The following is a 114,276-nucleotide window of genomic DNA, read 5'->3' on the forward strand; positions in this document are numbered from 1 at the left end:
AACCAGAAGAGCAACCGCGAGCCGGTACTGGAGCTCTGTGAGCTGGATATCCGCGCCGTAGTGGATGAGCTGATCCGCAAGCGTCTGGTGGTCAACACCGCCGGTTTCAATGCCCGGGTGCCCCGTTATCAGCACCGTTTCTGCAATACCGAGTTCGGCACCCTCAAGTTCAGCGAGCAGGAGCTCGGCATCGTCTGCGAGCTGCTGTTGCGCGGCCCGCAGACACCGGGCGAACTGCGCTCCCGTACCAACCGCCTGTGCAGCTTCGATGATGTCACTCAGGTGGATGCGGCGCTGGCCGCCCTGATTGAGCAGGGGCCCTATGTGGTCAAGTTGCCCCGTGAACCGGGCAAGCGTGAATCCCGCTATGCCCATTTGTTCAGCGGCGAGGTGGATCTGCAGGCGCTGGCCGAGGCATCCCCAGCCAGCAGCTATGCGTCCCCGGCGGCGGACAGGTTGAGCTCGCTGGAGGAAGAGGTCGAAACCCTCAAGTCACAGTTGCAGGCTCTGGAAGCCCGTCTGGCGCAGCTGGAAGGCTGACACGTCGGCACGTTTACCCCCAAAGAGGCGCTGCGGCGCCTTTTTTATTGCCATTTCGCCGAGGTTGCCGCCTCTTGCCATCCCTCGGCGCTCACCCCTGCTCGCCGCGTTCTATGAGCCAGTCGGCTTTTTTTGAGTTATTTCACGGTTAAGGGTCGAGCCGCCGCCGCTTTCCCGTTAAAATTCCGCTTTTGCACCTGCCCGTGAGTCTTGATGTCTGCGTTCACCCTCTCTTCCGATTGTTATGCCCTGCTCAGTGAGCTGCAGTTGCAGCGCACCGCCAGTACCCGCTATTTGCAAGAACAACTGCAAGCACAGCAGCCGCTCGGGCGGGCTTTGATCGACAAGCTGAGCCAGTTGCAGTTGCAGGGGCTGGTGCGGCTGCGCGGGGAGCAGCAGTGGAGTCTGACGGCAGAGGGAACCCTGGCGCTGATCCTGGCGGTGCGCTCGGGAGCCTGCCCCATGCCGAACTGGGCACGGGTGCCCTCGGTGACCGGCCAGGAGATGGCCCAGGCACTGGTGCGCGAGCTCTGCCTTGGGGAGGCGGGTCAGGTGCCGACCTACTACCTCGCGGCCGATCTGCTGAGCCTGCTCGATGTGCCCGAGGCCCATCGCCTGCTGCCGGGATCCAGTCCGCAATGGCAGCAACTGATGCTGATGCACTTCGCCCTGCAAACCCTGCTCGATGCCGAACCGGGTGAGCAGTGGCCGCTGGCATCGGTCGCCAGCGCCTGTGCCCCCGAGCTGACCCGCCTGAGCGAGGGGTTCGCATCCGAGTGGCAATGGCTCTGTGGCGACCTGGCAGGCGAGGTAACCACTCACTGGCCCGCCTTGCAGCAGTTGGCGGAGCAGGGGGCGGAACAACCCCTTGCCGAGCGGTTGCTCGGTGCCCTTGGGCAGTGGCAGGCGGAAGGTGGTCAGGGTCAGTGGCCGCTGATGTTCGGCGGTCTGCTCTGGCTCGGCTGGCTGCAACAAGCCGACCCCGTGATCGCCAGCGAGCAGCGCAAGAAGTGGCAGCGCAGTCTGGGCAACCAGTTTCCGCTGCTGGCGGATCTGCTGGGCCAGTGGGCCGGCGATCGCCACGGCCAGGCGGTCGGTCTGTTCGATACCCTGCAACTGCCGCTGGAGGAGTTGCACTGGGGTTATCTCTGGCTCGATCTCTGCGCCCTTGCCCGGCATGGTGAGCAGAGCCCCCAGGTTGCCATCCTGCACAAGTGGGATCTCTCCCACGTGCTGGAGGCCGACCCTCATCACAGGCTGATGGCCTTCTGTCAGGATCTGCTGCGGCTCCTGCTGGGGCAGGGGGCGCAGCGTGCACCGCTGCAACAGCTGCGCGCCGCCAACGGGGAGGAAGAGACGGACGAACAGGACGGGGAGGACAAGACGCCCGCCTCGGCCAGCTGGCTCAACTGGCTGCAGGGGCTGGGACGCTCCAGCGGAGTGCGCAAGGCACAGGAGCGGCTGGTGTGGCTGCTGCATGCCGAAGGACCCGAGCTGGAGTGCAAGATCCAGAAGCAGAGCACCAAGGGGGAGTGGACCGCCGGTCGCCGGGTCGATCCCGCGCTGCTCTCCACCCAGTATGCCGGCCTGCTCGACGAAGAGGACTGGGCGCTGGTGCGCACCCTGCCCCGGGTCATGGGCCATTTGCCGCGAGAGGCCTGGGCACCGCTGGCCAACCATCCGCGCCTGTTCAATGCCAAGGGACAAAAGCTGCAACTGGCCATCAGTGCGCCCCTGTTGCAGATCGTCACCCTGGAGCAGGGCATGGGCGCGGTACTGAGCCCGGCCGCCGCCGCGCGCGGGGCCCACATACTGCCGCTGGCGCAGGACTTGTGGCAGCTCATTCTCACCCCCCAGGCGCTGCTCGATCGCCTGCCCGCGCTGGAATCCATTCCCCCCTTGTCGGCCGAGGGCTTAAGCGAATTGCAGCGTACCCTGGATGCCATCCCGGGCCTGCCCTGGCACAGCCAGGTGGCCGGCCTGACAGGCAATGCCGAGCTGGCTCCCTGGCCTGGCGTTCCCTCGGTCCAGCTGGATTGGCAGGATGGCCAGCTGGCGGTCAGGCTGGTGACCCGTCAGGGCGAGTTGCCGCCACTGCCCCTTGGCAAGGGGGAGGCCATAGTGCGGCAGGGGATCAAGGATTATCACTACTGGCAGCGGGACCTGGCCGCCGAGAAGGTACAGGCCCAGCAGCTGCGCAATTCGCTGCCCATCGGCCTGCCCGGCAGTGAGTGGCTACTTCAGGGGGAGCAGGCGCTGGCACTGGTCAACGCCCTGCCCGAACTGGTGGATGCTGGCGTGGTCATTCACTGGCACCAGGACAGCGCGCGCCTCAAGAGTCTGGATGAAGCAGCCCTGAGCCTGCGCATCGAGCGGCGCCAAGACTGGTTCCAGGTGGAGGGGGCACTGGCCCTCGATGAGCACCAGATCCTCGACCTGCGCTTGATCCTGCGCCAGATGACGCCGGGCCAGCGCACCGTCCAGCTCGACGAGAAGACCAGCCTGATGCTGAGCGACAAGCTGGTGGAGCGGCTCACCATGCTGGGCGCCATGCTGGATGAAGAGCAACGCATCAACAACAAGCTGGCCTATCCGCTCACCCGCCTGCTCTCCGTCATCACCACTGAGGGGGATGACGCCTGGCACTCCCTGCAACAGGAGTGGCAGCAGGAGGTGGAGTGTCCGGCCGAGCTGCTGACGCCGTTGCGGGATTATCAGAAGGACGGGGTGCGCTGGCTGGCGACCCTGGCCCATCATGGTTTCGGCGCCTGTCTGGCCGATGACATGGGTCTGGGCAAGACCCTGCAGGCACTCATAGTGCTGCGCATGCGCCAGCACCTGGGCCCGGCGCTGGTGGTGGTGCCAAAGTCAGTGGTCACCAACTGGCAGGAAGAGGTGGCGCGCTTCGCTCCCGAACTCGAGGTGGTGGTGTTCGAAAATCCCTCCGAGCGGGAAGGGGTGATCCGCGATGCCAAGGCCGGCCAGGTGATCCTGATCAACTACGGAATGCTCGGCAGCCTGGCGGAGGCGCTCAAGTCCCGCCGCTGGTCGAGCATGGTGCTGGACGAGGCACAGCAGATCAAGAATGCCGGCACCCAGCGTGCCAAGCTGCTGTTCCAGCTTGAGGGCGATTTTCGCCTCGCTCTCTCCGGCACCCCCATCGAGAACCACCTGGGGGAGCTGTGGAGCCTGTTTACCTTTATCAACCCAGGGCTGCTCGGCAGCCTGGGCGAGTTCAAGCGCCGCTTCGGCAAGGCGGTGAAGGATCCCCAGCACATGGCGCTGCTGCGGGCTGTGATCAGCCCCTTCATACTGCGCCGCCTCAAGCAGCAGGTGTTGACCGAGCTGCCGGACAAGACAGAGATCATTCATCACATCAGCCTCTCCCCCGAGGAGCGCCAGCTGTATGAGGCCACCCGGCGGGAGGTGGTGCAGCAGGTGCAAAGTGCCGATGGCCGCGCCCTGATGCATGTGCTGAGCGGTCTGACCCGGCTGCGTCGGCTCTGCTGCTCCCCCGAGCTGGTGATGCCCGAGTGGTCCCAGACCAGCAGCAAGCTGGACGAGGCGATGGCCCTGCTGGACGAGGCGATCGGCAACGGTCATCGGGTGCTGGTGTTCAGCCAGTTCGTCGATCTGCTGAGCCTGCTGCGTGCGCGCATTGAACAGAAGAAGTGGGATTACTGCTATCTGGATGGCGGCTGCTCCGCCAAGTCCCGCCAGGACTCCATACTGCGCTTCCGGCACGAGCCGGTGCCGCTGTTCCTCATCAGCCTCAAGGCGGGGGGCACGGGCCTCAACCTGACCCAGGCCGATACCGTGCTGCACCTGGATCCCTGGTGGAACCCGGCGGTGGAGGATCAGGCGAGCGATCGGGCCCACCGCATGGGGCAGACCCAGCCGGTGACGGTTTATCGGCTGGTGTGCGAGCAGACGGTGGAGGAGAAGATAGTCGCCCTGCACGACGAGAAGCGGGCGCTGGCCGATGGCCTGCTGAGCGGCCAGTCCGAAGTGCGCGGGCTGGATGTGGAGAGCCTGCGCGCCCTGCTGATGGGCTGATCAGGCGGAGGTTGTGCACAAGGGGGGATCGCCGGCAGGCGATCCCCCCTTTGTTTATGTCTGTGGCTGTGCAGGAGCTCCTGTCGAAGAGGCGGACCGCTCAGCCAGGCCCGCTGGCATCTTGCCGCGCCATCTGCAGAGGCTGGGCAAGGGGAGTCTGCCGGCTTGCAGCTACCCCTGATAGAGGTAGAGGTGCAGCCGCTCTATGATGGGCTCACCGCCAATCTTGCGATCCCGCCGCGCCTGCCGCAGCTTGGGCGGGTAGTGGCCAAGGTGGGTGACGGCGGGCTGGGTGTCCGAGCAGAGCAGCAGGGGCAGGCTCGCCTTGAGCTGCTGCTTGCGGGGTTCCCTGTCCTGCCAGAGCAGGTTGATCATGGGATGGGTCTTGACCGGTCGCCGGATCCTGAGCTCGGCATCGGCAGGCAGGCGGCGAAGGTCATAGACCTCCTGATCCACCATCTTGCTCCACTCCTCGTTGTTGGAGAGCGCCGGAATGTAGCAGCGGCTGCGCTCCAGCATCTCCAGCACCTGCTCCCGGCTGAGGCGGTTGATGCTCTGCTTGTCGGCCCAGGTAAAGCCGAGGGAATGCAGCTCTCCTTCCAGCAGGGTCAGCTTGCGGTAGACCTGCAGGGTGATCACCCCGGGCAGGGCCCTGTGCACCAGCTCGAACTTCTCATCCCGCCCACCGGCCTGTTGCACCAGTTCCTTGAAGGCGAGCTTGCGGGTGTTGACCTCTTCGATCAGCGGGCGCAGCTGGCTGGCGCTGGCGGCAGAAAAGCGCAGCCAGCCCGGCAGGCGGTGGGTGGCCTTGGTGGAGCAGCCGGGGCGAGCACTGTGATCCCGGTAGGCCGCCAGGGTGGCCGCCAGCGCGGCCTCACCGCCCAGATAGCCCACCTCTATCTGTTCGATGGGCTCGTGCTCCTGCCCCTGAGGCACGGCGGGGAGGGGATAGACGTGGGCCTCCAGCAAGGGGAGCTGCGCCAGTTGTCGGGCCAGGCGGGCCAACGCCTCTTCGAGCGCGTCCATCTGTTGACGCAGGGCGGCAGTCGGGGTAAATGTGTCCATCGGCGTGTCCTGTGGTCGCCCCTGTCACACCCTCCACAGGGGCTGGCAGAGACGTGGCTAAACTACTGTATAAATAACCATACCAGCATGCCGAAAGCGCGCCAAGCATCTCCTTCGCAGTGCGCCTGGCGAGGGTCAAAAGCGATAGCCATTTGAGTGTGTTTATTTTGTATCTATCTGTTAAATAAGGATCAGCAAAAGATCTCTTGATTAACAACTGGATGTAAATCTCAGGTTGCCAGCCTCGCCTTGAGATCCCGTGACTGCATAGCCAAGACAAGAAACTGCATAGTTAGAGGTGCGCCATGCAGGAGAATATGCTGCCGGTCTTTCAGACGGAATAAAATGATTATTTAATAGTTTAAAATCAATCTGTTAGGTTTTAAAGATTGACGATATTCACCATTAGTTTTACTAATGTCTTGTATCAAAATTCGTCAATTGAGTCGGTTGTCCCTCCTGACTAAGCTTTGCGCAACAAATTCGCACCCCGCGCAGACATCATCAAGAGGAGCCACATCATGGCCAACATGACTTATACCGAGACCGGTTACCAGCATTCCAGCCAATCGAATCTGGTTGCTCGCGTCAAAATGACAGTGCTGACCTGGCTGGAACGCAGCCGCAGCCGTCGCCAGCTCTCCGAGCTGCCCGAGTACCTGCTCAAGGACATCGGCCTGAACGAATCTGATCGCTATCAAGAGACCACCAAGCCGTTCTGGCGTGGTTGATCAGCCGGGCATGGATGCCTCGTTTTTCTGCTGACCCCGATCTTGCTGTGTCAACCGGCCTGACGCCGGCGCTTGAATGATTGCCCGATATTTTCTCGTCCCTGTCGCTTCATTTCCCCTTCTCGCCGTTCCCTCGTTCACCCCATGCCCGCCGACTTGTCATTAACTGTCGCCACATTTGTATCCTTACTGTTTGAATTTGTTTAAAAACTGATTTTAAGCCCCCGTGCCTTGCGTATAATCCGCCCATAGCGTTCCTGACAAAAGGGTGAGATGGATGATTCCCCAGCATGACTTTTTGGCCCTGACTCGCCGCCATGAGTGGCAGCTTGAGCCCTTCACATTTGACCTGCCCGGTGGCTCACGGGTGAGCGTGTGGGATACAGGCGTGCTCTGCCTGGAACCCGCGAAAGGGGCCGATGATAGGCCGGGGGGGCGCAAGGACATAGTGCTCTCCTGCGGCATTCACGGTAACGAAACCGCCCCCATCGAGATCTGCAACCAGCTGCTGACCCGGCTGCTCAGCGGTGAGCTCAGCGCCCGTCATCGGGTGCTGTTTCTGTTTGGCAACCCGGCCGCCATGAACCTGGGGTTGCGGGAGGTGGAGGAGAACATGAACCGGCTCTTCTCCGGTGCTCACAGCAAGGGGGAGGGGCTGTGCAACCAGGAGCGCATTCGTGCCATGCGCCTGGAGCAGCATGTGAGCCGCTTCTTTGCCGATCCCGCGCGACCCCGTTATCACTACGACTTGCACACCGCCATTCGCGGTTCGCGCCACGAGAAGTTTGCTGTCTACCCCTTCCCTCATGAGCGGCCGTACTGCAAGGAGCAGGTGCAGTTCCTCGGTGCCTGCGGGGTGCGCACCATTTTGCTCTCCAGCGGCCCCACTACCACCTTCAGTTATTACAGCTCGCACAGCCACGGTGCCCATGCCTTCACGGTGGAGCTGGGCAAGGTGCGTCCGTTTGGTGAAAACGACATGACCCGCTTCATCGAGACCCGTCAGGCGTTGCAGGAGCTGGTGACCCAGGATGAGGTGGTGCTAGAGCCCTGGCAGGCGGATGACTTCATCATCTTTGCCATCGACCGGGTGATCAACAAGCGTTCGGAGCAGTTTCGTTTCCTGTTTGCCAGCGACGTGGACAATTTCACCGAATTTCCCCAGGGTTTCGTGCTGGCCGAGGATGGGGAGCTGCGCTACACGGTAGAAAAGACGCGGGAGGCTGTGATCTTCCCCAACGCCAATGTGGCCATAGGCCAGCGCACCGTGCTGCTGGTGGTACCGACCCGCTTGTGGGAGTGATCTGACCCCTTTTTGGGCCCTCTGCCAGCGCGCCATGCGGCTGGTGGCGCCCCTTCATCCTCGTGGGATTGATCCCGCAACCGCCCGAACAGGGAGCCCGAAGCGGCTCCCTTTTTCGTCTCTGCTCAGCCGAAAAGTTCAATGTCTTTCTGAAATTAAAGAAGTTTCTACTGGTCTTACCTGGTTAAATCACATTGCTCTTTAGTTAACATCTTATTTACATTCTAAGGGTCACCTCATGGTGGTGACGTTGACAACGGCAAGGAGCCAGTTATGACCCATGTCGACATCCCTTTCCTTCGTTACCTCGATGAGGAAGGGCGCCCGGTCGCGACACTGCCGACCTGGCTGGACAAGGCGATACTGCACACCTTCTACCGCAACATGGTGATGGTGCGCAGCTATGACAAGAAAGCAATCGCGCTGCAGCGAACCGGCAAACTCGGCACCTTTCCCTCCCATCTGGGAGCAGAGGCGGTCGGGATAGGCGTCGGTCTCGCCATGCAGGAGCAGGATGTCTATGTGCCCTACTACCGGGACATGCCCACCCTCTACGTGCGGGGCGTGCCCATGGAGAAAAACCTGCAATATTGGGGCGGGGATGAACGGGGCTGTGTCTTTTACAAGGCCGATGGCGAGCTGTCGGAGGACCTGCCCATCTGCGTGCCCATCGCCACCCAGATCACCCATGCCGCCGGCATAGCGGCGGCCTTCAAGTTGCGCAACCAGCCTCGCGTCGCCGTGGTCACCATAGGCGACGGCGGCACCTCCAAGGGCGACTTTCTGGAGGGGCTCAACTGTGCCGGAGTCTGGCATCTGCCCATGGTGATGATCATCAACAACAACCAGTGGGCCATCTCGGTGCCGCGCAAGTTGCAGTCGAGTGCGCCCACCCTGGCCCAGAAAGGGATAGGGGCCGGGGTACGCAGCATTCAGGTCGACGGCAACGATGTGGTGGCCGTCTATGATGCCACCCGCATCGCCGTGGAGCGGGCGCGCACCGGCAAGGGCCCGACCCTCATAGAGGCGATCAGCTATCGACTGGGGGATCACACCACGGCCGACGATGCGACCCGCTATCGCGACGCCGCCGAAGTGGAAGCCGCCTGGGCTAGGGAGCCGGTCAAGCGGCTGCGCCAGTTCATGGCCGGACAGTGCTGGTGGGACGAACATCAGGAGCAGGCGCTGCTGGCCGAGGCGAGCCGGGAGGTCGATCGCGCCGTGGCTGCCTATGAAGGCACGGCCCCGCAGGCACCGGAAACCCTGCTCGACTATCAGTTTGCCGAGTTGCCCAAGGATTATCGCGGCCAGCGCCAGCGCATCATCGCCAAGGGCATGCAGCGTCACGCCGGGGAGGAACGCTCATGATCGATGAGATGAGACTGCAGGATGCCGTCAAGCCAGCGTGGCGGGATGACATGACATGCAATGGGAATGGGGTGATTGATGACGCCGCGTCGGGGAGGCTGCATGAGTGAAATGACACTGCTCGAGGCGATCAATCTGGCGCTGCATCACGAGATGGAGCACGACCCCGATGTGGTGGTGCTTGGTGAGGACGTGGGGGTCAACGGCGGGGTGTTTCGCGCCACCGTCGGCCTGCGCGACAAGTTTGGTTTCAAGCGGGTGATCGACACGCCGCTGGCCGAGGGACTGATTGCCGGGGTAGCGGTCGGCATGGCGACCCAGGGGCTCAAGCCGGTGGCCGAGTTCCAGTTTCAGGGTTTCATCTTCCCCGGCATGGAGCAGATCATCTGCCAGGCGGCGCGGATGCGTAACCGCACCCGTGGCCGTCTCTCCTGTCCCATCGTTTACCGCTCCCCCTATGGCGCCGGCATCCACTCGCCGGAGCACCATAGCGAAAGCGTCGAGGCCCTGTTTGCCCATATTCCGGGCCTGCGGGTGGTGATCCCCTCCAGTCCGAGACGGGCCTATGGCTTGCTGCTCTCGGCCATTCGCGACCCGGATCCCGTGATGTTCTTCGAGCCTGATCGCATCTATCGCTCGATGAAGTCGGACGTGGTGGATGACGGTGTCGGCCTGCCGCTGGACGTCTGCTTCACCCTGCGGCCTGGACGGGACATCACAGTGGTCGCCTGGGGAGCCTGCATCCAGGAGGTGATGCGAGCGGCGAGCCTGCTGGCTGAGCAGGATATCCAGTGTGAAGTGCTGGATCTTGCCACCATCAAGCCGCTGGACATGGAGAGCATTCTGGCCTCGGTGCGCAAGACGGGCCGTTTGCTGGTGGTGCATGAGGCGTGTGGCAGCTTCGGGGTGGGCGCCGAGATAGTGGCGCGGGTGACCGAGGAGGCGTTGACCTCCCTCAAGGCGCCGCCAAAGCGCCTCACCGGGGTGGATGCAGCCGTGCCCTACTACCGCAACGAAGAGTATTACCTCATCACCGAGCAGGATATCGCGGACGTAGCTCATCAGCTGATGGAGAAGTGGCTATGAAATTTTTCAAATTACCGGATCTGGGCGAAGGCTTGGCCGAGGCCGAGATAGTCGAATGGAAGGTGAGCGCCGGCGATACGGTGAGTGTCGATCAGGTGTTGCTGTCGGTAGAAACCGCCAAGGCTCTGGTGGATGTGCCTTCGCCGGTGGCGGGGGTGATCGCCAGGTTGTGCGGGCAGGAGGGCGACATACTCCACATAGGCGCGCCGCTGGTTGAGTTCGAAGGGGGCGAGGATGACGGCACAGTCGTGGGCAAGGTCAGTGCCCATCAACAGCATATCGAGGATCACTTCGTGGTGGGTGCCATAGCCCCGGGTGGCAGCCTGGTACAGGCCATGCCTGCCGTGCGTTTGCTGGCGCAAAAATTGGGGCTGGACATAGACCGGATCAAGGGCAGTGGCAGCGCCGGCATGGTGACAGAGCAGGACGTGCAGGCGGCATTCGAGGCTCAGCAAAGCAGCGGCAACGAATTCCTCAAGGGTTCGCGCCGGGCCATGGCCAAGGCGATGGAGCTTTCCCATCAGACTGTGGTGCCGGTCAGCATTACCGACGAGGTGGATCTGCGTCACTGGCGGCCGGATGAGGATGTGACGGTACGCCTCATCAAGGCCATAGGCGTCGCCTGTCGTGCCGAGCCCTCCATGAACGCCTGGTTTGACGGCGATACGCTCTCAAGGCGGCTGTTCAGTGAGGTCAACGTCGCCATTGCGGTAGACTCCCGGCATGGGCTCTATGTGCCCGTGATGGAGAACGTGGCTGAGCGGGAGGGGGCAGACATCCGGCAGGGGCTGGATCGCATGATCGCCGATGTGAAGGCGCGCGCCGTGCCGCGGGAGATGCTGCAGGGGGCGACTATCACCCTCACCAACTTCGGTGCCATCGCCGGTCGCTATGCCAGCCCGATAGTGACGCCACCTCAGGTGGCCATCATAGGTGCCGGCAAGTTGTTCGAGAAGGTGGTGTTCATCCACGGAGAGGCTCGTCCGGTCAGGGCACTGCCATTGTCGATGACGTTTGACCACAGAGCCTGCACTGGCGGCGAGGCTGCACGCTTCCTCAAGGTACTGGTTCAGGCACTGGAAGCACCCGCGCTATAAACCCTTGTGCCCTGCCGTCGGCAGGGCACAAATTTGTTTGCGTAATCCCCAAAGCCACGTATAATCTAAACCAGCTTGAAAGGGCGAAAGTTATGTCAATGAATATGATGTTTTACATCTTTTCCTGTTGTTCATAAGTTAATCCCGTTTTTGAGCTTTATCCGCTGAAAAGCATAAGTAATTATTTTGAATACAGGTTATAGATATGTCTAACATGATCACCGGTACCGTTAAGTTTTTCAACGAAACCAAAGGTTTTGGCTTCATCCAGCAAGAAAACGGCCCGGACGTTTTCGTTCACTTCAGCGCTATCAGCGGTAACGGTTTCCGTACCCTGGCTGAAGGTCAGCGCGTACAGTTCTCCGTGACCCAAGGTCAGAAAGGCCCGCAGGCTGAGAACGTAACTGCTCTGTAATTCTTACAGAATTTAAGAAAGCCGTGGTACCTCTGGTTCCACGGCTTTTTGTTTATGGGTGCCTTTTAGACTAGTATCGACTTCACTTTCGCCGCCATATATCACCATGACCCCATCACTCCTGCTGGCCGCCAGCCTGCTCATCTCCACCAATACCCAGGCTCAGAATGTTTTTGCCACCGAAGCGAAAGCCGTGTGTCAGCAGTTTGTACACGTTCGCCTGGGAAGCAGAATTGTGCCCGATGAGATCAAGGCGCAGCCTTTGCCGAAACGGGAAGGCGAATGGATGGTCGATGGCAAAGTAAAAGGACCCGAAGGTCCTTTGCTGTTTGCCTGTCTGTTGCGGCAGGGCTCGCGCTGGGAGTTGCTCAACTTTTCACTCTGGGCCCCGCAGGCGATCAAAGCGGTTTGAGTGCGACTATCAGGTGCTGCAGATGCTCAACCATGGTCATGCCAAAAGGAGTCAGGTAGCCGCCATCTTCTGCGCTGATGAGACCTTGCTGATGCAGGCGTACTGCCGCTTGGCACAGCTCGTCGGACATGTCACTGCGCAACTTGATCCCCAGGCTCATGTTGGCCGGATCAAAGCATGCCAGTATTTTCAAGTCGTTTACAAAGTCGTTAGAAATCTGGTCGATCCCAATCATGAATGCACTCCTTACGCTAAAGATGTATGCAAACTAGCATTCCCGGATCCACTTTAGTGGGCGCTGGTTCAAACTATTGGGCTTTCTCTGGCGCCACCCTGCCTGAACGCTGTTTTTTTGGGCATTGCCCTCCGATTTGAGCCGTGAAAATGTGAGTCCGCTCGCTAGCGTTCAAACATGGTAGGATAGGGCCCTCCTTTGTCTTTCTGGCCGAGCACAGCATATCGGCCTTCCAGTTCAAGGCGCCCCTCATGGTAAAGATCACGCTAGTATCACTGCTCCACTCTCTTGGCCCCCGTTTCCCTGTTTATCCCACCTCCCTGTTGCTGCCGCTGCTCGACCAGCATCATGGCGATGTCTGGCTGCCCGCGATCAAGGGCGCTGATGTGGCTGCCTTGCGTCAGCATGGCAAGGGGGCGGCTGCGCAAACCCTGGCGCCGTTGACGGCGGGCTGGTGTGACTTTGCCGCCAGCGATGTCGGGGCGACCCCCGAGCTGGATGCCCTTGCCAACTATGACACCGAGATGATGGACAACCTGCTGGTGTACTGGCATGGCCCGGCCAAGATAAACAGCCCGATCACCGATAACCTGTTCGAGCTGCGCCGCGAGGTGGTGGACGAGGCCCACGGCAGCAAACTGGCCAGCTCCTGGGAGCAGCAACAGCAGTTGCGGTTCGAGCAGATCATGCAGGGCGTGCAGGCGGGACGGGATCAACTCTGCTTCGTCGAGGTGGAATCTGCCTACTGGTTGCGCCAGCGTTGCTGCGAGACGGTGGAGATCACCCTGGTGACGCCTGAACTGGGTTGATATCGGCGAAAAATAGGTGACCGATCTCTCATACTGGACAAGCCGCCAGCAAGATGTGAACATGGCGCCCTTTATTGAAAGAGAGACTTGGCCAATGAGCTATGAATTGAGCGAAACCGAGCGCAATGCTGCGCTGCAACTGAACGCCGACTACCGCTACGAGCACTTCATCAGCAAGCTGGTCGAGCACGAAGAGCTGTTCGTCCTGACCGACGAGCACGGCGTCATGATGCTGACCACAGACGATGAAGATTGCATTCCGGTATGGCCGCACCCCGAGTACGCCCAGGCGTGGGCCGAGGGTGAGTGGGCCGAGTGCAAGCCGCAATCCATCACCCTCAAGGTGTGGTTGGAGCGCTGGGTCGACGGCATGGAGCAGGACGAGCTGTGTGTTGCCGTGTTCCCGACCCCGGATCAGGAAGGCATAGTGCTGGAGCCGGCCGACGTGGCCGACGCCATTGCCGAGAAGCAGGCCAAGCGCGCCTGATCGCGCCTGAGCTTCCTTTGCAACCCTGGTTGCAATAAAAAGACCCCGCCAACGTGCGGGGTCTTTTGTTTTCGGCCCTGATGGACTGTGTCCTTTTGGGGACTAGGCCATGGCAGGGCGAGCCGCCTCAGCGCTGCTGGTAGCTTGTGTCTGTCAGGGTGACGGCGGGGAAGGTCTTGCCGCTCTCGATGGCCGCCCTGGTTTCTGCCTTCGCCTGCTCGTCAATCCAGAACAGGCCGCCATAGCTGTAGCCGCTATTTCCGCCATCGAGGGGCCAGTAGAGCAGCTCGCTCTTGGGGGTTGCCGGCACCTTGGGCAGTTTTATCCAGCGCCAGGCCCCTTCCCGGGTATAGGGCACCTGATAGGCTGGCACGAAGCTGGCCAGCTCATAGAGCCGCTGCTGGATCTGCCGTGACAGGGCCGCCTTTTTGGCAAAATCGAACTCCTTGTCGTACTGCTCCACCAGTGCCGTGATGGCCCCGTCATCTATGTTCATGATGTTGTTGGTCTGGGGCTTGTTGGCATTGACCTTGTGAAAATGCTCCCAATAGGCGGGGTAGCGGCCGGAGCTCCAGCCCATCCAGGCGCTCTGGTGCTTCTTCTCCAGCATGGATTTGAAGCCGGCCGAGGCATCCATCAGGTTGAGTTCGAGATTGAGCCCCGCCTTCTTGGCCTCTTCTCGCAGCAGGGTGAGGCGTTGGGCATGCTCCGCCGTGGTGTAGGTGATGCTCAGGGTCAGCGGCTGCCCCCGCTCGTTTTGCAGGGTGCCGTCCGGTCCAGCGTTGGTGAAACCGGCCTTGGCGAAGTAGTTGCGCGCAAGCTGGGGATCGAACGGGCGAGTCTTGAGCTCAGTGTTGGTGAAGGCGCCCTGGCCAGATCCATAGCTGTTGAGGCGCTGGTAATCCCCTCGCAACAGGGTGGCGAGCATCTTGTCGAGGTTGAGGGCATGCTGGATGCCGAGCCGCACATTGATATCCTTCAGCAGCGGGTCGGCTGTGTTGAGATAGAGTCCCATGGGGGATTGGGGGGTCTGGTTGTAGAACCAGCGCCGCTCGATATAACCCTTCTCGAACTCGGCGGTTTTGGTCTTGTCGTGCCACCAGTTGGGCATGACCAGCGGGAAGGTATCCAGCTCGCCGCGCAAGAAATGCTGCCAGGCGATGTTCTGATCCCGCAGTACCTTGATTTCTATCTTGTCCGGATTGAAGCGGTGCTGGAGGTAGCGTTCATCGTTGCCCCACCAATCCTGGATCCGCACTAAGCTGACCGACTTGCCCTTCTTCACCTCGCCGAGCTGATAGGGGCCCGTGACCGGCAATATCTTCCAGTTGTACTCCTTGACCCAGTTGGCGGTGAGCTTGATGGCGTGGCTCGGCTCAGGGCTGAACGGCAAGGACTCCAGCAGATCCTGGCGGCTCTTCTCGCTGCCGCTGGTGATGGCCAGGGTGCGGTCATCGAAGCGGGTCACGTCGGTTATCTGGGTGCTGTAGTAGTTGTTGTACCAGGGGTCGCTTATCTCCTTGCTGCGCATCATCTTGAGGGTAAACACCCAGTCATCGGCGGTGACGGGTTGGCCATCCGACCAGCGCGCCTTGGGGTTGATGCGAAAGTAGAGAGTCTTGTTGTCGGCGCCGAAGGCCCACTCGTTTGCCAGCATGGGCATGGGGTTGCCGGTGACTGGATGGGTGCTCAGGAGCGGCAGGTTGGTCTCCCTGACATAACCGGCAAATCCGCCGTTGGAGTCGGGGCCGAATTTGCGCAGGGTCAGGGGAAAGCTGGTCATAAAGGTGTGGAAGGTGCCGCCCCGTTTGGCAGCCGGATCGGCGTAGACAGGATCCGCGTTGTTGCTCTCCCACTTGAGGTCCACAGGCAGGCTGGCGCTCCAGCCAAGCGGGCTCCAGCACAGGATCAGGGTGATGGCGGCAGTACGAATAAGGGATGGGACCGGGCTCACCCCGGCTGAGGCTGTCGATGGCATATCCATGCTCTCTCCTGATGGTCTGCTTCCTGCAGGTCACACGCTGGTGACGCCAGTCCCGATGGGGACTGGCTCATGATGGAAATTTTCCCCAGCCGGGTCAATGGCGGGCGGAAAATAACCGGGTGACCATCAAGGCGCCGTCTCTTGCTTGAACCAGCGCAGCCGGCCACCCAGCAGATGGACCACGAAGCCGAGCAGCACCAGGCCGGAACCCAGCCACTGCAAGGGGGTCGGGTGTTCGTCGAGCAGTAGGGCGGCCGCCACCATGCCGACACAGGGCACCAGCAGGGAGAGCGGCGCCACCTGCGCCACCGGATAGCGCATCAGCAGCCGCCCCCACAGGCCGTAACCCAGCCAGGTGGCGACAAAGGAGAGATAGAGCACACACAAGAACCCCTGCCAGCTGAAGTTGAGCAGGCTGCTGGCAATCAGTTCCGGCCCTTCGAACAGCCAGGAGAGCGCGAAGAAAGGCAGTATGGGCACCAGCCCACCCCAGGCGATAAGGCTCGGTAATGGTGTTTGATAACGCAGCCCAATCTGGCGGTTGATGACGTTGCCAAGGCCCCAGCAGGCGGCCGCGCACAGCGTCAGCACGAAGCCGAGCAGGGTCAGGTTACCTTCACCGTGAGTGGCGATGAGATAGAGGCCTGCCCCCGCCAGCGGCAGCGCCACCCAGTGGTGGGGCTGCCAGCGCTCCCCCAGCCAGAGCATGGCGAACAGCAGGGTGAACACCACCTGGGATTGCAGTACCAGCGAGGCCATGCCCGCCGGCATGCCGAACTTCATGGCGCAAAACAGGAAGGCAAACTGGCCCAGGCTGATGGCGCCGCCATAGGCCAGCAGCCAGCGCCAGGGCATGGCGGGCCTTGGCACCAGCAAGATGGCGGGAAAGACCACGCCGACGAAGCGCAGCGCCCCCAGCAGCAGCGGGGGTATCCCCTCCAGCCCCCACTTGATCGCCACGAAGTTGAGTCCCCAGCAGAGGATGACCAGGGCGGCCAGACATTTATCCTTGGTTTGCATTCAGCTTCCTTGTCATCAGAGGAATGGCGATCCGCATTGCACGGGCGGATCGGCAAGGGGACGAGCATACCCTTGAGTGGGTGGCTGGCGTCAAGCCGCCAGGCGGGGCATGGCTTTAGGCTGCGAGCCGCAATGACAGGTTCAGGCGGTAACGCAATGCAGGGTTATGCTGCGGGCCGCGATGGCGGCCCGCATGGGGGCGGGCAGGGCATCGTCGGTGACCAGCACGCCGATCTGACCCGGTGTGCCAAGCTGGCTGGGGTGGATGGCGCCAAACTTGCTGCTGTCGGTGATGACCACATTGGTCATCCCCTTGGCCAGCACGCTGTTGACCACGTCGGCCCGCATCATGTCGCGGCTGGTAAAGCCCACCTCGGGGTGAAAACCATCGACCCCGATGAAGGCCTTGGAGAAGTGCACCTGCTCGATACAGAGGCGCGTCAGCGGCCCCACCACACTCTCGCTCTGATGCTGGAACAGGCCGCCGAGCAGCACCACCTGGGCCGGCGTGTCCTTGAGCAGATGGGCGATATAGCTGCTGATGGTGATGATGGTGACCCGTTTGTGCAGGGCGAGGTGGCGGGCCAGCATGGCGTTGGCGCTGCCCCCTTCGATGAAGACAGTCTCGCCGTCTTCCACCAGCTGGGCGGCCCGCTCGGCGAGGCGCTCCTTGAGCAGGTAGTTGATGTTCATCCGGGCATCCGGATCATCGGTCTCCAGCGCCATGGCCGAGCCGTGCACCCGCTTGAGCAGCCCCTGTTTCTCCAGCGCAGTGAGGTCGTTGCGCACCGTCACCTCTGACACCCCCGTGTGGCGGGACAGCTCGGCCACGCTCATCTTGCGAGCCTGATGGACCAGAGTGAGGATCAGTTGGTGGCGTGGATTCATGGTGCGCTCGCATGCAAGGTGGTGGATAGCGGCAAGCCACCCGTGGGGTGGCTTGCCAATCATATGACGTCACAGGCGCCATGGAGAGGGCCCCGTCAGAGACTGTGCTCGGTGCGGGCGATGATATCATCTTGCGCATCCGGGGATAAGGCGGTGAAGAAGGCCGAATAGCCCGCCACCCGCACCACCAGGTCCCGGTACTGATCCGGATGGGCCTTGGCCGCCAGCAGTGTCTCCCGTGAGACTATGTTGTACTGCACGTGCCACCCCTTGTGCACCTCGAAGAAGGTGCGCAGCAGGCTCATCAGCTTGGTTTTGTCCCGCTCGTTTTCAAGGCTGGCCGGACTCAGCTTCTGGTTGAGCAGCACGCCGCCGAGGATGGCCGCCGTGGGCAGCTTGCCGATGGAGTTGAATACCGCCGTGGGCCCGAGGCGATCCGAGCCCGAGGAGGGGCTGGCGCCTTCCGCCAGCGGGGTGCGGGCGTGGCGGCCATCCGGGGTGGCCAGGGTGCCCGCACCAAACGGCACGTTGGCCGAGATGGAGGAGGTGCCCGCATAGTAGGTGCCGCCGATGGGGCCACGGCCGAAGCGGGTGTTGTGCAATCCCTTCAGCTCGTCGATGTAGCTCTGGTAGGCCTGCACCAGCAGCATGTCCACCTCGTCCAGATCGTTGCCATATTTGGGGGCCGCATGGGTGAGGCGCTGGCGCAGCTGCTCACCCTCGAGCCCGGCAAAATCCTGCTCGAGCGCCTCGGCCAGCTCGCGCTGATCCACCACGCCCTGCTCGAACACCAGTTTCTTTAGCGCCGCCAGGCTGTTGCCCAGGTTGGCTATCCCCACCTGCAGGCCGGAGACCCAGTCATAGACGGCGCCCCCCTCCTTGATGGTTTTGCCGCGCTCGATGCAGTCATCTACTAGCGTGCTGCAGAGGATGTCGTGGGCCTGCGCCTCCAGCACGCTGTCGACCACGCAGTCGATCTCGATGGATTTGCGGGTGAAGTAGCGTACCTGCTCGTCCCAGCGGGCCATCACCTCGTCAAAATTGCCAAAGGTCCCTTCCCGCAGCGACTGGGATTGGGGCAGGAATACTTGGCCAGTGGTGGCATCACGGCCGCCATCGAGGGCCGCCAGCAGGATGCGGGCGAAGTTGATGAAGCTCATGCCGGTGCAGCGGTAGCCCCACTTGCCGGGCACTGCGGTTTCGATGCAGCCGATGGCGGCGTAGTGGTGGGCATCCTCCACGCTCACCCCGAGCTTGATGAACTCCGGGATCACCACCTCGTCGTTGTTGAAGGCGGGCATGCCAAAGCCGCAGCGGATCACCTGAATGCAGGCGTCGAGGAAATCCTCGCTCATTCGTGCGTGGTAGCGCACCGAGAGGTTGGGCTGGGTGGATCGCAGCTGGCCGCAGGACTCCAGAATCGCGTAAGAGAGGCCGTTGACCGCATCATGGGCTGCGCCATCGCGCCAGTTCTGGCCGCCTATGGTGACGTTCTGGTAGAGGGGGCTGCCGGCGGAGGCCTTGGAGTGGGTGCCGGAGCGGATCTTGTTCACCTCCAGCAACTTGAGCCAGCACCCTTGCAGCAGTTCGATGGCGCGGGGGCGTGACAGGGATCCTGACAGTTCCACCTCGCGGCGATACCAGGGGTAGAGGTATTGATCCATCCGGCCAAACGACACCGAGTGGCCGTTGGATTCGATCTGCAGGATGAGCTGGATGAAGTAGCAGAGCTGCAGCGCCTGCCAGAAGGTCTCGGGGGGCCGGTGGGCTATGTGGGCGCAGTTCAGCGCCATGGTCTCAAGTTCGCTTCGGCGCTCGGGGCCCGGCTCTACCGTGGCCATGTCACGGGCAAGAGTAGCGTAGCGCCCGATATGATCGCTGACCGCCTCCAGGGTGATGGCGACGGCATGCAGGAACTGCTCGCGCTGCAGATCGGCCCAATCCGCCAGATCCAGCCGACTGCGCCGCTCGGCCACCTTGGCCTTGAAGCCATCGAGACCCAGCGTGAGCAACTCGTCGTAGTTGACCGCGAGGTGGGCATCCCCCGAGGTCATGTTGCCCTCGGCCTTGATGATGCCGCTCTCCAGCAGTGCTTTCTGCTCGTCGGTAAAGAGGCCGAAGCAGCGATCCTGCACCGTCTGGCCGCGCCAGAAGGGGGTGAGGGCGTGGATGATCTCCTTGTCGGTTTCGCTCACCGCAAAACCGGCGCCGGGTCTGTCTGCCAGCTCGTCGATCTCCTTCTCAATCCAGCCCACAGTGTATTCGGGGAAGAGCGGCGCCGCCCGCACCTGACTGGCCTGATTGCCGACGATAAGCTCCTCGTGCTTGATCCAGATGGTGCGTTCCTTGAGGTGATGGGCCAGCGCCAGGGCGCGGCGCACCGGCAGCGGCCGGGCGAGGTGAGCCTGATAGGCTTGCGTGTAGTGGCGGGCACGCTCGGTGCAGACCGGCGGCTGAATGATGTGGATCAGGCTCTCTTTGTGGGCGCGGATCCGCGGGCTGAGGCTATTGAGGTCGAGCTGGGTCATGATCTTATCCTCTGGTCACAGGGGTCAGTCCCTGACGTTGGGCGTATGCGTGGGCAAAGCTGAGTAAATCGGGGTCGTCGAGCTGTGTGTCCGGCGCCAGATAGGGCAGATCCAGCAGGGCATATTTGCCCATCCCCAGAGTGTGGTAGGGGAGGAAGTGGATCTCCTGCACAGTGCCGAGGCTGGCGGCCGTGTCTGTGATGGCTTCGATCGATTCGCGGTCGGCATTGAAGCCGGGAATGAGCGGCACCCGGATCTGCATGGGCACGCCGTATTCGGCGAGGCGTTTGAGGTTAGCGATGGGCAGCTCCACCTTGCCGCGAGTCCAGTTAAAGAAACGTTCTTTATCCACGTGTTTGAGATCCGCCAGCACCAGATCCAGTGAGGGGAGGCTTGGCTCAATTTGGTGCCAGGGTACATGCAGGCAGCTCTCGACCGCAGTGTGCAGCCCTTGTGCCTTGCAACGGGCCAGCAGGGCGGCGGCAAAGTCGGGCTGCATAAAAGGCTCGCCGCCGGAGAGGGTGACGCCACCGCCGCTGCGCTCGAAGAAGGGACGATCCCGCAGTATGGTGTCCATCAGGGTGTCCAGCGTTTCATCCCGGCCGCACACCTGCAGCGCTTCGCTGGGGCAGAGGCCGCGCAGCCGTTCCATGTCCTCGGCATTGAGGGCTGAACGGGTGAGCTGGATGCCCTCGCTGTCACGCAAGATTGCCGGACAGGTCTGGCTGCAGAGCCGGCATCCCTCGATGCACTGGCGCCGGTCGAGTAGTATGTCCGGCTTGGGAGAGCGGCTTTCCGGGTTTTGACACCACAGACAGGCCAGCGAGCACCCCTTGAGAAACACCAGGGTGCGAATGCCGGGGCCATCGTGAGTTGAATATCGTTGCAGGTCGAAAATCATACCGCCTCCTTCTGTTTTTTCATTCTATTTGCTTTCATTCGAAAGTTGATTTGATTTCGATCAAGCAATTCGCAGATGTTTTGTCGCTAAAATGGCGACATATTGAACATCCCGTTAAGGAGTTAGAGATGGAGCTGTATCTCGATACCGCCGATGTGGCGGCAGTGCGTCGCTGGTCACGGATCCTGCCGTTGGCCGGTGTGACCACCAATCCTTCCATTACTGCCGCCGGTGGATTGCCGCTCAAGGCGCTGCTGCCCGCCCTGCGCGACGTGCTGGGCCCCAAGGCTCGCTTGTTTGCCCAGGTGATGGCCAAAACCGAAACCGAGATGGTGCGCGAGGCGTTCGCCCTGCGTGAGCTGGACCCGGATCTGGTGATCAAGATCCCGGTATGTGAGGAGGGGCTGGCGGCGATCAAGAGCCTGACAGCCAATGGCGTGCCGACCCTGGGCACGGCTGTCTACACCCCGCTGCAGGGTTGGCTGGCGGCTGTGGCTGGCGCTGAATATGTCGCCCCTTATGTCAACCGGCTGGATGCACAGGGTGGCGATGGCATAGCCACGGTGCAGGAATTGCAACAGCTGTTGGCGCTGCATGCACCGAACAGCAAGGTGCTGGCTGCCTCCTTCCGTACCCCGCGCCAGGCGCTTGACTGCCTGCTGGCTGGTTGCCAGTCCATCACACTGCCGCTCGACGTGGCCGAGCAGTTGCTGAAGGTACCTGCAGTGGATGCGGCATTGGCGAAGTTTGATCAGGATTGGCAGCGGGCCTTTGCCTGAGGTCAGCAGCCGGATTGAGGGAGCCTAGAGGAGGGGCGGCGGGCGGACTAAGCTATAGAGACAACCCGGTGTGACGGGCTGATGTCGATGGCTTACCGGAGGTGCCTCATGAGCGACCATACCCTGCTGCCCCATGGTGAAGATCTGCGCCGCGCCGTGCGCTGGCTCAGCGAGCACCATCAACACGACATCCGGGCCATCGAAGAGGCCTGCATCCGCTTTGACCTGTCACCGCTGGATGAGGAGTTTCTCATCCAGCATTGTGTCGAGCGGTCCCGGGAGGGGGGAACCAACTAGACGAAGTTGGCGAGGCTGATGCCGAACTCCTTGGGATCGACCGTGCTTTCTATGCTCTCCTGAACTCCCGACTTCGCCAGATCCAGCCACTGCACCTCGAGGTAGTGGCGCTGGGTGGCGTGATAGATCACCTTCACCACCGGCTTGAGCGGCTCATGAGGATTGCGCTGCATGACGATGGCCAGCCGCTGGTTGGAGAGTTGAACCAGAGTTCCCACCGGATAGACCCCCATGCACTTGATGAACTTGGTCACCAGCCCCCGATCGAAATGGTGGTCGGCCCCCTTGAGCAGGATCCGGAATGCCTGGGTCGGCTGCATTCCCTGTTTGTAGACCCGATCCGCCGTCACGGCGTCGTAGACGTCGACGATGCCGCTCATGCGGGTATGGAGGGAGAGCTGATCTCCCTTGAGGTGGCGGGGGTAACCCGTGCCATCGAGCCGCTCGTGGTGATTGGCGGCGACTTCCAGCATGGTGGCCGTGATACCGGGGGTATGGCTGAGGATGTCGTAACTGTGCACCACATGCTGGCGCATCACGGTGAACTCTGCATCGGTCAGCTTGCCCGGTTTGTTGAGCACCTCGTCCGGGGTCATGATCTTGCCCACATCGTGCAGCAGGCCCCCCAGGGTCAGCTCCTTGAGCACGCTGCGATCCAGGTCCAGATAGCGGCCGAAGTTGGCCAGCAGTATGGCCACGTTCATGGAGTGCTCCATCAGGTAGGCATCCTTGGCGCGGATCCGGGCCAGGCAGAGCATGGCATCGCCGTGGGTGAACATGGTGTCCACCATCTCTTCGGCCACCGCGGCCAGCGGCGTGATGTCGATGGGCTCACCCGCCTTGAGCTGACGGATGAACTTGCCCTGCAGCTCGCGGGCTTCCTGATAGAGGCGGCGGATCTTGAGTTCACGGCCCTCGCCGTTGGCACTGCCTGCCGGGCGTTGGGATGACGCGGACAAGGCGGCCGGGTCGGGGGAGATGATCTGCTCTATGCCGGCCAGCTTGCTGCGGGCGAGATCCACGCGCACCGTGAGCACACCGCGCCGGACCAGATCATCGATCTGCTGACGGGTGGTCACCAGCCCCATCTGGGCAATCTCCATGCCGCCTGTCTGGCTGATGATGGCGATCACATACATGCCGGCTTGCAGCTGGTTGACGGGAATGACGGGATGAGGAGTGTGCGACTTCATACGGCTTCCTGACTTTATTATTATGCGTAACGTTAGACCCTCTGCAGGCAGTCTAACACCCGCGCCGGGCTTCGTCATGACGACATGGTCTGCATCGCCACCGCTTAGTGCTGGAGTTGTTGGCCTCGGCCTATATAATGGCGCCCCTTTATTGATGGACTCTGAGGTTGTGCATGCGGCTCGATAAATTTCTTTGCGATTGTTCCGATTTGACCCGGTCCCTGGCGGGCAAGCTGATCCGGCAGGGAGAGGTCACGGTGGACGGCATAGTGGTCAAACAACCCGCTTTTCACATCAACGAGCAGAGCCAGATCGAATTTGACGGCGTCACGCTGACGCTGGATCAGCGCAATCGCTACTTCATGCTGCACAAACCGGAAGGGTATGTCTGCTCCAACGAGGACCCGGATCACCCGACCGTCTTCTTCCTGATGGACGAGCCCGCCATGGGCAAGCTGCACGTGGTTGGCCGACTCGATCTCGACACCACGGGTCTGGTGCTGGTCACCGACGATGGCAAATGGTCCCACCGCATCACCTCGCCGCGCCATGAGTGTGCCAAGACCTATCACGTCTGGCTGGCCGACCCCGTGCACCAGGATGCCATCTCCTTGTTTGCCGATGGTGTCTTCCTGCGCAACGAATCCGAGAAGACCCGTCCCGCCCAGCTGGAAATTCTGGGTGAGTGCGAGGCCCGCCTCACCATCCATGAAGGCAAGTATCATCAGGTGAAGCGGATGTTTGCCTCCATCGGCAACAAGGTGGTGGGGCTGCATCGGGAGCAGATCGGTACACTGGTGCTGGATGACGCGCTGGCACCGGGCGAATACCGCGAGCTGACGGCCGAGGAAATCGCCCAGTTCTAGTCACCCGACCCGGCCATCAAGAGTCGATTACGACGCCATGGGGTTAATCGAACCCATGGGCAGAACTTGGTCGCAGGTTCGATTGGCCAAGCCTATTCGGACGAGCGTGTCCAACCCCAGCGTTGACGTCGGGCCGTCTTACCCGGCTCCCAGCACCATGGTCGTCCCCAGGGTGGCCAGCAGGGCGCCGGCCCAGGCCGCCAGCGAAGGGCGCTGGCCCGAGTGCCACCACAGCAGGGGCAGCAGAATGACAGGGGTGGTGGAGGAGAGGATCGCCACCATGCCGACGTCTCCCTGACGCAAGGCAACCAGGATCAGCGTCATCCCCATGGCCATCGCCAGGAAGCCGTTGATGCCAATCATCCCCAACACCTGACGGTTGATGGGGTTGTGCGGCAGTGACAGCGGCACCCGCAGTGCCCGCAAGGTACAGTGGGCCAACAGGGCGCTGCCCATGCGGATGCCGGAGGCGCTCACCGCATCCACGCTGCCGCTCATCATCACGGGCTTGGCGATGATGGCGCCCAGACTCTGGCAGAAGGCGGCCGTCAGACCCAGACCTATGCCGATGGCGAGATGCCCGCGCACCTGTTCCCACTCGTTGTGCTGATTGCCGCCACGCCGGCCGAACAAAATGGCGAGCATGACGCCGGCAAACACCAGCAAGGCCCCCACCAGTCGCCAGCCACCGAGCTGCTCGCCAAACAACCAGAGGCCGAGCAGGGCGGAAAAGAGGGCATGGCAGGAGAACAGCAGGCCGCTGCGCCTGGGGCCCAGCCGGTTCATGCAGGCAAACAGGGCGGTATCGCCGACGAAGATGCCGATAAGGCCCGACAATGCCAGCAGGGGCAGGGCGCTCTCGGTGAGAGATTGCCAGCCGCCGGTGGCTAGGCTGACGGAGCCCAGCATCAGGCTGACCAGAAACATGCGCCAGCGACTGTAGGCAAACGCCCCCAGGTGACGGGCTGGTTTGACGGAGATCAGGGCCGCCACTGCCCACAAACTGGCCGCCGCCAGCGCCAGCCACTCATACCCCATAACAACTCCTGAAAATGTAGCTAAATCGAAAGACGCATCAGGCCGTTACCGGCGACAGCCATTCGCACTTCATAAAAAACTACAGAAAAAAATAGCCCGAAAGACTCCATCTCTTGAGCAAGCCCGATACAATACGGGGCGTCTTCGGGGATAACAAGCGCAGCATCATGCATTCGTATTCAGGCGCGCTGCCGGCCTTCCCCCTTCTTGAAATAAAGTGAATTGAACGAGGTTTATGTCATGGTTTTGTGCCCCGCTTCCCGGCCAGCCCGTCGCTGGCTCTCTCCCTTGCTGCTGGGTCTGTTGATGGCCCCTTCAGTGCAGGCCACCACTGTGTCCCAGGAGCCCGCGTTGTCGGACCGCCAGACCCTGGTCAAGGGCAACGGCGCCGAGCCGGAATCCCTCGACCCGGCCCAGATCCGCTCCGGTTTTCCGGGCGAGGTAGTGCTGGTGGACTTGTTCGAGGGGCTGGTGAGCGAAGATGGCCAGGGCAAGATAGTGCCGGCCCAGGCCCAGCGCTGGGAGACCAGCGAGGATGGGCTGGTGTGGCGCTTCTTCCTGCGCCCGCAGCTCAAGTGGTCCAACGGCGAGCCGCTCGGCGCGCAGGACTTTGTCTATGCCTGGCGGCGACTGCTGGATCCGGCGCAGGGCTCACCTTCCGCCGGGCTGCTGCTGGCGACCGGCATCAACAATGCCCAGTCCATCTACGCAGGGGCGCTGGATCTCAATACCCTGGGGGTGGAGGCCGAGAGCGAGCAGATCCTGAAAGTGACCCTGGAGCGGCCGGTGCCCTATTTCCTGCAGCTGATAAGCCAGCGTCCCTTCGTGCCGGTCAACGAGAAGGCCATCAACCAGTTTGGCAAGCAGTGGACCCAGCCAGGCAAGCTGGTCAGCAATGGCGCCTACAAGTTGGTGAACTGGGTGCCCAACGAGCGCATCGAGGCGGAGCGCAACGTCCAGTATTGGGACGATGCCCACACCCGGATCCAGCGGGTCACCTATCTGCCGCTTGCCTCCCAGCACGCCGAGCGGCTGCGTTACGAGGCGGGCGAGATCCAGCTTACCAACAAGGTGGCGCTGGAGTATTACCAGAAGACCAAGGAGGCGACCCCCGAGCGGATCTGGGGCCTGCCGCTGCTCGGCACCTATCTCTATACCTTCAACCTGCGTCGCCCCGAGCTGCAGGATGTGCGGGTGCGCCAGGCGCTGGCCATGACCATAGACCGCCATTTGTTGACCGAGAAGGTCAGCGGCCAGGGTGAACAAGCCGCCTGGTCACTGCTGCCCACCATGCCTGGCTATGAGGCGCTGAGTTCGCCGCTGGCCTTGCAGGATCAGCCGACCCGGCTGGCCAGGGCGAGCGCGCTGCTGGCACAGGCAGGTTACAACAGCGCGCATCCCCTCAAGCTGACACTGACCTACAACACCTCGGAGAATCACAAGAAGCTGGCACTGGCGGTGGCGGCCATGTGGAAGCCGCTGGGGGTGGAGGTGGCGCTCAACAACATGGAGTGGAACGCCTATCAGGTGGCCAAAGACAGCGGGGACTTCATGCTGGCCCGCTCCTTCCTGTTCGGGGATTACGTGGAGCCCTCGTCCATGCTCAACAGCTTCCGTTGCCAGGATCCCCAGAACGAGAGCGGCTACTGCAATCCGGCCTTTGACGGTCTGTTGCAACAGGCCTCAGAGACCCTGGATGGTCACGTCAGGACCGGGCTCTACCGTCAGGCCGAGCAGTTGCTGATGGACGAGATGCCCGCCATTCCCGTCTATCACTACAACCAGATGCGGTTGGTGAATCCCACCCTGCGTGGCCTGCCCGTTCAGAATCTCAAGGGGGCGATCGCCACCAAGGATCTCTATTTCAGCCAGCCGTGAGGAGCGTGTGATGAAGATTGCCATTATTTCGGACCTGCACGGCAGCCTGAGTGCCCTGGAGCAGGTACTTGACCAGCTTGCCGCCTGGCAGCCGGATCACTACCTGTTGCTTGGCGACGTGCTCAACCACGGCCCGCGCAACCCGGTCCCGCCGGGTTATGCCCCCGCCGCCGTGGCCGAGCGGCTCAATCAGCTGGCGCCGCACATCATGGCGGTGCGTGGCAATTGCGACTCGGAAGTGGATCAGATGCTGCTGGATTTTCCCATGATGGCCCCCTACAACCAGTTGCTGGTGGATGGCCGGCGCTGGTTTGTCAGCCATGGTCATCTCTATCGCCCGGAAGCTGTGCCACTGCCGGCAGGCAGTCTGTTTATCAGCGGCCATACCCATATGCCCGTGTTGCAGCGGGAAGGGGAGCTGGTGCTGATGAATCCGGGATCCATCTGTTTTCCACGGGGAGAGCTGGCGGCAACCTATGGCCGCTATGAAGACAGGGTATTGAGCATCCATGCCTGTGCAGATAGCGAGGCCTTGCTGCGTCTGACCTTGTAAGGTGTGTGACGAAGGCGCGGATCAGGGATGGCAGTGAGGATAAACTGGAAGCGGAAAGAGAAAGAAGAGAGAGATCAGGCCTTGATGCCGAATGAGCGGGTACCGGAGCGGGTATTACCCTTGGCGTCATAGGTCAATGAGTTGCGATCGCGCAACTTGCTGAGGAAGCTTGCCAGGCGGCGGTTGGAGACGATGCTGAGCTCGAGCAGGCGACCATTGAGATCATTTTGTTCCTGGCAGGCATCGAGCTTTTCACGCAGAAGATGCATCTGCTCGGGAAAGGCATTCAGCTGTTGTTGCAGCTCGGGCAACTGGGCCAGGGTCTGATCCAGCACTTCAATATCGGCAAGCAGTTTCTGCTTGCGCTCTGCCAGCTCGGGCAGCGCCAGTGCCTGGTGCTGCCTGAGCAGGTTGAATTCCTCCTCCAGCAAACCTTGCATCTGGGAGAGGTATTCGTCTTGGGTATGCAGCAGCGAAGGTAAATCCATCATCCCAGCAGCTTGTCCAGATTGGATTCAAAGCTGAACATCTTCTTGGCCACAGCCTCGCTGTTGACCTGATATTCACCATTGGCCACGGCTTTCTTCAAGCTCTCGACCCGGCTTTCATTACCGGTAGAGGCTGAGTTGAGGTTTTTCTGCATCTGTTGCAATTGCTGCGCCTCATTGGTCAAGGAGACGGAGTCGGTCTTGACGGTCGCCGCACGGTTGTCGGGGGACGAGGTCGCTGGTTTGGTATTGGCACCCTGGCTGCTACCGGTGTTTTGCAACCGATTGTTCGCTAGGTTGTTGATATTGTTGATAGCCATAGTGTTTACCTTCGTCTGCTTTGCTGTTCGCTTACCTGTTTATCGGTGACGGTCGTCAGAACTTTAGAAAAAAAGTAACCTAAAACATTCAGAAGGTGACCACAACGGCGCCGACCGCGCTGACTTTTCCCTGCACCGTTTTTCCTGAACGAATATTGACGAGTCTGATCATGTCTCCGAAGCTGCCATCTTGCAAGGCTCGGGCCATGGTTTTGATTTGCATGCTGCTATTTTCTGCACTGAGTGTGACCTGATCGCCTTTGCACACCACGCAGACCTGGGTGAGCCGTATGGGCTGACCCGGTTTGAGCTCCCGCTTGCTGCGCACGCCTATGAGGGGGGTCGGATCGCTGAGATAGTCACCACGGATCAGCGTCTGATCCTGATAGGCCAGCGTCAGCATGCCTTCGCTGAGGATGTCGCCCTTGGCCACCGGCGCCGAAACGGTCACATAGGCCTTCTGTATGCTGACCCGAACCGGCAGATAGAGATCCCAGGGTTTATCCTCCTCGCATTTGAGGTAGACGGTAGTGTTGCGACGCACCTCCATCCTGGCGGGGAAACTGATGGTGAGATGCTCTTCGCAGCGGGTCAGGGGCAGGCGTTCCTCGATGGAGGCGGCTTGTACCTGTGCCTGGGCATCGAGCGGAATATCGAGCTGGCCGAGCACAAACTCTTGTGCCATTTCTTGCAGATAGCTGGTCACCTCGGATGCCGTGGCGTGAGAAATGCCGCAAAACAGCAGTAAGGTGAGGAAAAGTCTACTAATCATTTTCGCTCGCAGGCCGATAAGTTGTTCACGCATATCACCATATTTAACTATGCTTGCTTCAGAATTCGTTTGTAGTGACATCGATAGTCTGACGCAAGCCAACACGCATGCATGATTAGTGCCAAGCGTTTTTAGGGAGTGTTTATGGCCAGTATTCTGGACTCGGTCAACCAACGTACCCAGCTGGTGGGACAAAACCGGTTGGAGTTATTGTTGTTTCGTCTCAATGGACGTCAAAGATTTGGCATCAACGTATTCAAAGTGCGTGAAGTGTTGCAATGTCCCCCCTTGACCGTCATGCCCAAGCTGAACTCCTGCATTCGCGGGGTTGCCCATATTCGCGGCCAGACCATCTCGGTGATCGATCTCAGCATGGCGATGGGCAAGCGTCCTATCGAGGACCTGACCAAGTGCTTCATCATCATCTCCGAGTACAACCGTTCCATCCAGGGCTTCTTGGTGCATTCTGTCGAGCGCATCATCAACATGAACTGGGAATCCATTCTGCCACCCCCCAAGGGGGCTGGTCGCATCAACTACATGACGGCGGTCACCGAGGTGGATGGCGAGTTGGTGGAGATCCTGGACGTTGAACGCATCCTCAACGAGATCTCGCCGGTATCGACCGAGGTTAGCAAAGAGCTGGTGGAAGCCAGCGTGGATCACCCAACCCTGGGACGTCCCGTGCTGGTGGCAGATGACTCTTCCGTGGCTCGCAAGCAGGTACAACGGGCCCTCGAGGCTATCGGCGTGCAGTGCGTGCTGGCCAAGGATGGGCGTGAGGCGCTCAACATGTTGCTGGAGATGGCCAAGAATGGCCCCATCAAGGATCAGATTGCCCTGGTGATCTCGGACATCGAGATGCCGGAAATGGACGGTTATACTTTTACCGCCGAGATCCGCAACAATCCCAATCTCAAGGACTTACATGTTATTCTGCACACATCCCTCAGTGGGGTGTTCAATCAGGCCATGGTGCAGAAAGTCGGTGCGAACAATTTCATTGCCAAATTCCAGCCGGATGAATTGGCCAAGGCCGTACAAGGCGCACTCTAATCAAGAAGAACAAACTGCATGAAGACACTTTCGGACGACTTATACAAACAATTCAGCAACTTTCTGGCAGTACAGAGCGGGATCGTGCTGGGTGACAACAAACAGTATCTGGTCAAGAGTCGGCTTTCGCCCTTGATGACTCAGTTTGGTATTGAGAGTCTGTCTGATCTGGTTACGCGAGCGATGAGTGTGCGTGAGCGCGACCTGAAAATGGCAGTGGTTGATGCCATGACCACCAACGAAACCCTGTGGTTTCGGGATACCTATCCATTCCAGTTGCTGACGGACAAGATCTTTCCTGAACTCGGCAAGAGCGGCCGCCCGATCAAGATCTGGTCGGCAGCGTCCTCGTCCGGCCAGGAACCCTATTCCATCGCCATGACGGCGCTAGAGCAGCAGGTCAAGAAGCCGGGCACCTTGCCCGGTGGCGTGCAGATCGTGGGCACGGACATTTCCAGCACCATGCTCAACCAGTGCAAGGAAGGGGTGTACGACAGTCTGGCGCTGGCCCGCGGCCTGTCGCCGGAGCGCAAGAAGCTGTTCTTCGAAGCATATGGCGACAACAAGATGCGGGTGGTGGAGCGTGTCAGAAAATTGACCACCTTCCGGCCGCTGAACCTGCTGGAGAGCTACAGCCTGCTCGGCAAGTTCGACATCATCTTCTGCCGCAACGTTCTCATCTATTTTGCGCCGGAAGTGAAGTCCAAGATCCTCAACCAGTTCGCAGCCAGTCTCAATCCCGGCGGTTATCTGATGCTGGGGGCTTCCGAGTCACTGGCCGGTCTGACCGACAGGTTCGAAATGGTCCGCTGCAATCCCGGCATCGTCTACAAAGTCAAATAATCCCCGCCTAAATCCCCTTTGGCACACCTCTTGCTAATAATTTATCAAGCAGGAGGTGTGCTATGGCAATTTCATTCGACAAGGCATTTGGTATTCATCAATACGCGCTGAGCGTTCGCTCCAAGCGTGCAGAGGTGTTGTCCAGCAACATTGCCAACGCGGATACCCCAGGTTTCAAAGCCAGGGATATCAACTTCTCACAGGCACTGGAAGAGGCCCAGCATCAGCAGGGGTTCGGTCTGGCGACGACCAGTGAGAAGCACTTTGCCTTGCAGTCGGATGCCCCTGGCCTGACGCAGTACCGCAATCCTCTGCAGCCCGACACCGGTGATGGCAACACGGTAGACGTGCAGCAGGAGCGCAGCGAGTTTTTGCGCAACAGCCTTGAGTACCAGACCTCCCTCGAATTTATGAATAGCAAGATCAGTGGCCTGCTGAAGGCGCTGAAAGGAGAACAGTAATGAGTTTGTTCAAGGTCTTTGACATTGCAGGCTCGGCCATGAGTGCACAGTCTGTTCGACTCAACACGGTGGCCAGCAACATGGCCAACGCCGACAGCGTCAGTTCCAGTGTGGAAAATACTTACCATGCCAGGCGGCCAATCTTTGCCGCTCAGCTGGATCAGGCCATGTCGGACAAGCAGGCATCCGTCGGGGTCGAGGTGAAGGGGATTGTCGAGAGCGAGGCCCCCTTGCTCAAGGAGTACAACCCGGGCCACCCCATGGCTGACAAGGATGGCTTTATTTTCAAGCCCAACGTCAACATGGTGGAGGAGATGGCAGACATGATCAACGCCTCACGCAGTTATCAGACCAATGTGCAGGTTGCCGATTCTGCCAAGAAGATGCTGCAGCAGACGCTTCAGCTTGGCAAGTCCTGATAGGGGTAAGCACAGATGGTAGATACAACCAATAATGTGAACGGCATCAGCCGTACCACATCCCAGACCACTGGCACGACGACGACGCCCAAGAAAGAGCTGGATCAGGCGTCGTTTCTGAAGCTGCTGACCATGCAGCTCTCTTATCAGGATCCGTTCAAGCCGGTGGACAACGCCCAGATGCTGTCCCAGATGACATCGATGTCGACCTCGGAAGGGATCACGAGTCTGTCGACCCAGATGGGCAATCTGAATACCTTGATGACCTCCAGCCAGGCGCTGCAGGCTTCCGCTCTGGTGGGTCAGAACGTACTCATTCCCTCCAACACCGGCTATCTGGAAAAAGATGGCAAGATCTCCGGAGTGGCTGCCGTCGGCGACAAGACAATGTCGAACGTGAAAATCACGGTGGAAGATGAAAAAGGGCAGGTTGTCAAGACCTTCTCCCTTGATGGAGAACATCAGGGTAACGTGGCCTTCAGCTGGGATGGGACCGACAAGGACGGCAAGCCCGTCAAAGAGGGCAAGTACCAGATTAAAGCGACCGGCACAGTGGCCGGCAAATCAGAGAGCATTTCGGCCTTGACCTATGGGCGAGTAGAAAGCGTCACCCTGGGTAATGGCACCTCTCCCACCCTGGTTAAATTGAAAGGACTCGGGGCCATTTCTCTGGGGGATATCCTGGAGATTGCCGGTACCAATTCCAACCAGACCACACCACCAACGACCAAGCCTACAGCATCGATCTAAGGAGCTGGATATGTCATTTAACAATGCCTTGAGCGGTGTCAACGCGGCACAAAAAGATCTGAACGTCACCGCCAACAACATTGCCAACGTCAACTCGATCGGCTTCAAGGAGTCGCGAGCCGAATTTGCCGATGTGTATGCGAACTCGATCTTCGTCAATGCCAAGACGCAAGTCGGTAATGGTGTGGCCACGGGGGCTGTTGCGCAGCAATTCCATCAGGGGGCGCTGCAGTTCACCAACAACTCGCTGGACCTTGCCATTCAGGGCAACGGTTTCTTCGTGACCTCGGACGGTCTGACCAATCTGGATCGCACCTATACCCGGGCCGGGGCCTTCAAGCTCAATGAAAACAGTTACATGGTCAACAACCAGGGCCATTACCTGCAGGGGTATGAAGTCAACGTGGATGGCACGCCGAAGGCGGTGAGCATCAACGCCACCAAGCCTATCCAGATCCCGGATCGGGCTGGTGAACCCAAGCAGACAACTAAAATTGAGGCCAGTTTCAACCTCAAGTCTGACTCAACACAGCAGGCCGCTGGTAACTCTGCCGCTGATGCTTCAACCTTTGATCCCATCAATGATCCGAAAAGTTATGCCTCATCGACGTCGGTTACTATATATGACTCCTTGGGAACACCTCATGTTATTACCCAATATTTTGTTAAGGAAGCCGATCCGGCGGATGTGACCAAACCGGCCAGCCCAACAGCTTGGCGCATGTATATGTATGAAGGGAACAAACCAATAGATGTTGCCGGTGGTGTGCCGACTACAATGGCAACAGGTAAGCCAGCAGCCCCGTTGAGCGCTCAAATTACATTTGATAAAGATGGCAAGATGGTGACACCGACTACACCGGCCACCATCAAGACGATAGCACTGGGGACTCCGGGGGCCGGCATCATCAACAACGGTGCTGATGCCACCCAGCAGGTCGAGATCCAGCTTGCTACTGTGACTCAGTTCTCCTCTCCGTTTGAAGTGAACAAGTTGACTCAGGATGGCTCCACCGTCGGGCGTCTGACCAAGGTAGAGATCACTCCGGATGGGATAGTGTCTGCCACCTATAGCAATGCGACGACGGTCAAGGTTGCCATGGTTGCCATGGCCAAGTTCGCCAACTCGCAAGGGTTGACCCAGGTGGGTGATACCTCCTGGCGCCAGTCCTTGCTCTCCGGTGATGCCCTGCCGGGTACTCCCAACTCGGGTACTTTCGGTACCATCAAGTCCTCCTCGCTGGAGCAATCCAACGTGGACCTGACCTCCCAGCTGGTGAACCTGATCACGGCGCAGCGCAACTTCCAGGCCAACTCCCGTTCGCTGGAAGTGAACAGCTCGCTGCAGCAGACCATACTGCAGATCCGTTAAGTCATAACATGATGACAAGGGCGCCTCGGCGCCCTTTTTCTCGGCATTTCCCGCCTGTTTTATCTCCCCCCTTGTATTCCTGAGCCGGTATTGGCACTCAAATTGCAGTTCTCTCTCCAGAGTCATCAGTTTGACGGAGGATCCCATGGATCACCTGCTTTACATCGCCATGTCCGGGGCCAAGGAGAACATGAACAGCCTGGCTGTGCGTGGCAACAACCTGGCCAACGCCAACACCATAGGCTTCAAGTCTGACTTCGAGCAGGCGCGCAGCATGCAGGCGTTCGGCGAAGGGTTGCCCTCCCGGGTGTTCGCCATGACGGAGCGGCCGGGTCAGAACCTGCAGCATGGCATGCTGATGACCACGGGTCGGGATCTTGACGTGGCCGTTGACGGTCAGGGCTGGATCGCGGTGCAGGATCCCAAGGGGGGCGAAGCCTATACCCGCATGGGCAACCTGCAGCTGAGCGCGACCGGCAACCTGCAGACCTCTACCGGCCTCAATGTTGTGGACGATGGTGGCCAACCCATAGTGCTGCCGTTGCCGATGGAAAAGATCGAGATCAATCGGGATGGCACCATCAGTGGTCGTCCCGAAGGCGCCGCGGCCAACCTGCCCGAGGATTTCCAGCGTATCAAGCTGGTAAAGCCTGCCGCCGATGCGGTGGAGAAGGGGCAGGACGGCTTGTTTCGTCGCAAGGATGGCCAGACTGAAGCCGCCTCGGCCAATGTCGGCCTCATCGCCGGCTCGCTCGAGGGCAGCAACGTCAACGTGGTCGATGAGATGACCAACCTTATCCGGTTGCAACGTCAGTTCGAAACCCAGGTCAAAATAATGAAGACCGCGGAAGAGAACGACGAAGCCCAAACCCAGCTGCTGCGTATCAGCTAATCAAGGAGTTTTAAATGAACCCTGCACTCTGGATCAGCAAGACCGGCTTGGATGCACAGCAGACCAACATCGCGGTCACCTCGAACAACCTGGCGAACGCCAGTACCGTGGGTTTCAAAAAATCACGGGCCATCTTCGAGGATCTGCTTTATCAAAACATCAACCAGCCCGGTGGCCGCTCGTCGGCGGATACCGAGCTCCCGTCCGGCTTGATGCTGGGTGCCGGTGCCAAGGTCGTTGCCACCCAGAAAAACCACAGCCAGGGCAACGTGCAGACCACGGACAACTCGCTGGATTTGATGATCAGCGGCCGCGGCTACTTCGAAATCCAGTTGCCCGATGGCAGCGCAGCCTATACCCGCAACGGTCAGTTCACCCTCAATGATGAAGGGACCATAGTCACCCCGGGCAACGGCTATCCGCTGCAACCGGAAATCCAGATCCCCGAGAACGCCCAGAGTGTGACGGTGGGAGAGGATGGTCAGGTATCCGTACAGCTCAAGGGGGACGGGGCATCCCAGGTGGTGGGCCAGATCAACACCTCTGACTTCGTCAACGCCTCCGGCCTGCAACCCATGGGTGAAAACATGTTTGTCGAGACCCAGTCCAGTGGTGCCCCCATTCAGGGAACTGCCGGTGCGGACGGGCTCGGCGTCATCAAGCAGGGCATGCTGGAAACGTCCAACGTCAACGTGACCGAAGAGCTGGTCAACCTGATCCAGGCCCAGCGGGTCTACGAGATGAATTCCAAGGTTCTCTCGGCGGTGGACGGCATGATGTCCTTCCTGATCCAGCGTACCTAAGCGGGTGATGGACACCATGATCTCATTTTTGATCTCGCGCACATCGGTAGGAGGCGCATGATGAAAACCATATGGATGCTGGGGCTTTTGGCGCTGGGGGGCTGTAGCAGCACCCCCAACACGGCCAAGCCAGATGACCCCGAATTCTCCCCTGTGTACGGGGAGTCTGAGCCTGTTTCCGTCAGACCGACCGGGGCCATTTTTCAACCGGATCAGGTCAACGGTATCTATTCGGACATCAAGGCGCACAAGGTGGGCGACATCATCACCATAGAGCTGGCCGAGTCGACCTCTGCCTCCAAGAAGGCCAATACCCAGAGCGGCAAGGACAACAAGCTGAGCCTGGATCAGGTCTCACTGGGTGGTGTGCCGGTCACGGCAGGTCCTTATGATCTGTCGGCGTCGCTGGGCCAGAACAGCGCCTTCAAGGGGCAGGCCAAGGCGGATCAGAGCAACAGCCTGCAGGGCAATATCTCGGTCAGCGTGGCCAAGGTGCTGCCCAACGGCAACCTGATAGTGCGCGGCGAGAAGTGGATCATGCTCAACAATGGCAACGAATATATCCGGATCACCGGCATGATCCGCCCCGAAGATGTGACGTCCGAGAACAGCGTATCGTCACAACGGGTCGCCAATGCCCGTATCCATTACGGCGGTACCGGCGATCTGGCCAACAGTCAGGAGCAGGGGTGGCTTACCAGCTTTTTCAATGGCCCCTGGTGGCCGCTCTAGGAGATGTTATGAAGTCACTCCGTCTTGTGACCCTGCTCTGCTGCCTGATGCCCTTGGGAGTGGCCCACGCCTCCCGTATCAAGGACATCAGCTCGGTGGAAGGGGTACGTAACAACCAGCTGATCGGCTACGGTCTGGTCGTCGGCTTGCCCGGTACCGGCGAGAAGAACAACGCCTTCACCGAGCAGACCTTTCGCACAATGCTCAACAACTTCGGCATCAAGGTGCCGGACAACATCAAGCCCAAGATCAAGGACGTGGCGCCTGTGGCCATCCATGCCGATCTTCCCCCCTTCTCCAAGCCGGGCCAGACCATAGACGTGACGGTATCGGCCATCGGCGAGTCCAAGAGCCTGCGCGGCGGTACTCTGCTGCAAAGCTTCCTGAAGGGGCTGGACGGGCGTGTCTATGCGGTGGCGCAGGGTAGCCTGGTGGTTGGCGGTCTGGGCGCAGAGGGGGCCGATGGCTCCAAGGTGGTGGTCAATACGCCGACCGTGGGCCGCATCGCTAACGGCGCGACCGTGGAACGGGAAGTACCGAACTCCTTCAGCCAGGGCGATACCATCACCTTCAACCTCAATCGACCCGATTTCACCACGGCCCGCCGGCTGGCGGACGTGGTCAACGATCTGGTGGGCCCCAACACGGCGCAGGCACTCGATGCGACCTCGGTCAAGGTCTATGCGCCACGGGATCCGGGGCAGCGGGTCTCCTACCTCGCCACCATCGAAAATCTGGAAGTCGACCCGGCCAGCGAGGCCGCCAAGATCATAGTCAACTCCCGTACTGGCACCATAGTCATCGGCAGCCAGGTGCGGCTCAAACCGGCAGCCATCAGTCATGGCGGCTTGACGGTCACCATCGCGGAGAATCAGCAGGTGTCCCAGCCCAATCCGCTCTCGGGCGGTCAGACGGCGGTCACCAACAACTCCACCATCAACGTGCAGCAGGAGCAGGGGCGCATGTTCAAACTTGATACCGGCGCGACCCTGGATGATCTGGTGCGGGCGGTGAATCAGGTCGGGGTGGCACCCGGCGATCTGATGGCGATCCTGGAGGCGTTGCAACAGGCGGGCGCCATCGAAGGTCAGCTGGTCATATTGTAACAAGCGGCAAGGGGTTGCCACGGGCGGCAATGAGGTAAGCAAAATGGCAGAGTTCGACACCAACAGCGGCGTGAATATGGGCATGGTGCAGGATATCCAGAATCTGGATCGCCTGCGCCAGCTGAGCCAGAGCAAAGAGGGCAAGGCCGATGCGCTCATGGCCGCCTCTCGCCAGTTCGAGTCCATCTTCACCCAGACCCTGTTTCAGGGCATGCGTCAGGCCAACCAGGCTTTGACCCAGGACAACCCCATGAACAGCAGCTACACCCAGTTCTACGAGGGTATGTTGGATGAACAGCGGGTCGCAGACATGACTAGCAAGGGAGGCATGGGGCTGGCCGAGATGGTAGCCAAGCAGCTCTCACCCGAGACCTTTACTCGTCACGATGGACGTGTGCTCAAGATGCCGCAACGCACCGAACGGGTCTACAAACCCTACCAGCCACCCACCTCTGCTCCTAACGATCTCATCTCCGCCTCAAAAGTTGGCAAAGATTTTGCTGACAAAGAGATGAGTGCCGATGCCCAGCCACTGGCCGTGCCGCATCGCCCCCGTCGCACGGTTCCCCCCATGGGGTCCGCGCAGGGTGTGCAGGCTGCACAGGGAACCAAGGCGCTGGACAAGACGGCGCAAGTGTTTGAAACCCCGGAAGAGTTTGTCAATCGTCTGATGCCGCTTGCCAAGAAGGCAGCGGACAAGCTGGGGTTGAGCCCGGCGGTGCTGGTGGCCCAGGCTGCGCTGGAAAGCGGCTGGGGCAAGCGGGTGATCAAGGACGGGGAAGGGCAGGTGACTCATAACCTGTTCGGCATCAAGGCCGATCCGCGTTGGGAAGGTCCCAAGGCGGTGGTCAGCACCCTGGAATATGAGCAAGGGGTGGCCTCGCGCCAGAAGGCATCGTTTCGCTCTTACGAGTCGTTCGAGGAGAGCTTCAACGACTATGTCGATTTCCTGACCTCAGGCTCCCGTTACAAGGGTGCCTTGGCCAAGGTGGACAACCCGGACCGTTACTTTGAAGCCTTGCAACAGGCGGGTTATGCCACTGATCCCCAGTACGCCAGGAAACTGAAACAGGTGTTGCGCAGTGATGCCATTGCTGGCTACTCCGCTACCACCAACACAGAAATGGAGCTGTAAGTCATGGCAAGCGATCTGCTTGGAATTGGTACCTCGGGTGTGATGGCCCAGCAGCGACTGCTGCAGACCACCAGTAACAACATAGTGAACGTCAATAGCCAGGGCTATGTGCGTGAACGTACCCTGATCTATACCAATTCCGTCGGTCTGGGCACGGGCGACATGCTGACCGAGCGGGTCATCAATGCCTATGCCCAGGGTGAAGTGCGTCGTGATACCTCCGCCTATTTTGCCTCGGCCACCCGCTACGAGCAGTTCTCCAATACCGATACCCTGCTGGGGGACACCAGCAACAGCGTCGGTGCCGCCATCACTTCCTATTTCAAGGCGTTTCACACCGCCAACGAAGCGCCGGCCGACATTGCCGGCCGCAAGACCACCCTGAGCGAGCTCAGCGGCATGGTCAACCGCTTTCATACCCTGTCGGCCCAGCTGGACAAGCAGACAGACACCATCAACACCACCATAGGTGACGAGACCAAGCGGGTGAACGGCCTCATCAACAGCATCAACGATCTGAACCAGGCCATCATCCGTACCCAGGGCTCGCCGGAAGAGAACCTGATGCTGTTCGATCAGCGGGATGAAGCCATCCGCCAGCTCTCCGAGAAGATGGAGATCCGCACTGTGCCCCAGGCCAATGGCAGCATGCTGGTCAACATGAGCACGGGTCATTCCCTGGTACTCAATGGCGGGGGAGTGGCCCAGTTCAGCGTCGTGCCGGGTAATCCTGATTCCCGCGAGTCCGAGTTGCAGCTAACCATGGGGGCCAACAAGGCTACCATCAATGAAAAAGACATAGGAGGTGGTGTAGGTGGTCTGTTCTCCGCCCGCCGTGATCTGGAGCCGGCCAAGCGCGAACTGGGTCAGTTAGCCGCGGCCATGGCCGATGCCATGAACCAGCAGAACCGGCTGGGCATGGATCTGGATAACGAGCTGGGGGGGGATCTCTTTTCCCTCGGCGTCAGTGACGGCCTGCCTTATGGCCAGAACACAGGTACGGGCGCCGCCAAAGTCAATTTCGTGCCCGGCAAGGGCAGTGAAGTGACCACCTTCGATTACGAGGTGCAGTTCAGCAGCGCCACAGGCTATGAGGTATTTTCGCTGGACAAGGATGGCAATCGTACCTCGCTGGCGACGGGCACCACGCCCCCGGCCAAGTTCCAGCTCCCAGGCCATGGCATCGAGATTGACCTGTCCGGCACGCCGGCGGCAGGGGATCGCATCCTGCTGCAGCCGACCAAGCGGGCGGCCGCCGGCTTGGGGCAGCTTGCCACCCGCCCCGAGGATCTGGCGCTGGCATCGCCCCTCAAGGCGGACAAGAGCAAGAACAACTTCGGCTCTGCCGAGATCAAGCTCAACGGCATCTTCAACACCAGCACTGGCTCGGGGTTTGGTACCAATACCCTGGATCCGACGGCTCCCCAGGTGGTGAAGGTCGACAACAGCGGCAACTACGAAGTCTATGCGGCGGATGGTACCACTCTGATAGGAGTGGCACCGGCCTCGAGCAAGGGCCAAAACTTGATGTCGGCCATCGTGAATCCCTTCCCGGCCGGGGCCAATGTCTACGCCAATCCGCAGCAGACACCCGGCTACGAGTTCAGTATCACCGGGACTGTGGAGCCCAAAGACAGCTTCACCCTGAGCTACAATCAGGATGGTTTCGCCGATAACGCCAATGGCTTGGCACTGGCCGAGCTGCAGAACAAGGATCTGGTGCGCAAGAGCACCAATACGGGCACCAGCAATGACAAGATGACCTTCAACGAGGCCTATTCCGGCCTGGTGACAGGGGTGGGCAACAACACCAGCCAGGCCAAGACGCTGCTCAAGGCCAACGAGGCCAAGCTGACCCAGAGCACCAGTATTTTCGAGAGCGTCTCCGGGGTGAGTCTCGAGGAAGAGGCGGCCAACCTGATCCGCTACCAGCAGTCTTATGCGGCATCGGCCCAGGTGGTCAGCACGGCCAAGACCATCTTCGACACCCTGTTGTCATCAGTGAGGTAAGTTCATGCGTATCACCACCAACATGGTCTATAACCGGAATATCTCTTCCCTGAACAACGCCAATGAAAGACTGAGCACGGCTTATGAACAGCTGCAGAGTGGCGATAAATTCAAGACGTCGGGAGAAGACCCCTCCGGCATGAGCCAGAAGATGGCGCTGACCAAGGAGATAGACCTGTTCAAGCAGTATGGCGTCAATGGCAGCCTGCTTGAGAACAGCCTGGGCCATGAAGAAACGGTGCTGACTGCACTCAATACCGCCATGACCAGCGCCCAGACCCTGATCCAGAAGGCGAACGACTCGGCGGTGGGGTCCGATGATCGCAAGGCGATCGCCAGCGAGCTGGAAGGCTTGCAAAAGCAGATGTTCGATCTGATGAACAGCAAGAACTCCCAGGGCGAATTCATTTTTGGTGGCAACCAGAGCAAGACCCAGCCCTTCGTCAAGGATGCCAGCGGCAATTACCTCTTCCAGGGGGATACGGGCCAACGCAATATCCAGGTCTCTCCGACGGTGCAAATCGCGGCCAATGACTCCGGCTTCAATCTGTTTGAAATCGTGCCGACCCGCAGGACCAGCAGTGCGGGCAGCGCCAATATTCAGGTCGGAGTGGCCGATCAGGGCAACTTCGACAGCTTTTATCGCAACAACTATGACCCTGCCCTGGCCAGCAACCAATATACGGTGACCACGGCGGCGGGCGCACCGGATACCTATGAGATACGGGATGGCGGCGGCACCCTGCTGCAAAGCGGTGACTATGTGGCAGGCAACAAGATCCCCTTCAATGGCCTGGAGTTGACCCTGGATCTGCCCGCAGGGGGCGCCGCGCAAAACTTTGTGCTGGATCCGCCCCAGAACAACAACATTCTGGATGGCATGTCCGACTTCATTACGGCGCTGCAGGATCCCAACATCACCCCGGACACCTTTCAGGTGAAGGTGGCGGATGCCACCTCCCACATGAAAAATGCCCGGCTGAATGTCGATCAGGGGCTGGGTGAGATTGGCGGCAGAATGAACAGCCTGGAGCAGGTACTGGGCTCGAACGAGGGGCTGAGTACCCTCAATCAGCAGGCCAGGGCCAAGGTTTCCGAGGCGGACTTGTATGAAGTCATTGCCGCCTTGTCCAAAGAGGATGCGGCCTTGAGCGCCTCCCAGCTCTCCTTCAGCAAAATAAGCAAACTGACCCTGTTTGACTATATTCGCTGATATTTTCCACCCCTGTTCAGCGCATTTCGGGACGCAATGAACAGGGGGGCCATCCGTATCTGGTTTGCCCCGCCCCGATATATCCTCGTTTAAATCCTCTTTTTCTCCAATTGTAACAAGCTGTTGCAGTGGGCCATTTAGCCCTCCCTGTCGGGTTGACTCACACAGCGCATTCGATAATCATTCAGCCCGCACAACAGAGGGTTGTGCTGATTTTTTGTTGCAGCATCTCGTTAGGCGAGGCTCCTGTATAAACAAAGGCCACTGATCTCACGACGTCGAGAGACGCCCAAGCTCAGGACAGTTTTCATCGGATTAAGGTGTAAACCCAAGTGGCTTCCGGCATGCCGGATACGTTATACAGTGCTAAAGCTGGTACGTGGGGATGATGACACGCCGGACGGCGTCATTTCCTGCCTATTACTCGTCAATCAAATTGCTGTTTTCTTTCAGACAGCGACCGGATATCCGATCGCGCTCAGGCTTAGCCTGAAATCACATGAGGTCATTTGTGATGAAGAAAACACAGACTCTACTCAATCGTCATCAACTGCTCGATCTGGCCGCCCTGCAGGGCTGGCTGGAGAATAATCTGGATCCGGTTCAGCGTGCCGATCAACTGCTGACCCTGCGTCCGGAAGAGCTCAACTGCATCTTCGATACCCTGCCCATTGCCGAAGGTGCGGCGCTGCTCAGCTCGTTGTCGGCCGATTGTGCCGGACGTTTGCTGATGCGGCTGCACGCCAGCATAGTCGGCCTGTTGCAAGGGGCCATGCCCCGTCGCGACATGCTGGCCATACTGCGCCGGCTCGGTAGCAGTGATCGCACCATGCTGCTCTCCCGCTTCCCGGAGCCGGTGCAGTCCACCTTCTACTCCCTGCTCGACTGGCCGACCGAATCGGTCGGTGCCAACATGCGCCATGAATTTTTGGCCATCGGCGATCAGGAGACGGTGGGCAGTGCCAAGCAGCTGATCCACGATGCCTGGGACAACGCCCAGTTGTTCCAGCACCTCTATGTGGTCAACACCGAGAATCGCCTGCTCGGCAGCATAGCGCTCAAATCCTTGCTGATAGCGGATCCTCTGCTGCCGGTCAGCGAGCTGATGGACAGGGATGCGGTACGCATCAATGCCCGGGCGGATCAGGAGCTGGCGGCACGCCTGCTGATCGACCGCGACATCTCGACCTTGCCGGTGGAGGAGCAGGGCAAGCTGGTGGGTATCTTCCATGTGGATGATGCCGCCGACATCCTGGAACTCGAATCCACCGAGGATGCCGAGATGCAGGGTGGTTCCTCGCCGCTCGATACTCCCTATCTGCAGGCGACCCCCTGGCAGTTGTGGCGCAAGCGGATCGGCTGGCTGTTGATCCTGTTCGTGGCCGAAGCCTATACGGGTACTGTGCTGCGGGCGTTCGAGGAGCAGCTGGAAGCTGCCATCGCGCTGGCCTTCTTCATCCCGTTGCTCATAGGTACCGGCGGTAACAGTGGTACCCAGATCACCACCACCATAGTGCGCGCCATGGCGGTTGGCGAAGTGAGCATGCGCAACCTGGGGACTGTCTTGAAGAAGGAGCTCTCCACCGGTCTGCTCATCTCGGCGGCGATTGCAGTGGCAGCCTGGATCCGGGCCTGGAGCCTGGGCGTCGGTCCCGAGATCGGCATGGTTGTGACCTTTACCATCATCGCCATCGTGCTGTGGAGCGCCACTGTGGCATCCATTATCCCCATGGTGCTGCGTCGCTTCCGGATTGACCCGGCTGTGGTGTCTGCCCCCTTCATCGCCACCCTGGTGGACGGTACCGGCCTTATCATCTACTTCGAGATGGCCAAGTTGTTGCTGCCCGAGTTGCAGTAACCCGCACCTGACGCGGATGAGTCAAATAGCAAAAAGGCAGCCTGGGCTGCCTTTTTGCTTGTCTGCCTGCCGAACAGGCGGGATCAGCTGAGCTGAAACAGCAGCGGCCAGCCCTGCTCCTGACAATAACGGTGCTCTTTCTCCAGGTTCTGGATCAGCAGGCGGTTCTCGTCGCACCAATCGATCGGCAGGGTGACCACCAGCTGATCTTCGGCGGCCTGTACCTTCCATTCCGGCAACAGGTTGTCCTGGCGCCTGTGGTGCGCCGCCACGGCGAGGCGCAGGATGCGAATGCAACGCAGCACAGTCTGCTCGTCGTGGTTGGGCAGGGGAGGGAGCTCGGAGAGTTTGAGCCCCTTGCGTTGAAACCGCACCAGAGCCGCCAGCAGGGCCTGATCGTCCTGGTTGAAGCCGGGCAGATCCGTGTTCTGCAAGATGTAAGCGGAGTGGCGATGGATGCCGCTGTAGTTGATGGCCAGACCAATCTCGTGCAGTCGCGCCGCCCAGCCGAGGATGGCGCGGTAGGGCTCCTCCGGCATCTCCCAGGGACCGCTCAGCGCATCGAACAGGGTCAACACGCTCTGCTCGACCCGGTTGGCCTGACGCTTGTCGATACGATAGTGGGTGGACAGCGCCAGTGCGGTGCGCTCGCGAATGTCGTGGTGCTGCAAGCGTTCCTCAAATTCGTACAGCAGCCCTTCGCGCAGGGCGCCGTCAGAATACTCCATCCGATCGATCGGCAGGGAGGTAAAGAGCCCGAGCAGTATGGCCACGGCGGCGGCAAACACCTCCTGGCGCTCCTCGGTCAGGCCGGCAAGCTTCAACTGATCGACCCGCTTGTGGTCGAGCATCTCCCGCTTGAGCCGCTCCAGCCCCGCCAGCGTGATGGCGCCATCGGTCCAGCCTTCCCCCTGCAGCACGTCGCGCACGGTGCGGATCGAGCCGGAGCTGCCGAGGCAACTCTGCCAGCCCAGCTTGCGATACTGGTTGATGATGGGGGCGAGCTGATGCTGGGCCTCCAGTACGGCATTGTTGAAAGCCTTCTCGCTCAGCTTGCCGTTGGCAAAGAAGCTCTGGGTGAAGCTGACACAGCCCATCTTGCGGCTGGTGAGCGCCTTGTGATCGAAGCCTTCGCCTATGATGAGCTCTGTGCTGCCACCGCCTATGTCCACCACCAGTACCTGGCCTTCGATATGCTGGGTATGGGCAACCCCCTGATAGATGAGGCGCGCCTCTTCCTGACCACTGATGATCTCGATGGGATGGTTCAGCACCTTGGTTGCCTCGCTCACGAATTCGCGGGCGTTGCTGGCGCGGCGCAGGGTATAGGTGCCGGCAATGCGGATCTGATCCGGCTTGATGTTGGTCAGTCGTTCGGCAAACAGGGCGAGGCACTCGAGCCCCCGGCCCATGGCTTCCACCGACATGCGGCGCTGTGCATCCATTCCTTCCGCCAGCCGGACCCGCTCCTTGATGCGATCGACGATCTGCAGACGTCCCTCGTTGAGGCGGGCGATCACCATGTGAAAACTGTTCGAGCCAAGATCCACGGCGGCGTACAGGCTATTGTCCATTGTTTGACTCTATGCGTTTGAGGTAGTCGTAAATCGCGACCTGAGAACGGATCTTGCGGCGGTTGCCCCGTTTCACATACGCGTTTTGCTGGTCTGCATCTATGACCCTTGCCTTGCAGGTGTCGCTGAGCTGCAGTTGCAAGATATCCAGGATGCGCTGCTTGAGGCGCTCGTCGTAGATGGGGGTCCCCACCTCGATCCGGCCATCTATGTTGCGGCTCATCCAGTCGGCACTGGAGATATAGAGCTGGGGGTTGCCCTTGTTGTGGAACACCATGACCCGCGGATGCTCGAGGAAGCGGTCTATGATGCTGATCACCTGGATGTTGTCGCTCAGACCCGGCACGCCGGGGCGCAGGGCACACATGCCACGGATGATCATCTGGATCGGCACCCCGGCCTGGCCGGCGGCATAGAGCCGGTTGATGAGATCCCTGTCCACCAGGTTGTTGATCTTGAGGGTGATGCCGCTGGGCTGGCCCGCCTTGGCGTTGGAGAGCTCGTTGTCGATGAGTCGATAGAGCTGACGGCGGCTGTTGATGGGGGAGACCAGCAGGTGGTTGAACTTGTAGCGCCGATAGGGGTACTCGATGTATTCGAACACCCCCTCCACCTCGGCTGTGATGTCCGGGTGGCGGGTCAGCAGGGAGAAGTCGGTGTAGATCTTCGCCGTCTTCTCGTTGAAGTTGCCGGTGCCGATATGGGCGTAGCGCACCGCCTCGCCATGTTCGTGGCGAGTGATGAGGCAGAGCTTGGAGTGGATCTTGAGGCTCGGCACCCCGAACACCACCTTGACCCCGGCGTCGGTGAGAATGTTGGCCCAGTCGATGTTGGCCGCCTCGTCGAAACGGGCGCGCAGTTCGACGACGACCGTCACCTTCTTGCCGTTGTTGGCGGCATCGATGAGGGAGTGGATGATGCGCGACTTCTTGGCGACCCGGTAGATGTTGATGCGAATGGCGCTGACCGCCGGATCGAACGCCGCCTGGCGCACCAGCTCGGTGAAGTGGTGGAACTTGTGGTACGGGTAGTAGAGCAGTATGTCCTGCTTGGCGATGGCATCGAAGGCGTTGACGAAGCCGTCAAAGTCGCGGCAATCCAGGGCCGGCAGTTTGGGGTTTTCCAGATAATCCCGGCCCACGTTGGGGAAGCCGATGAAATCCTTGAAGTTGTGATAGCGTCCGCCCGGCATGATGGCGTCGTAGGAGCTGATCTGCAGCTTGAGCTTCAGGAAGCTTATCATGGCGGCGGGCATCTCCCGCTCGTAGACGAAGCGCACCGGCATGGCGGTGAGCCGCTGCTTCAAGCCGTCACTCATCTTGTCCACCAGGCTGAGATCCAGCTGGTCGGAGAGATCATATTCGGCATCCCGGGTCAGCTTGACCGCGTAGGCGGCTATCTCGTCGTAGTCGAAGAAGCCCTTGAAGATCTCATCGAGACAGAAGCGGATGACGTTGTCCAGTATGATGATCTGCTTCTTGCGGCGGGTGCCTTCCGGCGGCAGCTGGAAGAAGCGGGGCAGATCGTCGGTCGGCACTTCCACCAGGGCGTACTGGATCACCTGGCCATTCTTCTTCATCTCTATGGCCAGATAGGTGTACTCGTCCTTGAGGAACTTGACCGGGTTGACCTCCTTGTTGAGCAGGATAGGGATGATGTGACGCAGCACCTTCTCCCTGAAAAAGACCCGCAGCCACTGCTGGATCGACTCGGAGATCTGGCTCTCGTTGACCAGGAAGATGTTGTGGCGGGCGAGCGCTATCAACAGCTCCTTGTAGGTGTTGTCGAACGCTTCGCCGAGCGCCATCACCTTCTGCTGGATGGCGCGCAGCAACACCTTGGCCTCGTCGTCGCCGCCGTGCACCTCGTTGATCAGGATGCGGCGCTTGACGTCCGACACCCGCACCTTGAAGAACTCATCCTGGTTGGAGGAGAAGATCCCCAGGAAACGGACCCGCTCTATGAGGGGCACCGTCTTGTCCATTGCCTCTTGCAACACCCGTTCATTGAATGAGAGCCAGCTCAGCTCTTTCTCTTCATACTGCTTGTCGGTGCTCATGTGATGCCTCTGTGGTCGGGTCGCGTCTGCGCGGCAGTAATGGCGTGAAAATATGACAGTGTGATGACCAGCCGCTCAGTCGGCGAACGCCTGGTCTATGTCGACCACCAGATCGTCGGAGAGAGACTCCAGCGCTGTGATCAGATCGTCGAGTTCGAGCTGGGGCGGCAGGGCCACCAGGGCATGGGCATAGAAGAGCGGGGCGCCGGAGTGGGGGGCCGGCTCGCAACCCGTGGTGAGGTCGGACACGTTGATGTTGAGCTGGCGCAATATGCTGGCCACTTCGTGGACTATGCCGGCCCTGTCGTTGCCGGTGACGCTGAGCATCACCTGACGCTCCGGCTCCTGGCTGGGCTGGCCTTCGGCAAAGCTGACGGTGAGGCCGGGCAGCATCACCAGCGCCTCGCACAGGCTGCGGTAGTGCTCGTCGGGTACTGTCACGTGCAGGATGCCGGCAAATTGCCCCGCCAGCTCGCTCATTGAGCTGCCCAGCCAGTTGCCCTGCTGCCGAGTGATGATATCCGCCAGACTCTCGACTATGCCGGGTTTGTCTGTGCCTATCACTGTCACGACCAATTGCTTTTGCATCCTGCTCTCCTTGGAATTGGGTTTCTGTAGCATTGTGCCTGCTGTGACAGGCCATATGAAGCCCCGCCCGGCGTAAATAGGGTGAAAAAGCGCAGAAGGGAGGGGGAGGGCCATGTTTCAGCGCTGCCTGCCACTGGGCCCCTGTGGTAGAGTGATGCCCCTCTTTTGTTTTGTGAACTGGATAGTGCGCTCATGAATACCCTTGTCGTATCGGGATTGGTGTTGTTGGTGCTGCTCCTGCTGGCGGTCTTCTGGACCCGAGGCAAGAAAGGCAAGCCGTTGCCCTATGATGTGCAGGAGACCCTGTTCAGTCCGGCCGAGCGCTCCTTCCTCGGCGTGCTGGATCTCGCGGTCGGTGACAAGGCCCGGGTGTTTGCCAAGGTGCGGGTGGCCGATGTGCTCACCCCTGAGGCGGGCATGGGCAAGAGCAAGTGGCAGCAGGCGTTCAACAAGATCAGCGCCAAGCACCTGGATTACCTGCTCTGCCACCCGGCCGATCTCTCCTTCATCTGCGCCATCGAACTCGATGACAGCTCCCACCGCCAGCAGAAGCGCAGAGCCAGGGACAGCTTCCTCAAGGCTGCCTTCGACAGCGCCGGTTTGCCGCTGCTGCAGATCCCGGCAAGCAGCCACTATCAGGTGGAAGAGCTGCGGGATCTGATCCTGCCGCTGCTGATCAAGACGACCGCGCCGCTGGCCGACGATCTGATGCCGGGCGAGCGTCGCGAGCCGACCTTCAGCCCCCTGTTGCTCGATGGCGTCGACACGGAAGAGACCCGTCATGGCGGCCGCTCGCCTTCCAGTTCCTCGACCATGTCGACCGTCACGACCCCGGTCAGGAGTGCCCTGGTCTCTGCCACAGACAGCGAACTGGTGGACAACCTGTTTGCCGAGGTGGACGACGAAGAGGACGACCACCCGCACCAGGCGCCTCACTGCCCTCGCTGCGATGCCCCGTTGGTCGAGCGGGAGGCCAAAAAAGGGCCTCATGCCGGACGCCTGTTCATGGCCTGCAGCCGCTTCCCCGAGTGCCGCTACGCCGCGCCTCACACGAACGCCCGTCACTGACCCCCTGTCGCCGTTCCCGGCCTCGTCATGGGGCCGGGAACGGGTGGCCGCTCGTCCCGTCTCTTGCGCTTGTCTGCGCCTCTCATCAAAAAAAGAGGCGACAAAATTTATCTTATTCCGCAGTTGCGTCGATAAACTTAGGTTAAATGCGACAATTTTTGACAATGCGTCGGAATTTTGGCACTTTGTGCCTCCTGCATAAAGTGCGTGGCTAGACCACATAAGCACAATAAAACAATAAGTTACGTCGATTATAAGAGGGATGTATATGATGGCGATGGGAGTATTGATTGTTGATGCCGATGCGCAGCGGCGCCAACAGTTGGGCACTGTGCTCTCGTTCATGGGGATCCCGTGGCAGGAGATAGTCGAGAACGAGCTGGATGTGGCCATCGAGTCGTCCGGCCCGCTGCAAGGGGTGCTGGCGGGAACCTTGACCGGCCGTTCGCTGGATGAGCTGCTGACCAGCTTTCCCCGGGTGCCCTTCCTGTCTCTGGTAGAGGCGGATTTCCCCAACAGCAACTTCATCGGCGTCGCCGAAGCTCCCTTCACCTACGAATCCCTCACTCGCCATCTGCACTTCTGTCAGGCGTTTGTCTCCCTGCATCCCCGTCAACAGACTCACGACAAGGGCCAGGCTCTGCTGCGTCTGCTGGTGGGCAAGGGGCGGGGCATCCAGGAGGTGCGCCGTCTCATCAGCCAGGTGGCGGAGACAGAGGCCAACGTGCTGATCCTGGGGGAATCCGGGACCGGCAAGGAGGTGGTGGCCCGCGCCATTCACGAGCTATCTCCCCGCAGCGGGGGCCCCTTCGTGCCCATCAACTGCGGCGCCATCCCGGCCGAATTGCTGGAAAGCGAGCTGTTTGGCCACGAGAAGGGCGCCTTCACCGGCGCCATCGCCGCCCGCCGGGGCCGCTTCGAGCTGGCCCAGGGCGGCACCCTGTTCCTCGACGAGATCGGTGACATGCCCTTGCCGATGCAGGTCAAGTTGTTGCGGGTGTTGCAGGAGCGGCTGTTCGATCGGGTGGGGGGTGGCAAGCCGATCCAGGCGGACGTGCGCATCATAGCGGCCACCCACAGAGATCTGGAGGCCATGATCCGCACCCAGGGCTTTCGTGAAGATCTCTACTACCGCCTCAACGTCTTCCCGATTGAGACGCCGCCGCTGCGGGATCGCATCGACGACATTCCCCTGCTGCTGCAGGAGCTGCTCAACCGCCATGCCGAGCAGCATCAGGGCATCATTCGCCTGACCCAGCGGGCCCTGGAGTCCCTGATGCAGTACCCCTGGCCCGGCAACGTGCGCGAGCTCTCCAACCTGCTGGAGCGACTGCTCATCCTCTACCCGCAGCAGATAGTCGACGTGGCCGACCTGCCGAGCCGCTATCGTCTGCTGCCGTGCGAGCCGAGGGATGAACGGCTGACCGAGATGGACGAGCGCGACGCGCTGGCCGCCGTGTTCCAGGATCCCCCCGAGCTGGAACACAGTGCCAGCCACTCCCGTGCCATGCAGCTGCCGGAGGAGGGGGTCAATCTCAAGGAGATGCTGGCCGACCTCGAGGTGGAGCTGATCCGCCAGGCCCTGGAGTCCCAGGACGGGGTGGTGGCCCGCGCCGCCGACTTGCTCGGCATGCGTCGTACCACCCTGGTGGAGAAGATGAAAAAATACGGGATGAGCAAGGAAGTATAAGGGTCAAAGCCTTGACGCCTTTATTCAACGCTTTGATTTTTAGTGATAATTTTAGTGGCATGGAAATTGAATAACCTGACCCAATAGCCAGTTTGAGGTCAGCTTTATGACAGCCCAGCAGCAAGACAATCCACTCCAGTCTCACGAGGTGAGCCAGCTCTACGCCATCTTCCAGGCGCTGCCGACCGGTGTATTGCTGCTCGATGGCGAGGGTCGCATCACCCGTGCCAACCCCGCCGCCCTGGCGCTGCTGGGGGAGCCGCTGGAAGGCCAGGCCTGGCGCCAGATCATCGCTCGCTGTTTCCAGCCCCGTGAGGATGATGGTCACGAGATCTCCCTGCGCGACGGCCGTCGGGTGCAGCTCTCGACCCAGCCGCTGCCGGATCAACCCGGTCAGCTGGTGTTCATCACGGATCTTACCGAAACCCGCAAACTGCAGGACAGAGTCAACCACATGAAGCGGCTGTCTGCCCTGGGCAACATGGCCGCCTCGCTGGCACACCAGATCCGCACACCGCTCTCCGCCGCCATGCTCTATGCGGCCAACCTGGCCAACCGCACCCTCAAGCCCGAGTCGCGCAGCCAGTTCCAGCAAAAGTTGATGGATCGGCTCAAGGATCTGGAGAAACAGATCAACGACATACTGCTGTTCGCCCGCAACGGTGACAATCAGGTGGTGACGCCCATCTCGGTCCAGGGATTGCTGGCGGAGGTGCAGGCCGGTGCCGAGGCATTTTGCAACCAGCAGGGCTGTGAGCTGCACATGGAGGCGCCCGAGCCGGATCTCTGCCTGCTCGCCAACAGCAATGCGCTGGCGGGGGCCATCAACAACCTGATTGCCAACGCCCAGCAGGCGGGGGCCACCTCGCTGCTGGTGAGCGCGGTGCGCAGCGGCGCCCGGGTGGAGATGCGCATTCTCGACAATGGCAAGGGGATGCCCGCCCACCTGCTCAACCAGATTTTCGAACCCTTCTTCACCACCCGCTCCCAGGGCACAGGCCTGGGTCTGGCTGTGGTGCAATCCGTGGTACGTGCCCATCAGGGGGAGGTCAGCGTGGCCTCAGTGCCCGCTGAAGGCACCTGCTTTACTCTGTCGTTCCCCCTGCATCAGCAAGCGGTGCAGCTTGGAGGTGTCGCATGACTCAGGCCCGTATTCTGGTCGTGGAAGATGACAATGGCCTGCGCGAGGCGCTGGTGGATACCCTGTTGCTCGGCGGCTACGAGTGCCGAGAAGCGGACAGCGGCGAGCGCGCCTTGCTGACGTTGTCGCGCCAGAGCTTTGACATGGTGATCTCGGATATACAGATGGGGGGCATGGATGGCCTGACCCTGCTGGCCAACATTCGCCAGCAATATCCCCAGGTGCCTGTGCTCTTGATGACCGCCTACGCCAACATAGACGGTGCCGTGCGCGCCATGCGAGAAGGGGCCATCGACTACCTCGCCAAGCCGTTTTCGCCCGAGGTGCTGCTCAACCAGGTCAGCCGTTATGTACCGGCCCAGAAGGTGGAGAAGCGCGCCGTGGTCTACGGGGATCCCAAGACGGCCGAGCTGTTCCAGCTGGCGACCCGGGTGGCCCGAAGCGAGGCTACCGTCATGGTGACAGGCCCGAGCGGGACGGGGAAAGAGGTGCTGGCCCGCTACATTCACGACAACTCCAGCCGCGCCGAGCAGACCTTCGTCGCCATCAACTGCGCCGCCATCCCGGAAAACATGCTGGAGGCGACCCTGTTTGGCTACGAGAAGGGGGCCTTCACCGGCGCCGTGCAGGGGTGCCCAGGCAAGTTCGAACAGGCTCAGGGTGGCACCTTGCTGCTCGACGAGATCACCGAGATGGATCTGGGGCTGCAGGCCAAGCTGCTGCGGGTCTTGCAGGAGAAAGAGGTGGAGCGGCTCGGCAGCCGCAAGCTGATCCCGCTGGATGTGCGGGTCATCGCCACCAGCAACCGGGATCTCAAGAAGGCGGTGCAGGACGGCCTGTTCCGCGAGGATCTCTACTACCGTCTCAACGTCTTCCCGCTGCGCTGGACCTCGCTCTGGGAGCGGCCCGGCGACATACTGCCGCTGGCGGAGCACCTGCTTGCGCTGCATGCCAGCCAGCAGGGGTTGCCGACGCCGCAGCTGACAGACGCAGCGCGCGAACGCCTGTTGGCCCACCCCTGGCCCGGCAACGTACGGGAGCTGGACAACGTGGTGCAGCGTGCCCTGATCCTGAGCCCGGATGGGCTCATCGGCTGCGAGCACCTCATCCTGGAAGAGGTGGACGAGGAGGAGATCCGCTTCACCGGCGGTGAGCGCAGCAGTGGCAGCGAGCATCTTGGCAGCGAGCTCAAGCAGCAGGAGCACCAGATCATCCTCGATACCCTGCAAGACTGCAACGGCAGCCGCAAGGCGGTGGCCGACCGGCTCGGCATCAGCCCGCGCACCCTGCGCTACAAGCTGGCCCAGATGCGGGAGGCGGGGATCGATCTGCCCGCCTGAGTTCGGAGTGGGCATCGCCTGGAGCCTGGCGACCCGGTGCCTTTATCCGCGTGGCTGGCGTGCCCTGCCAGGGAACTGTCATGGTCTTGGCGGTCTGGCTCGATTATCATGGGGTCCTCGGCGCTTTGTGCCTGGACCCTGTTTTTATTGGTAGAGCAGGGGAACCTGGCCTCAACAAGGGACCATTATGATCTCTCATCGGAAACTCGAAACCCTACTCAACCATCTGCTCGAACCCCACGCCATCAAAGACTATTGCCCCAATGGCCTGCAGGTGGAGGGGCGCGAGCGCATTCGCAAGGTGGTGACCGGTGTCACCGCCAGCCAGGCCCTGATCGACGCGGCCGTGGCCGCCGATGCCGATGCCATCCTGGTGCACCACGGCTATTTCTGGAGCGGCGAACCGGCCCAGATCACCGGCATGAAGCAGCGCCGCCTCAAGACCCTGCTGACCCACGACATCAACCTGTTTGCCTACCATCTGCCGCTGGATGTGCATCCTGAGGTGGGCAACAACGCGCAACTCGCCAAGCTGCTGGACATCAAGGTGCGCCGCGGCCTGGAGCCCTGGAACAGCAAGAGTGTCGCCATGGTGGGCAAGCTGGAACAGCCCATGAGCGGCAGCGACTTTGCGAAGCTCATCGCCGAGCGGCTCGGTCGTGAGCCGCTCCATTGCGGTGACAGCGGCCCCGCGCTTATCCGCTCCGTGGCCTGGTGCACCGGCGGTGGCCAGAGTTATATCAGTCTGGCGGCGGAGCAGGGGATCGATGCCTTCATCTCGGGCGAAGCCTCCGAGCAGACCATTCACACAGCCCGTGAGATGGGTATGCACTTCTACGCCGCCGGCCACCACGCCACCGAGCGTTATGGCATCAAGGCGCTGGGGGAGTGGCTGGCGACCGTGCACGGGCTGGAGGTGACCTTTATCGACATCGATAATCCGGTTTAAGTCCTGCGCCGGCCGATGGCCGCTGTACTGCAAAAGACAAAAAAGGGAGGCCGCAGGCCTCCCTTTTCACATCTCGGTGTTTCCGCTACTCGCTGGCATAACCCGCCGGGCCAAGTGCGGCACCGTCCAGCAGGACGGCATCACCTTGCATTCTCAGCCTTCCCTCGCAGAACCACTGCACCACCAGCGGGTAGATGCTGTGTTCCTGCACTTGCACCCGGGCAGCCACCTCGTCCGCGTCATCCCCTTCGAAGATGGGGACGCGGGCCTGCAGGATCACCGGGCCGCCATCCAGCTCTTCGGTGACGAAGTGGACGCTGGCACCGTGCTCGCTGTCACCGGCGTCGATGGCGCGCTGGTGAGTGTGCAAGCCCTGGTATTTCGGCAGCAACGAGGGGTGGATGTTGATCATCCTCCCCGCGAAGTGGCGCACCAAGGGGGCGCTCAGGATCCGCATAAAGCCGGCCAATACCACCAGGTCCGGCTTATAGTCCGCCATCAACGCCTGCAGGGCGAGGTCGTAGTCATCCCGGCTGGCAAACTGCTGCTGGGCCAGAATGGAGGTCGCCACTCCGGCCTCTTTGGCGCGAATCAGACCATAGGCATCGGCCTTGTTGCTGATGACGCCGACCACCTCGCCGGCAATCTTGCCGCTGGCGCAACTGTCGAGAATGGCCTGCAGGTTGCTGCCGCTGCCGGAGATCAGCACCAGAATGCGTGTCATCGGGCTCATCGGATGATGACCTGCTCCTCGCCATCGGCAGCCTTGGCGATATGGCCGATGTGCCAGGCGTTCTCGCCTTCCGCCTTGAGCAGGGTCAGGGCCTTCTCCAGCTGGGAGGCAGGCAGGGCTATGATCATGCCGACGCCGCAGTTGAAGGTACGGTACATCTCGTGGCGGGTGACGTTGCCGGCCTGCTGCAACCAGCTGAACACCGCCGGCCACTGCCAGCTCTGCTCGTCGATCACCGCCTGGGTGTTGGCGGGCAGCACGCGTGGGATGTTCTCCCAGAAGCCGCCGCCCGTGATGTGGGACAGGGCGTGGATCTCGCACTCCTTGATGAGCTTGAGCACGGGTTTCACATAGATGCGGGTCGGCTCCAGCAGGGCGTTGGCCAAAGTGGTGTCACCGAGTGGCTGATGCACGTCTGCCTTGGAGACTTCCAGGATCTTGCGCACCAGGGAGAAGCCGTTGGAGTGGGGGCCGCTGGCGGCCAGGGCGATCAGGGCATCGCCGTCACCGACCTTGCTGCCGTCGATGATCTCGCTCTTCTCCACCACGCCGACACAGAAACCGGCGATGTCGTAGTCTTCCCCTTCATACATGCCCGGCATCTCGGCGGTTTCGCCGCCCACCAGGGCGCAGCCGGACTGCTCGCAGCCCGCACCTATGCCGGTGACCACGGCCGCGGCCGTGTCTACGTCCAGCTTGCCGGTGGCATAGTAGTCGAGGAAGAACAGCGGCTCGGCGCCTTGCACTATCAGGTCATTGACGCACATGGCCACCAGGTCGATGCCGACGGTATCGTGCTTTTTCAGATCGATGGCGAGACGCAGCTTGGTGCCCACACCGTCGGTGCCGGAGACCAGTACCGGCTCCTTGTAGCCCGCAGGGATTTGACACAGGGCCCCAAAGCCGCCAAGACCACCAAGGACTTCAGGACGACGAGTGCGCTTTGACACGCCCTTGATACGTTCAACCAGTGCATTGCCGGCATCGATATCTACGCCAGCATCCTTGTAGCTCAGTGAGGTTTTGTCAGTCACGCGTATTCCCCGTCATATAAAGAAGTGGAGGGTAAAATTCGGGGCGTATTCTAACAGTGGCCGGGTAAAAGCAGAAAGGAAATCGTTTGCGCGTTTTTGCGTGGAAAAGCTCTACAAGCGGTGGCTTTTGTTGTATGATTCCGCGATTTTTTTGCGGCAGTTAGAGGAGATAATAATGAAAGTCGTTGAAGTCAAACACCCCCTGGTCAAACACAAGATCGGGCTGATGCGTGAAGGCGATATCAGCACCAAGCGTTTCCGTGAACTGGCCAAAGAAGTGGGCAGTTTGTTGACCTACGAAGCGACCTCTGACTTCGAAACCGAGAAGGTTACCATCGATGGCTGGAACGGGCCAGTGGAAGTTGACCAGATCAAGGGCAAGAAGGTCACAGTCGTGCCTATCCTGCGTGCCGGTCTGGGCATGATGGATGGCGTGCTGGAGCACATGCCGAGCGCCCGCGTCAGCGTGGTCGGTATCTACCGCGATGAAGAGACCCTGCAACCGGTTCCCTACTTCGAGAAGATTGTCAGCAACATCGAAGAGCGTCTGGCACTGGTCATCGACCCCATGCTGGCCACCGGCGGCTCCATGATCGCCACTATAGACCTGCTGAAGAAGAAAGGCTGCCAGTCCATCAAGGTGCTGGTGCTGGTTGCCGCGCCGGAAGGGATCAAGGCGCTGGAAGCCGCTCACCCCGATGTAGAGCTCTACTGCGCCTCCGTCGACAAAGGTCTGAACGAGAAAGGCTACATAGTCCCGGGTCTGGGCGATGCCGGCGACAAGATCTTCGGTACCAAGTAAGTTGATGTATTGACCCGCTTCCCACGTGGAAGGGGTGATCGGAGCCGGCGCCTCGCCGGCTCTGCTGTTTATCCCCCTCCAGCTTGCTGCAATGCGCGCCTTGCCGCTACCATAAGCACCATCTCCCATTTCGAGACTCTTCTCATGTTCAAACGTGTTGTGACCGCCCTCTGCTGCGGCTTGTCATTCATGGTCTCGGCCGCTCAGGTGACCGATCTCTATCAGGGCAAGGCGCCCACCAGCGGTGACATGGTGGCGGCCCAGTCCCAGGCGTTGGGGGATGTGCTGGTCAAGGTGACCGGCAAGCGGGATATCCTCACCCAGCCGGCCGTGGTCAAGGCGCTGGCCGCCCCTGGCGACTATGTGCAGCACTACGGCTATCAGGACCTGGGGCCGGTCAAGTTTCTCAAGGCCGACTTTGACGTCGCCAAGGTCAACGCCCTGATCTCCCAGAGCAAATTTGCCCTGCTTGGGCCAGCCCGGCCTCAGGTGGCCATCTGGCTGGTGATCAATGAGGGAGAGCGCCGCGTCCTGCCGGATCAGTCCAGCGATGGCTGGGCCGCCGCGCTGCGAACCCAGAGCCAGGCCATGGGCCTGCCGGTCAGCATTCCCTTGATGGATCTCGATGACAACATGGCGGTCAATGCCACCGATGTCTGGGGCCGCTTCGCCGATCCCATCCTCAAGGCGAGCCAGCGTTATGGCGCCGAGATGGTGGTGCTGGGCAAGCTGACCCCGGAAGGGGAGAAGTGGAGCATAGACTGGGGCCTCTATGGACCCAAGGCCGGTGGCGAGCTGGCCGAGCTGACCCGCGGCAGCGGCAGCGGCACCCAGGCCGAGGTGGCGCAGGGATTTGCCGATGGGCTGGCGGCCTGGCTGGTACAAAACTATGGCGCACGCATCTCGGGTGTCGCCTCCAGCCAGACCCTGGTGGTGGAAGGCTTGTCCGGCATAGACGGCATGATCACGGTGCAGAAGATGCTGCAGGGCATGGCCAGCGTCACCAAGGTGGAGATAGGCAAGCTGGAGGGGGACAAGGTCACCTTCAACCTCGCATTGCAGGGGGACAAGGCCGAGCTCATCCGTGGCTTGCAACTGGAGAGCCGGCTGCGCCAGATTGATGATAATGACAGCGGTTTGCGCTACCAATGGTCGCAGCCCTGATCATTTCTGCCTTGTACCAACCGCCCGGCCAAGTCCGGGCGGTTCTCTATCTGCCTTTGCGATGATACACTCAGCCACAAATGTCACAGTCAAAGCCCAACGAGTGAAGCAACCGGCCCAACTGTCTTTAGCCGTACAATTACCGGATGATGAAACCTTCGTCAGTTTTTATCCCGGCAACAATGCTCATCTGATCACCGCCCTCAAGAATGCGGCCATCGGTCAGGGATCACCTTTCCTCTATTTCTGGGGCGCCAAGGGATCGGGACGCTCCCACCTGCTGCACGCCACCTGCGCCGAGGTCAATGCCCGCGATGCGGCGGCGGCCTATCTCTCCCTCGATCAGTTCGAACAGCTGGATCCCAGCATGCTCGACGCCCTCGAAAGTCTGCCGCTGGTCTGTCTGGACAGTCTGGAAGCCATCGCCGGCAATGCGCTGTGGGAGCGGGCCCTGTTCGATTTTTACAATCGCTGGCAGGAGAAGGGCGAGGGTACTCTGGTGGTCACGGGTTGCAGCGCACCGCGCAAGCTGGGGCTGCAGTTGCCGGATCTTGCCTCCCGCCTCGACTGGGGGGTGAGTTTCCATCTCGACGAGCTGGATGATGAAGGCAAGCTCAGTGCCCTGCAGCTGCGTGCCGAGCTGCGGGGCTTCAAATTGCCCATCGATGTGGGCCGCTTCCTGCTCAACCGACTCTCCCGCGACATGCGCACCCTGCTTACCACCCTCAATCAGCTCGATAACGCCTCATTTCGCGCCAAGCGCAAGCTCACCATCCCCTTCGTCAAAGAGATCCTCGAACTCTGAACCGACGGTGACCGCCTGTCTGCGCTGCATCCTTGAGCGGCGAGCAAAAAGAAACCCCGGCACCTGGCCGGGGTTTTTGTTCGAGCTCGGTGGCTCGCATGCAGTTATCAGTGGAACTGATCTTCTTCGGTGGAACCTGTCAGCGCTGTCACTGACGATTGGCCACCCTGGATGACGGTGGTCACCTTGTCGAAGTAACCCGTGCCCACTTCCTGCTGGTGTGCCACGAAGGTGTAACCACGGCTGGCGGCGGCAAATTCCGGCTCCTGCACCATCTCGACGTAGTGCTTCATCCCCTCGCCACGGGCGTACTGGTAGGCCAGTTCGTACATGTGGAACCACATGTTGTGGATGCCCGCGAGGGTGATGAACTGGTACTTGTAACCCATGTCGGACAGCTCCTGCTGGAAGCGGGCGATGGTGGCATCGTCCAGGTTCTTCTTCCAGTTGAAGCTGGGGGAGCAGTTGTAGGCCAGTATGGTGTCCGGGTACTGCGCCTTGATGGCTTCGGCAAACTTGCGCGCCTCGTCCAGATCCGGCTTGGCGGTTTCGCACCACACCATGTCGGCGTAAGGGGCATAGGCCAGACCACGGGAGATGGCCTGCTCGATCCCCGCCTGCACCTTGTAGAAGCCTTCTGCGGTGCGCTCACCGGTCAGGAAACCGGCATCGTAAGGGTCTGCATCCGTGGTCAGCAGATCGGCCGCGTTGGCGTCGGTACGGGCAATCACCAGGGTAGTGGTGCCGCAGACGTCGGCTGCCAGACGGGCGGCGACCAGCTTTTGTACCGCTTCCTGGGTGGGGACCAGCACCTTGCCGCCCATGTGGCCGCATTTCTTCACCGAGGCCAGCTGATCTTCGAAGTGCACGCCGGCGGCGCCCGCTTCAATCATCCCTTTCATCAGTTCGAAGGCGTTCAGCACGCCGCCGAAACCGGCTTCGGCATCCGCTACGATCGGCAGGAAGTAGTCGATGAAACCGGCATCCTGCGGACCCACCTTGTTGGCCCACTGGATCTGGTCGGCACGGGCGAAGGAGTTGTTGATGCGCTCCACCACGGACGGGACAGAGTTGGCCGGGTAGAGGGACTGATCCGGGTACATGGTGGAGGACAAGTTGTTGTCCGCCGCCACTTGCCAGCCGGAGAGGTAGATGGCCTCTATGCCCGCCTTGGCCTGCTGCACCGCCTGGCCGCCGGTCAGGGCGCCGAGACAGTTGACGTAGCCTTTCTTGGCGCTGCCGTGGATCAGTTCCCACAGTTTGTCGGCGCCGCGCTGAGCCAGAGTGTGCGCCGGCTGCAAGCTGCCGCGCAGGTTCACCACGTCTTCGGCGCTGTAGCCGCGCTTGATCCCTTTCCAGCGGGGGTTTTCTGCCCAGTCTTTCTCGATAGCCTGGATCTGTTGCTCACGGGTCAGTGCCATATCAGTTCCCTCTTTCATTGATTTCACGTTTCCATTGACTTGTTATTGGCGGGCTCCGCTGGGGAGGCCCGGAGTTCAGAGCCGCTCGTAACCGGGCAGCGTCAGAAAATCGATCAGGGTGTCGGCGCAGGTGATCTGCTCCATCAGCTCGCTCGCCTCGGCAAAGCGCCCCGCTTGCCAGCGGGCATCGCCCAGCTCGTGTTTGACCACCTGCTGCTCCTCGGCCAGCATCTGGCGGAACAGCGCCTTGGTCACCACCTGGCCGTTCGACAGGCTCTTGCCGTGGCGGATCCACTGCCAGATGGAGGTGCGGGAGATCTCGGCGGTGGCCGCATCTTCCATCAGGCCGTAGATGGGCACGCAGCCGTTGCCGTTGATCCAGGCTTCCAGGTATTGCAGGGCGACCCGGATGTTGGTGCGCATGCCCGCCTCGGTGCGCTCACCCTCGCAGGGGGCCAGCAGGTCGGCGGCCGTGATGGGGGCATCCTGCTCGCGCAGCACGCCGATCTGGTTCCTGGCGCCAACAGGAATGGTGGCGTTGAAGACCGCCATGGCGGTGTCGGCGAGGCCGGGGTGGGCCACCCAGGTGCCGTCGTGGCCGTTGTGGGCTTCGCGTTCCTTGTCCGCCTTGACCTTGGCAAACACCTGCTCGTTGACGGCCGCATCCTTGGCCGGAATGAAGGCGGCCATGCCGCCCATGGCCAGCGCGCCGCGCTTGTGGCAGGTCTTGATCAGCAGCCGCGAATAGGCGGAGAGGAAAGGCTTGTCCATGGTGACTACCTGACGGTCCGGCAGGACCCGATCAGGGTGATTCTTCAAGGTTTTGATGTAGCTGAAGATGTAGTCCCAGCGGCCGCAGTTGAGCGCGACTATGTGATCCTGCATCTGATAGAGCAGCTCATCCATCTCGAACACCGCAGGCAGGGTTTCGATGAGCACGGTGGCCTTGATGGTGCCACGGGGCAGGCCAAACTTGTCTTCGGTCCAGGCGAACACTTCGCTCCACCAGCGTCCTTCCAGATGGCTCTGCAGCTTGGGCACATAGAAGTAGGGGCCCGAGCCCTTGGCCAGCAGCGCCTGATGGTTGTGCAGGAAGTAGAGCGCGAAGTCGAACAGGCCGCCTGGGATGGGGGCGCCATCGAAGGTCACATGTTTTTCAGGCAGGTGCAGGCCACGCACCCGACAGATGAGCACGGCCGGATCCGGGTTCAGGGTATAGGCCTTTCCTTCCGGACTGGTGTAGGAGACGGTGCCGTTGACCGCATCGCGCAGGTTGATTTGCCCCTCGATCACCTTGTTCCAGGCGGGAGCCAGCGAATCCTCGAAGTCCGCCATGAATACCTTGACGTTGGCATTGAGGGCGTTGATCACCATCTTGCGCTCGACCGGTCCCGTGATCTCCACACGGCGGTCCTGCAGATCGGCGGGGATGCCGCGAATGGTCCAGTCACCGGCACGGATGTGGGCGGTTTCCGGCAGGAAGTCCGGCAGCTCGCCGCCATCGATGCGGGCCTGGCGTGCCACACGTTGTTTCAGCAATTCCCCTCTTTGGGGCGCGAAGCGTTCCACCAGTTCGGAGACCAGAGCCACCGCGTCCGGCGTCAGAATTTGCGCGTATTCGGGCAGCATCTCGCCCTGGATGCGAAGGCGGGCGCTGCAGTGGGTCTGAGCCGGTGCCGACATAAGGTTCACTCCTTTGAGAATTACATTTTGAACTTACTAACTACGACTAAAGTCGATCCCTGTTCTTTCAAACTTCCCGTAACAACGGGATAACACGATTCATAAGGTGCGAAATATTGCCCTGTTCGTCAACCACTTTTTTAAAACGCCTGTTTTTGACCGGTGGTTAAGATGATGTTTTTAATAGATTTATGTGATTAGCGCAAAAGCTCTATGCAGATGGTTATGCGCTTGTTTTCCGCCCCCTGATGGTGGTGTGATCCAGTAGAGGGAATGCAGCTTGGTATGTAACTTATTACGTAATAAAATTACAAATGCAAAAACAAATCCCGACCTAACTCCAAGCTTTCAAAAAACAGCTGTATGAAATGAGATCGGCGATCCCAGTGAATATCCAGCTCCTGCCAACATTGGTTAGTGAACGTTTGTTTAAAACTTGGATGGCGAATGGGGGCCGAATGGGATTTACCCCACCAGTGAGGGGAAAGTGACGAGCAATAACGTAGGTTTGTATCACCTTGGCCTGACAGCCAGCAGAGGGAGGGGAGGGTGATGAGTAGTGAATGAAACTGGTTATGTTCAGTTTTTCAGCATTTTATTGTTATTTGTATCAGCGGGCCTTCCTGGCCCCTCGGGAGGATGAAAGGGTGGCGAAATTCACGGCTCAGCGACCACACTCTCCTGTTGCGTGCGGGGGATCCCTTGAGGGGCGGGATCAGTAATCGTCGTCCGGTGCCGCCAGATCGACCACGTCAAGACGCACTATGGTGCCGTATTCAGTGCCGTATTCGTTATCACCGAGCTCGACGTTCGGTAGTGGCAGGGGGGCCAGATCGGGTTGTGCGTCAACTGCTTGCGTCATGGGTGCTTGCCTCGTTGGATTGCAAGCCGGTTGGTGACTCCATCACCCGGATTTCCACCTCCCTGTATCCATTGCCGGCGGAAAAGTGGCGTATCCTAGCGATACTCGCCAGCGGTTTCAAGTGGTTCTGTATAAAAAACATGCCGTCGATAGTGATGGCTCTGTGGGCAAGGCGTTTGGCAGGACAATAAAGATGGGAAGCGGGAAACGAGGCAAAAAAATAGCCCAGTCGCGAGACTGGGCTATTTTCGGGGAAAATGGTCGGTGTGAGAGGATTCGAACCTCCGACCCTCTACACCCCATGCAGATGCGCTACCTGGCTGCGCTACACACCGACGAGGTCAGTCTGAGCTGACGGAAAGGAGTCTAATGATATGGATCGGTTGGTGCAACTCCTTTTTTATCAGGGAGATGCCGACTGCTTCTTTATTGCGCAACCAAGATGTAGCTTGGGCCTGCAGGTGAGATTTGGCATAATCGCCGCCCCGTGTTGCGGTGCGTGCATCCACTGCCAGGCGAGCAGCCTTGCCGGGTGATCGCGTATGTCGTCATCTGCCGCCGGGCAGGGGCCGGTTCGGGATAACCGCATCCGGGTAAAGAAGAGACGGATGAGCGATCAGTCAGGCCGGGAAGCAGGACAAACCGTCATGAACAAGCTGTCGAGAGAGGACAAGGGCGTGGAGCCATCAGAAATCGCACCGTGCTTGGGGCATGGCGAGCAAGACGAGCGCTGGATGCGCCACGCCATGGCACTGGCCGCCAGGGCCGAGGGAGAAACGGGTGAGATCCCGGTCAGCACGGCGCCAATGTTCAAGGCACGAAGGCAATATAAAGAGGTAAGGGCGTGACGCCATCAGAGAATGCTGACTCCTTTGAGCAAGCGCAGCAAGACGAGCGCTGGATGCACCACGCCATGGCGCTGGCTGCCAGGGCCGAGGGGGAAACGGGTGAGATCCCGGTCGGCACGGCGCCAATGTTCATGGCGCACAGGCAATATAACGACAAAGAGGTAAGGGCGTGACGCCATCAGAGAATGCTGACTCCTTTGAGCAAGCGCAGCAAGACGAGCGCTGGATGCGCCATGCCATGGCACTGGCCGCCAGGGCCGAGGGGATAGGCGAGATCCCGGTCGGCGCCGTGCTGGTGCTGGGGGACGAGGTGGTCGGTGAGGGGTGGAATCGCTCCATCAGCGCCCATGACGCCTGCGCCCATGCGGAAATCATGGCGATCCGCGCCGCCGGTGTCCGGCTGGAGAACTACCGGCTGCTCGATACCACCCTCTATGTGACGCTGGAGCCCTGCTGCATGTGCGCCGGCGCCCTGATCCACAGCCGGGTCAAGCGGGTGGTGTACGGGGCGCAGGATCTCAAGACAGGGGCGGCCGGGTCCGTGTTCGAGATATTGCAGGACCCGCGCCACAACCACAGGGTCGAGTTGACCGGCGGTGTGCTGGCGGAAGCCTGCTCGGCCCAGCTGTCGGCCTTCTTCAAGCGTCGCCGCGCCGAGAAAAAGGCAGCCAGGCAGGCGCTGCAACAAAGCGGCGGCCCCGCCGTCTGACACCAAGGGGGAGATCCGCCTCGCCCCCTCGCTTGATGCCTTTATATATCCTCATATAAAACAGCGGGTTGGTACTGCTACTTGCTGACAACGTCCTGCCTGAATGCCCCCCAAAATAACCTCTTCACAGAGGGCCTCGATGTAACAAAACTGTCATGCAACCGCCATATAATGCCGCCAAGCCTAGCTCACATTGAGGTCTTGCATGTCATCGGAATCGATAAACTTGGGTATGGCGGGCAGTAGAAAGCGCCGTATCAAGGATAAGTTGGCCAAGTACGGGGTCACCACGGGTGGTGCCCTGGTGCTGGTGGCCCTGTTGCTCATTTTCTTCTACCTGCTCTATGTGGTGAAACCCATCTTCAATGGCGCCACGATGGAGCCGACCGCGTCGTTCACGCTGCCCGTTGCGGGCAAGACCGCCTGGCTCGGGATGGAGGAGCAGAACGAGATTGGCTACCGCTTCAGCGACAAGGGGCTGGTCAACTTCTTCGCCGTCCAGGGGGATGGCAAGGTCAAGGTGGGGCAGGCGCTGGGTCAGGCCCAGGTCGCGGGTGACATCACCACGGTCGCGCCGCCGGCACCGGGTCAGAAGCTCATCGCCTACGGTTTTGCCGATGGCAAGGCGCTGGTGATGCAGCCCTACTTCAAGGTCTCCTATCCCAACGACGTGCGGGTCATAGAACCCAGCCTGCAATATCCCTTCGGCGAAGCACCCGTGGTGATAGACCCGCAAGGAAAAGCGTTGCAGCTGATGGTGTTCGAGGCGACCAAGGAGAAGATGGCCACCGCCGCCGTGACCGAGGATGGCCGCGGCGTGATGACGGTCATGAGCGGCGAGGAGAACTTCCTCTCCGGCGAGGTGGAGTGGAGCGCCCAGAACTACAGCATTCCCTCCCTGCCGCGTCATGTGGATCAGCTGTTGCTGACCCCCAATCTGCGCATCCTGTTCGTGCGTGAGGGCAACCGTCTCTCCGTCTACGACATTCACAACCTCAATGACATCTCCCTGCGCAACGTCATGGAGATCAATGCCCCCAACGCCAACGTGACCCGGGTCGAGCTGCTCTCCGGTGCCTCCTCCCTGCTGGTGGGCAACGACAACGGTGTCATCTCCCAGTGGTTCGAAGTGGCCAAGGACGGCAAGCGCCAGTTCACCCCCATTCGTGACTTCAAGGGCGATGGCCCGGTCGACTTGCTGACCCCGGAGCACTTTCGCAAGGGCTTCATCAGCGCAGGCAAGGATGGCACCGTCAGCTTCTTCCACGCCACCGGCGAGACCAAGCTGCTGAGCGAGAAGGTCGAGGGCGGCTCCCTGTCGGCCCTGGCCATTTCGCCACGCCACAACGTGCTGCTGATGCAGCAGGGGGATGGCTTCAAGCTGTTCGCGGTGGAGAATGAGCACCCCGAGGTGACTTGGTCTGCCCTGTGGCAGGAGGTGTGGTACGAAGGCTACCCTGAGCCCCAGTATGTGTGGCAATCCACCTCCGCCAGCAATGACTTCGAAGCCAAGCTGAGCCTGGTGCCGCTGGTGTTCGGCACCCTGAAAGCCTCCTTCTACGCCATGATGTTTGCGGTGCCGCTCGGCGTTGCCGGCGCCATCTACACCGCCTACTTCATGTCGGCCGGGCTGCGCAAATACGTCAAGCCGACGGTCGAGATCATGGCGGCACTGCCGACCGTTATCCTGGGCTTCCTGGCGGGTCTCTGGCTCGCTCCCATCATAGAGGGGGCGCTGCCCGGGGTGATCCTGCTGCTGATCCTGCTGCCGATGGGGATGCTGCTGACCGCGCTGGTGTGGAACTACCTGCCGGAACGCGGCCGGTCGTGGCTGCCTGAGGGCTGGCACGCCATCCTGCTGATTCCCGTGCTGCTGCTGATCGGCTGGGGCGCCTTCGCGGTGAGCCCGCTCATCGAGAACGCCTTCATGCACGGCGACTCGCGCATCTGGCTGACCCATGAGATGGGTATCAAGTTTGACCAGCGCAACTCCCTGGTGGTCGGTATCGCCATGGGCTTTGCCGTCATCCCCACCATCTTCTCCATCGCCGAGGACGCTGTCTTCTCCGTGCCCAAGCATCTCACCCAGGGTTCGCTGGCGCTGGGGGCGACCCCCTGGCAGACCCTGAGCCGGGTGGTGATCCTCACCGCCAGCCCGGGCATCTTCTCGGCGGTGATGATGGGCCTTGGCCGCGCCGTTGGCGAGACCATGATAGTGCTGATGGCCACCGGCAACACCCCCATCATGGACTTCTCCATGTTCCAGGGATTGCGCACCCTGGCCGCCAATATCGCGGTGGAGATGCCGGAATCGGAAGTGGGCAGCTCTCACTATCGGGTGTTGTTCCTCGCGGCATTTGTCCTGTTTGTGTTCACCTTTATGTTCAACACCCTGGCCGAGTTCATTCGTCAGCGGTTGCGTGAAAAATACAGCTCTCTGTAATGAGCCGTTCCATCAAAAGCGGCGTTCTGTATATGAACAAGGAATCGATAATGGGTAAGTGGTTTAAATCAGGGGCCCCCTGGATCTGGATGACCGGCGGTGCCGTCAGCCTGAGTCTGGTCGCGGTACTGGGTCTGCTGCTGCTGATCGGCTGGCGCGGTCTGGTCTACTTCTGGCCTCACCCCATCTATGAGTGGCAGCTCGAAGACGCCAGCGGCAACAAGAGCGTGCTGATCGGCGAGATCAATGACCGTGAACTGGTGCCAGTGGAGCGGCTGCGCGCCGCAGGCTTGCCGCTGGAGGGGGAGGAGCGCGAGCTGCTGACCCGCTATCTGGTCAAGACCGGCAACCGCGAGTTCGTCGACCTCGATTTTCGCTGGGTGCTGGAGACAGACATCAAGTCCCAGAGCCTGCCGACCGAGCTGGCCATGGTGGAGCGTGCCACCAACGGCAACTTCTACGGCTACATAGTCGGGGTCAAGGAGGACGGCCGCGAGCTGAGCCAGGATCTGCATCCCGCGCTGCAACGGGTGCTGGCCCGTGCCAACGATCTCTCCGAACAGGCTGACGATCTGCAAAAAGGGGACATAGGCAGCATCAACTATCAGCTGGAGCGGCTGCGCCTGAAAGAGCGCAAGGCCGAGCTGGACGACAAGCTGACCGATCAGCTTAAAACCCAGCTGGCCGAGCAGCGTCAGGCCCTCAATGACAACTATCAGGTGCTGGAGAAGCAGCTCTTCTCCCTGCGTGCCCAGGCGGACAGAGACAGCATCACGGTCAAGGACATGCGTGGCGAGCTGGTGGTCATGCCCATGTCCAAGGTGCTGGACGTGGTATGGCCCAACGACATGAGCCTGCTGGCCAAGGTGGGCTACTGGTTCCACCAGATCGGCAAGTTCGTCTCCGATGATCCCCGCGAGGCCAACACCGAGGGCGGCGTATTCCCGGCCATCTTCGGCACCGTCTTCATGGTGTTCCTGATGGCCATCATAGTCACGCCGCTCGGCGTGGTGGCGGCTGTCTACCTGCACGAGTACGCGGGCAAGAACAGCCTGACCAAGATCATCCGCATCGCCGTGATCAACTTGGCGGGTGTGCCCTCCATCGTGTACGGCGTGTTCGGTCTGGGCTTCTTCGTCTACACGCTCGGCGGCTCGCTGGATCAGCTGTTCTACCCGGAAGCGCTGCCGAGCCCGACCTTTGGCTCCCCCGGCGTCATCTGGTCGGCGCTGACCCTGGCCATCCTGACCCTGCCTGTGGTGATCGTCTCCACCGAAGAGGGGCTGGCCCGGATCCCGAGCACCATTCGCCAGGGTTCGCTGGCGCTCGGCGCCACCCAGGCAGAGACCCTGTGGCGCATCGTGCTGCCCATGGCGAGCCCGGCCATCATGACAGGTCTTATCCTGGCGATCGCCCGGGCGGCCGGTGAAGTGGCGCCGCTGATGCTGGTGGGGGTGGTGAAGCTGGCGCCGACCCTGCCGATGGATGGCAACTTCCCGTATCTGCACGTGGAGCGCAAGTTCATGCACCTGGGCTTCCACATTTACGATGTGGGCTTCCAGAGCCCCAACGTCGAGGCGGCGCGGCCACTGGTGTATGCCACCTCCTTCCTGCTGGTGACGGTGATCGTTGGTCTCAACCTGACGGCCATCGGCATTCGTAACCATTTACGCGAGAAGTTCCGTTCTTTGGAGCATTGATGATGAACCTGACGGACATCACAGGCATTCGTAACCACTTGCGGGAAAAATTCCGGTCGCTGGAACATTAATCCAGCTACCCCAGACTGATATTGAGGCAAGGGACGGGCGGCTGCCCCCCTTGCCAGTCAAGTGTTCCGGCCGCTGGCACATCAAGATGCCCGCCGCCATCGACTGATTTGAGGTAACAGATGATCAACGTAACGACAGCTTCCACCCAGCACACTGCGCTGGACCTGCTCAACCTGAGCCCGGAGCAGACCGCGCTGGAGGTCAAGGATCTCAACCTGTACTACGGCAACAAGCAGGCGCTGTTCAACGTCAACATGAAGATCCCCAAGGGGCAGGTGACGGCCTTTATCGGCCCGTCCGGTTGCGGCAAATCGACCCTGCTGCGCTGCATCAACCGGATGAACGATCTGGTGGAGATCTGCCGCATCGAGGGGGAGATCCAGCTGCACGGCCACAATATCTACGACAAGGGGGTGGATGTCTCCGCCCTGCGTCGCCAGGTGGGCATGGTGTTCCAGCGTCCCAACCCCTTCCCAAAGTCCATCTATGAGAACGTGGTCTATGGCCTGCGCCTGCAGGGGATCAACGACAGACGCACTCTGGATGAGGCGGCCGAGCGTTCACTGCGCGGCGCAGCCCTGTGGGACGAGGTGAAGGACAGGCTGCACGACAACGCCTTCGGCCTCTCCGGTGGCCAGCAGCAGCGTCTGGTGATCGCCCGGGCCATCGCCATCGAGCCGGAAGTGCTGCTGCTGGATGAACCGACTTCGGCGCTCGACCCGATCTCGACCCTCACCATCGAGGAGCTGATCAATGAGCTCAAGAGCCAGTTCACCGTGGTCATCGTCACCCACAACATGCAACAGGCGGCGCGGGTCTCGGATCAGACCGCCTTCATGTACATGGGCGAGCTCATCGAGTACTCGAACACCAACACCATCTTCACCACCCCGGCCAAGAAGAAGACCGAGGACTACATCACCGGTCGTTACGGCTAATAGTGTGAGTGGCAGAGCAGGGGTGATAGACATGAACAGCAAGAAACAGATTACCGGTCAGTTCAACGGCTAAGGCATGCTTGGTGCAATAAGGGTTATTGGTATGAGCAAGATGAGCATCAAGAAACAGATTACCGGTCAGTTCAACGGCTAGGGCATACTCGGAGCATAAGGATTATTTGTATGGACAATATGAACCTCAATAAACACATCTCCGGTCAGTTCAATGCCGAACTTGAGAGCGTGCGCAATCAGGTGCTGGTGATGGGCGGCCTGGTGGAGCAGCAACTGACCGACGCCATCGCGGCCATCCACGATCAGGATCTGGATGCGGCGCGCAAGATAGTGGCCAACGATCACAAGGTCAACGCCATGGAAGTGGCGATCGACGAGGAGTGCACCCGCATCATCGCCAAGCGTCAGCCCACCGCGTCCGACCTGCGGCTGGTGATGGCCATCATCAAGACCATCACGGATCTGGAGCGCATCGGCGACGTGGCGGACAAGATTGCCCGCATGCTGACCGACAACGCCAACAAGCCGCAACCGCCGCTGGTATCGCTCGAGAACATGGGCCGGCGCACCATCAAGATGCTGCACGATGTGCTCGACGCCTTTGCCCGCATGGATCTGGAGGCGGCCATCGCCGTCTACAAGGAAGATGACAAGGTGGACAGGGAGTACGAGTCCATCATTCGCGAGCTGATGACCTACATGATGGAAGATCCGCGCACCATACCCCAGGTGCTGAACGTGCTGTGGGCGGCGCGGGCCATAGAGCGGGTCGGGGATCGTTGCCAGCACATCTGCGAGTACATAGTCTATTACGTCAAAGGCAAGGACGTGCGCCACACCAAGGCGGACGAGCTCAATGAGCTGCTCGGCAAGCACTGACCGAAAAATGAATAAAAAGGCGCTTTGGGCGCCTTTTTTGTTGCACTGGGTGCCAGAGTAAGATATCGCCACCCAACAGGCGCTTTTCTGCTAGAATATGCCCCCTGTGTGAGTCCCGGATGGACTCACGGTCTGGTCTCCCAGGCCCAGTTTGCCGTCTTGTGCTAAGACGGGTGTAGCAATAGGTTAATCATGAGTTTTGCCGATAGTTTATTTTTTCTGATGTTGCTGGTTGCCGGCAGCGTGTTCTTCTCTCTTTCCGAGATATCCCTTGCCGCCTCCCGCAAGATCAAGTTGCAGGTGATGGCCGATGAGGGAAACCGCCATGCCGCCAAGGTGCTGGCGCTGCAGGCCCAGCCGGGTAATTTCTTTACCGTGGTGCAAATCGGCCTCAATACCGTTGCCATCCTGGGCGGTATCCTGGGTGAGTCTGCCCTGAATCCTGCCATCAAGGGGTTCATCTCCGGCTTCTATCAAGGCCCCTGGCTCAGCCAGATAAGTTCCGCCGCCTCCTTCGTGTTCGTCACCGGCATGTTCATCCTGATCGCCGACCTGATGCCCAAGCGCCTGGCCATGACAATGCCGGAGCGGATCGCCGTGGTGGTGGTACGCCCCATGCTGCTGTGCGTGACCCTGCTGATGCCGCTGGTGTGGTTCTTCAATGGCATGGCGAATGCGTTGTTCCGTCTGCTGCGGGTCTCCATGATACGCAACGACGAGATCACCTCTGACGACATCTATGCGGTGATGGATGCGGGCGCCGAGGCTGGCGTCATCCAGCGTGAAGAGCATCAGCTCATCGAGAACGTGTTCGAGTTGCAGTCCCTCGGTGTCACCTCCGCCATGACGGCCCGCGAGAGCCTCATCTACTTCACCCTGCAAGAGGGCGAGGAGAGCATCAAGGCCAAGATCGCCGAACACCCGCACAACAAGTTTCTGGTCTGTGACCACAACCTCGACAGCATCAAGGGCTTCGTCGATGCGAAAGAGCTGCTGATCCGCGTCATCAGCGGCCAGAGCATAGACCTCAACAGCGGCTCCCTAGTGCAGAACGTCATCATCATTCCCGACACCCTCAACCTCTACGAGGCGATGGAGTACTTCAAGAACCACAGGGGCGACTTCGCCGTGGTGATGAACGAATACGCCCTTGTGGTGGGGATAGTCACCATGAACGACCTGATGAGTACCGTCATGGGCGAGTGGGCCACCCACGTGGTGGAAGAGCAGATAGTGCAGCGGGACGAAAACTCCTGGCTGGTGGACGGAGTAACCCCCATCTCGGACGTGATGCGGGCCTTCGACATCGAAGAGTTTCCGGATAGCCAGAACTACGAGACCATAGCCGGTTTCATCATGTTCATGCTGCGCAAGATCCCCAAGCGCACCGACTCGGTGAAATACGCGGGCTACAAGTTCGAAGTCGTCGACATCGACAGCTACAAGATCGACCAGCTGCTGGTCACCCGGGTCGAACCCGTAGTGGCCGAGAAGCCTGCTCAGGAATCGTAAAGGAGCTATCAAGGAGTCATGAAGATGCAGTCTCATTCCCGTGCGCTGGCCTGTGTGGCGCTCGCCCTCGCGCTGGGCGCTTGCAGCCAGAGCGCACCCCGCAAGGCCACAGCCGTTGCCAAGCCTGCCGCTCCCAAGGCGGTGGTGGTGCCGCAGCCGGATCCAGATGCCGTGGTGCAAAGTGGCGTGGCAGAGCCGAGCCCTGTGTTTGATGAAGAGTATCACGGCCCGGATCAGGGGTCCCTCGAGTCGGTGACCGCCCTGTTTGCCCGTGGCTACATAGAGTCGGCCATGCGCGAGACCATGCTGGCGGCGGTGCACAACGACTATCCGCTGCTCGGCATGCGGGATGTGCGGCTGACCGATCCTGTCTCCAAGTTCCTCACTTCCACCCATGCTGCCACCACGGCCCACGATTATCTCTATGCCGGGGTGCAGCGTCGGCTGGGTCGTCCACTGAGCCCGGCTCAGTGGGAGCAGATCTGGCGTGGTCTGCCCCAGCAGGGTCGGGTTTCCGACTGGACCAAGCAGATAAAACGGGTGCTGGCAGGGCGTTAAGCCACCAGTTCATCCTGTTGCAATGAGGCCACCCTTGGGTGGCCTCACGCTTTTCTGCCTTCTGCCTTCTGCCTTCTGCCTTCTGCCGCTTTCGCTGTTTTCCCGTCTCTGCTGTCTGCTGATGCCCTGTGATACCGATTGCCGTCAGCTCGGCTTTGTTCTATCTTATTTTGGCCGTCTAAACATCCATATGTTTTTATGGCCATTTTGGCGGTTCACTCTGAATGGGCAAGGCGACGCACAGCCACGCCAGCCATGAGAACAGCCACAGATGAAACATGCAGACAAACACAACAACAAAGAGACAGGACAGATGGAAACACAGGCATTGTGGGTACTGGACGGTGGCATGGGGCGTGAGCTGGCACGGCGGGGCGCGCCATTTCGCCAGCCCGAGTGGTCGGCGCTGGCGCTGATGGAGGCGCCGCAGACGGTGCGCGAAGTGCATCAGGCCTATGTGGCCAGCGGTGCCCGCGTCATCACCACCAACAGCTATGCGCTGGTGCCGTTTCATATCGGCGCCGAGCGTTTTGCCGCCGAGGGGGAAGTGCTGGCCGCGCTGGCTGGCCAGTTGGCCCGTGAGGTGGCCGATGCGCAGGGCGGTGCCGTACAGGTGGCGGGATCCTTGCCACCGCTGTTTGGTTCCTACCGCGCCGATCTGTTCGAGGCGGACAGAGTGGGCGAACTGGCGATGCCACTCATTCGGTCGCTGACGCCCCATGTGGACATCTGGCTGGCCGAGACCATGAGCCTGATCGCCGAGCCGCTGGCTCTCAAGGCGCTGTTGCCGGCGGATGGCAAGCCGTTCTGGGTCTCCTTCACCCTGGAGGACGAGGCGCCGGGCAGCGAGCCGACCCTGCGCTCCGGCGAGCGGGTGGTCGATGCCGTCACGGCGCTGGTTGCGGTCGGGGTGGATGCCATCCTGTTCAACTGTTGCCAGCCCGAGGTGATTGAGGCCGCGCTGACGGTAGCTGGTGCCAGATTGCAGGCGCTGGGTCGAGGGGATATTCGCCTCGGCGCTTACGCCAATGCCTTCCCGCCCCAGCCAAAAGAGGCGACCGCCAACGACGGGCTGGACGAGATCCGCGCCGATCTGGGGCCGCTGGATTACCTCGGCTGGGCCGAGCGCTGGCGCACCGTCGGGGCCTCTCTCCTCGGCGGTTGCTGCGGCATAGGCCCAGAGCATATTCAGGCCCTGGCCAGCCGGCTGCGCTAAGGAGATCACATGAAAGAGAGCAAAATAGGCCTCTGGTCCCTCACCGCCCTGGTGTTCAGCTCCATGGTGGGGGCGGGCATCTTCAGCCTGCCCCAGAACATGGCCGAGGTGGCGGGGGCCCGCGCCGTGCTGATCGGCTGGGGCGTCACCGGGGTGGGCATAGTGGCGCTGGCTGCGAGTTTTCTCTACCTGTCGCGGCTCAGACCCGAGCTCGATGGCGGCATCTACAGCTATGCCCGCGCCGGCTTTGGCGATCTGGTGGGTTTTTTCTCCGCCTGGGGCTATTGGCTCTGCGCCACCATAGGCGTGGTGGGTTATCTGGTGATCGCCTTCGCGGCGCTGGGCAGCTTCGTCGATACGCCGGAACAGGTGTGGTTCGGTGAGGGCAACACCCTGGCCGCCTTCATCGGCGAGTCCTGCATCCTCTGGGCGGTGCACTTGTTGGTGGCCCGCGGCGTGCAGCAGGCCGCCCTGTTCAACCTGGTGGCGACCCTGGCCAAGAGCCTGCCGCTGTTGCTGTTCATCCTGTTCGCCTGCTACTGGTTCGATCCTGTCACCTTCGCGGCGGATCAGCAGGGCAGCACGCTGGCTGTGCCGGTCTCCGAGCAGGTGCGCAACACCATGCTCATCACCCTCTGGGTCTTCACCGGCATCGAAGGGGCGGCCGTGCTGTCGGCCCGGGCGAGAAACAAGCGGGACGTGGGCACGGCCACAGTGCTCGGCGTGGTGCTGGCACTGCTGCTCTATGTGCTCATCTCTGTGCTGGCGCTGGGGATATTGAGTCGCCCTGAGCTCGCGGCCCTGCCCAACCCCTCCATGGCGGGGCTGATGGGCCAGATGACAGGCTCCTGGGGCAAGCTGCTGATAAGCATCGGCCTCATCGTCTCCGTGCTCGCCTCTTACGTGAGCTGGACCCTGTTCTCGGCCGAGGTGCCCTTCAGTGCGGCGCGCCACGGCGCCTTTCCGGCCATCTTCCGGCGCCAGAACCACAACGGCACTCCCATAGCGTCGCTGTGGCTCACCAGCCTGACGGTGCAGGGCTGTCTGCTGCTGGTGTGGCTGCTTGGCAAGGGGTATACCAGTCTGCTGCTCATCTCCACCTCCATGATCCTGGTGCCTTACCTGCTGATCGGCCTCTTCCTGCTCAAACTCTCTTTGAGTGGTGAGGGCAATGGCCTGATGCGGACTGTGGCCCTGGTGTCGAGCGGCTACGGCCTCTGGCTGCTTTATGCCGCCGGGGTGGAATACCTGCTGCTCTCCTTGCTGCTGTACGGGCCGGGCCTGCTGCTGTTTCTCTATAGCCGTCGTCAGCTGGCTGACGCCAAAAGACTCAGTGGCCGCGAGCGACTGCTGGCCGGGATAACCCTGGTGAGCCTGCTTCCCGCACTCTGGTCATTTGCCCATGTCTGATCCGGGCCTGTGACTGGCAATGAAAGAGAGCGCCCTGGTGGCGCTCTCTTTTTTTACTCTGCGGCAAGATTCTGATTCAGACGCTGCTGGGGCCAGCCGGCTTGCCAAACAGCACGCCGAGTTTCTGCTGCCAGGGGAGGCCACGGGCCTCGCGCAGCATGTCGCGCCACTCGTGGAAGGTGAGGATGAGCGGATTGAAGCTGCGGATGGGCTTGGTGATGCCGAAACGGCAGGGCTCGGTGGGGTCCTCTTCCACGAAGGTGCCAAACAGCCTGTCCCAGATGATCAGCACGCCGGCGAAGTTGCGGTCTATGTATTTGGCATTGCTGGCGTGGTGCACCCTGTGGTGGGAGGGGGTATTGAAGACCCACTCAAGCCGGCCCAGCTTGCCCACCACCTGGGTGTGAACGAAGAACTGAAAGCCCAGGCTGAGCAGCACGGTTGCCACCACGGCCTGGGGCGGAAAGCCGATGAGGATCATGGGGATCCAGAACAGCCACATGCCGGAGATTGGGTACATCAGACTCTGGCGAAAGGCGGTGGAGAGGTTGAGCCGCTCCGAGCTGTGATGCACCACGTGGGAGGCCCACAGCCAGCGCACATGGTGGCTGGCGAAGTGGAACAGCCAGTAACAGAGATCCTGCAGCAAAAAGAGCAACAAGATGCTCCAGAGGTTGAGTTCTATGTCGAACAGGCGCCAGCCCCAGAGGGCGTCATACAGGTAGGCGATGGCGATGGCCGTCAGTGCATCGCCCCCCTGATGCATCAGGGCCAGGGTGGCGTTGGCGAACAAGTCTCGCCACTGGTAGGTGGCGGTGGGAAAGGCCGCCCCGTGCTTGCGCAGGTAGAGCATCTCCCAGCCGATAAAGGCCAGAAAGATCGGGGAGAGATAAAGCAGCAGCAGTTGCACATCCATGTCGGGCATCCGGTTTGACCAGTTGGGTTCCAGCATACCGAATGGATTTAAAATTTCATTAACATTTCATGTCCCAAGCCGTGCAGGCCCTGCCGGGGCACAGATTCAACGGTTTGTTTTTACTGACAAATAGTGGCTGTTGATGACATGCCCTTGGATGCACCATCCCGAAGCCGGTGCCCTGTCGTCTGGCGGGTCCTCGCTTACACTGGAACAATGAACGTCCCGGTTGGGGGCTCGATGGGTGGCAAGGTGCCGGCAATGGAGGGGGGGATGAGAACGATCCATTTATATGTCATGTTCGGCCTGCTGAGTGCGAGTGCGCAGGCCAATGACAGCTTCAACAGCGAGCTGAGCCATTTCATCGGTGGCGCGGCCATGGGGGCGGGCTTTACGGCGATCGCCGATCATTACGGCTATCGGGAACAGAGAGGCTGGATCGGGTTCGGGGTTTCCACCGGGATCGGGGTGGTGGGAGAGCTGGCGTCGAGAAACGGCAAGTTCTCTGCCCTCGACGCGGGTGCCAATGCGCTGGGGGCGGTGATTGGCGCCTTTGCCACCGAGCGCTGGATCCTGGCCCCCGTAGTGCTGCCCGAGCAGCACTACGCAGGACTGATGACCCGTTATCGCTTCTAAGAACCAGCCGCGCTGGCCGCTCCACTGATGGGCATCAATAACAGAGGGAGCCATGGGCTCCCTCTTCTGCTTTCTACGGCTGTCAGCGTCAGAGCACCTGACTCAGAAACTGGCGCAGGCGCGGGGAGGGGGGATTGTCAAAGAAGTCGGTCGGCTTCTCATCCACCAGCAGCTCACCGTTTTCCATGAAGAGCACCCGATCCGCCACCTCGCGGGCGAAACCCATCTCGTGGGTCACCACCACCATGGTCATGCCCTCACGGGCCAGCCCCTTCATGACGTCCAGCACCTCACCCACCATCTCGGGGTCCAGCGCACTGGTGGGCTCATCGAACAGCATGATGCGCGGCTGCATGGCGAGTGCCCGGGCTATGGCCACCCGCTGTTGCTGGCCGCCGGAGAGCTGGGAGGGATAGCTCTCGGCCTTGTTCGACAATCCCACTTTCAGCAGCAGGGCCTTGGCCCTGTCCCGCGCATCGTTGCGCGACAGCCCGCGGACTTTCTGCGGTGCCAGGCAGATGTTGTCCAGCACGTTCAGGTGGGGGAAGAGGTTGAAGGACTGGAACACCATGCCCACCTCTTCCCGCAATTTGTTGACGTCACCCGGTTCGGTCAGAGAGATGCCATCGACCACTATGTTGCCGTCATTGATGGTCTCCAGCTGGTTGAGGGTGCGCAGGAAGGTGGATTTGCCCGAGCCGCTGGGGCCCACTATCACCACCACTTCCCCTTCGGCCACCTGGGTGCTGACGTTTTTCAGGGCGTGCACCTCGGTGCCATAGAATTTTTCGACACCTGTCGCCTTGATGATGGGATCAGTTGCTGCACGCATGTTTCACCTCCAGACGACGTACCGGGAAGGCGCGGGGCGTGCCTGTGATGGCAGCACTTCTTGGCTCCTGTTGAGCCTTGATAATGGGATCAGTTGCTGCGCGCATATTTCACCTCCAGACGACGCACCATAAAGGAGAGGGTGCCAGTCAGCACCAGATAGAGCAGGGCCACGGTGAACCACACCTCGAACGGGCTGAAGGTGGAGCTGACCACCTCGCGCCCCGCCTTGGTGAGATCCGTGATGGAGATGACAGAGACCAGGGAGGAGTCCTTGATGAGGTTGATGAACTGGCCCGCCAGCGGCGGCAACACCCGCTTGAAGGCTTGTGGCAGTATGACGTAACGCATGGTCTGGGCCGAGGTGAGCCCCAGGCTGCGACCGGCCTCCATCTGCCCCTTGTGAATGGAGCTGATGCCGGCGCGCACGATTTCGGCCACATAGGCGCCGGTAAAGACGGCCAGCGCCGCGACCCCGGCGGTGAACCTGTCCAGGTTCAGCACTGTGCCGATGAAGAAGTAGACGATGAAGATCTGCACCAGCAGCGGCGTGCCGCGAATGAGCTCCACATAGGTGACCGCCAGATTGCGCAGGGCCGGGTTGGGGGAGAGGCGGGCCAGGCCTGCCAGGGTGCCGAGCAGGATGGCGAACACGCCCGCCACCAGAGAGAGCTTGACCGTGACCCAGACGCCCCAGGCGATGGGGCCCGCGGTCCAGGTGAGTTCGGTATCCAGGGTATCGCCCCGGAAGATGGTGTCCCCTTCGGCGACCTTCACCCCTGTGCTGGCGATGGCCTGGCGTTGATTGGGGTCGAGATCGTTTTGCAGGAACAGCTTGCCCTGTTCGGCGCTGGTGGTACCGGCGACCACTGTGCCGTCAAATTCGGCCAGGTTGTTCTGTTCCGCCTGATAGGCGATGTATTGGGGGATCCGCTCCCAGCGCCAGGTGTAATCCACGGACTGAACCGCTTTATAGATGCCGAATACGGCAGCCAGCAGCATCAGCAGGAAGACGCCGTGCCAGAGCAGCTTATTGGGTTGTTTTTCCATCTGTCTTGTTGGGTTGTGCACTGTCGCAACCTCGTTGTAGTTATTTATTGTGTGGGGATCTGCGTGAAGGGGCGGCAGGCCGCCCCTTGCGAGGTTACTTGAGCTGATTCAGCCAGGCGTTGGATTCGAACCACTTCTTGTAGAGGCGGTCGTAGCTGCCGTCACCCTTGATCTGGCGCAGGTAGTTGTTGAACCAGTTGAGGGTGTCCTGGTCGCCCTTGCGGATGGCCCAGGCCAGAGGTTCGAAGGTGAACGGCTTGTCCAGGTGCACCACGGCGCCTGTGTTCTGGGAGGCGAAGATGGCGTTGTAGGGCAGGTCGTAGACGAAGGCATCGACCTTGCCATTGATCACTTCCAGCTTGGCGTCGTCCTGGGTTTCAAACTGCAGCAGGGTGGCTTTGGGGATCAGACGCTTGACCGCCTGCTCGCCCGTGGTGCCGAGCTTGACCGCGATCTTGTACTTGGGATCGTTGAGATCGCTGAAGGACTTGATCTCGCCAACCTTCTCCTTGCGCAGCACTATGGTCTGGCCCACGACTATGTAGGGATCGGCGAAGTTGACGCGCAGGTTGCGCTGGGGAGTAACTGTCATGCCGCCCATGATGACGTCGAACTTGTCGGTCAGCAGCGCCGGAATGATGCCATCCCAGGCGGTGTTGACGAACTCGACCTTCACGCCCATCTCCTTGGCGACCATCTTGGCAAGATCCACATCGAAACCTATGTACTGGCCCTGTTTGTTGGTCATTTCGAAGGGTTGATAGCCGGCGTCGAAGCCGACCCGCAGCACACCGCGCTCCAGCACGGCGTCCAGAGTGGAACTAGGCGCGGCACTGGCCAGCCCGCAAAACAGCAAGGTAGATAGAATGAGTTTTTTGATCATAAGTGACGTCTCTGTCGATGTTGTGTTCAGCCTTGAACCTGCTCCCGTGCGACTCCGTGGCACAAGAGACTGCTGCATCCGGCAACAGGCAAGACAGGATTATTGTCTTGGTTGAGGCAAAAGCCCCATATGAGATTCCATTTCCTGTGTGCTGAGTGAAAAATGTACCAAATTCCGATTGTGCCAGATGACTCAATAGGTTAGTGGCGCTTTTTCCCCGTGACTGCACTCATAAAATCACACGAAAACAACATATCTATCTAATGGAGCGGGTTCAAGTCCAAAATGTCCGCGGGACACTTTGTTACACCGAGCCCTCTCATCAGCGGTGTCAAACGTTACTCACTTTCCGGTGGGTAGCAGGAGAGGGATTCTTATGGGGCATTTTTAGCGGAATTTTATGCAACAGGTGAACTTTTATTGAGGATTTGCTCAGACGCCACTGGGTCTTGTTTTGCGCTTCAAATATACTCAGTTACCTTCGTTTAGTGGCACGGGTATGGACGCCTCAATACTGCTCAAGCTGGATGTATTCACCCTGATGATCATGGCCCTGGGTGGCTACAGCCTCGGTTTTATCACCCTCTCCATCATATGGTCGACCCACAGGGAGATCCCCGGACTCGGACTCTGGTGGTGGTCGAGCCTGTGCGCCCTGGCGGCCCAGAGTCTGTTCACCCTGCAGGCCTTCATGCCCAATCTGGCGGGGATCTGGCTGGCCAACCTGCTGATCACCGTCTGCCTCGCCCTGATGCCGCTGGCGCTGCAGCGCTTCTTCGGCAAGCCCCTCAGCTGGCGTGCCACCGCCCTGTTCATGCTGATCTATGTGCTGATCCTGAGCTGGAGCATCTTGTTCAACGAACGGATGGCGCCCCGGGTATTGCTGGCCTGCCTGAGCTACATGGTGCTGGGGGCGGTGATCGTCTTTCTCATCTGGCGGCATGGCTATCCCGCCTACCTGCCCGCCGTGCTGGTGTTCACCGTGGTCAATATCCTGCTATACGGCTTCAACCTGATGCGGATGGGGTTTCTGCTGCAGGGAGATGCCCGGGTGCTGATGGATCAGAGCGGCGTCAATGTGCTGCCCTTTCTCTCCATGCTGATGGGCAGTTACCTCTCCACCTTCGGGGTGCTGCTGCTCTGTACCCAGTATCGGGCGCTGGCGCTGCGCCAGCAGGCCAGCCACGACTCCCTGACCGGTCTGCTGAACCGGCGCGGTTTCATGGAGCGGATGGCGGCGCGGCGGGTGAGCGAGTTTGGCGCCCTGGCGGTGCTGGATCTGGATGACTTCAAGCAGATCAACGATCGCCACGGCCATGAGGCGGGGGACAGGGTGCTGGCGGCCGTCGGCGCCTACCTGGGCGGGCGGCCCGAGCTGGTAGCCAGCCGCTTTGGCGGCGAGGAGTTTGTCGTGCTGCTGCCGCAGGAGGATGAGCAAGCCCAGCAGGCGCGCTGCGAGCAGATATTGCAGGATCTGGCGGCGCTGGAGCTGGACGGCATCGGCATCACGGTCAGCATGGGGCTGGCGCGCTGCCAGCACGGCTGGCATTTCGACACCCTGTTCAGCCAGGCCGACGGCGCCCTCTATCAGGCCAAGCGGGAGGGAAAGAACCGGATCTGCCGCCTGGCCTGACGCCTCAAGGCGCCAACTCAGCTTCCGGGGCCTGGGTGCGCGGCGCCTGGGCCTTGAGGAAGGGGAGCAGCAACAGGGCCGAGACCCCGGCCGCCACCGAAATTACCACGAAGAAGCCGTTCCAGTGCCAGATCTCCATCACCTTGGCCAGCGGATAACCCGACAGCGCCGCCCCCATGTAGGCGAACAGGCCGACGAAGCCGGTGGCGGCCCCCGCCGAGTTTTTGTGGGAGCACTCGGCCGCCGCCATGCCGATCAGCATCTGGGGGCCGAACACGAAGAAGCCGATGGTGAAGAAGCAGGCCGCCTGCATCACATAGCTGAAGAAGGGCATCAGCCACAGCGACCCCACCGCCAGCAGTATCCCCACCGCGAAGATGAGGTTCATGGGCCCCCGGTTGCCGTTGAACAGCTTGTCCGATCCCCAGCCCGCCACCAGGGCGCCGATAAAGCCCCCCACCTCGAACATCGAAATGGCCGAGTTGGCGCTCATCAGGTTGAAGCCGCGCTGCTCCGTCATGTAGAGATTGCCCCAGTCGTTGATGGCGGTGCGCACCACGTAGACCAGCACGTAGCAGCAGGCCAGCAGCCAGATGTAGGGGTTGCCGAGCACGTATTTGCGCAGGATCTGGCGAGGAGAGAGGCCCGCATCCTGGGTCTGCTGGGCGATCTCCAGCGCATCCTGGCGCCACTCGCCGACCGTGGGCAGCCCCATGGCACTCGGGGTGTCCCGCAGCCGCCAGCAGAGGAACAAGCCGGTCAGAATGGCGATGATGCCGGGCACTATCATGCCGTAGCGCCAGCCGTGTTGCAGGGCTAGGGTGCTGACGATGAGCGGGATCAGGGCCCCGCCCACGTTGTGGGCCGTGTTCCAGGCCGACCACCAGAAGCCGCGCTCGGTGCGCGAATACCAGCTGGTGAGCAGCTTGGAGCAGGGGGGCCAGCCCCAGCCCTGGAAGAAGGCGTTGGCGACCCAGAGTGCCGCAAACAGCCACAGCGACGAGGAGAGGCCGAACAAGATGTTGATGACGCCGGTGGCCATCAGCCCCAGTCCCATGAAGTAGCGGGGGTTGGCGCGGTCGCTGATGATGCCTGAGAAGAACTTGGAGCAGCCGTAGGTGATGTAGAACAGGGTCCACAGCATGCCGATGTCGGACTTGTCCAGCATGCCATCCGCCAGCATGTCCGGCATGGCGAAGTTGAAGCTCTTGCGGGTGAAGTAGAAGACCGCATAGCCCAGGTACATGGTCAGCAGGATGTGCAGCCGCCAGTGACGGTAGCTGGCATCGATCTCGGTCTGATCGCGGATGAGCGGCTGGGGCGGCGCGCTTCTCATGAAGCTCAGCATGCAGGGCCTCGCTGGATAAGGGGGTCAGCCATGAGGCTCCTCCCGTTTGCGATTGGGCAGGGCCACGGTCAGCTGGGTGCCGTGAATGCAGGAGAGTTGCAGGCTGCCGCCGAGGGCCTGCACCCGCTCGCGAATGCCGAGCAGGCCATACCCCTGTGGCGTGCGGTGCTCCGGCAGGCCGCAGCCGTCATCCTCCAGCAACAGCAGCAGGCGCTCTGCCTGGCGATGGGCGCGAATGGTGACCGAGCTGGCGTTGGCGTGTTTGACCACGTTGTTGAGCCCCTCCTGACAGACCCTAAACAGGGTGACCCGCTGGGCGTCGGAGAGCCCCTCGTCCGCCAGCTGCCACTCGAGCCGGGTGACGATACCGCGGCGCTCCAGCTCCAGCTCCCGCAGCAGGCCGCGCACCGCTTGCTCCAGACTCATGTCGTCGAGCTGGCGCGGACGCAGGCGACCGAGCAGGCCGCGCACCGCATCGTAGATGCCGAGCGACAGCGTTTCGATGAGGGCGCTGCTCTGACCGACGCCGGCGTTGTCCGGCGCGAGACGCCGCACTATGCCGGCCTGGGTGCGGATGGCGGTGATGGTCTGGCCAATGTCGTCGTGCAGCTCGCGAGCCACCTCCTTGCGGATGCTCTCTTCTGTCTCCAGCAGCCGCTCTGTGAGCTGGCGGTTGTGGGTGAGCTGGCGGGTCAGCGCCTGATTGAGCTCGCGCTGGCGCTGGATGCCGGCCCCCAGCAGCAGGCCGGTCAGGCTCTGGGCCAGCAGGGAGAGCAGCAGGTCCAGCGGGTGTTCGTGCCAGGCCTGGCCCGCCATCAGGGCGACAGTGTTCATCAGGGTGGCGAGCAGCGCCCCCTGCCAGCCGTAGCGCCAGGCCATGGCCATGATGGGAATGGCGAGGCAAAACGGGGTGAAGCGCACCAGCGAGTCCGGCAGGCCGAGCTGCAGCCAGAGGCTCAGCACGAACAGCAGCAGATACCAGACCAGATGACGAAAGCGCCAGTCCACTGGTTGATCCACCAGCGCCGGCCCGAGCGGCACCCAGGTGGCGCGGGTGAGGTAGTGCCAGATCAGCATGCAGGTGGAGGTGAGGGTCAGGCCGCCGGTCAGGGTGAGCAGCAGGGCGGTGAGGCCATCTTCCCCGGCCAGATGCCAGAGCAGGGATTGCAGCAGCGCCGCCACAGTGACGGTGGCGAGCAGCACCAGCAGCTGTTGCCAGTCGTTGCGCACCTGCTGGCGGCGGGCGATGAGCAGCGGCAGCAGGGTGAGCAGGCTGCCCGCCTGGATCAGCGGCCACAGCGGCAGCCCTACCTCCTGATTGAGCCAGTAGAGCAGCAGGGATTCACACAGCAGCAGCGGCGGCCAGTAGGCGATCGGGCTTTGCAACAGCAGGCCGAGGCGCAGGCCGAACGGGAACAGCAGCACCGCCAGTATGGGGGATCCCGCCAGATGCAGGCTGATGCTCCACAGGCAAAACCAGCCGGCGGCAAAGATGAAGCTGGCCGCCAGCGAGATGGCGACATAGCTGGCGAGACGGGAGATCACCAGCTGTCCAGCATGCGGTGGGCCAGCTCCACGTTGTTGCTGACTTTCAGTTTGTCCATCAGGTTGGCGCGGTGCACGTGCACCGTCTTGGGGGAGAGGCCGAGCTGTTCGGCAATGGCTTTGACCTCCAGTCCCCGCGCCAGCAGCTGCGCCACTTCCCGCTCCCGGTTGGTGAGGGGATCCTGACTGTTGCAGGCCAGCTTGTGGGCTATGTCCGGGGTCAGGTAGCAGCCACCGTGGGCGGCGGTGCGCACCGCGGCGATCAGCTCATCCGGGCTGCAGCGCTTGGAGAGAAAGCCCTTGGCACCGGCCTGCAAGGCCTGTTCGATCAGTGCCGGACTGTCGTGCACCGACAGCATCACCACGGCGAGGCCGGAGGGGAGGCGCTTGAGCAGGTCCAGCCCGGATTGATCCGGCATTGAGATGTCGCACACGCACAGCTGCACGCCGCTGCCCGGCAACCCGGCGAGGGCGTCGGCGGCCGAGCCGAACTCGGCCACGACCTTGAGATCGGGCTCGAGATTGAGCAACTGGGCAAAACCGGAGCGGACGATCTGGTGATCGTCGATGAGGGCAATCTTTATCATGATGTCAGCCTGAAATCTGCGGCCAGGGTGCTGGCGCGGCCAACAAGATACCTGCCGCCTCGCTCGGGCTCAAGAGGAAGGGCGCATTGTGGTCGGTATGGTGGGCGCTTCCGCCCCAAAGCTTGATCGGGATCAGGGAGGGGATGGCTTTGCACCCGGCCTGGGTCGGGGAGAATACGCGCCGTCCCCGTGGTGCTCGGGTCGGCGCGTGCCCGTGGCGGCTAGCGGTGCAGCTCGCCCGCCCGTTCCGGCTGATAGACCACTTCCAGGATCTCGACCTGGATGGTGCGCCCGGCGGGGCCCGGCCAGGCGATGCTGTCGCCCACCTTCAGCCCCAGCAGGGCGCTGCCGACCGGGGCCAGCACTGAGATTTTGGACTCATCCCCCTGCACATCCTTCGGATAGACCAGGGTCAGGCAGAAGTCGTTGCCGCTGCTCTGCATCTTGAAGCGCACAGTGCTGTTCATGGTCACCACGTCCGGCGGCATGTCGGCCGGCTCGCGCATCTCGGCGCGGTCCAGCTCCTCCTGCAATGCCAGGTGCTGCGGGTGGTTGCCGAGCAGTTGCTCGATGCGATCGAGATCCAGGCTGGAAATCACGAGATGAGGTCTTTGCATAGGATATTCCTTATCAATGGGTCATATGACCAGGATGGCGGGCAAGCTGGTCGCAAAAGGGGGTCGATACGAAAAAACAGATCGGGAACGCATGCCCCCGAACGACTCGCTGTCAGGGGCGAGGGCGGGGGCTCAACGGGGTGTGAGCTGGCTTGGAAAAATCATGAACGCTTTCATGGGGATACCATAACCATTCTGGACTGCTTTGGCAATTATCCTGATAGGCTTGTCAGGGGGCCTGATAATCGTACTGCTTGATGATGCGCGCCAGGCTGCCATCGTCGCGCATGGCCAGAATGGTCTTGCGCCAGCGCAGCGCCTCGGCAGGGGGAAAGCGGGGGCTGGCGGCAAGGTAGAGAGCCGTCTGTTGCAGGGTGTCGCCGCGCACCAGATCCGCCAGCGGCAAGCCGGCCTGCTGCTGATTGTAGCGGGCGCTGTTCCAGGCCACGGCCCAGCCCTGAATACGATCCAGCGCCAGCTTGCTGGCATTGCTGACCTCCTCGGCCACCACGTCCTGTTTCACCTGGCCAAGCGGCTGGATCAGGCTCTGGCCATAGGATCCGCGCATCACCCCTATGGTCAGGCCGGGCAGTGCCTTGACCGAGAGTGGCTCGGGGTGGTGCTGGCGATGGCTGACCAGCACGAAGGCTTCGTCCAGCAGGGGGGCAATCCAGAGAAACAGCGGCTCGCGCTGGGGGCTTTTGACCGGTGGCACCAGCAAGACGTTCTGGCGATGGCGGGTCTGGCTGAGGGCGCGAGCCAGCGGCATCAGCTCTATGGTCAGCGGCTCCTTGAGGCGACGGGCGGCTTCCTCCAGCACCTCTATGGCCATGCCGCTCGGGGCACCCTGATAGGAGCGGATGACATAAGGGGGGATCTCGGCCGCGATGACCACAACGGCATGGGCCTGAATGGCCGGAAAGAGCAGGCTGCAGCACAGCAGCATGAGAACGGGAATGCGCATAGGAGACCGGATCAGGGATGAGTACACAGAGTGTAACATCCCGTTACCGCAAGTCAGCCCACCCCATTCAGGGTGGCGCGTCAGTCGAAGAAATCCCTCAGATCCAGGGTCTGGTAGCCCTCCAGCTGCTGCCAGGGCAGCTGCTTTGGCAAGGGCTTGAGGGTCACCTCCATCCGGTAGCTGCGATAGCCGTCCAGGCTTGCCGACTCCACCACCAGCGGCAACTGCCAACGGCTCGACCAGAGGATGCGGGTGCGCTGCCTGCCCTCGCGCCCTTCATACCAGCGCGCCTGCTCGGGGGCGGCCTCATCGAGGGGGGTCATCCCTTGCAGCAGGGCCGGGTTGACGAGGTAGCGGATCCGCTCCCAATCCGGCTTGAACGCCACCTGGCCATACTCTTCCTCCGGCACCTCCACCAGCTGGTTGTGCCAGCTGTCGGCGTAGCGCAGTTGCAGCTCCCCCTGTGCATCGCGGGTCACCCAGCGCGCCGCCATCTGATGGGTGAAGTGCTTGTGGCCCGGGTTGGCATCGTGGGTGGCGTGATAGGCGCGTGCCAGCGGCAGCGGGATCAGCCGCTGGCTCCACACCTGGTTGCCGACCCGCATCCACTTCTCCTGCCAGCTGTTTTCCTTGGCGATGCCATCGCTGCTGGTGACCCTGTCGTGATAGCTGATCCGGGCGGCCAGATCGGGAGTCTCCTCGGCATGAGCCTGAAAGGAGAGGGTGCTGCCAAGCAGCCATAACGGAAGTAACAGTCGCATCATGCTTGATCGCTCGAAAGAGCAGGGGGCCGGGTTCAGTAACCCGGCCCCCTGCCGCTTACAGGCCGAGCGCCTCCCGCAGTTTGCCGAACACCTTGGTGTTGTCCAGCGTGCCCTTGAAGCGGCTGCTGCCGGCGCCGTCCGCGAACAGCATCACATCGCCGCCGCCGTGGGTCTCTGAGCCCAGCTTGACGCCCGTCTCCTGCAGGTAGTCGTCCGCCATCACCTCATCACTGGTGAGGGTGGGGCGCACCGCCGGGCGGTTGGGGCCGTTGCCGAACACTAGGGTGGTGAAGGGTTTGCCATCCACGTCGTTCTGGGTCGAGCCGTCGGCGTTCTTGACCAGATCCAGCACCTTGTTGCCCTTGGCGGAGTAGCCGTTGATGGTCATGGTGTGGTCGTGGTCGGCGGTGACCACGATCAGGGTATCTTTCAGGTCCACCTTGCCGAGCGCCGTCTTGACCGCTTCATCCAGCGCCACCGCATCGGTCAGCGACCGCTTGGCATTGGTGCCGTGCAATGCGTGGTCGATGCGCCCCCCTTCCACCATCAGGAAGTAGCCCTGGCTGTTCTGGCTCAAGAGATCGATCGCCTTGGCGGTCATCTCCGACAGGGACGGCTGGGTATTCGCCGCCCCCTTGGCGACGCGGTCCAGCTCGTAGTCGAGGTGGGACTTGGGACTGAACAGGCCGAGCAGCTTGCCACTGCTGACCTTGGCCAGATCGCTCTGGGTGGTGACATAGCTGTACCCCTGGGCGGTCAGCTCGGCGGTGAGGTCCCGGCTATCGGCGCGGCCGCCCTTGTTGCTGGCGCTGTAGGGGGTCCAGTGATTGGCACCACCCCCCATCAGCACGTCCACCCCGTCCCCGAGGGCGGCGTTGAAGCCGGCCCCGCCCGGTACCGCCTGCTCGGCGATGGCATAGGCGGCATCCCGGTGGCAGATGTGGGCATAAGTCGCGGCCGGGGTGGCATGGGTCAGTTCAGTGGTGGTGACGGCGCCGACCGACTTGCCCGCCGCCTTGGCCAGCTCCAGTATGCTGGGCACAGGCGTGCCGTTGTCGCTGGTGCAGTTGTTGATGCCCTTGTTGCCGTTGGCATCCTTGGCCGGAGCGACGGCCCTGGTGTCGCTGCTCATGGCGATCACCTCGTTGTTCATCTTGACGCCCGTGGTGTAGGCCGCCATGGAGGGGGCCGAATCCGTGGTCTGGGCATCGTTGGAGAAGGTCTTGATGCGGGCGCTGCGTGGCAGCTTCATCATCTCGAGATCCCCCTCTTCGCCCACTTTGAACAGGCGGGTGGCGGTGAGCACAGTGGGGCCCATGCCGTCACCGATGAACAGGATGACGTTTTTGGCATCGCTGGCCTGCGCCTGGGCTGCGCCGCCGAGGGCGGTGAGCAGGGCGGTGCAGACGAGGGTTCTGTGCAGGTTGTTTTTCATGGTTTTTTTCATGGATCCTTTCATGGGAATGCTCCTTACAGCCCGGCTGCAGCCTTGACCTTGCCAAAGACGGCGGTGTTGTCGAGTGAGCCGTGGAAGCTGTCCGCTCCCTGGCCGATGGCGCCGAGGAAGACATCGGTGCCGCCATGGGTCTCGTTGCCGATCTCGCCCACCTTGACCACTACCTCCTGGTGATAGTCGTTGGCGGAGACGGTGGCGTCATCCAGCGCGGCGACGTTGCTGCGCGGGCCATCCACCCGGTTGTAGCCGTTGCCAAAACCGATGATGGTGTAGGGCATGCCATCGCTATCCTTGCTCGGTTCGCCTGTCTCGTAGTTCCTCACCAACCCGAGCACGCCCGGGTTGTCGGCCGTGGTCTTGCCGGTGCGCTTGGCATAGCCGTTGAGTACCAGGGTATGGTCGTGGTCGGCGGTGACCACTATCAGGGTGTTTTTCAGCTCGGGGTCGGTTTTCTTCACCTCGTCGATGGCGGCCTTGATGGCGTTGTCGAAGGCGAGGGTATCTTGCAGGGCGCGCTTGGCGTTGGTGTCGTGCAGGGCGTGATCGATGCGTCCCCCTTCCACCATCAGGAAGTAGCCCTTCTCTTTATTCTTGAGCTGCTTGATGGCAGCCAGGGTCATCTGGGTAAGGGAGGGCTCGCTGGCCGGCCTGTCCAGGTCATATTTCATGTGGCTCGCCCCAAACAGCCCAAGCAGCGGCTTGCCCGCCTCGGCCTTGTTCAGCTCGTCCAGGTTGCTGGCGAACTGGTAGCCCTTGGCCTGCATCTCGCTGATGAGGTTGCGGCCATCCTCCCGCTTGCCCTTGTCGGCTTTTGGCAGGAAGAAGCCGCTGCCACCGCCGAGCACCACGTCCAGCCCCTCTTTCAGGGCGCCGTTGTAACCGGTGCCGCCCGGCACCAGCTGGACGGCGATGTCATTTTCCAGATCCCGGTTGCAGATGTGGGCATAGGTGGCGGCCGGGGTGGCGTGGGTGACCCGGGTGCTGGTGACCACACCTGTGCCGCGGCCATCGGCCTTGGCCAGCTCCAGCAGTGTGGTGACCGGCTTGCCGGCACTCTTGCTGCAGTCGCTCTCATAGGTGGCATCGCCGTCCATGCTGATGACACCGTTGTTGCTCTTGACCCCTGTCATGTAGGCTGCCATGGAAGGGGCCGAGTCTGTGACCTGGGAGTCGTGGGAGAAGGTCTTGATGAAGGCCGTCTCCGGCAGGGTGTCCATGGTGAGACTGCCCTCTTCCCCGACGCCATAGATGCGGGCCGCGGTCAGGGTGTTGAGGCCCATGCCGTCACCGAGGAAGAAGATGACGTTCTTGGCGCCGGGTGCCTGGGTGTCGCTGTCGTTGTTGGAGTTGCAGCCGGCGGCCAGGGCGGCGCCGATCATCAATGCAAGTCCTGCCATTTTTCTCATTGGGGTTCGCTCCTTGTAAAACCTGAGCGAAGCCTAGAGGGATCAGATGACACTTTTAGTGGTTATCGATGACAATCCGGTGAAGGCAGGGTTTGAATGTGATGTTGTATCAATTAGTTATCTGCAAATCTCGGTTGAGTGACGCCAAGGTCTTCGCTGGCGTCAAGGGGGCGCGATCCTTGGTGGTTTGCGCTCATGAGGCTAGAATGGCCTGTCAAATCCGGGCATCCACAGGTAAAATACGCCCCCTTGCGACGCCTGACGTCCGCCATTGCCCGCCGCTCGTTCCATAGCAAGCCAGCGCCCGCAGCCCCTACAGAGAGTAACGGATATGTCCATCAACTGGTTCCCCGGCCACATGCACAAGGCCCGCAAAGAGATTGCCGAGGTCATGCCCCAGGTCGATGTCATCATAGAGATGCTCGATGCCCGCATCCCCTTCTCCAGCGAAAACCCGCTGGTGCCAGAGTTGCGCGGTGATACCCCTGTTATCAAGGTGCTGAACAAGGCCGATCTCGCCGACCCCGAGATCACGGCGCTGTGGGTGGCACACATGGAAAAAGAGAAGGGGATCAAGGCGCTGCCGCTGACCCAGCAGGAGCCGGAGAAGATCAAGCAACTGCTGACCCTGTGCCACGAGATGCTGCCTGAACGCAACTTCGACCTGCGCGGGGTGCGCGCCATGATCATGGGCATTCCCAACGTGGGCAAATCCACCCTGATCAATACCCTGGCCGGGCGCATCATCGCCAAGACAGGCAACGAGGCGGGGGTGACCAAGTCCCAGCAGCGGATCAAGCTCGACAACAACGTCATCCTGACCGATACCCCGGGCTTCTTGTGGCCCAAGCTCAACCCGCCCTCCTGCGGCTATCGGCTGGCGATCACCGCCGCCATCAAGGACACGGTATTCGACTACGCCGACATCGCCATGTTTGCCGCCGATTACTTCATCAAGGCCTATCCGGAGCGTGTCAAGGCGCGCTACCAGATAGCCGATCTGCCGGAAACCGAGATCGAGCTGCTGGAGCTGATCGCCCGCCAGCGCGCCTTCATGCGCAAAGGGGGCCTGGCCGATCTGCACAAGGCGTCCGAGATCCTGGTGAACGAGTTCCGCGCAGGCTTCTTGGGTCGCATCTCGCTGGAAACCCCCGAGATGGTGAGCGCCGAGATAGTGGCGGCCGAAGAGGACGCGGCGCAGAAGGCCAAGGAGAAGGCCGAACGGGAAGACGAGCGTCAGGCGCGCGCCCGTCGCAAGTACGCCAGGAAGCGTCAGAAATAGCCGCTATTGTGCTTTATATAAAGAAGAGGCGACCCCGGGGTCGCCTCTTCTTTTAGGGTATCCATGGTCAGAACAGGGGTCAGGCAAGCCAGTGGTGCGCCCAGGTCGACATGATGGAGTGCCTCCTCGAACCGGTAGCCATTACCGGCCACTGTTTGTTTTTCCCGCCGGCTCTTGAGCGCCAGCAGCCCGTCGCCACACTCATGACGTCGCTAAAGGTTGATGACGATGATCGACCGACCATGGCCCGCCATGGCGGCCAAAAATCCCGTTAATCAAGGGGATAAGCCTGATGTCGAGAGGGTGTCGTGCGGTGCCGATCAACGCGGCAACGCCTGCGCGGAGAAAAACATCGCCTGCGCGATTTCAGGCCGATTGACAATGCCGTTGGCGGTGGCATGATGCGCTCGCATTTTGACTCTCCTCACGGTTTTATCCATGACCACATACACCCGGCCAGTGCTGTTGTTGCTCTGCGGCCTGCTGCTGCTGACCCTGGCCATCGCGGTGTTGAACACGCTGGTACCGCTCTGGCTTGCCCATGACAATCTGCCGACCTGGCAGGTGGGCATGGTCGGCTCCTCCTATTTCAGCGGCAACCTGTTGGGAACCCTGCTGGCGGGGGCGCTGATCAAGCACTGCGGGTTCAACCGCAGCTACTACCTGGCGTCCGTCCTCTTTGCCGCAGGCTGTGTCGGCTTGGGGCTCACCCTTGGCTTCTGGAGCTGGCTTATCTGGCGATTCATCGCCGGCATTGGCTGCGCCATGATCTGGGTGGTGGTGGAGAGCGCGCTGATGTGCAGCGGCAATGCGCGCAATCGCGGACGGTTGCTGGCCGCCTACATGATGGTCTATTACCTGGGAACCGTGCTCGGGCAACTGCTGGTCAGCAAGCTGTCGACCGCGCTGATGGATGTGCTGCCCTGGGCGACCGGGCTGGTATTGGCGGCTATCCTGCCGCTGCTGTTCACCCGCATCGTCAGTGAGCGCAGCGAACAGCAGGGGGCAACCCGGGTCTGGCCTATGCTGCGCCTGCGTCAGGCGCGGCTCGGTGTCAACGGCTGCATCGTCTCCGGCATGGTATTGGGGTCGCTGTATGGCCTGATGCCGCTCTATCTGAACCACCAGGGAGTGAGTGATGCCGGCATTGGCTACTGGATGGCGGTGATGGTGAGTGCCGGCATCCTGGGACAGTGGCCGATCGGCCGCCTGGCGGATCGGTTCGGGCGCCTGCAGGTGCTGCGGGTTCAGGTGTCGGTGGTGATCCTGGGCTCTGTGGCCATGCTCGGCAACGCGGCCATGGGCCCGGCGCTGTTCATCCTTGGGGCCGCGGGTTTTACGCTCTACCCGGTGGCCATGGCGTGGGCCTGCGAGAAGGTCGAGCACCATCAACTGGTGGCAATGAACCAGGCGCTGCTGCTGAGCTACACCATAGGCAGCCTGCTCGGCCCGGCCTGTACCGCACTCTTGATGCAACACTACTCGGATAATCTGCTGTTCATCGTGATCGCCTGTGTGTCGTGCATTTATCTGCTGATGTTGCTGCGCAAGCTGGGTGAACATCCGACGCCGGTGGCCCACGCCTGATGCTGATCGCGCGTCGATGTGCAGCGCATGACGCGTTCACGGGTTGGCCTTGCTCATGGTGACCTCGGCACGGCGCAGTCGTGCTGCACATTAAAGAAGAGGCGGCCCCGGGGCCGCCTCTTCTTTTACGGGAACCCACTTTTACAGGAACCCAGATTTGGTCAGCAATCGGACCCTTTATGGCGCGTCCTGACCGAAGCGACGGCGCGCCTCTTCGAACAGGGAGAGGTGCAGTGGGATCAGCTGCTGCCAGTCGCGCCGATAACCGCCACCCGGTACGGCCGCAATGGGCAGTCCGTGCCGGTAGGCGCAGTCAAATACCATGGCATCGCGCTGGCGTACCCCCTCGTCGCTCAAGGCGAGATAGCCGAGCTCGTCGCCCTGGTGCACATCGACCCCGGCCTGATAGAGGATGAGGTCGGGGGAGTAGAGCCGCAGTGCCAGGTTGAGCGCCTCTGCCAGCGTGGTGAGGTAGGCATCGTCCGCCATGCCGCTTGGCAGGGCAAAGTCCATGTGGGAGGCGGGCTTGTGGCGGGGGAAGTTGTGCTCCCCGTGCAGGGAGAGGGTGATGATATCGCGCCGGCCCTGGCACAGTGCTGCACTGCCATCCCCTTGATGTACATCGAGATCGACGATCAGTACCTGCTCGCAGCGCCCTTCGTCCAGACAACCCTGGGCGGCGATCACCAGATCGTTGAACAGGCAGAAGCCGCTGCCAAAGTCCCGGTGGGCATGGTGATAGCCGCCGGAGATCTGCAGGCCGCAACCCTGTTCGAGGGCATGGCGGCTGGCGGCAAGGGTGGCGCCCACCGAGCGCAAGGTGCGTTCAATGAGCATGGGGGACCAGGGGAAGCCGAGCTGGCGGATGGCGCCCGTATCGAGGGTGCCGGCGAGGACAGCATCCACATAGGCGGCATGGTGCACTCTTTTTATCTGCTCAGGGGTGGCTGCCGCGGCTTCTGTCAGCGGATAGCCGAGGTTGCCGAGGCGCTCAAACAGCGCCTGATACTTGGCCAGCGGGAAGCGGTGGCGCTCGGGCAGGGTCAGGGCGGAGTAGAGAGGGTGATAAAAGATGCGCAGTGACATGAAAGCAGGGCCTTGGCGGATATGAAGAAGGGGAGCCAGGCTCCCCTTCTTGCACCAGATGGCATTCAATACGCCATTACTGCTGCTGAATAACCCAGATCTGGAAGGCTTTGCGGGTTTCTGCATCGGCCTTGTTGTACCAGCTCTGCAGCTGGGTCAGGGCTTCCGGGTTGCTCTGAACCTTGCTCGGGGCAACCTGGACCGGCGCGCTGGCGGCGGCCATGACGGCGGCGCTGGAGACGGCGACCGTGGCTGGCTGGTTGAAGGCCTTGCCCATGCCCAGCAGCTCTTGCTGATAGTCACGGGTCAGCTGGAAGCCTTCGACTTTCGGCAGCACGAACTGTTCGCTGGCGACGACTTGACCGCTGCTCTTGTCTTTCAGGACCACTTTTTGATCCTTGACGAACTGCTTGGCTTCGGTTTCGTTGCGCGGCTTCTTGTAATCCAGCACCAGTTTCTGGTTGTCGGCGGCGGTGAAGTTGATCACCAGCGGCTCGGCGGTCACCAGCTTGGTGTCGCTGCGGCTGGAGTAGTTGCCTTCGAAGGCGACGACCAACTGATGATCACCCGCCTTGATGGGGTAGGTGCTGGTCTTGTCGAGCAGCTTGGGATTGATGGACTGACCATCGATCAGCTGGACGACATAGGGGTTGGTGACTTCCAATTGGGCATCGGCCAGGGCACTACCTGCCCACAACAGACCAGCCAGGGCCGGCACCAGAACAGTCAGTTTCATTTCATCTCCTTGAACAGTCAGGCGAGTGCCCACTGAAAAACAGGGGCTCATTTTTACAGGTTTGCCCAAGGGCAGCAATAGGCGTTTATGACGCCATGGATTGGCCCGGCTGCCCATCTTTCTATCAAAAGGGGTATGTGCCAGTCGGCCCTGCTCCCGCCGGGTGTCAGGACCCTATTCAATCCGGCGGCTGAACGGTGGCAGCGCATCGAGCAGCCCCTTGCCGTAGCGCTTGGTCAGCAGGCGCCGGTCGAGTATGGTGACCCGGCCCCTGTCCGCCTCCTTGCGAATGAGGCGGCCGCAGGCCTGAATCAGCTTGCGGGAGGCCTCCGGCACCGTCAGCTGCAGGAAGGGGTTGCCGCCCCGTTTCTCGACCCACTCGGCGGTGGCTTCTTCCACCGGCGAGTTGGGCACCGCAAAGGGCAGCTTGGTGATCACCAGGTTGGTGAGGTAGTGGCCGGGCAGGTCCAGCCCCTCCGAGAAGCTGCCGGTGCCAAACAGTATGCTGGCCTGGCCGCCGTCGCACTTTTGCTTGTGCAGGGTGAGCAGGGCATTGCGGGAGGCTTCACCCTGTACCAGCAAGGAGAGCCCCTTGGCTCTCAGCCCCACCGCCACCTCGTTCATCTGCCGATAGGAGGAGAAGAGCACCAGGCTCGCCTCCTTGCCGGCCAGCAGGCGGGGCAGGGCGCTGATGAGCTCCTGGGTGAAGGCGGGGGAGCTGGGTTCATGCTCCATCCTGGGCAGATAGAGCTCGGCTTTCTGGTAATCAAACGGGGATCTCAGACGCAGATAACGGGTGCCGTCGTGCTCTTTCAGCCCTACCTGATGGCGAAAATAGCTGAATGAAGAGAGAGCCGTGAGGGTGGCCGACACCAGGACGGCGCCCAGACAGCGGGACCAGAGCCACTCCTCCAGCAGATAGCCCACTTCGATGGGGGAGGCGTGCAACCAGATGTCGCCGTCATCGCTCTTGGCCATCCAGCGGGCGAGCGGTGTCTTGCCCTCGGGCACATGGCGCCCCAGCATCTCCCACAGGGCGCAGAAACTCTCCAGCCGCTGCAGGTGAAAACCGGTTTCCGCCAGCAGGGGCTCGGCCTCCTTGCGCCGGATCTCGCCATCCTTCAACGCCTCGCCGATGGCGCCCTGCATCCGGTCCAGTGCCCGCAGCGCCTTCTTGCTCGCCTCCTTCAGGTTTTCCGCCAGCATGGGCAGGGGATCTGGCAGCACACCTTCGGTGAATCGATAGTGTGCCTCGCCATTGAACAGCCGGTCGTTGGCGCCGAGCCACTGCTCCAGTGCCTTGAGATCCGGTTGCAGGGAGGCCAGCGCATCCTGCAGCTTCAACTGGGGGTCGAGCAAGCTGTCCTTGTTCAGCGTCCTGGCCAGCTTGCCGGCACTCTGTACCAGCTTCTCCAGCCAGCGACGGGAGCCCTTGACGCTGGCCGAGGCGGCGCCGTGATCCCGGGCTATGGTCGGCAGGTGATGGGCCTCGTCCAGCACATAGAGACACTCGTCGGGGGGCGGCAATATGATGCCTCCGCCCATGGTGAGATCGGAGAGCAGCAGGGCATGGTTCACCACCAGCACATCGGCGGCATCCATGTCGTTGCGGGCGCGGTGGAAGGGACAGTGCTGATGATGGCTGAGCGCCTTGTTGCAGGTGTGGCGGTCGGCGGCGATGCGATCCCAGCACAGGTCCGGGATGGGCTTGGGCCAGTTGTCCCGGTCGCCATCCCATTTTCCGTCCGTATAAGCCTGCCACAGCGCCTGATAGCGCTCCTTGTCAGAATCTGACGGCTTGTGCTTGCTTAAGCTACCGAAATCGAGCTCGAAGTTGGCCATCTCGGTGCCGCTTGCCGCTTGTTCAAGCAGGTGTTCGCAGCAGTAGCGCTGGCGCCCCTTGACCAGCATGAAACGAAACGGCAGCTCGCTGTGACGGTGATAAAAGGGCAGGTCCTTGTGGATCAGCTGCTCCTGCAACGCGACGGTAGCGGTGGAGATCACCAGCTTCTTCTGGGTCAGGCGTGCCACCGGGATGGCACCCTGGGCATAGGAGAGGGATTTGCCGATGCCGGTGCCGGCTTCGGCCACCAGGATGCGACGCTGCTTGTCATACTCCCCCGTCAGGGTCTTGGCTATCTCCGCCACCAGAAAATTCTGCTCCTTGCGTGGCACAAAACCGGGTAAACCATCGGCGATTTGGCGATAGGTATTGCGAATGGCGGCTTTGAGGCGGGTAGACAGCATGAAAGAAAAGACCGTTGCGGGGGGTGAAGAAGGACAGGATACCCGTAACTGCCAACCCGGGTCGAGGCATGGTGCAACGCACAGATCAGACCTCTTCTTCTATTTATAAGGCGGGCCCTCGTTACTGTGCGATAAATCACCAGCATGGGCCGCTAAAGCCAGCCATTATCGCTGTAAACGTTTTCCCAAGAGGTGCAAACAATGTGGGATTCAGGTCACAAATTTTCCGCTATGACTATGCTTTTCGTAAAAAGTTCCAAGTTTTTTCATTGCGGATTGGAAAACCCGGTGCTAGTCTCGGGCCCCATAGTGATGCAAAGAACATCGCTAACACAGGGAATAACAACAACTTAGTGTTTAATTACAGTAGGCATTGGAAACTATGAAAAAGACAATTCTGGCTATTGCTATCCCGGCTCTGTTTGCATCCGCCGCTAACGCTGCAGTGATCTATGACAAAGACGGTACCACTTTTGACGTATACGGCCGTGTTCAGGCTAACTACTACGGTGAGCACAACACAGCAGACTCTAAAGCTGCTTCTGGCTTCAAAGATGTTGATAGTGAACTGCAGGGTTCTACCCGTCTGGGTTGGTCCGGTAAAGTTGCACTGAACAACACTTGGTCCGGTATCGCCAAGACCGAGTGGCAAGTTGCTGCTGAAAACTCTGGCAACAAGACCAGTGATATCGACCCGCGTCATATCTACGCCGGTTTTGATGGTTCCCAGTACGGCAAAATCATCTTCGGTCAGACCGATACCGCGTTCTACGACGTGCTGGAACCGACCGATATCTTCAACGAATGGGGTGATGTAGGTAACTTCTATGACGGTCGTCAAGAAGGCCAAGTTATCTACTCCAACACCTATGGTGGTTTCAAGGGCAAGCTGTCCTATCAAACTAACGATGATGTTGCCGTCAAGGTAGCCGACATCGGTCAAAGCATCAAAGAAACCGCAGTTTATGGTGAAGATGTAAAGCGTAACTACGGTTATGCCGCTGCTGCCGGTTATGACTTCGACTTCGGTCTGGGCCTGAACGCAGGTTATGCTTACTCTGATCTGGAAAATAGCAAGACCAACACTACTGGCGACAAGAAAGAGTGGGCACTGGGTGCACACTACGCCATCAACGGCTTCTACTTCGCTGGTGTTTATACTCAGGGTGACCTGAGCTATGACACCACCACCGGTGGTGACAAGGACAAGGGCCGTGGCTACGAGCTGGCTGCCTCCTACAACGTTGATGCTTGGACCTTCCTGGCTGGCTACAACTTTGCTGAAGGTAAAGCAAACTCCAACGTATCTGGTGCCGAATACAAAGACGTCATTGACGAAACCCTGCTGGGCGTACAGTACTCTTTCACTTCCAAGCTGAAAGCCTACACAGAGTACAAAATCCAAGGTATCGACAAGCTGGACGACGAATGGACTGTCGCCCTGCAATACAACTTCTAATCCAGCCTCTGCGCTGATTTAGTTGGTAAACGGCCAAGCTTGCTTGGCCGTTTTGTTTTATCTGCTGCCTGTTATGTCATTGCCCGCTTTCGCCCGCGTTAATCACTTCCCCTTGATCTCTTTGGCCTGCGCCAGCTCACGTTGTCTCTTTTTTGTCCTTGGCTCCCGGCCGCTGAATCGCTAGATTATTCAACTCGTTGAAGGACGCTCGACAAACAGGGAAGGACGACGCTTGATTGACTTCAGTCACCCGCAATGGCGGGAACTGGCCCGCCAGCTACTGGATCACTCCCCCCAGGTGATCCGGGCTCGCCAGTATCTGCCGCTGGTAGGCCTGCTCAAGGACAACCAGTTGCTGCTCGCCCTTGGCAATCACAGCTATGAACTGACCCCGGCCGGGCGGCGCTATCTGACCCGCGAACTGACGCTAGCCGAAATTGTCACTGCGCCGCCGACCCCCGAGGAGTGGCTGCAGGCCCATGGCTGGCAGCTTGGTGAGCGAGTCAATGAGCGAGTACTGGCGGCGCTCTATCGCAAACCGGAGGCAACCTTCAGCCCCAACGAGCAGATCGATTTCGAGGACAAGGGCATTCGGCTCTGCGCCGATCAGCTGCTGCGCTTGCGTGCGCCGCAGCCCTTCAGCCTGTTTTTCAGCGGCGGAACCCTGCTCGATGCGGCCCCCTGGTTGCAGGCATTGGGGGAGCTTGCCTTGCCTGAGCGTACCCTGGTCGGGCTTGGCAAGATCCTGTGGGGAGAGGGGAATATCGAGCGGGTGATCACCACCGACAGCGTTGGTGCCTTTGCCGAGCTGGCGCTCTGTGACGGCTCCCTGCTGGTATGGGCGCCCACGACGGCGCAAGTCGCCCTGCAACAGGTCGTGGCCGCTCTGCCGCCCAATGTACAGTGGAGCCACCTCACTTCACTCGATCCCGCCGGTGTGGATCGGACATTGACGCTGGCCCAGCGGCTGGGCCGTCCGGCCAGCTGGTGGCTGCCAACTGCCTTCTCCCCCATAGTGTCGGCCTATGCCCTGCCGTTGGGTGATGGCCGCCCCTGGGAGCCGAGTCGGATCCCCAAGCCATTGTTAGCAGTTTGTAGCGGTTTGGTTGAGTCCAATGGTGGCTTGTCCGCCGAGGTGTGCGCGCTGGCGCCAGAGTGGCATGCGGTCGGTTGATATTGCCGCAGATGTCGTTGAGAAAGCGGTTTTCCCCCATTGAGCGCGATGATATAAAGAGTTGACGAAGCGCTCGCCAAACGGGCGCTTTCGTGTGTCACAGACGGTTTGCCGACACGCTTTGCCACCCAACGAACTCAACGGAATACAGGGAATACCATGTTTGAAAAGGTTGTTGCCGCCCCAGCGGATCCGATCCTGGGCCTGACCGAAGCCTTCCGCGCTGACTCTCGCAGCCACAAGATCAATCTGGGGGTCGGGATCTACAAGGATGAGACCGGTGCCACCCCTATCCTTCACTGTGTCAAGAAAGCCGAGCAGAAGCTGCTCACCGACGAGAAGACCAAGAATTACCTCGGTATCGAAGGCAATATCGAATACGGCCGCATAGTGCAGCAACTGCTGTTCGGACAGGCGTCCGCCTTGATCGCCAGCGGCCGTGCCAAGACAGCCCAGGCGCCGGGCGGTACCGGTGCCCTGCGCATCGCCGCCGAGTTCGTGGTGCGCAACGGGCTGGCCAAGACCATCTGGATTTCCGATCCCACCTGGGCCAACCACGTCAGCGTGTTCCAGGCTGCCGGTTTGACCGTCAAGTGGTACAAGTACTACGACGCCGCCACCAAGGGGCTCGACTTTGCCGCCATGCAGGCGTCGCTCAGTGACGTACAGGCCGGTGAGCTGGTGTTGCTGCACGGCTGCTGCCACAACCCGACCGGTATCGATCCGACGACCGAGCAGTGGCGCGCCCTGGCCAAGCAGAGTGCCGCCGCCGGCTGGCTGCCGCTGTTTGACTTTGCCTATCAGGGTTTCGCCCGTGGTATCGAAGAGGATGCCGAGGGTCTGCGCATCTTCGCCGAGTGTCACGACGAGCTGCTGGTGGCGAGCTCTTTTTCCAAGAACTTCGGCCTCTACAACGAACGGGTCGGCGCCTTCACCCTGGTCAGCGCGACCAAGGCGATTGCCGACGTGGCCTTCACCCAGGTCAAGACCGTCATCCGAGCCAACTACTCCAACCCGCCGTCACACGGCGCTGCCGTGGTGACCACCATCGTCAGTGACCCGGCCCTTTATGCCGAGTGGGTGGAAGAGGTGGCGGCCATGCGGGTGCGCATTCGCGAGATGCGCGAGCTGCTGGTGGAGAAGCTGGCTACCCTCGGTGTGAGCCAGGACTTCAGCTTCATCCGCGAACAGAACGGCATGTTCTCCTTCTCCGGTCTCTCCAAGGATCAGGTTGAGCGCCTCAAGAGCGAGTTTGCCATCTACATCGTCGGTTCAGGCCGGATCAGCGTGGCCGGGATCACCCGCGCCAACATAGATCCGCTGTGCGACGCCATCGCCAAGGTGCTGTAACAGAGGCGAGCAGGCTGCACTTGACATCACCCGCGTCAGATAGCATAGATCCGCTGTGTGACGCCATCGCCAAGGTGCTGTGATGCTCCAGCCGTGATGGCTGAGTGTTTGCGTAGGTGATGTTGCCAGAGCAGTAAAAAGCCAGCCGGGGAGACCCGGCGGGCTTTTTCGTTCCTGCTGTTTTCACCTCAGCGGCGTCGCTTGTTGCCCCCCAGCAGGGAGCCGAGTACCCCGCGTACCAGCTGGCGCCCCACCTCGCTGCCTATGGTGCGAGCCACGCTCCTAGCGGCGGTCTGCACCACGCCGTCGTGCTGGCCACCGCGCGGGCCTGTGCGGCCAAACAGGATGCCATTGAGGGTATCGAGCAGACCGCCTTCGGCGTCGGTCTTGGTTTCGCCATCCGGTGTGGCGGCAGCCTTGCCGCCATTGAGCCGCTCGAAGGCTGAATCCCGGTCCTCGGTCTTTTCATATCGGCCGTAGAGCAGGGAGCCCCGGATCAGGGCCAGCCGATCGGCCTCGCTCAAGGGCCCAATGCGGCTGGCGGGCGGTGCTATGAAGGCGCGCTCCACCACGCTGGGCCGTCCCTTCTCATCGAGCAATGAGACCAGGGCCTCGCCCACCCCCAGTTCGGTAATGGCGCCGGCCGCATCGAAGGCCGGGTTGGCCCGCAGTGTGTTGGCGGCGATCCGTACCGCTTTTTGATCGCTCGGGGTGAAGGCGCGCAGCGCGTGCTGCACCCGGTTGCCGAGCTGCCCCAGCACGCTGTCGGGAATATCGGCCGGGCTCTGGGTCACGAAGTAGACGCCGACCCCTTTCGAGCGGATGAGGCGCACTACCAGCTCTATCTTCTCCAGCAGCGCCTTGGGGGCATCGTTGAACAACAGATGAGCCTCGTCGAAGAAGAATACCAGCACCGGCTTGTCCGGGTCGCCCACCTCGGGCAGTTGTTCGAACAGCTCCGACAACAGCCAGAGCAGGAAGCAGGCATAGAGCCGGCTGGACTGGGTCAGCTTGCTCGCCGCCAGCACATTGATGTGGCCGTGACCGGCTTCGTCGGTCTGCAACAGATCCTGAATGTCCAGCATGGGCTCGCCGAAGAAGTGATCGCCCCCCGCGCTCTCCAGAGTGAGCAGGTTGCGCAGTATGGCGCCGATGGAGGCGGTCGACACATTGCCATAGCGGGTGGTCAGGGATTTGGCGTTCTCCCCGGCAAACTGCACCATGGCGCGCAGATCTTTGAGGTCGAGCAGCAGCAGGCCCTCGTCGTCCGCCACCTTGAACACCAGCTCCAGCACCCCGCTCTGGGTATCGTTAAGGCCGAGCAGCCGGGCCAGCAGCAGGGGGCCCATGTCGGAGACGGTGGCCCGCACCGGGTGCCCCTGCTCGGCAAACAGATCCCAGAACAGGGCGGGACTGGCGGCAAAGACGGGAGCCGGCATGGCGAGCTGGGCCAGACGGGCATCCAGCTTGCTGGATGGGGTGCCGGCGGCGCCCAGTCCACTCAAGTCCCCCTTCACATCCGCCAGAAAAACCGGTACCCCGAGGCGGGAGAAGCCCTCTGCCAGCACCTGCAGGGTGACGGTTTTGCCCGTACCTGTGGCACCCGTGATGAGACCGTGGCGATTGGCCATGGCGGGCAGCAGGGAGAGGGGTTGGCCATTGGCATAGGCCAGCGTCAGCGGTTCTGTCATGGTGGGCTCCTTGTCCTGGCAGGTGGCGTGCAGCAGTTAGCTACAAGGAGTGTGGCGGCAGAGCCAAATGATGGCAAGAGAGGGGGGAATCACCTTGTCAGAACAAGGGTTGTCCTGACAAGGGGCCAATCAGCGTGCGCGCGCCAGTTTGGCCAGTTGCAGCAGCAGCAGGGTGAGGAGGCCGCCGCAGGCGGCGGTCAGCACCGCCAGCAAGAGGCTGCCGAGCAGGAAGGGCGGCACCAGGGTCGCCGCCTCCTGTTCCAGCCAGTGCAGGGACCAGGTGAGATGAAACGGCTCCGGCGTTTTGTGCAGCACCAGGCAGCCGGTGCGGTAGGCATAGAGATACATGAAGGGGAGCGTCACCGGGTTGTTGAACCAGACCGCCAGCAGGGCCAGCGGCAGGTTGAGGCTGAAGGCCAGCGCCAGCGCGACGGCGATCAGCGAATGCATGGGGACCGGGATCCAGCAGGCGAAGAGGCCGGCTGCCACTGCGCCACTCAGGGCCCGTGTTCCCCCCTGCCAGAGTGCGGGTGCCAGCAGGCGTTCACCAAACAGGGCGAACCACTTCTGTTGGCGCAAGGTGTCCGGATCTATCTTGAAACGGGCAAACCAGCGGCTCAGCATGCCCGCGCCTCCTTGCGCTTTTGCCACTGGCGTACCGTGCTGATGCGCCAGAAGGTGCGGATCAGGGCATAGCCGATCAGCGAGCTCAGCAGGGCGAGCACCAGGGAGCCCAGCAGCAGGGGCGGGGCCAGTGTCTCGAATACCGACACCAGCCAGGCCCAGGTGAACTCGATGTCGATGTGCTGGGAAGGTTGTCCCAGCAGCTGGCAGCCGGTCAGGTAGGCGCCGTAAAACAGGGGCGGCATGGTAAAGGGGTTGGAGAGCCAGACCAGGGCGACCGAGAGGGGCAGATTGACCCGACAGGCGATGGCGCCACCGGCCGCCAGCAGCATCTGGCAGGGGAGGGGGATCCAGGCCATGAAGAGGCCGACCGCGAACGCGCCGGCGGCGGAGCGCCGGTTGAGATGCCACAGATTGGCATCGAGCAGCAGCTTGCCGAACAGCCGCAAGTGCTTGTGTTCCTTGAGTCTCTCTTGATCAGGCATCCAGCGTTTTATGAGTCGTTTGGGCATATTGAAACCTTGCTAAATACTTGCACCATGGATCTGCGCTTGTTGTCGTTTGCCCTAGGGGCAAGCTCCTCGCTACTCTGGCCATGGTTACCTTCATGGGAATGGGGGGGCCTGATGCTGCTGATCGCGCTCCCCCTCGCCTGTTGTCGCTGTTGGCGTCTGCTGTTTCTGCTGCTCGGCATCCTCTGGATGCAGGCCAGTCTGCAGTACCGGCTCGCCTGGCTGGATCAGCTGGAGGCGCAGGCGAGCCACATCATAACCGCACGCTTGCAAAGTGCAGAGCCCGAGGGCGATAAATTTGTCCGGCTGCTGCTGCGGGTGGCGTCTCTCGATGGTCAGGCGCTGACCCCGGCGCCGCTGGTGCGGATCAATGCCTACCAGACCCTGCCCGCTCTGCCGGCGGGCAGCCAGGTGACGCTGGTGGTCTCTCTCAAACCGGCCCATGGGCTGGCCAACGAGGCGGGCATGGATGGACGGCGCCTGTTGCTGGGCAAGGGCATCACAGCCACCGGCAACCTGCGCCGCATCATAAAGACGCAGGCCGCCGCGCCGGGCTGGCGGGATCGCTGGCTGGCTGAGGCCGCTGCCAGCTGGCAGGGGCTGACCCATGCTCCCCTGTTGTCGGCACTCACCTTTGGCGAGCAGAGCGGCATCACGGATGAGCAGTGGACGCTGTTTCGCGGCAGCGGGCTGACCCATATCATCGCCATCTCGGGGCAGCACATAGCGCTGGTGGCCGTGCTGGGCTGGTGGCTGGGGCGCTTGTTCGGGCTGCGCGGGGCCATACTGGTCGCCCTGCTGTTTGCCGCCGTCTACAGCTGGCTGGCGGGATTTGCGGTGGCCACCGAGCGGGCCCTCATCATGGTGCTGGTGTGGAGCCTGCTGCGCTGGCGCCGGCGCGAGTGGCCCGCTTATCGCATCTGGCTGTGGGCCTTCGTAGCGCTGGTGTTGTGGGATCCCTTCGCCCTCTACTCGGCCGGCTTCTGGCTCTCGTTTCTGGCGGTGGCCCTGCTGCTGGCGGCGGGTTATCTGGAGGCCAAACCCGGTCTGGTGCGGCTGCAGGGCTTGCTGCTGCTCGGCTTGCTGCCGCTGCAACTGGCCTTGTTCGAGGGCATAGCGCCGCTGGCGCTGCTGCTCAATCTGCTGGCGTTGCCGCTGTTTTGCATCGGGATCATTCCGCTGGCGCTGATCGGCGTCCTGCTGGCGCCGCTCTGGGGCTGGCTGGCCCACGGCTTGTTCTGGCTGGCGGATCTGGGGTTGCAGTGGGTGTTGTGGGGGCTGACGCAGCTGGCCAGCCAGTGGCAGCTCTGGTGGCCCGTGTCGGGCTGGGTGGTGCCGGTCAGCGCCCTGCTGACCCTGCTCTGGTGCGCCTGGCACGTGCCGGGGGCTCGCCCGCTATGTATTCCCGTGGCCGCGGCCCTCTTGCTTGCCGCCTGGCCTACGCCAACGCGCTGGCAAGTGAGGGTGCTGGATGTGGGGCAGGGCTTGTCCGTGCTGATCACCCGAGGGGAGCGTGGCATCCTCTACGACACCGGGGATCGTTATCCCGGCGGCTACAACATGGCGGATGCCGCCATCCTGCCGCTGCTCAACCGGCTCGATGTGCAGGTGCTGGATTATCTCGTCATCAGCCACAAGGACAGGGATCACGCCGGCAATCGCCGGGCCATATTGCGGGCGCTGCCGGTGCGGCATGAGCTCTCCTCGTTTGCGTTTGGCAAGCTCACCACCCTGTGCCGGCGTGGCCAGCGCTGGCGCTGGCAGGGGCTCGACTTTGCCGTGCTCTGGCCCGAACAACCTGGGCGCGGCCACAACAACGACGGCTGCGTGCTGCAGATAAGCGACGGCAACCGGCGTATCATGCTCAGCGCGGACATAGAGCAGGAGACGGAACGCCGCCTGCTGGCGCTGGATCGGGGAGAGCTGGCCAGCACCCTGCTGGTGAGCCCTCATCATGGCAGTCGCACCTCGTCCACCCCGGCTTTCGTCGCGGCCGTGAATGCCCGGTATGTGGTGCACAGCGCGGGATTTATTAATCAGTGGGGCTTTCCCCGCCCCGAGGTGGTGGCCCGCTATCGGCAGGCCAGTCAGTGGGTCACCGGGCTGGATGGCGCCATCCTGATTGAACCCCGGGCTGACGGGTTCGGCATCCGTGCCGAGCGCGACCATGGCCCCTGGTATCGCCGGGGCGGCGCCTGGTGGCGTCCCGCGGGCTGGCCCAGCTTGCCTTCTGCCATTTCCCGCCAGGAGCAGCTGTGGCGAGGGACTGCCGGCCCGGAGCCGGCAAGGAAATAATCCATCATCTCCTTCTGTCGAGTGCCGGGTTTTGGCTATCAAGATGGCGGTGCCTGGTGGATGCGCAGGCGTTGGCTTGGGCATTAATCCGTCATTTCCGGTGTGGACTCTGGCTATCAAGATGGCGGCGCTTGGTGGATGCGCAAGCTTTGGCTAGAATACCCCGTCATTTCCCTTATTAACGGCTATTCATGCAACAAGAAACCTCACAAGACAGCTGGCCCGTCTTCAAGCGTCTGCTCGGTTATGTCCGGGATCGCAAGCTGGGTCTGGTCGGCGGCATCATAGGGATGCTGGGCTATGCCGCCGTGGATACCACCTTCGTCTACTCCATCAAGCCACTGATCGATCAGGGCCTCAATGGCAATGACAGCGGCGTGCTGAAATGGATGCCTTTCTTCGTACTCGGCATCGTTGCCCTGCGTGGCTGCGCCACCTTCCTCTCCAACTATTGCATGGCCTGGGTCGGCAACCATGTGGTGATGCGGCTGCAACAGCAGGTGTTCAGCCACCTGATGGCCATGCCCATGAGCTTCTTCGATCGCCAGAATACCGGCAACCTGCTGGCCAAGGTGACCTATGACGCCGGTCAGGTCTCCTCTGCAGCCAGCTCCACTCTGGTCTCGCTGGTGCGGGAAGGGGCGACCGTGATCGGTCTGCTCGGCCTGATGTTCTGGCACTCCTGGCAGTTGTCGGTGATCTTCCTGGTGGTGGGCCCTGTGGTGGGCATACTGATTGGCCTCATCAGCCGTCGTTTTCGCAAGATCAGCCGCCACATCCAGCAGGCGGTGGGCGACATCACCACCTCGACCGAGCAGATGCTCAAGGGTCATAAAGAGGTGCTGATGTTCGGTGGCCAGCAGGTCGAAGAGAAACGCTTCTTCCGCGTCAGCAACCACATGCGCCAGCAGACCATGAAAATGGTCGCCGCCGATGCCATCGGCAGCCCCATAGTGCAGATGGTGGCCTCGGTCGCCCTGGCCGTGTTCCTCTACGTGGCCACCATAGACTCGGTCAAGGCGACCCTGACCGCCGGTACCTTCACCGTCATGGTCACCTCCATGATGATGCTGCTCAAGCCGCTCAAGAGCCTGACCGACGTGAACAACCAGTTCCAGCGCGGCATCACCGCCTGTCAGAGCCTGTTCGGTCTGCTCGATTCCACCCCGGAAGAGGACACAGGTACCCGTACCCTGGATCGCGCCCGTGGCGAGATCGAGTTTCGCAACGTCACCTTCACCTACCCGACCAAGGACACCCCTGCGCTGCACAACGTCAGCTTCAAGGTGGAAGCGGGTAAATCCGTGGCCTTGGTGGGGCGCTCAGGCTCCGGCAAGAGCACCATCGCCAGCCTGCTGACCCGTTTCTACGACGTGGAGCAGGGCGAGATCCTGCTGGATGGCGTCAATATTCGCGAGTATCGCCTGAGCGAGCTGCGCAAGCAGTACGCCCTGGTCTCCCAGCACGTGCACCTGTTCAACGACACTGTCGCCAGCAACATCGCCTATGCGGCGGAAGAGAAATACAGCCGCGACGAGATCCAGCAGGCGGCCCGCATCGCCCATGCCGACGAGTTCGTCAGCAAGATGACCCAGGGGTACGATACCGTGGTCGGCGAGAACGGGGCCTCACTGTCCGGTGGTCAGCGCCAGCGTATCGCCATCGCCCGCGCCCTGCTGCGCGATGCCCCCGTGTTGCTGCTGGATGAGGCGACCTCTGCGCTCGATACCGAGTCCGAGCGTCACATCCAGGCTGCCATCGACGAACTGTGCAAGGCGCGCACCTCGCTGGTGATCGCCCACCGCCTCTCCACCATAGAGAAGGCGGACGAGATCCTGGTGATCGACGAGGGTCATATCGTCGAGCGCGGCAACCACGAAGCCTTGATGGCCAATCAGGGCACCTATGCCCAGTTGCGCGCCATCCAGTTCGGCAACGTTGCTGCGGGTACCAAGGGCTAATGCTGCAGCAACTCTGGTATGGGCAGAGCCGCTGGCGCTGGTTGCTGGCCCCCTTTGCCCTGCTGTTTGCCATCATCAGCGGCGCTCGTCGCGTCGCCTATCGACGCGGCTGGTTCAGGGCCTATCGGGCCAGCCAGCCGGTGATCGTGGTGGGCAATATCTCGGTGGGCGGCAACGGCAAGACCCCGGTCGTGGTCTGGCTGGTGGAACAGCTGCAAGCCCGCGGGTTCAGGCCCGGGGTGGTGAGCCGCGGCTATGGCGGCAAGGCGCCCCATTATCCCTACCGGCTCGATGCCAATAGCAGCACGGCGCAGGCGGGTGACGAACCTGTGCTCATCGCCCGTCGCTGCGGCTGCCCCGTGGTGGTCGCCCCGAAACGGGCCGATGCGGTGCGTCTGCTGGAGCAAGGTGGCGAGGTGGACATCATCATCACAGACGACGGTCTGCAGCACTATGGGCTGGCCCGCGACATCGAACTGGTGGTGGTGGACGGCGTGCGTCGTTTTGGCAACGCCTGCCTGCTGCCCATGGGGCCGCTGCGCGAGCCCGTGACCCGGCTCAAGCGGGTGGATGCCATCATCTGCAACGGCGGCACGCCGGCCCGAGGGGAGTACCCCATGGCGCTGGTGGCCGATGCGCCGCGCCGGGTGCGCGATGACATGCCCGCCAGCGAGCCCTTGCCCCGCAGCGTGGATGCCCTGGCCGGCATAGGCCATCCCCCCCGTTTCTTCGCCACCCTGACCCGTCTCGGTTATGAGCTGCAGCAGAGCGTCGGTTATGCGGATCATCAGGCGTTTGAGCGGGATGAACTGCTCGCCCGCTTCGGCGAACGGCCGTTGCTGATGACCGAAAAAGACGCGGTCAAGTGTCGTGGGTTTGCGCCGGATAACTGGTGGTATCTGCCGGTCAGTGCCGAGTTGCCTGCTTCCTTGCTCGACAGCCTGTTGCAGAAATTGCATCCGGCAAAGGCGCCCGCTTCCGACACTGAACACTGAAGAATGGCATGCCGGCTGGTCCGGCATCCTGGCCCGCTCGATAGAGTGGAAGGAGCCGCGATTTGGCTCCGGGTTTTAGAATATCAATGGCTCGACATCATAGCGTGCCCGGCATTTTGGCCCGCTCGAGATAGTCGCTTGCTCGACATCGTTGAAGGAGTTTCGTTTTGGCACTGGATATCAAATTGCTCGACATCATCGCCTGCCCGGTTTGCAAGGGGAAGCTGCACTACAACAAGGCCGTACACGAGCTGGTCTGCCGTTTCGACAAGCTGGCCTATCCGCTGGAGGAGGGGATCCCTGTGCTGCTGGAGAACCGCGCCCGTCACCTCAATAGCGACGAGATGCCGTCATGAGTTTCGTGGTGATCATTCCTGCCCGCTACGCCTCCACCCGCTTGCCGGGCAAGCCGCTGGCGGACATCCATGGCAAGCCCATGGTGCAGCACGTGGTGGAAAAGGCCCTGCAATCCGGCGCGGATCGGGTGATCGTCGCCACCGATGACGAGCGGGTACGCAGCGCGCTGGCCTCCTGTGCCGCGCTCGCGGGCTTTGAGGTGTGCATGACCTCGCAGGATCACCAGTCCGGCACCGAGCGTCTGGCGGAAGTGTGCCGTCACTACGGCTTTGCCAGCGATACCATCATCGTCAATGTGCAGGGGGATGAGCCGCTCATTCCGCCCGCTATCATACGTCAGGTGGCCGACAATCTGGCCGCGGCGACGGCGCCCATGGCTACCCTCTCTGTGCCCATTGTTGATGCGGAGGAGGCGTTCAACCCCAACGCGGTCAAGGTGGTGACCGACAAGGATGGCTACGCCCTCTACTTCAGCCGGGCCAGCATTCCCTGGGACAGGGATCGCTTTGCCAAGGGCCACGAACAGATTGGCGATCACTACCAGCGTCACATCGGTATCTACGCCTATCGTGCCGGTTTCATCCAGCGTTACGTGGACTGGGCGCCGAGCGTGCTGGAACAGGTCGAGGCTCTGGAGCAGCTGCGGGTGCTCTGGTACGGGGAGAAGATCCACGTGGCCCAGGCGCTGCAAGCGCCGCCGGTCGGGGTGGATACCCAGGCCGATCTGGACAAGGTGCGTGCGCTGCTGGCGAACTGATGCCAGCGCCACCGACATGACTCTGAACGGTGCCTGCGGGCGCCGTTTTTTGTGTTGAATCCTTGCATAATTATTTGATTACAAACGTCATTTATGAGCACTTTCAAACTTTTCCCGCCCATGGTTTGCCAAACCAGCGAGTTTGGTTATGATGCAAGACGCCGTGTTAACCCTAACTGGCATATAACGAGATAAAAAAACGGGGTGTTTGGGTGATAAATGTATTCCTGGTCGATGATCATGAGTTGGTGCGTACAGGGATAAGACGCATTTTGGAAGATGTCCGCGGGATCAAGGTGGTGGGCGAGGCGCAGAGCGGGGAAACCGCAGTCACTTTCTGTCGTCAGCACCATCCAGACGTGATCCTGATGGACATGAACATGCCGGGCATCGGCGGCCTGGAGGCGACCCGCAAGATACTGCGGATCCGGCCCGATGTGCGCATCATAGTGCTGACCATTCATTCAGAAAATCCATTCCCCACCAAGGTGATGCAGGCGGGTGCCGCCGGTTATCTCACCAAGGGCGCCGCCCCGGACGAGATGATCCACGCCATTCGCCTGGTGCACTCGGGCCAGCGTTACATCTCCCCCGAGATCGCCCAGCAGATGGCGCTCAGCCAGTTTGCGTCGGCGGATGAAAATCCCTTCAAGTCCCTCTCCGAGCGCGAGTTGCAGATCATGATGATGATCACCAAGGGGCAGAAGGTGACCGACATCTCAGAGCAGCTGAACCTGAGCCCGAAGACGGTCAACAGCTACCGTTACCGCCTGTTCAGCAAGCTCAACATCAACGGCGATGTGGAGCTGACCCATCTGGCCATTCGCTATGGCATGTTGGACGCCGACACCCTGTAAGCGGGTTGCGGGCAGTCAAAAAGGCGGCGGGTGCCGCCTTTTTGCATTTCGCCGGCCTGGCGCAGTATGCTCTCCCCGTTGATGCCGACTTCTATCGTTTTCGCCCCTTTGTGTTGAGCCGAGTAGCCGATGACCCTTTCTCCCGAGCCCCTTTTTGACAGCAAGGCCTTTCTGAGCGCCGTGACTCACCAGAGCGGCGTCTACCGCATGTATGACAGCGGTGGCACCGTCATCTATGTGGGCAAGGCCAAGGATCTTAAAAAACGGCTCTCCTCCTACTTTCGCACCAAGGTCGACAGCATCAAGACCCACACCCTGGTGCGCCAGATCGCCGATATCCAGGTGATGGTGACCCACACAGAGACAGAGGCGCTGATCCTCGAGCACAACCTCATCAAGCAATATCAGCCGCGCTACAACGTGCTGCTGCGCGACGACAAATCCTACCCCTGGATCATCATCACAGGGCACCGGCATCCCCGCATCGGCGTCCATCGCGGCGCCCGCAAGGTGAAGGGGGAGTACTTCGGCCCTTACCCCTCCGGCGGCGCCGTGCGCGAGAGCCTGCATTTGATGCAGAAGATCTTCCCGGTGCGCCAGTGCGAGGATGCCGTCTATGCCAACCGTACCCGTCCCTGCCTACTCTATCAGCTCAAGCGCTGCGCCGGCCCTTGCGTGGCGGGGTTGGTGAGTGAGACGGAATATGCCCAGCAGGTGGAGCTGGCCAAGCTGTTTCTGGCGGGCAAGAACCAGCAGGTGATAGGGGAGCTGGTGGGCAAGATGGAGTCTGCCAGCGGCGATCTGCGCTTCGAGGATGCGGCCCGCTACCGGGATCAGATCCAGGCCCTGCGCCGGGTGACCGAGCAGCAGTCGGTGAGTGGCAACGTGCTCGATGAACTGGATGTGGTGGGGGTGGCATTCGAGCAAGGCGCCGCCTGCATCCATGTGCTCTTCATTCGTCAGGGCAAGGTGCTGGGTTCCCGCAGCTATTTCCCGAAAGTCCCGGCCGATACCCAGCTCGACGAGGTGGTGCAATCCTTCCTGCTGCAGTTTTATCTGTCGGGGCAGGGGGGCAGGCAGATCCCGAGCGAGGTGCTGCTGGACGTGGCCCTCGAGGACGAGAGCGTGATTGCCGAGACCCTGAGCCAGACCGCAGGTTACAAGGTGCGGGTGGTGAGCCGTACTCGTAGTGAACGAGCGCGCTTTATCAAGCTCGCCTCCATCAATGCGCAGACGGCGCTGCGCTCGCGCCTCGCCCACAAGAGCACCACCCAGGCCCGCTTCAGCCAGCTGGAAGAGTTGCTGGAGCTGGAGCAGCCCATCGCCCGGATGGAGTGTTACGACATCTCCCATACCATGGGCGAGCGTACAGTAGCCTCCTGCGTGGTGTTCAACCGGGAGGGGCCGCTCTCCTCGGAATACCGCCGTTTCAATATCGATGGTATCACGGGGGGGGATGACTACGCCGCCATGGAGCAGGTGCTGGAGCGGCGCTTTGGCAAGCTGCAGGAGCCGGACAAGGTGCCGGACGTGCTGTTTATCGACGGCGGCCTGGGTCAGCTGCGCCGCGCCGAGGAGATCCTGGCCCGTCAGCTGGAGTTCCTCGGCGGCAAATATCCGCTGCTGGTGGGCATCGCCAAGGGGGTGACCCGCAAGGCGGGACTGGAGACCCTGATCCTGGGGGACAGTCACGAAGAGCTGCACTTGCCGGCAGATATGCCCGCTTTGCACCTTATTCAGCATATTCGCGACGAATCCCACCGTTTTGCCATCACGGGCCACCGGGCCCGCCGAGCCAAGGCCCGCACCACCAGCACCCTGGAGGACATTCCGGGGGTGGGGCCCAAGCGTCGTCAGGCCCTGCTCAAGTACCTGGGCGGGTTGCAGGAGGTGAAGAAGGCAGGGGTGGACGAGCTCGCCAAGGTGCCCGGCATCAGCCAGGAGCTGGCCCAGTCCATTCATGATGCCTTACACTCGCTCTGAGGCGGCAGAGTGCTCGGCATCAGCCTGGCGCTGGTCTGACCCACACCATTAACGATGCCCTGCACTCGCTCTGAGCCGGCAGAGCGCTCGGCATCAGCCAGGTGCTGGTCTGACCCACGCCATTCACGATGCCTTGCATTCGATCTGAGCCGGAGGTCAGGGCTCGTCGTGCTCGGTATTCAACCCAGTCCATCCATTCGCTCTGAATCGTGGCCACCATCCCGCCTCTGGGTGCACAAGAGCCGTGACGCAGGGGGCCCGTAAATGCCATAATGGCCCGCATCCTGAGGTTGTTGATGGATTAATAGACCAAGGCGGGCGCCTGTCCGGTTGCATCCGTGATCGGCTTGGGGCTACCATGTAGCGGCATACAAGAAGTGGCTGAAAATAATGACAAATATTCCTAACCTGCTGACGTTTTTTCGGATCTTGCTCATCCCCGTCTTCGTCATCCTGTTCTATGTACCCTATCAGTGGTCCTATCTGGCGGCGGCCCTCGTTTTCATTCTGGCGGCCGCGACCGACTGGTTTGATGGCTACCTCGCCCGCAAGCTGAACCAGTCCACCGCCTTCGGCGCCTTCCTCGATCCGGTCGCCGACAAGATCATGGTGGCGGCGGCGCTGGTGGTCATAGTCGAACACTACAACACCATCTGGGTCACCATACCCGCCATGACCATGATTGGCCGCGAGATCATCATCTCCGCCCTGCGTGAATGGATGGCCGAGCTCGGCAAACGCTCCTCGGTGGCGGTCAGCTGGATTGGCAAGTGGAAGACCATGATCCAGATGGTGTCGCTCACCGGCCTCATCTGGCAGTACGACATCTGGATGGTATGGCTCGCCTACGTGTTGCTCTATGTGGCGACCGTGCTCACCTTCTGGTCCATGTTCCAGTACATGAAGGCCGCCTGGGGCGATCTGACCTACCACTCCCGCTTCTAGTGCCTGCTTTGGCATAAAGCATCGTTTCCCCGCCATTGAGGCAGGGAAACGATCATGAGTGGTAAAAGTGCAGGGAAAGGGTAAAAAACACTCGAACGATCAGGGTATTAAACATTTTTGGTTGACTAGGCGAGGAACATCGCTAGAATGCGTCCTCGTAGTCAGGCAGTCAGCCAGATCAATGCGGGAATAGCTCAGTTGGTAGAGCACGACCTTGCCAAGGTCGGGGTCGCGAGTTCGAGTCTCGTTTCCCGCTCCAAATTCAGACAATAGAGAGCCAACTCTCTTTTGCATGGCGCGTTAGCAAAGCGGTTATGCAGCGGATTGCAAATCCGTTTAGTCCGGTTCGACTCCGGAACGTGCCTCCATATTGACAAGCCCGCCGCGCGGACTTGATACCGATTGCGGTGCCCGAGTGGTGAAATCGGTAGACACAAGGGATTTAAAATCCCTCGACGTTCGCGTCGTGCCGGTTCGATTCCGGCCTCGGGCACCATTAAAATCAAAGACTTACGAAGGCCACTAGCAATAGTGGCCTTTTTGTTTCCGGCCAAGTGGCGACAGCGATTGTGTCGAGTCTACAGCGTCAAAACAACAAAGCCTGCTGAAGGCAGGCTTTTATAGGGTCCTGTATATACCTGAGGCATTTGCCGTGTGGGGTAGGGGATGGTCGACTACTTCCACCACTCCTTGCTCGGTAAGTTATTCCATTCTCCAATCGGGTATTCATGGCCATTGAAGCGCAGAGTGGTGCTCAATGTTCTTTGGCT

103 protein-coding genes, 4 tRNA genes, 1 pseudogene and 1 riboswitch (2 of these 109 running past the window's edge) are annotated in these 114,276 nt (G+C 61.1%); of the genes and pseudogenes, 68 read left to right on the forward strand and 40 right to left on the reverse strand.

Going from position 1 to position 114,276, the window contains the following annotated elements:
• Together AACQ95_RS20940 and AACQ95_RS20945 are read left to right on the forward strand one after the other, a co-directional pair.
• Window positions 1–540: the 3' portion of a YceH family protein gene (locus AACQ95_RS20940; RefSeq protein ID WP_241279778.1), read on the forward strand. 114 nt of this gene lie to the left of the window's left edge; 540 of the gene's 654 nt are visible here — the last part of the coding sequence; its start codon lies beyond the left edge, outside the window; it ends in the stop codon at window positions 538–540.
• Window positions 541–753: 213 nt separating this feature from the next.
• Entirely contained in the window at window positions 754–4,596 is a 3,843-nt protein-coding gene (locus tag AACQ95_RS20945; protein ID WP_241279779.1) for a DEAD/DEAH box helicase, read from the forward strand.
• 171 nt (window positions 4,597–4,767) lie between these two features.
• Here AACQ95_RS20945 and AACQ95_RS20950 read toward each other — a convergent pair whose 3' ends face one another.
• Window positions 4,768–5,661 carry a DNA replication terminus site-binding protein gene (locus tag AACQ95_RS20950; RefSeq protein WP_241279782.1) on the reverse strand — a complete coding sequence of 298 codons (894 nt, stop codon included), beginning with the start codon at window positions 5,659–5,661 and terminating at the stop codon, window positions 4,768–4,770.
• A 521-nt stretch (window positions 5,662–6,182) separates the two neighbouring features.
• Here AACQ95_RS20950 and AACQ95_RS20955 point away from each other — a divergent pair.
• The 7 genes from AACQ95_RS20955 to AACQ95_RS20985 all read left to right on the forward strand — a co-directional run bounded on the left by AACQ95_RS20955 (window position 6,183) and on the right by AACQ95_RS20985 (window position 12,073).
• The gene (locus AACQ95_RS20955) at window positions 6,183–6,392 is read left to right on the forward strand and encodes a DUF1127 domain-containing protein (protein ID WP_043137637.1); all 210 of its coding nucleotides are present in this window, start codon (window positions 6,183–6,185) and stop codon (window positions 6,390–6,392) included.
• A gap of 277 nt (window positions 6,393–6,669) precedes the next feature.
• Window positions 6,670–7,695, forward strand: a complete 1,026-nt coding sequence (gene astE, locus AACQ95_RS20960) for a succinylglutamate desuccinylase (RefSeq protein WP_241279784.1) — start codon at window positions 6,670–6,672, stop codon at window positions 7,693–7,695.
• Between the two features lie 273 nt (window positions 7,696–7,968).
• Complete coding sequence (gene pdhA, locus AACQ95_RS20965; protein ID WP_241279786.1) at window positions 7,969–9,063, forward strand: pyruvate dehydrogenase (acetyl-transferring) E1 component subunit alpha; 1,095 nt, start codon at window positions 7,969–7,971, stop codon at window positions 9,061–9,063.
• Window positions 9,064–9,165: 102 nt separating this feature from the next.
• Window positions 9,166–10,149, forward strand: a complete 984-nt coding sequence (locus AACQ95_RS20970; RefSeq protein WP_241279788.1) for an alpha-ketoacid dehydrogenase subunit beta — start codon at window positions 9,166–9,168, stop codon at window positions 10,147–10,149.
• Entirely contained in the window at window positions 10,146–11,246 is a 1,101-nt protein-coding gene (locus AACQ95_RS20975; RefSeq protein ID WP_098983462.1) for a dihydrolipoamide acetyltransferase family protein, read from the forward strand. The genes AACQ95_RS20970 and AACQ95_RS20975 overlap by 4 nt, the downstream gene beginning before the upstream one ends.
• A gap of 205 nt (window positions 11,247–11,451) precedes the next feature.
• A complete protein-coding gene (locus AACQ95_RS20980; RefSeq protein WP_005331438.1) occupies window positions 11,452–11,661 on the forward strand; it encodes a cold-shock protein in 210 nt (69 codons plus the stop codon).
• A gap of 106 nt (window positions 11,662–11,767) precedes the next feature.
• Window positions 11,768–12,073 (forward strand): hypothetical protein, encoded by a 306-nt coding sequence (locus AACQ95_RS20985; RefSeq protein WP_241279791.1) that lies wholly within the window; start codon window positions 11,768–11,770, stop codon window positions 12,071–12,073.
• Here the strand turns inward: AACQ95_RS20985 and AACQ95_RS20990 are convergent.
• Window positions 12,060–12,308, reverse strand: coding sequence for a TIGR02647 family protein (locus AACQ95_RS20990; RefSeq protein WP_005320240.1), 249 nt, complete (start codon window positions 12,306–12,308; stop codon window positions 12,060–12,062). The two genes, AACQ95_RS20985 and AACQ95_RS20990, sit on opposite strands and share 14 nt — an antisense overlap.
• A 251-nt stretch (window positions 12,309–12,559) precedes the next feature.
• Between AACQ95_RS20990 and AACQ95_RS20995 the strand changes: the two genes are divergently transcribed.
• The gene (locus tag AACQ95_RS20995) at window positions 12,560–13,117 is read left to right on the forward strand and encodes a hypothetical protein (RefSeq protein ID WP_241279793.1); all 558 of its coding nucleotides are present in this window, start codon (window positions 12,560–12,562) and stop codon (window positions 13,115–13,117) included.
• A 94-nt stretch (window positions 13,118–13,211) separates the two neighbouring features.
• Entirely contained in the window at window positions 13,212–13,604 is a 393-nt protein-coding gene (locus tag AACQ95_RS21000) for a DUF2750 domain-containing protein (protein WP_042036410.1), read from the forward strand.
• Window positions 13,605–13,731: 127 nt separating this feature from the next.
• Here AACQ95_RS21000 and AACQ95_RS21005 read toward each other — a convergent pair whose 3' ends face one another.
• The 5 genes from AACQ95_RS21005 to AACQ95_RS21025 form a co-directional block, all read right to left on the reverse strand.
• Window positions 13,732–15,582 carry an extracellular solute-binding protein gene (locus AACQ95_RS21005; protein ID WP_241279909.1) on the reverse strand — a complete coding sequence of 617 codons (1,851 nt, stop codon included), beginning with the start codon at window positions 15,580–15,582 and terminating at the stop codon, window positions 13,732–13,734.
• A 132-nt stretch (window positions 15,583–15,714) separates the two neighbouring features.
• On the reverse strand, window positions 15,715–16,608 hold the full coding sequence (locus tag AACQ95_RS21010; protein WP_241279797.1) for an EamA family transporter: 894 nt from the start codon (window positions 16,606–16,608) through the stop codon (window positions 15,715–15,717).
• 141 nt (window positions 16,609–16,749) lie between these two features.
• Entirely contained in the window at window positions 16,750–17,496 is a 747-nt protein-coding gene (locus AACQ95_RS21015) for a DeoR/GlpR family DNA-binding transcription regulator (RefSeq protein WP_241279800.1), read from the reverse strand.
• A gap of 95 nt (window positions 17,497–17,591) precedes the next feature.
• On the reverse strand, window positions 17,592–20,024 hold the full coding sequence (locus AACQ95_RS21020) for a formate C-acetyltransferase/glycerol dehydratase family glycyl radical enzyme (protein ID WP_241279802.1): 2,433 nt from the start codon (window positions 20,022–20,024) through the stop codon (window positions 17,592–17,594).
• A 4-nt stretch (window positions 20,025–20,028) separates the two neighbouring features.
• A complete protein-coding gene (locus AACQ95_RS21025; RefSeq protein WP_241279804.1) occupies window positions 20,029–20,925 on the reverse strand; it encodes a glycyl-radical enzyme activating protein in 897 nt (298 codons plus the stop codon).
• Between the two features lie 128 nt (window positions 20,926–21,053).
• Here AACQ95_RS21025 and fsa point away from each other — a divergent pair, with 128 nt between their 5' ends.
• Complete coding sequence (fsa, locus tag AACQ95_RS21030) at window positions 21,054–21,704, forward strand: fructose-6-phosphate aldolase (RefSeq protein WP_043137560.1); 651 nt, start codon at window positions 21,054–21,056, stop codon at window positions 21,702–21,704.
• A gap of 108 nt (window positions 21,705–21,812) precedes the next feature.
• Window positions 21,813–22,001 (forward strand): hypothetical protein, encoded by a 189-nt coding sequence (locus tag AACQ95_RS21035; protein ID WP_043137557.1) that lies wholly within the window; start codon window positions 21,813–21,815, stop codon window positions 21,999–22,001.
• Here AACQ95_RS21035 and AACQ95_RS21040 read toward each other — a convergent pair.
• Window positions 21,998–23,194, reverse strand: a complete 1,197-nt coding sequence (locus tag AACQ95_RS21040; RefSeq protein ID WP_098983477.1) for an HD-GYP domain-containing protein — start codon at window positions 23,192–23,194, stop codon at window positions 21,998–22,000. The two genes, AACQ95_RS21035 and AACQ95_RS21040, sit on opposite strands and share 4 nt — an antisense overlap.
• A 173-nt stretch (window positions 23,195–23,367) precedes the next feature.
• Here AACQ95_RS21040 and rsuA point away from each other — a divergent pair, with 173 nt between their 5' ends.
• Entirely contained in the window at window positions 23,368–24,060 is a 693-nt protein-coding gene (rsuA, locus tag AACQ95_RS21045; RefSeq protein ID WP_241279806.1) for a 16S rRNA pseudouridine(516) synthase RsuA, read from the forward strand.
• Window positions 24,061–24,198: 138 nt separating this feature from the next.
• Here rsuA and AACQ95_RS21050 read toward each other — a convergent pair whose 3' ends face one another.
• The gene (locus AACQ95_RS21050; protein WP_043137548.1) at window positions 24,199–25,098 is read right to left on the reverse strand and encodes a DMT family transporter; all 900 of its coding nucleotides are present in this window, start codon (window positions 25,096–25,098) and stop codon (window positions 24,199–24,201) included.
• Between the two features lie 240 nt (window positions 25,099–25,338).
• Here AACQ95_RS21050 and AACQ95_RS21055 point away from each other — a divergent pair, with 240 nt between their 5' ends.
• Entirely contained in the window at window positions 25,339–26,976 is a 1,638-nt protein-coding gene (locus AACQ95_RS21055) for a peptide ABC transporter substrate-binding protein (protein ID WP_241279807.1), read from the forward strand.
• Between the two features lie 10 nt (window positions 26,977–26,986).
• Window positions 26,987–27,529, forward strand: a complete 543-nt coding sequence (yfcE, locus tag AACQ95_RS21060; RefSeq protein ID WP_241279809.1) for a phosphodiesterase — start codon at window positions 26,987–26,989, stop codon at window positions 27,527–27,529.
• Between the two features lie 74 nt (window positions 27,530–27,603).
• Here the strand turns inward: yfcE and AACQ95_RS21065 are convergent, their stop codons facing one another.
• The 3 genes from AACQ95_RS21065 to flgA form a co-directional block, all read right to left on the reverse strand.
• Window positions 27,604–28,020 carry a flagella synthesis protein FlgN gene (locus AACQ95_RS21065; RefSeq protein ID WP_043137544.1) on the reverse strand — a complete coding sequence of 139 codons (417 nt, stop codon included), beginning with the start codon at window positions 28,018–28,020 and terminating at the stop codon, window positions 27,604–27,606.
• Complete coding sequence (flgM, locus tag AACQ95_RS21070) at window positions 28,017–28,337, reverse strand: flagellar biosynthesis anti-sigma factor FlgM (RefSeq protein WP_042870570.1); 321 nt, start codon at window positions 28,335–28,337, stop codon at window positions 28,017–28,019. Before flgM ends, AACQ95_RS21065 begins: the two co-directional genes overlap by 4 nt.
• Before the next feature lie 88 nt (window positions 28,338–28,425).
• Window positions 28,426–29,031: a flagellar basal body P-ring formation chaperone FlgA gene (flgA, locus tag AACQ95_RS21075; RefSeq protein WP_277604425.1), complete on the reverse strand. Its 606-nt coding sequence runs from the start codon at window positions 29,029–29,031 to the stop codon at window positions 28,426–28,428.
• Window positions 29,032–29,253: 222 nt separating this feature from the next.
• Between flgA and AACQ95_RS21080 the strand changes: the two genes are divergently transcribed.
• From AACQ95_RS21080 to mgtE, 14 genes are all read left to right on the forward strand, one after another.
• Entirely contained in the window at window positions 29,254–30,165 is a 912-nt protein-coding gene (locus AACQ95_RS21080; RefSeq protein ID WP_043137541.1) for a chemotaxis protein CheV, read from the forward strand.
• An 18-nt stretch (window positions 30,166–30,183) separates the two neighbouring features.
• Window positions 30,184–31,008 (forward strand): CheR family methyltransferase, encoded by an 825-nt coding sequence (locus AACQ95_RS21085; RefSeq protein ID WP_043137538.1) that lies wholly within the window; start codon window positions 30,184–30,186, stop codon window positions 31,006–31,008.
• A 62-nt stretch (window positions 31,009–31,070) separates the two neighbouring features.
• Complete coding sequence (flgB, locus tag AACQ95_RS21090) at window positions 31,071–31,469, forward strand: flagellar basal body rod protein FlgB (RefSeq protein WP_042870562.1); 399 nt, start codon at window positions 31,071–31,073, stop codon at window positions 31,467–31,469.
• The gene (gene flgC, locus AACQ95_RS21095) at window positions 31,469–31,888 is read left to right on the forward strand and encodes a flagellar basal body rod protein FlgC (protein WP_042870559.1); all 420 of its coding nucleotides are present in this window, start codon (window positions 31,469–31,471) and stop codon (window positions 31,886–31,888) included. Before flgB ends, flgC begins: the two co-directional genes overlap by 1 nt.
• A 15-nt stretch (window positions 31,889–31,903) precedes the next feature.
• A complete protein-coding gene (locus tag AACQ95_RS21100; protein WP_241279812.1) occupies window positions 31,904–32,638 on the forward strand; it encodes a flagellar hook assembly protein FlgD in 735 nt (244 codons plus the stop codon).
• A gap of 10 nt (window positions 32,639–32,648) precedes the next feature.
• Complete coding sequence (gene flgE, locus AACQ95_RS21105; RefSeq protein ID WP_241279814.1) at window positions 32,649–34,010, forward strand: flagellar hook protein FlgE; 1,362 nt, start codon at window positions 32,649–32,651, stop codon at window positions 34,008–34,010.
• Between the two features lie 145 nt (window positions 34,011–34,155).
• The gene (flgF, locus tag AACQ95_RS21110) at window positions 34,156–34,902 is read left to right on the forward strand and encodes a flagellar basal-body rod protein FlgF (RefSeq protein WP_042870552.1); all 747 of its coding nucleotides are present in this window, start codon (window positions 34,156–34,158) and stop codon (window positions 34,900–34,902) included.
• A 14-nt stretch (window positions 34,903–34,916) separates the two neighbouring features.
• Window positions 34,917–35,705, forward strand: a complete 789-nt coding sequence (flgG, locus tag AACQ95_RS21115) for a flagellar basal-body rod protein FlgG (RefSeq protein WP_043137532.1) — start codon at window positions 34,917–34,919, stop codon at window positions 35,703–35,705.
• A 60-nt stretch (window positions 35,706–35,765) separates the two neighbouring features.
• A complete protein-coding gene (gene flgH, locus AACQ95_RS21120; protein WP_043137531.1) occupies window positions 35,766–36,437 on the forward strand; it encodes a flagellar basal body L-ring protein FlgH in 672 nt (223 codons plus the stop codon).
• 8 nt (window positions 36,438–36,445) lie between these two features.
• Complete coding sequence (locus AACQ95_RS21125) at window positions 36,446–37,543, forward strand: flagellar basal body P-ring protein FlgI (RefSeq protein WP_043137528.1); 1,098 nt, start codon at window positions 36,446–36,448, stop codon at window positions 37,541–37,543.
• 43 nt (window positions 37,544–37,586) lie between these two features.
• On the forward strand, window positions 37,587–38,678 hold the full coding sequence (gene flgJ, locus AACQ95_RS21130) for a flagellar assembly peptidoglycan hydrolase FlgJ (RefSeq protein WP_241279816.1): 1,092 nt from the start codon (window positions 37,587–37,589) through the stop codon (window positions 38,676–38,678).
• A 3-nt stretch (window positions 38,679–38,681) separates the two neighbouring features.
• A complete protein-coding gene (locus tag AACQ95_RS21135) occupies window positions 38,682–40,688 on the forward strand; it encodes a FlgK family flagellar hook-associated protein (RefSeq protein ID WP_241279818.1) in 2,007 nt (668 codons plus the stop codon).
• A 4-nt stretch (window positions 40,689–40,692) separates the two neighbouring features.
• Window positions 40,693–41,901, forward strand: coding sequence for a flagellar hook-associated protein FlgL (flgL, locus tag AACQ95_RS21140; protein WP_098983499.1), 1,209 nt, complete (start codon window positions 40,693–40,695; stop codon window positions 41,899–41,901).
• A 222-nt stretch (window positions 41,902–42,123) separates the two neighbouring features.
• Window positions 42,124–42,293: riboswitch (M-box (ykoK) riboswitch) on the forward strand.
• A 122-nt stretch (window positions 42,294–42,415) separates the two neighbouring features.
• Complete coding sequence (gene mgtE / locus AACQ95_RS21145; RefSeq protein ID WP_043137519.1) at window positions 42,416–43,759, forward strand: magnesium transporter; 1,344 nt, start codon at window positions 42,416–42,418, stop codon at window positions 43,757–43,759.
• A gap of 83 nt (window positions 43,760–43,842) precedes the next feature.
• Here the strand turns inward: mgtE and ppx are convergent, their stop codons facing one another.
• From ppx to AACQ95_RS21160, 3 genes are all read right to left on the reverse strand, one after another.
• Entirely contained in the window at window positions 43,843–45,333 is a 1,491-nt protein-coding gene (ppx, locus tag AACQ95_RS21150) for an exopolyphosphatase (RefSeq protein ID WP_098983502.1), read from the reverse strand.
• Complete coding sequence (gene ppk1 / locus AACQ95_RS21155; protein ID WP_241279820.1) at window positions 45,323–47,392, reverse strand: polyphosphate kinase 1; 2,070 nt, start codon at window positions 47,390–47,392, stop codon at window positions 45,323–45,325. The genes ppx and ppk1 overlap by 11 nt, the downstream gene beginning before the upstream one ends.
• Before the next feature lie 75 nt (window positions 47,393–47,467).
• Window positions 47,468–47,980: a glycine cleavage system protein R gene (locus AACQ95_RS21160; RefSeq protein WP_241279821.1), complete on the reverse strand. Its 513-nt coding sequence runs from the start codon at window positions 47,978–47,980 to the stop codon at window positions 47,468–47,470.
• A 192-nt stretch (window positions 47,981–48,172) separates the two neighbouring features.
• On the opposite strand from AACQ95_RS21160, the gene AACQ95_RS21165 reads away from it, so the two are divergent.
• From AACQ95_RS21165 to AACQ95_RS21185, 5 genes are all read left to right on the forward strand, one after another.
• Complete coding sequence (locus AACQ95_RS21165) at window positions 48,173–49,048, forward strand: DUF2726 domain-containing protein (RefSeq protein WP_043556654.1); 876 nt, start codon at window positions 48,173–48,175, stop codon at window positions 49,046–49,048.
• Window positions 49,049–49,316: 268 nt separating this feature from the next.
• On the forward strand, window positions 49,317–50,738 hold the full coding sequence (locus AACQ95_RS21170; protein WP_043137501.1) for a sigma-54 dependent transcriptional regulator: 1,422 nt from the start codon (window positions 49,317–49,319) through the stop codon (window positions 50,736–50,738).
• Window positions 50,739–50,844: 106 nt separating this feature from the next.
• Entirely contained in the window at window positions 50,845–51,879 is a 1,035-nt protein-coding gene (locus AACQ95_RS21175) for a sensor histidine kinase (protein WP_043137499.1), read from the forward strand.
• Window positions 51,876–53,219, forward strand: coding sequence for a sigma-54-dependent transcriptional regulator (locus tag AACQ95_RS21180; RefSeq protein ID WP_098983510.1), 1,344 nt, complete (start codon window positions 51,876–51,878; stop codon window positions 53,217–53,219). The genes AACQ95_RS21175 and AACQ95_RS21180 overlap by 4 nt, the downstream gene beginning before the upstream one ends.
• 187 nt (window positions 53,220–53,406) lie before the next feature.
• Window positions 53,407–54,168: a Nif3-like dinuclear metal center hexameric protein gene (locus AACQ95_RS21185; RefSeq protein ID WP_277604422.1), complete on the forward strand. Its 762-nt coding sequence runs from the start codon at window positions 53,407–53,409 to the stop codon at window positions 54,166–54,168.
• Between the two features lie 85 nt (window positions 54,169–54,253).
• Here the strand turns inward: AACQ95_RS21185 and purN are convergent, their stop codons facing one another.
• Complete coding sequence (purN, locus tag AACQ95_RS21190) at window positions 54,254–54,892, reverse strand: phosphoribosylglycinamide formyltransferase (protein ID WP_241279914.1); 639 nt, start codon at window positions 54,890–54,892, stop codon at window positions 54,254–54,256.
• A 5-nt stretch (window positions 54,893–54,897) separates the two neighbouring features.
• Window positions 54,898–55,935, reverse strand: a complete 1,038-nt coding sequence (purM, locus tag AACQ95_RS21195; protein WP_043137490.1) for a phosphoribosylformylglycinamidine cyclo-ligase — start codon at window positions 55,933–55,935, stop codon at window positions 54,898–54,900.
• Window positions 55,936–56,110: 175 nt separating this feature from the next.
• Here purM and upp point away from each other — a divergent pair, with 175 nt between their 5' ends.
• The 3 genes from upp (at window position 56,111) to hda (ending at window position 58,706) form a co-directional block, all read left to right on the forward strand.
• Complete coding sequence (upp, locus tag AACQ95_RS21200) at window positions 56,111–56,737, forward strand: uracil phosphoribosyltransferase (RefSeq protein WP_043137488.1); 627 nt, start codon at window positions 56,111–56,113, stop codon at window positions 56,735–56,737.
• A 144-nt stretch (window positions 56,738–56,881) separates the two neighbouring features.
• Window positions 56,882–57,901: a DUF2066 domain-containing protein gene (locus AACQ95_RS21205; RefSeq protein ID WP_241279824.1), complete on the forward strand. Its 1,020-nt coding sequence runs from the start codon at window positions 56,882–56,884 to the stop codon at window positions 57,899–57,901.
• A gap of 103 nt (window positions 57,902–58,004) precedes the next feature.
• Window positions 58,005–58,706, forward strand: a complete 702-nt coding sequence (gene hda, locus AACQ95_RS21210; RefSeq protein ID WP_016351307.1) for a DnaA inactivator Hda — start codon at window positions 58,005–58,007, stop codon at window positions 58,704–58,706.
• A gap of 107 nt (window positions 58,707–58,813) precedes the next feature.
• Here hda and aceA read toward each other — a convergent pair whose 3' ends face one another.
• The 4 genes from aceA to AACQ95_RS21230 form a co-directional block, all read right to left on the reverse strand.
• Window positions 58,814–60,127, reverse strand: a complete 1,314-nt coding sequence (aceA, locus tag AACQ95_RS21215) for an isocitrate lyase (RefSeq protein WP_043137483.1) — start codon at window positions 60,125–60,127, stop codon at window positions 58,814–58,816.
• Between the two features lie 75 nt (window positions 60,128–60,202).
• Window positions 60,203–61,810 carry a malate synthase A gene (gene aceB, locus AACQ95_RS21220; RefSeq protein WP_241279827.1) on the reverse strand — a complete coding sequence of 536 codons (1,608 nt, stop codon included), beginning with the start codon at window positions 61,808–61,810 and terminating at the stop codon, window positions 60,203–60,205.
• Window positions 61,811–62,525: 715 nt separating this feature from the next.
• Window positions 62,526–62,672, reverse strand: coding sequence for a hypothetical protein (locus AACQ95_RS21225; protein WP_241279829.1), 147 nt, complete (start codon window positions 62,670–62,672; stop codon window positions 62,526–62,528).
• 258 nt (window positions 62,673–62,930) lie between these two features.
• Window positions 62,931–63,007 (reverse strand) — tRNA-Pro (locus tag AACQ95_RS21230).
• Between the two features lie 312 nt (window positions 63,008–63,319).
• Between AACQ95_RS21230 and AACQ95_RS21235 the strand changes: the two are divergent.
• From AACQ95_RS21235 to AACQ95_RS21285, 11 genes and pseudogenes are all read left to right on the forward strand, one after another.
• Window positions 63,320–63,466: pseudogene (locus AACQ95_RS21235) on the forward strand (tRNA adenosine(34) deaminase TadA); the annotation flags it as partial.
• 50 nt (window positions 63,467–63,516) lie between these two features.
• A complete protein-coding gene (locus AACQ95_RS21240) occupies window positions 63,517–63,693 on the forward strand; it encodes a hypothetical protein (RefSeq protein ID WP_435301724.1) in 177 nt (58 codons plus the stop codon).
• Window positions 63,690–64,229, forward strand: coding sequence for a tRNA adenosine(34) deaminase TadA (tadA, locus tag AACQ95_RS21245; RefSeq protein ID WP_290064893.1), 540 nt, complete (start codon window positions 63,690–63,692; stop codon window positions 64,227–64,229). Before AACQ95_RS21240 ends, tadA begins: the two co-directional genes overlap by 4 nt.
• Before the next feature lie 205 nt (window positions 64,230–64,434).
• Complete coding sequence (locus AACQ95_RS21250) at window positions 64,435–66,672, forward strand: ABC transporter permease subunit (RefSeq protein WP_103471210.1); 2,238 nt, start codon at window positions 64,435–64,437, stop codon at window positions 66,670–66,672.
• Between the two features lie 50 nt (window positions 66,673–66,722).
• Window positions 66,723–68,372: a phosphate ABC transporter permease PstA gene (gene pstA, locus AACQ95_RS21255; RefSeq protein WP_043137472.1), complete on the forward strand. Its 1,650-nt coding sequence runs from the start codon at window positions 66,723–66,725 to the stop codon at window positions 68,370–68,372.
• 191 nt (window positions 68,373–68,563) lie between these two features.
• Entirely contained in the window at window positions 68,564–69,382 is an 819-nt protein-coding gene (pstB, locus tag AACQ95_RS21260) for a phosphate ABC transporter ATP-binding protein PstB (RefSeq protein WP_043137469.1), read from the forward strand.
• Window positions 69,383–69,565: 183 nt separating this feature from the next.
• Window positions 69,566–70,276: a phosphate signaling complex protein PhoU gene (gene phoU, locus AACQ95_RS21265; RefSeq protein WP_042036494.1), complete on the forward strand. Its 711-nt coding sequence runs from the start codon at window positions 69,566–69,568 to the stop codon at window positions 70,274–70,276.
• Window positions 70,277–70,468: 192 nt separating this feature from the next.
• On the forward strand, window positions 70,469–71,788 hold the full coding sequence (locus AACQ95_RS21270; protein ID WP_043137467.1) for a hemolysin family protein: 1,320 nt from the start codon (window positions 70,469–70,471) through the stop codon (window positions 71,786–71,788).
• Window positions 71,789–71,806: 18 nt separating this feature from the next.
• A complete protein-coding gene (locus AACQ95_RS21275) occupies window positions 71,807–72,346 on the forward strand; it encodes a hypothetical protein (RefSeq protein ID WP_241279831.1) in 540 nt (179 codons plus the stop codon).
• 313 nt (window positions 72,347–72,659) lie between these two features.
• On the forward strand, window positions 72,660–73,562 hold the full coding sequence (locus AACQ95_RS21280; protein WP_241279833.1) for a homocysteine S-methyltransferase family protein: 903 nt from the start codon (window positions 72,660–72,662) through the stop codon (window positions 73,560–73,562).
• 9 nt (window positions 73,563–73,571) lie between these two features.
• Window positions 73,572–74,972, forward strand: a complete 1,401-nt coding sequence (locus AACQ95_RS21285) for a basic amino acid/polyamine antiporter (protein WP_241279836.1) — start codon at window positions 73,572–73,574, stop codon at window positions 74,970–74,972.
• Window positions 74,973–75,048: 76 nt separating this feature from the next.
• Here AACQ95_RS21285 and AACQ95_RS21290 read toward each other — a convergent pair whose 3' ends face one another.
• The gene (locus tag AACQ95_RS21290; protein WP_241279838.1) at window positions 75,049–75,888 is read right to left on the reverse strand and encodes a sterol desaturase family protein; all 840 of its coding nucleotides are present in this window, start codon (window positions 75,886–75,888) and stop codon (window positions 75,049–75,051) included.
• Between the two features lie 273 nt (window positions 75,889–76,161).
• On the opposite strand from AACQ95_RS21290, the gene AACQ95_RS21295 reads away from it, so the two are divergent.
• Entirely contained in the window at window positions 76,162–76,524 is a 363-nt protein-coding gene (locus tag AACQ95_RS21295; RefSeq protein WP_241279840.1) for a hypothetical protein, read from the forward strand.
• Window positions 76,525–76,612: 88 nt separating this feature from the next.
• Here the strand turns inward: AACQ95_RS21295 and AACQ95_RS21300 are convergent, their stop codons facing one another.
• The 3 genes from AACQ95_RS21300 to AACQ95_RS21310 form a co-directional block, all read right to left on the reverse strand.
• Window positions 76,613–77,356 carry an amino acid ABC transporter ATP-binding protein gene (locus AACQ95_RS21300; protein WP_042870747.1) on the reverse strand — a complete coding sequence of 248 codons (744 nt, stop codon included), beginning with the start codon at window positions 77,354–77,356 and terminating at the stop codon, window positions 76,613–76,615.
• Window positions 77,357–77,445: 89 nt separating this feature from the next.
• Window positions 77,446–78,405 (reverse strand): amino acid ABC transporter permease, encoded by a 960-nt coding sequence (locus AACQ95_RS21305; RefSeq protein WP_172955305.1) that lies wholly within the window; start codon window positions 78,403–78,405, stop codon window positions 77,446–77,448.
• 94 nt (window positions 78,406–78,499) lie between these two features.
• Window positions 78,500–79,288: a transporter substrate-binding domain-containing protein gene (locus tag AACQ95_RS21310; protein WP_042870751.1), complete on the reverse strand. Its 789-nt coding sequence runs from the start codon at window positions 79,286–79,288 to the stop codon at window positions 78,500–78,502.
• Window positions 79,289–79,787: 499 nt separating this feature from the next.
• Between AACQ95_RS21310 and AACQ95_RS21315 the strand changes: the two genes are divergently transcribed.
• The gene (locus AACQ95_RS21315) at window positions 79,788–80,921 is read left to right on the forward strand and encodes a GGDEF domain-containing protein (protein WP_241279842.1); all 1,134 of its coding nucleotides are present in this window, start codon (window positions 79,788–79,790) and stop codon (window positions 80,919–80,921) included.
• Window positions 80,922–80,925: 4 nt separating this feature from the next.
• On the opposite strand, the gene AACQ95_RS21320 is transcribed toward AACQ95_RS21315, so the two are convergent.
• The 8 genes from AACQ95_RS21320 to AACQ95_RS21355 form a co-directional block, all read right to left on the reverse strand.
• Window positions 80,926–82,269, reverse strand: coding sequence for an MFS transporter (locus AACQ95_RS21320; RefSeq protein WP_241279844.1), 1,344 nt, complete (start codon window positions 82,267–82,269; stop codon window positions 80,926–80,928).
• A gap of 24 nt (window positions 82,270–82,293) precedes the next feature.
• A complete protein-coding gene (gene uhpB, locus AACQ95_RS21325) occupies window positions 82,294–83,814 on the reverse strand; it encodes a signal transduction histidine-protein kinase/phosphatase UhpB (protein WP_241279846.1) in 1,521 nt (506 codons plus the stop codon).
• Complete coding sequence (gene uhpA / locus AACQ95_RS21330) at window positions 83,811–84,401, reverse strand: transcriptional regulator UhpA (protein ID WP_042036506.1); 591 nt, start codon at window positions 84,399–84,401, stop codon at window positions 83,811–83,813. The genes uhpB and uhpA overlap by 4 nt, the downstream gene beginning before the upstream one ends.
• Before the next feature lie 221 nt (window positions 84,402–84,622).
• Window positions 84,623–85,018 (reverse strand): nucleoside diphosphate kinase regulator, encoded by a 396-nt coding sequence (rnk, locus tag AACQ95_RS21335; protein ID WP_043137446.1) that lies wholly within the window; start codon window positions 85,016–85,018, stop codon window positions 84,623–84,625.
• Between the two features lie 229 nt (window positions 85,019–85,247).
• A complete protein-coding gene (locus AACQ95_RS21340; protein WP_209428875.1) occupies window positions 85,248–85,982 on the reverse strand; it encodes a substrate-binding periplasmic protein in 735 nt (244 codons plus the stop codon).
• Between the two features lie 80 nt (window positions 85,983–86,062).
• Window positions 86,063–86,746: a hypothetical protein gene (locus AACQ95_RS21345; protein ID WP_241279849.1), complete on the reverse strand. Its 684-nt coding sequence runs from the start codon at window positions 86,744–86,746 to the stop codon at window positions 86,063–86,065.
• Between the two features lie 55 nt (window positions 86,747–86,801).
• Window positions 86,802–88,193 carry an alkaline phosphatase gene (locus AACQ95_RS21350; protein ID WP_241279917.1) on the reverse strand — a complete coding sequence of 464 codons (1,392 nt, stop codon included), beginning with the start codon at window positions 88,191–88,193 and terminating at the stop codon, window positions 86,802–86,804.
• Window positions 88,194–88,216: 23 nt separating this feature from the next.
• Window positions 88,217–89,608 carry an alkaline phosphatase gene (locus tag AACQ95_RS21355; RefSeq protein WP_241279852.1) on the reverse strand — a complete coding sequence of 464 codons (1,392 nt, stop codon included), beginning with the start codon at window positions 89,606–89,608 and terminating at the stop codon, window positions 88,217–88,219.
• 331 nt (window positions 89,609–89,939) lie between these two features.
• Between AACQ95_RS21355 and ylqF the strand changes: the two genes are divergently transcribed.
• The 3 genes from ylqF to AACQ95_RS21370 all read left to right on the forward strand — a co-directional run bounded on the left by ylqF (window position 89,940) and on the right by AACQ95_RS21370 (window position 92,477).
• On the forward strand, window positions 89,940–90,890 hold the full coding sequence (gene ylqF, locus AACQ95_RS21360) for a ribosome biogenesis GTPase YlqF (protein WP_043137435.1): 951 nt from the start codon (window positions 89,940–89,942) through the stop codon (window positions 90,888–90,890).
• 228 nt (window positions 90,891–91,118) lie between these two features.
• The gene (locus tag AACQ95_RS21365) at window positions 91,119–91,292 is read left to right on the forward strand and encodes a hypothetical protein (RefSeq protein ID WP_241279854.1); all 174 of its coding nucleotides are present in this window, start codon (window positions 91,119–91,121) and stop codon (window positions 91,290–91,292) included.
• A 36-nt stretch (window positions 91,293–91,328) separates the two neighbouring features.
• Window positions 91,329–92,477 carry an MFS transporter gene (locus AACQ95_RS21370; protein WP_241279856.1) on the forward strand — a complete coding sequence of 383 codons (1,149 nt, stop codon included), beginning with the start codon at window positions 91,329–91,331 and terminating at the stop codon, window positions 92,475–92,477.
• Between the two features lie 177 nt (window positions 92,478–92,654).
• On the opposite strand, the gene AACQ95_RS21375 is transcribed toward AACQ95_RS21370, so the two are convergent.
• From AACQ95_RS21375 to dinG, 3 genes are all read right to left on the reverse strand, one after another.
• Complete coding sequence (locus AACQ95_RS21375; protein ID WP_241279858.1) at window positions 92,655–93,563, reverse strand: histone deacetylase family protein; 909 nt, start codon at window positions 93,561–93,563, stop codon at window positions 92,655–92,657.
• Between the two features lie 76 nt (window positions 93,564–93,639).
• Complete coding sequence (locus AACQ95_RS21380; RefSeq protein WP_241279860.1) at window positions 93,640–94,299, reverse strand: YccT family protein; 660 nt, start codon at window positions 94,297–94,299, stop codon at window positions 93,640–93,642.
• A 174-nt stretch (window positions 94,300–94,473) separates the two neighbouring features.
• Window positions 94,474–96,546 carry an ATP-dependent DNA helicase DinG gene (gene dinG, locus AACQ95_RS21385; protein ID WP_043137422.1) on the reverse strand — a complete coding sequence of 691 codons (2,073 nt, stop codon included), beginning with the start codon at window positions 96,544–96,546 and terminating at the stop codon, window positions 94,474–94,476.
• A 382-nt stretch (window positions 96,547–96,928) separates the two neighbouring features.
• Here dinG and AACQ95_RS21390 point away from each other — a divergent pair, with 382 nt between their 5' ends.
• From AACQ95_RS21390 to AACQ95_RS21400, 3 genes are all read left to right on the forward strand, one after another.
• Window positions 96,929–98,005 carry a porin gene (locus AACQ95_RS21390; RefSeq protein WP_241279861.1) on the forward strand — a complete coding sequence of 359 codons (1,077 nt, stop codon included), beginning with the start codon at window positions 96,929–96,931 and terminating at the stop codon, window positions 98,003–98,005.
• Window positions 98,006–98,237: 232 nt separating this feature from the next.
• On the forward strand, window positions 98,238–99,179 hold the full coding sequence (locus tag AACQ95_RS21395; protein WP_241279862.1) for a hypothetical protein: 942 nt from the start codon (window positions 98,238–98,240) through the stop codon (window positions 99,177–99,179).
• 159 nt (window positions 99,180–99,338) lie between these two features.
• The gene (locus AACQ95_RS21400) at window positions 99,339–100,529 is read left to right on the forward strand and encodes an amino acid aminotransferase (protein WP_241279863.1); all 1,191 of its coding nucleotides are present in this window, start codon (window positions 99,339–99,341) and stop codon (window positions 100,527–100,529) included.
• A gap of 188 nt (window positions 100,530–100,717) precedes the next feature.
• On the opposite strand, the gene AACQ95_RS21405 is transcribed toward AACQ95_RS21400, so the two are convergent.
• The 3 genes from AACQ95_RS21405 to AACQ95_RS21415 form a co-directional block, all read right to left on the reverse strand.
• Complete coding sequence (locus AACQ95_RS21405; protein WP_241279864.1) at window positions 100,718–102,220, reverse strand: helicase HerA-like domain-containing protein; 1,503 nt, start codon at window positions 102,218–102,220, stop codon at window positions 100,718–100,720.
• Window positions 102,221–102,349: 129 nt separating this feature from the next.
• Entirely contained in the window at window positions 102,350–102,844 is a 495-nt protein-coding gene (locus tag AACQ95_RS21410) for a DUF2062 domain-containing protein (RefSeq protein ID WP_241279865.1), read from the reverse strand.
• Window positions 102,838–103,356, reverse strand: coding sequence for a DUF2062 domain-containing protein (locus AACQ95_RS21415; RefSeq protein ID WP_043137408.1), 519 nt, complete (start codon window positions 103,354–103,356; stop codon window positions 102,838–102,840). The genes AACQ95_RS21410 and AACQ95_RS21415 overlap by 7 nt, the downstream gene beginning before the upstream one ends.
• A 27-nt stretch (window positions 103,357–103,383) precedes the next feature.
• Between AACQ95_RS21415 and AACQ95_RS21420 the strand changes: the two genes are divergently transcribed.
• From AACQ95_RS21420 to AACQ95_RS21470, 11 genes are all read left to right on the forward strand, one after another.
• Window positions 103,384–105,651, forward strand: a complete 2,268-nt coding sequence (locus tag AACQ95_RS21420; RefSeq protein ID WP_241279866.1) for a DNA internalization-related competence protein ComEC/Rec2 — start codon at window positions 103,384–103,386, stop codon at window positions 105,649–105,651.
• Window positions 105,652–105,842: 191 nt separating this feature from the next.
• Complete coding sequence (msbA, locus tag AACQ95_RS21425; RefSeq protein WP_241279867.1) at window positions 105,843–107,612, forward strand: lipid A ABC transporter ATP-binding protein/permease MsbA; 1,770 nt, start codon at window positions 105,843–105,845, stop codon at window positions 107,610–107,612.
• A complete protein-coding gene (gene lpxK / locus AACQ95_RS21430; protein ID WP_241279868.1) occupies window positions 107,612–108,607 on the forward strand; it encodes a tetraacyldisaccharide 4'-kinase in 996 nt (331 codons plus the stop codon). Before msbA ends, lpxK begins: the two co-directional genes overlap by 1 nt.
• Before the next feature lie 167 nt (window positions 108,608–108,774).
• Window positions 108,775–108,963, forward strand: a complete 189-nt coding sequence (locus AACQ95_RS21435) for a Trm112 family protein (RefSeq protein WP_042036532.1) — start codon at window positions 108,775–108,777, stop codon at window positions 108,961–108,963.
• Window positions 108,960–109,721, forward strand: a complete 762-nt coding sequence (gene kdsB / locus AACQ95_RS21440; RefSeq protein WP_098983579.1) for a 3-deoxy-manno-octulosonate cytidylyltransferase — start codon at window positions 108,960–108,962, stop codon at window positions 109,719–109,721. Before AACQ95_RS21435 ends, kdsB begins: the two co-directional genes overlap by 4 nt.
• A 212-nt stretch (window positions 109,722–109,933) precedes the next feature.
• The gene (gene uvrY / locus AACQ95_RS21445; RefSeq protein ID WP_011706579.1) at window positions 109,934–110,578 is read left to right on the forward strand and encodes a UvrY/SirA/GacA family response regulator transcription factor; all 645 of its coding nucleotides are present in this window, start codon (window positions 109,934–109,936) and stop codon (window positions 110,576–110,578) included.
• Window positions 110,579–110,707: 129 nt separating this feature from the next.
• Window positions 110,708–112,561 (forward strand): excinuclease ABC subunit UvrC, encoded by a 1,854-nt coding sequence (gene uvrC, locus AACQ95_RS21450; protein ID WP_241279869.1) that lies wholly within the window; start codon window positions 110,708–110,710, stop codon window positions 112,559–112,561.
• Between the two features lie 390 nt (window positions 112,562–112,951).
• Complete coding sequence (gene pgsA / locus AACQ95_RS21455) at window positions 112,952–113,506, forward strand: CDP-diacylglycerol--glycerol-3-phosphate 3-phosphatidyltransferase (RefSeq protein WP_042036538.1); 555 nt, start codon at window positions 112,952–112,954, stop codon at window positions 113,504–113,506.
• A gap of 183 nt (window positions 113,507–113,689) precedes the next feature.
• Window positions 113,690–113,765 (forward strand) — tRNA-Gly (locus AACQ95_RS21460).
• 35 nt (window positions 113,766–113,800) lie between these two features.
• Window positions 113,801–113,874 (forward strand) — tRNA-Cys (locus tag AACQ95_RS21465).
• A gap of 41 nt (window positions 113,875–113,915) precedes the next feature.
• A tRNA-Leu gene (locus AACQ95_RS21470) sits at window positions 113,916–114,002 on the forward strand.
• Between the two features lie 178 nt (window positions 114,003–114,180).
• Here the strand turns inward: AACQ95_RS21470 and AACQ95_RS21475 are convergent.
• Window positions 114,181–114,276, reverse strand: partial view of a hypothetical protein gene (locus AACQ95_RS21475; RefSeq protein ID WP_241279870.1) — the end only. The gene runs 699 nt beyond the window's last position; the window shows 96 of its 795 coding nt (coding positions 700–795); the start codon falls outside the window, past its right edge; its stop codon occupies window positions 114,181–114,183.

The sequence above is a fragment of the Aeromonas sp. MR19 genome (genome assembly GCF_963899305.1).
Classification (GTDB): Bacteria; Pseudomonadota; Gammaproteobacteria; order Enterobacterales; family Aeromonadaceae; genus Aeromonas; species Aeromonas bestiarum.

Coding starts and splice junctions, on each gene's coding strand:
- AACQ95_RS20945 (WP_241279779.1), top strand. CDS start 754: ATGTCTGCGTTCACCCTCTCTTCCGATTGTTATGCCCTGCTCAGTGAG.
- AACQ95_RS20950 (WP_241279782.1), bottom strand. CDS start 5,661: ATGGACACATTTACCCCGACTGCCGCCCTGCGTCAACAGATGGACGCG.
- AACQ95_RS20955 (WP_043137637.1), top strand. CDS start 6,183: ATGGCCAACATGACTTATACCGAGACCGGTTACCAGCATTCCAGCCAA.
- astE (WP_241279784.1), top strand. CDS start 6,670: ATGATTCCCCAGCATGACTTTTTGGCCCTGACTCGCCGCCATGAGTGG.
- pdhA (WP_241279786.1), top strand. CDS start 7,969: ATGACCCATGTCGACATCCCTTTCCTTCGTTACCTCGATGAGGAAGGG.
- AACQ95_RS20970 (WP_241279788.1), top strand. CDS start 9,166: ATGAGTGAAATGACACTGCTCGAGGCGATCAATCTGGCGCTGCATCAC.
- AACQ95_RS20975 (WP_098983462.1), top strand. CDS start 10,146: ATGAAATTTTTCAAATTACCGGATCTGGGCGAAGGCTTGGCCGAGGCC.
- AACQ95_RS20980 (WP_005331438.1), top strand. CDS start 11,452: ATGTCTAACATGATCACCGGTACCGTTAAGTTTTTCAACGAAACCAAA.
- AACQ95_RS20985 (WP_241279791.1), top strand. CDS start 11,768: ATGACCCCATCACTCCTGCTGGCCGCCAGCCTGCTCATCTCCACCAAT.
- AACQ95_RS20990 (WP_005320240.1), bottom strand. CDS start 12,308: ATGATTGGGATCGACCAGATTTCTAACGACTTTGTAAACGACTTGAAA.
- AACQ95_RS20995 (WP_241279793.1), top strand. CDS start 12,560: ATGGTAAAGATCACGCTAGTATCACTGCTCCACTCTCTTGGCCCCCGT.
- AACQ95_RS21000 (WP_042036410.1), top strand. CDS start 13,212: ATGAGCTATGAATTGAGCGAAACCGAGCGCAATGCTGCGCTGCAACTG.
- AACQ95_RS21005 (WP_241279909.1), bottom strand. CDS start 15,582: ATGCCATCGACAGCCTCAGCCGGGGTGAGCCCGGTCCCATCCCTTATT.
- AACQ95_RS21010 (WP_241279797.1), bottom strand. CDS start 16,608: ATGCAAACCAAGGATAAATGTCTGGCCGCCCTGGTCATCCTCTGCTGG.
- AACQ95_RS21015 (WP_241279800.1), bottom strand. CDS start 17,496: ATGAATCCACGCCACCAACTGATCCTCACTCTGGTCCATCAGGCTCGC.
- AACQ95_RS21020 (WP_241279802.1), bottom strand. CDS start 20,024: ATGACCCAGCTCGACCTCAATAGCCTCAGCCCGCGGATCCGCGCCCAC.
- AACQ95_RS21025 (WP_241279804.1), bottom strand. CDS start 20,925: ATGATTTTCGACCTGCAACGATATTCAACTCACGATGGCCCCGGCATT.
- fsa (WP_043137560.1), top strand. CDS start 21,054: ATGGAGCTGTATCTCGATACCGCCGATGTGGCGGCAGTGCGTCGCTGG.
- AACQ95_RS21035 (WP_043137557.1), top strand. CDS start 21,813: ATGAGCGACCATACCCTGCTGCCCCATGGTGAAGATCTGCGCCGCGCC.
- AACQ95_RS21040 (WP_098983477.1), bottom strand. CDS start 23,194: ATGAAGTCGCACACTCCTCATCCCGTCATTCCCGTCAACCAGCTGCAA.
- rsuA (WP_241279806.1), top strand. CDS start 23,368: ATGCGGCTCGATAAATTTCTTTGCGATTGTTCCGATTTGACCCGGTCC.
- AACQ95_RS21050 (WP_043137548.1), bottom strand. CDS start 25,098: ATGGGGTATGAGTGGCTGGCGCTGGCGGCGGCCAGTTTGTGGGCAGTG.
- AACQ95_RS21055 (WP_241279807.1), top strand. CDS start 25,339: ATGGTTTTGTGCCCCGCTTCCCGGCCAGCCCGTCGCTGGCTCTCTCCC.
- yfcE (WP_241279809.1), top strand. CDS start 26,987: ATGAAGATTGCCATTATTTCGGACCTGCACGGCAGCCTGAGTGCCCTG.
- AACQ95_RS21065 (WP_043137544.1), bottom strand. CDS start 28,020: ATGATGGATTTACCTTCGCTGCTGCATACCCAAGACGAATACCTCTCC.
- flgM (WP_042870570.1), bottom strand. CDS start 28,337: ATGGCTATCAACAATATCAACAACCTAGCGAACAATCGGTTGCAAAAC.
- AACQ95_RS21080 (WP_043137541.1), top strand. CDS start 29,254: ATGGCCAGTATTCTGGACTCGGTCAACCAACGTACCCAGCTGGTGGGA.
- AACQ95_RS21085 (WP_043137538.1), top strand. CDS start 30,184: ATGAAGACACTTTCGGACGACTTATACAAACAATTCAGCAACTTTCTG.
- flgB (WP_042870562.1), top strand. CDS start 31,071: ATGGCAATTTCATTCGACAAGGCATTTGGTATTCATCAATACGCGCTG.
- flgC (WP_042870559.1), top strand. CDS start 31,469: ATGAGTTTGTTCAAGGTCTTTGACATTGCAGGCTCGGCCATGAGTGCA.
- AACQ95_RS21100 (WP_241279812.1), top strand. CDS start 31,904: ATGGTAGATACAACCAATAATGTGAACGGCATCAGCCGTACCACATCC.
- flgE (WP_241279814.1), top strand. CDS start 32,649: ATGTCATTTAACAATGCCTTGAGCGGTGTCAACGCGGCACAAAAAGAT.
- flgF (WP_042870552.1), top strand. CDS start 34,156: ATGGATCACCTGCTTTACATCGCCATGTCCGGGGCCAAGGAGAACATG.
- flgG (WP_043137532.1), top strand. CDS start 34,917: ATGAACCCTGCACTCTGGATCAGCAAGACCGGCTTGGATGCACAGCAG.
- flgH (WP_043137531.1), top strand. CDS start 35,766: ATGAAAACCATATGGATGCTGGGGCTTTTGGCGCTGGGGGGCTGTAGC.
- AACQ95_RS21125 (WP_043137528.1), top strand. CDS start 36,446: ATGAAGTCACTCCGTCTTGTGACCCTGCTCTGCTGCCTGATGCCCTTG.
- flgJ (WP_241279816.1), top strand. CDS start 37,587: ATGGCAGAGTTCGACACCAACAGCGGCGTGAATATGGGCATGGTGCAG.
- AACQ95_RS21135 (WP_241279818.1), top strand. CDS start 38,682: ATGGCAAGCGATCTGCTTGGAATTGGTACCTCGGGTGTGATGGCCCAG.
- flgL (WP_098983499.1), top strand. CDS start 40,693: ATGCGTATCACCACCAACATGGTCTATAACCGGAATATCTCTTCCCTG.
- mgtE (WP_043137519.1), top strand. CDS start 42,416: ATGAAGAAAACACAGACTCTACTCAATCGTCATCAACTGCTCGATCTG.
- ppx (WP_098983502.1), bottom strand. CDS start 45,333: ATGGACAATAGCCTGTACGCCGCCGTGGATCTTGGCTCGAACAGTTTT.
- ppk1 (WP_241279820.1), bottom strand. CDS start 47,392: ATGAGCACCGACAAGCAGTATGAAGAGAAAGAGCTGAGCTGGCTCTCA.
- AACQ95_RS21160 (WP_241279821.1), bottom strand. CDS start 47,980: ATGCAAAAGCAATTGGTCGTGACAGTGATAGGCACAGACAAACCCGGC.
- AACQ95_RS21165 (WP_043556654.1), top strand. CDS start 48,173: ATGAATACCCTTGTCGTATCGGGATTGGTGTTGTTGGTGCTGCTCCTG.
- AACQ95_RS21170 (WP_043137501.1), top strand. CDS start 49,317: ATGATGGCGATGGGAGTATTGATTGTTGATGCCGATGCGCAGCGGCGC.
- AACQ95_RS21175 (WP_043137499.1), top strand. CDS start 50,845: ATGACAGCCCAGCAGCAAGACAATCCACTCCAGTCTCACGAGGTGAGC.
- AACQ95_RS21180 (WP_098983510.1), top strand. CDS start 51,876: ATGACTCAGGCCCGTATTCTGGTCGTGGAAGATGACAATGGCCTGCGC.
- AACQ95_RS21185 (WP_277604422.1), top strand. CDS start 53,407: ATGATCTCTCATCGGAAACTCGAAACCCTACTCAACCATCTGCTCGAA.
- purN (WP_241279914.1), bottom strand. CDS start 54,892: ATGACACGCATTCTGGTGCTGATCTCCGGCAGCGGCAGCAACCTGCAG.
- upp (WP_043137488.1), top strand. CDS start 56,111: ATGAAAGTCGTTGAAGTCAAACACCCCCTGGTCAAACACAAGATCGGG.
- AACQ95_RS21205 (WP_241279824.1), top strand. CDS start 56,882: ATGTTCAAACGTGTTGTGACCGCCCTCTGCTGCGGCTTGTCATTCATG.
- aceA (WP_043137483.1), bottom strand. CDS start 60,127: ATGGCACTGACCCGTGAGCAACAGATCCAGGCTATCGAGAAAGACTGG.
- aceB (WP_241279827.1), bottom strand. CDS start 61,810: ATGTCGGCACCGGCTCAGACCCACTGCAGCGCCCGCCTTCGCATCCAG.
- AACQ95_RS21225 (WP_241279829.1), bottom strand. CDS start 62,672: ATGACGCAAGCAGTTGACGCACAACCCGATCTGGCCCCCCTGCCACTA.
- AACQ95_RS21250 (WP_103471210.1), top strand. CDS start 64,435: ATGTCATCGGAATCGATAAACTTGGGTATGGCGGGCAGTAGAAAGCGC.
- pstA (WP_043137472.1), top strand. CDS start 66,723: ATGGGTAAGTGGTTTAAATCAGGGGCCCCCTGGATCTGGATGACCGGC.
- pstB (WP_043137469.1), top strand. CDS start 68,564: ATGATCAACGTAACGACAGCTTCCACCCAGCACACTGCGCTGGACCTG.
- phoU (WP_042036494.1), top strand. CDS start 69,566: ATGGACAATATGAACCTCAATAAACACATCTCCGGTCAGTTCAATGCC.
- AACQ95_RS21270 (WP_043137467.1), top strand. CDS start 70,469: ATGAGTTTTGCCGATAGTTTATTTTTTCTGATGTTGCTGGTTGCCGGC.
- AACQ95_RS21275 (WP_241279831.1), top strand. CDS start 71,807: ATGAAGATGCAGTCTCATTCCCGTGCGCTGGCCTGTGTGGCGCTCGCC.
- AACQ95_RS21280 (WP_241279833.1), top strand. CDS start 72,660: ATGGAAACACAGGCATTGTGGGTACTGGACGGTGGCATGGGGCGTGAG.
- AACQ95_RS21285 (WP_241279836.1), top strand. CDS start 73,572: ATGAAAGAGAGCAAAATAGGCCTCTGGTCCCTCACCGCCCTGGTGTTC.
- AACQ95_RS21290 (WP_241279838.1), bottom strand. CDS start 75,888: ATGGATGTGCAACTGCTGCTGCTTTATCTCTCCCCGATCTTTCTGGCC.
- AACQ95_RS21295 (WP_241279840.1), top strand. CDS start 76,162: ATGAGAACGATCCATTTATATGTCATGTTCGGCCTGCTGAGTGCGAGT.
- AACQ95_RS21300 (WP_042870747.1), bottom strand. CDS start 77,356: ATGCGTGCAGCAACTGATCCCATCATCAAGGCGACAGGTGTCGAAAAA.
- AACQ95_RS21305 (WP_172955305.1), bottom strand. CDS start 78,405: ATGGAAAAACAACCCAATAAGCTGCTCTGGCACGGCGTCTTCCTGCTG.
- AACQ95_RS21310 (WP_042870751.1), bottom strand. CDS start 79,288: ATGATCAAAAAACTCATTCTATCTACCTTGCTGTTTTGCGGGCTGGCC.
- AACQ95_RS21315 (WP_241279842.1), top strand. CDS start 79,788: ATGGACGCCTCAATACTGCTCAAGCTGGATGTATTCACCCTGATGATC.
- AACQ95_RS21320 (WP_241279844.1), bottom strand. CDS start 82,269: ATGCTGAGCTTCATGAGAAGCGCGCCGCCCCAGCCGCTCATCCGCGAT.
- uhpA (WP_042036506.1), bottom strand. CDS start 84,401: ATGATAAAGATTGCCCTCATCGACGATCACCAGATCGTCCGCTCCGGT.
- rnk (WP_043137446.1), bottom strand. CDS start 85,018: ATGCAAAGACCTCATCTCGTGATTTCCAGCCTGGATCTCGATCGCATC.
- AACQ95_RS21340 (WP_209428875.1), bottom strand. CDS start 85,982: ATGCGCATTCCCGTTCTCATGCTGCTGTGCTGCAGCCTGCTCTTTCCG.
- AACQ95_RS21345 (WP_241279849.1), bottom strand. CDS start 86,746: ATGATGCGACTGTTACTTCCGTTATGGCTGCTTGGCAGCACCCTCTCC.
- AACQ95_RS21350 (WP_241279917.1), bottom strand. CDS start 88,193: ATGAAAAAAACCATGAAAAACAACCTGCACAGAACCCTCGTCTGCACC.
- AACQ95_RS21355 (WP_241279852.1), bottom strand. CDS start 89,608: ATGAGAAAAATGGCAGGACTTGCATTGATGATCGGCGCCGCCCTGGCC.
- ylqF (WP_043137435.1), top strand. CDS start 89,940: ATGTCCATCAACTGGTTCCCCGGCCACATGCACAAGGCCCGCAAAGAG.
- AACQ95_RS21365 (WP_241279854.1), top strand. CDS start 91,119: ATGATCGACCGACCATGGCCCGCCATGGCGGCCAAAAATCCCGTTAAT.
- AACQ95_RS21370 (WP_241279856.1), top strand. CDS start 91,329: ATGACCACATACACCCGGCCAGTGCTGTTGTTGCTCTGCGGCCTGCTG.
- AACQ95_RS21375 (WP_241279858.1), bottom strand. CDS start 93,563: ATGTCACTGCGCATCTTTTATCACCCTCTCTACTCCGCCCTGACCCTG.
- AACQ95_RS21380 (WP_241279860.1), bottom strand. CDS start 94,299: ATGAAACTGACTGTTCTGGTGCCGGCCCTGGCTGGTCTGTTGTGGGCA.
- dinG (WP_043137422.1), bottom strand. CDS start 96,546: ATGCTGTCTACCCGCCTCAAAGCCGCCATTCGCAATACCTATCGCCAA.
- AACQ95_RS21390 (WP_241279861.1), top strand. CDS start 96,929: ATGAAAAAGACAATTCTGGCTATTGCTATCCCGGCTCTGTTTGCATCC.
- AACQ95_RS21400 (WP_241279863.1), top strand. CDS start 99,339: ATGTTTGAAAAGGTTGTTGCCGCCCCAGCGGATCCGATCCTGGGCCTG.
- AACQ95_RS21405 (WP_241279864.1), bottom strand. CDS start 102,220: ATGACAGAACCGCTGACGCTGGCCTATGCCAATGGCCAACCCCTCTCC.
- AACQ95_RS21410 (WP_241279865.1), bottom strand. CDS start 102,844: ATGCTGAGCCGCTGGTTTGCCCGTTTCAAGATAGATCCGGACACCTTG.
- AACQ95_RS21415 (WP_043137408.1), bottom strand. CDS start 103,356: ATGCCCAAACGACTCATAAAACGCTGGATGCCTGATCAAGAGAGACTC.
- AACQ95_RS21420 (WP_241279866.1), top strand. CDS start 103,384: ATGGATCTGCGCTTGTTGTCGTTTGCCCTAGGGGCAAGCTCCTCGCTA.
- msbA (WP_241279867.1), top strand. CDS start 105,843: ATGCAACAAGAAACCTCACAAGACAGCTGGCCCGTCTTCAAGCGTCTG.
- lpxK (WP_241279868.1), top strand. CDS start 107,612: ATGCTGCAGCAACTCTGGTATGGGCAGAGCCGCTGGCGCTGGTTGCTG.
- kdsB (WP_098983579.1), top strand. CDS start 108,960: ATGAGTTTCGTGGTGATCATTCCTGCCCGCTACGCCTCCACCCGCTTG.
- uvrC (WP_241279869.1), top strand. CDS start 110,708: ATGACCCTTTCTCCCGAGCCCCTTTTTGACAGCAAGGCCTTTCTGAGC.
- pgsA (WP_042036538.1), top strand. CDS start 112,952: ATGACAAATATTCCTAACCTGCTGACGTTTTTTCGGATCTTGCTCATC.